The sequence below is a fragment of the Alkalithermobacter paradoxus genome, assembly GCA_002029295.1.
GTDB classification, from domain to species: domain Bacteria; phylum Bacillota; class Clostridia; order Peptostreptococcales; family Peptostreptococcaceae; genus Alkalithermobacter; species Alkalithermobacter paradoxus.
Genome location: MZGW01000006.1, coordinates 1 through 99,879, shown reverse-complemented (window position 1 = coordinate 99,879; position 99,879 = coordinate 1). Strand labels below are relative to the sequence as shown.

Annotated in this window: 101 protein-coding genes and 1 rRNA gene; 91 read left to right on the top strand and 11 right to left on the bottom strand. The window is 31.3% G+C overall.

Going from position 1 to position 99,879, the window contains the following annotated elements; translation table 11 throughout:
- A partial coding sequence (locus CLOTH_RS10620) for a hypothetical protein (RefSeq protein ID WP_158080493.1) occupies positions 1-503 on the top strand: 503 nt, incomplete at its 5' end.
- 766 nt (positions 504-1,269) lie between these two features.
- Complete coding sequence (locus tag CLOTH_RS08090) at positions 1,270-1,806, top strand: reverse transcriptase family protein (protein ID WP_331722065.1); 537 nt, start codon at positions 1,270-1,272, stop codon at positions 1,804-1,806.
- Here the strand turns inward: CLOTH_RS08090 and CLOTH_RS08085 are convergent.
- Entirely contained in the window at positions 1,775-2,656 is an 882-nt protein-coding gene (locus tag CLOTH_RS08085; RefSeq protein WP_079412921.1) for an LCP family protein, read from the bottom strand. The genes CLOTH_RS08090 and CLOTH_RS08085 overlap by 32 nt on opposite strands.
- Before the next feature lie 160 nt (positions 2,657-2,816).
- On the opposite strand from CLOTH_RS08085, the gene CLOTH_RS08080 reads away from it, so the two are divergent.
- From CLOTH_RS08080 to CLOTH_RS07975, 22 genes are all read left to right on the top strand, one after another.
- Positions 2,817-3,494: a YveK family protein gene (locus tag CLOTH_RS08080; RefSeq protein WP_158080492.1), complete on the top strand. Its 678-nt coding sequence runs from the start codon at positions 2,817-2,819 to the stop codon at positions 3,492-3,494.
- Positions 3,495-3,504: 10 nt separating this feature from the next.
- Positions 3,505-4,218, top strand: a complete 714-nt coding sequence (locus CLOTH_RS08075; RefSeq protein WP_079412917.1) for a CpsD/CapB family tyrosine-protein kinase — start codon at positions 3,505-3,507, stop codon at positions 4,216-4,218.
- Between the two features lie 8 nt (positions 4,219-4,226).
- Positions 4,227-5,018: a tyrosine-protein phosphatase gene (locus CLOTH_RS08070; RefSeq protein WP_079412915.1), complete on the top strand. Its 792-nt coding sequence runs from the start codon at positions 4,227-4,229 to the stop codon at positions 5,016-5,018.
- 47 nt (positions 5,019-5,065) lie between these two features.
- Positions 5,066-5,518 (top strand): hypothetical protein, encoded by a 453-nt coding sequence (locus CLOTH_RS08065; protein WP_079412913.1) that lies wholly within the window; start codon positions 5,066-5,068, stop codon positions 5,516-5,518.
- Between the two features lie 211 nt (positions 5,519-5,729).
- On the top strand, positions 5,730-7,574 hold the full coding sequence (locus tag CLOTH_RS08060) for a polysaccharide biosynthesis protein (RefSeq protein WP_331722064.1): 1,845 nt from the start codon (positions 5,730-5,732) through the stop codon (positions 7,572-7,574).
- A gap of 60 nt (positions 7,575-7,634) precedes the next feature.
- Positions 7,635-8,750 (top strand): DegT/DnrJ/EryC1/StrS family aminotransferase, encoded by a 1,116-nt coding sequence (locus CLOTH_RS08055; RefSeq protein ID WP_079412911.1) that lies wholly within the window; start codon positions 7,635-7,637, stop codon positions 8,748-8,750.
- Positions 8,751-9,383: a sugar transferase gene (locus CLOTH_RS08050; protein WP_079412909.1), complete on the top strand. Its 633-nt coding sequence runs from the start codon at positions 8,751-8,753 to the stop codon at positions 9,381-9,383.
- Positions 9,384-9,419: 36 nt separating this feature from the next.
- Positions 9,420-10,040: an acetyltransferase gene (locus CLOTH_RS08045; protein WP_079412907.1), complete on the top strand. Its 621-nt coding sequence runs from the start codon at positions 9,420-9,422 to the stop codon at positions 10,038-10,040.
- A gap of 25 nt (positions 10,041-10,065) precedes the next feature.
- The gene (locus CLOTH_RS08040; RefSeq protein ID WP_079412905.1) at positions 10,066-11,184 is read left to right on the top strand and encodes a glycosyltransferase family 4 protein; all 1,119 of its coding nucleotides are present in this window, start codon (positions 10,066-10,068) and stop codon (positions 11,182-11,184) included.
- 111 nt (positions 11,185-11,295) lie between these two features.
- Positions 11,296-12,396 carry an O-antigen ligase family protein gene (locus tag CLOTH_RS08035; RefSeq protein ID WP_158080491.1) on the top strand — a complete coding sequence of 367 codons (1,101 nt, stop codon included), beginning with the start codon at positions 11,296-11,298 and terminating at the stop codon, positions 12,394-12,396.
- Complete coding sequence (locus CLOTH_RS08030; protein ID WP_079412901.1) at positions 12,393-13,310, top strand: glycosyltransferase; 918 nt, start codon at positions 12,393-12,395, stop codon at positions 13,308-13,310. Before CLOTH_RS08035 ends, CLOTH_RS08030 begins: the two co-directional genes overlap by 4 nt.
- A gap of 28 nt (positions 13,311-13,338) precedes the next feature.
- The gene (locus CLOTH_RS08025) at positions 13,339-14,274 is read left to right on the top strand and encodes a glycosyltransferase family 2 protein (protein WP_079412899.1); all 936 of its coding nucleotides are present in this window, start codon (positions 13,339-13,341) and stop codon (positions 14,272-14,274) included.
- Positions 14,275-14,284: 10 nt separating this feature from the next.
- Entirely contained in the window at positions 14,285-15,430 is a 1,146-nt protein-coding gene (locus tag CLOTH_RS08020) for a polysaccharide pyruvyl transferase family protein (protein WP_079412897.1), read from the top strand.
- A 3-nt stretch (positions 15,431-15,433) separates the two neighbouring features.
- A complete protein-coding gene (locus tag CLOTH_RS08015) occupies positions 15,434-16,978 on the top strand; it encodes a lipopolysaccharide biosynthesis protein (protein ID WP_079412895.1) in 1,545 nt (514 codons plus the stop codon).
- Entirely contained in the window at positions 16,968-18,170 is a 1,203-nt protein-coding gene (locus CLOTH_RS08010) for a Coenzyme F420 hydrogenase/dehydrogenase, beta subunit C-terminal domain (protein ID WP_079412893.1), read from the top strand. Before CLOTH_RS08015 ends, CLOTH_RS08010 begins: the two co-directional genes overlap by 11 nt.
- 36 nt (positions 18,171-18,206) lie before the next feature.
- The gene (gene galE, locus CLOTH_RS08005) at positions 18,207-19,199 is read left to right on the top strand and encodes a UDP-glucose 4-epimerase GalE (RefSeq protein WP_079412939.1); all 993 of its coding nucleotides are present in this window, start codon (positions 18,207-18,209) and stop codon (positions 19,197-19,199) included.
- Between the two features lie 189 nt (positions 19,200-19,388).
- Positions 19,389-19,877: a COG2426 family protein gene (locus CLOTH_RS08000; RefSeq protein ID WP_079412891.1), complete on the top strand. Its 489-nt coding sequence runs from the start codon at positions 19,389-19,391 to the stop codon at positions 19,875-19,877.
- A gap of 37 nt (positions 19,878-19,914) precedes the next feature.
- The gene (gene galU, locus CLOTH_RS07995; RefSeq protein WP_079412889.1) at positions 19,915-20,799 is read left to right on the top strand and encodes a UTP--glucose-1-phosphate uridylyltransferase GalU; all 885 of its coding nucleotides are present in this window, start codon (positions 19,915-19,917) and stop codon (positions 20,797-20,799) included.
- A 139-nt stretch (positions 20,800-20,938) separates the two neighbouring features.
- Positions 20,939-22,318: a tryptophanase gene (locus tag CLOTH_RS07990; RefSeq protein ID WP_079412887.1), complete on the top strand. Its 1,380-nt coding sequence runs from the start codon at positions 20,939-20,941 to the stop codon at positions 22,316-22,318.
- Between the two features lie 104 nt (positions 22,319-22,422).
- Positions 22,423-22,830 (top strand): type VII toxin-antitoxin system MntA family adenylyltransferase antitoxin, encoded by a 408-nt coding sequence (mntA, locus tag CLOTH_RS07985; protein WP_079412885.1) that lies wholly within the window; start codon positions 22,423-22,425, stop codon positions 22,828-22,830.
- Entirely contained in the window at positions 22,823-23,230 is a 408-nt protein-coding gene (gene hepT / locus CLOTH_RS07980) for a type VII toxin-antitoxin system HepT family RNase toxin (RefSeq protein WP_079412937.1), read from the top strand. The genes mntA and hepT overlap by 8 nt, the downstream gene beginning before the upstream one ends.
- Positions 23,231-23,339: 109 nt before the next feature.
- Entirely contained in the window at positions 23,340-24,854 is a 1,515-nt protein-coding gene (locus CLOTH_RS07975; RefSeq protein ID WP_331722063.1) for a sodium-dependent transporter, read from the top strand.
- A gap of 133 nt (positions 24,855-24,987) precedes the next feature.
- Here the strand turns inward: CLOTH_RS07975 and CLOTH_RS07970 are convergent, their stop codons facing one another.
- The 5 genes from CLOTH_RS07970 to CLOTH_RS07950 form a co-directional block, all read right to left on the bottom strand.
- The gene (locus CLOTH_RS07970; protein WP_079412883.1) at positions 24,988-25,299 is read right to left on the bottom strand and encodes a hypothetical protein; all 312 of its coding nucleotides are present in this window, start codon (positions 25,297-25,299) and stop codon (positions 24,988-24,990) included.
- 66 nt (positions 25,300-25,365) lie between these two features.
- Positions 25,366-25,887, bottom strand: a complete 522-nt coding sequence (locus CLOTH_RS07965) for a sigma-70 family RNA polymerase sigma factor (RefSeq protein WP_158080490.1) — start codon at positions 25,885-25,887, stop codon at positions 25,366-25,368.
- 100 nt (positions 25,888-25,987) lie between these two features.
- Positions 25,988-26,128 carry a YvrJ family protein gene (locus tag CLOTH_RS10875; RefSeq protein WP_079412879.1) on the bottom strand — a complete coding sequence of 47 codons (141 nt, stop codon included), beginning with the start codon at positions 26,126-26,128 and terminating at the stop codon, positions 25,988-25,990.
- Between the two features lie 43 nt (positions 26,129-26,171).
- Positions 26,172-26,390, bottom strand: a complete 219-nt coding sequence (locus tag CLOTH_RS07955; RefSeq protein WP_079412877.1) for a DUF2922 domain-containing protein — start codon at positions 26,388-26,390, stop codon at positions 26,172-26,174.
- A 307-nt stretch (positions 26,391-26,697) separates the two neighbouring features.
- A complete protein-coding gene (locus CLOTH_RS07950; RefSeq protein ID WP_079412875.1) occupies positions 26,698-26,919 on the bottom strand; it encodes a DUF1659 domain-containing protein in 222 nt (73 codons plus the stop codon).
- 93 nt (positions 26,920-27,012) lie between these two features.
- Between CLOTH_RS07950 and CLOTH_RS07945 the strand changes: the two genes are divergently transcribed.
- The 5 genes from CLOTH_RS07945 to CLOTH_RS07920 all read left to right on the top strand — a co-directional run bounded on the left by CLOTH_RS07945 (position 27,013) and on the right by CLOTH_RS07920 (position 35,455).
- Entirely contained in the window at positions 27,013-27,975 is a 963-nt protein-coding gene (locus CLOTH_RS07945) for a dipeptidase (RefSeq protein ID WP_079412873.1), read from the top strand.
- Between the two features lie 723 nt (positions 27,976-28,698).
- The gene (locus tag CLOTH_RS07935; RefSeq protein WP_079412869.1) at positions 28,699-30,270 is read left to right on the top strand and encodes a GH3 family domain-containing protein; all 1,572 of its coding nucleotides are present in this window, start codon (positions 28,699-28,701) and stop codon (positions 30,268-30,270) included.
- Positions 30,271-30,280: 10 nt separating this feature from the next.
- Positions 30,281-32,764: a sensor domain-containing diguanylate cyclase/phosphohydrolase gene (locus CLOTH_RS07930; protein ID WP_079412867.1), complete on the top strand. Its 2,484-nt coding sequence runs from the start codon at positions 30,281-30,283 to the stop codon at positions 32,762-32,764.
- A 110-nt stretch (positions 32,765-32,874) separates the two neighbouring features.
- Complete coding sequence (pepF, locus tag CLOTH_RS07925) at positions 32,875-34,773, top strand: oligoendopeptidase F (protein WP_079412865.1); 1,899 nt, start codon at positions 32,875-32,877, stop codon at positions 34,771-34,773.
- Between the two features lie 10 nt (positions 34,774-34,783).
- Positions 34,784-35,455, top strand: coding sequence for a hypothetical protein (locus CLOTH_RS07920; RefSeq protein ID WP_079412863.1), 672 nt, complete (start codon positions 34,784-34,786; stop codon positions 35,453-35,455).
- 22 nt (positions 35,456-35,477) lie between these two features.
- Here CLOTH_RS07920 and CLOTH_RS07915 read toward each other — a convergent pair whose 3' ends face one another.
- Both CLOTH_RS07915 and asnB read right to left on the bottom strand, forming a co-directional pair.
- Entirely contained in the window at positions 35,478-37,376 is a 1,899-nt protein-coding gene (locus tag CLOTH_RS07915; protein ID WP_079412861.1) for a type I glutamate--ammonia ligase, read from the bottom strand.
- 13 nt (positions 37,377-37,389) lie between these two features.
- Positions 37,390-39,234 (bottom strand): asparagine synthase (glutamine-hydrolyzing), encoded by a 1,845-nt coding sequence (gene asnB, locus CLOTH_RS07910; RefSeq protein ID WP_079412859.1) that lies wholly within the window; start codon positions 39,232-39,234, stop codon positions 37,390-37,392.
- A gap of 165 nt (positions 39,235-39,399) precedes the next feature.
- Here asnB and CLOTH_RS07905 point away from each other — a divergent pair, with 165 nt between their 5' ends.
- Together CLOTH_RS07905 and CLOTH_RS07900 are read left to right on the top strand one after the other, a co-directional pair.
- Positions 39,400-40,599 carry an L-lactate MFS transporter gene (locus CLOTH_RS07905; RefSeq protein ID WP_331722062.1) on the top strand — a complete coding sequence of 400 codons (1,200 nt, stop codon included), beginning with the start codon at positions 39,400-39,402 and terminating at the stop codon, positions 40,597-40,599.
- A gap of 27 nt (positions 40,600-40,626) precedes the next feature.
- On the top strand, positions 40,627-41,475 hold the full coding sequence (locus tag CLOTH_RS07900; RefSeq protein ID WP_079412857.1) for a DUF6671 family protein: 849 nt from the start codon (positions 40,627-40,629) through the stop codon (positions 41,473-41,475).
- A 32-nt stretch (positions 41,476-41,507) separates the two neighbouring features.
- On the opposite strand, the gene CLOTH_RS07895 is transcribed toward CLOTH_RS07900, so the two are convergent.
- Complete coding sequence (locus CLOTH_RS07895; RefSeq protein WP_079412855.1) at positions 41,508-42,221, bottom strand: GGDEF domain-containing protein; 714 nt, start codon at positions 42,219-42,221, stop codon at positions 41,508-41,510.
- A gap of 246 nt (positions 42,222-42,467) precedes the next feature.
- Between CLOTH_RS07895 and CLOTH_RS07890 the strand changes: the two genes are divergently transcribed.
- The 31 genes from CLOTH_RS07890 (at position 42,468) to atpC (ending at position 70,026) form a co-directional block, all read left to right on the top strand.
- Positions 42,468-43,583 (top strand): efflux RND transporter periplasmic adaptor subunit, encoded by a 1,116-nt coding sequence (locus CLOTH_RS07890; RefSeq protein ID WP_079412852.1) that lies wholly within the window; start codon positions 42,468-42,470, stop codon positions 43,581-43,583.
- Positions 43,584-43,594: 11 nt separating this feature from the next.
- Positions 43,595-46,690: an efflux RND transporter permease subunit gene (locus CLOTH_RS07885; RefSeq protein WP_079412850.1), complete on the top strand. Its 3,096-nt coding sequence runs from the start codon at positions 43,595-43,597 to the stop codon at positions 46,688-46,690.
- Positions 46,691-46,750: 60 nt separating this feature from the next.
- Positions 46,751-47,116, top strand: coding sequence for a response regulator (locus CLOTH_RS07880; RefSeq protein WP_079412848.1), 366 nt, complete (start codon positions 46,751-46,753; stop codon positions 47,114-47,116).
- A 22-nt stretch (positions 47,117-47,138) separates the two neighbouring features.
- Positions 47,139-48,863, top strand: a complete 1,725-nt coding sequence (locus CLOTH_RS07875) for a methyl-accepting chemotaxis protein (RefSeq protein ID WP_079412846.1) — start codon at positions 47,139-47,141, stop codon at positions 48,861-48,863.
- Positions 48,864-48,876: 13 nt separating this feature from the next.
- Positions 48,877-49,521, top strand: coding sequence for a fructose-6-phosphate aldolase (gene fsa, locus CLOTH_RS07870; RefSeq protein ID WP_079412844.1), 645 nt, complete (start codon positions 48,877-48,879; stop codon positions 49,519-49,521).
- A gap of 137 nt (positions 49,522-49,658) precedes the next feature.
- Positions 49,659-50,660: a class II fructose-bisphosphatase gene (glpX, locus tag CLOTH_RS07865; protein WP_079412842.1), complete on the top strand. Its 1,002-nt coding sequence runs from the start codon at positions 49,659-49,661 to the stop codon at positions 50,658-50,660.
- Positions 50,661-50,680: 20 nt separating this feature from the next.
- Positions 50,681-51,646 (top strand): class II fructose-bisphosphatase, encoded by a 966-nt coding sequence (gene glpX, locus CLOTH_RS07860; protein WP_079412840.1) that lies wholly within the window; start codon positions 50,681-50,683, stop codon positions 51,644-51,646.
- Between the two features lie 166 nt (positions 51,647-51,812).
- The gene (gene rho / locus CLOTH_RS07855) at positions 51,813-53,099 is read left to right on the top strand and encodes a transcription termination factor Rho (protein WP_079412931.1); all 1,287 of its coding nucleotides are present in this window, start codon (positions 51,813-51,815) and stop codon (positions 53,097-53,099) included.
- Between the two features lie 97 nt (positions 53,100-53,196).
- A complete protein-coding gene (gene rpmE / locus CLOTH_RS07850) occupies positions 53,197-53,397 on the top strand; it encodes a 50S ribosomal protein L31 (RefSeq protein WP_079412838.1) in 201 nt (66 codons plus the stop codon).
- A 66-nt stretch (positions 53,398-53,463) separates the two neighbouring features.
- Positions 53,464-54,042, top strand: a complete 579-nt coding sequence (locus CLOTH_RS07845; protein ID WP_079412836.1) for a thymidine kinase — start codon at positions 53,464-53,466, stop codon at positions 54,040-54,042.
- A gap of 98 nt (positions 54,043-54,140) precedes the next feature.
- Positions 54,141-55,085 (top strand): DUF1385 domain-containing protein, encoded by a 945-nt coding sequence (locus CLOTH_RS07840; protein WP_079412834.1) that lies wholly within the window; start codon positions 54,141-54,143, stop codon positions 55,083-55,085.
- Positions 55,045-55,896: a peptide chain release factor N(5)-glutamine methyltransferase gene (gene prmC, locus CLOTH_RS07835; RefSeq protein WP_331722060.1), complete on the top strand. Its 852-nt coding sequence runs from the start codon at positions 55,045-55,047 to the stop codon at positions 55,894-55,896. The genes CLOTH_RS07840 and prmC overlap by 41 nt, the downstream gene beginning before the upstream one ends.
- A gap of 41 nt (positions 55,897-55,937) precedes the next feature.
- Positions 55,938-57,005 carry a peptide chain release factor 1 gene (prfA, locus tag CLOTH_RS07830; RefSeq protein WP_079412832.1) on the top strand — a complete coding sequence of 356 codons (1,068 nt, stop codon included), beginning with the start codon at positions 55,938-55,940 and terminating at the stop codon, positions 57,003-57,005.
- Positions 57,006-57,089: 84 nt separating this feature from the next.
- Positions 57,090-57,767: a ZIP family metal transporter gene (locus tag CLOTH_RS07825; RefSeq protein ID WP_079412830.1), complete on the top strand. Its 678-nt coding sequence runs from the start codon at positions 57,090-57,092 to the stop codon at positions 57,765-57,767.
- A gap of 33 nt (positions 57,768-57,800) precedes the next feature.
- Positions 57,801-58,835, top strand: coding sequence for an L-threonylcarbamoyladenylate synthase (locus CLOTH_RS07820; protein ID WP_079412828.1), 1,035 nt, complete (start codon positions 57,801-57,803; stop codon positions 58,833-58,835).
- 12 nt (positions 58,836-58,847) lie between these two features.
- Positions 58,848-59,018, top strand: a complete 171-nt coding sequence (locus CLOTH_RS10615; protein WP_158080489.1) for a hypothetical protein — start codon at positions 58,848-58,850, stop codon at positions 59,016-59,018.
- Positions 59,019-59,146: 128 nt separating this feature from the next.
- The gene (gene rpiB / locus CLOTH_RS07815; protein ID WP_079412826.1) at positions 59,147-59,596 is read left to right on the top strand and encodes a ribose 5-phosphate isomerase B; all 450 of its coding nucleotides are present in this window, start codon (positions 59,147-59,149) and stop codon (positions 59,594-59,596) included.
- An 18-nt stretch (positions 59,597-59,614) separates the two neighbouring features.
- A complete protein-coding gene (gene upp / locus CLOTH_RS07810) occupies positions 59,615-60,241 on the top strand; it encodes a uracil phosphoribosyltransferase (RefSeq protein WP_079412824.1) in 627 nt (208 codons plus the stop codon).
- 68 nt (positions 60,242-60,309) lie between these two features.
- Positions 60,310-60,756, top strand: a complete 447-nt coding sequence (locus CLOTH_RS07805) for a deoxycytidylate deaminase (RefSeq protein WP_079412822.1) — start codon at positions 60,310-60,312, stop codon at positions 60,754-60,756.
- Positions 60,757-60,795: 39 nt separating this feature from the next.
- Positions 60,796-61,833: a glycosyltransferase family 4 protein gene (locus CLOTH_RS07800; protein ID WP_079412820.1), complete on the top strand. Its 1,038-nt coding sequence runs from the start codon at positions 60,796-60,798 to the stop codon at positions 61,831-61,833.
- 11 nt (positions 61,834-61,844) lie between these two features.
- Entirely contained in the window at positions 61,845-62,963 is a 1,119-nt protein-coding gene (gene wecB, locus CLOTH_RS07795) for a non-hydrolyzing UDP-N-acetylglucosamine 2-epimerase (protein WP_079412818.1), read from the top strand.
- Positions 62,964-63,200: 237 nt separating this feature from the next.
- Entirely contained in the window at positions 63,201-63,431 is a 231-nt protein-coding gene (locus CLOTH_RS07790; RefSeq protein WP_079412815.1) for an AtpZ/AtpI family protein, read from the top strand.
- A 4-nt stretch (positions 63,432-63,435) separates the two neighbouring features.
- Positions 63,436-63,828 (top strand): ATP synthase subunit I, encoded by a 393-nt coding sequence (locus CLOTH_RS07785; RefSeq protein WP_079412813.1) that lies wholly within the window; start codon positions 63,436-63,438, stop codon positions 63,826-63,828.
- A gap of 1 nt (position 63,829) precedes the next feature.
- On the top strand, positions 63,830-64,528 hold the full coding sequence (atpB, locus tag CLOTH_RS07780) for a F0F1 ATP synthase subunit A (RefSeq protein WP_079412811.1): 699 nt from the start codon (positions 63,830-63,832) through the stop codon (positions 64,526-64,528).
- A 47-nt stretch (positions 64,529-64,575) separates the two neighbouring features.
- Positions 64,576-64,830 (top strand): ATP synthase F0 subunit C, encoded by a 255-nt coding sequence (atpE, locus tag CLOTH_RS07775; protein ID WP_079412809.1) that lies wholly within the window; start codon positions 64,576-64,578, stop codon positions 64,828-64,830.
- Positions 64,831-64,900: 70 nt separating this feature from the next.
- Positions 64,901-65,410, top strand: coding sequence for a F0F1 ATP synthase subunit B (locus CLOTH_RS07770; RefSeq protein WP_079412807.1), 510 nt, complete (start codon positions 64,901-64,903; stop codon positions 65,408-65,410).
- Positions 65,398-65,940, top strand: coding sequence for a F0F1 ATP synthase subunit delta (locus CLOTH_RS07765; protein WP_079412805.1), 543 nt, complete (start codon positions 65,398-65,400; stop codon positions 65,938-65,940). The genes CLOTH_RS07770 and CLOTH_RS07765 overlap by 13 nt, the downstream gene beginning before the upstream one ends.
- Positions 65,941-65,958: 18 nt before the next feature.
- A complete protein-coding gene (atpA, locus tag CLOTH_RS07760) occupies positions 65,959-67,473 on the top strand; it encodes a F0F1 ATP synthase subunit alpha (protein ID WP_079412803.1) in 1,515 nt (504 codons plus the stop codon).
- A gap of 24 nt (positions 67,474-67,497) precedes the next feature.
- Positions 67,498-68,349: an ATP synthase F1 subunit gamma gene (gene atpG / locus CLOTH_RS07755; protein ID WP_079412801.1), complete on the top strand. Its 852-nt coding sequence runs from the start codon at positions 67,498-67,500 to the stop codon at positions 68,347-68,349.
- A gap of 12 nt (positions 68,350-68,361) precedes the next feature.
- Positions 68,362-69,759, top strand: a complete 1,398-nt coding sequence (gene atpD, locus CLOTH_RS07750; protein WP_079412799.1) for a F0F1 ATP synthase subunit beta — start codon at positions 68,362-68,364, stop codon at positions 69,757-69,759.
- A 3-nt stretch (positions 69,760-69,762) separates the two neighbouring features.
- Complete coding sequence (atpC, locus tag CLOTH_RS07745; RefSeq protein ID WP_079412797.1) at positions 69,763-70,026, top strand: ATP synthase F1 subunit epsilon; 264 nt, start codon at positions 69,763-69,765, stop codon at positions 70,024-70,026.
- A gap of 13 nt (positions 70,027-70,039) precedes the next feature.
- On the opposite strand, the gene CLOTH_RS07740 is transcribed toward atpC, so the two are convergent.
- Positions 70,040-70,969: a hypothetical protein gene (locus CLOTH_RS07740; protein ID WP_079412795.1), complete on the bottom strand. Its 930-nt coding sequence runs from the start codon at positions 70,967-70,969 to the stop codon at positions 70,040-70,042.
- A gap of 136 nt (positions 70,970-71,105) precedes the next feature.
- On the opposite strand from CLOTH_RS07740, the gene CLOTH_RS07735 reads away from it, so the two are divergent.
- The 21 genes from CLOTH_RS07735 (at position 71,106) to CLOTH_RS07635 (ending at position 92,361) form a co-directional block, all read left to right on the top strand.
- The gene (locus tag CLOTH_RS07735; RefSeq protein WP_079412793.1) at positions 71,106-71,720 is read left to right on the top strand and encodes a hypothetical protein; all 615 of its coding nucleotides are present in this window, start codon (positions 71,106-71,108) and stop codon (positions 71,718-71,720) included.
- Between the two features lie 34 nt (positions 71,721-71,754).
- Positions 71,755-72,138 carry a holo-ACP synthase gene (acpS, locus tag CLOTH_RS07730; RefSeq protein WP_334293166.1) on the top strand — a complete coding sequence of 128 codons (384 nt, stop codon included), beginning with the start codon at positions 71,755-71,757 and terminating at the stop codon, positions 72,136-72,138.
- Positions 72,138-72,590: a CBS domain-containing protein gene (locus CLOTH_RS07725; protein WP_079412789.1), complete on the top strand. Its 453-nt coding sequence runs from the start codon at positions 72,138-72,140 to the stop codon at positions 72,588-72,590. Before acpS ends, CLOTH_RS07725 begins: the two co-directional genes overlap by 1 nt.
- Positions 72,591-72,607: 17 nt before the next feature.
- A complete protein-coding gene (gene gerS, locus CLOTH_RS07720) occupies positions 72,608-73,183 on the top strand; it encodes a germination lipoprotein GerS (protein WP_079412787.1) in 576 nt (191 codons plus the stop codon).
- 14 nt (positions 73,184-73,197) lie between these two features.
- Positions 73,198-74,358 carry an alanine racemase gene (gene alr / locus CLOTH_RS07715; protein ID WP_143715449.1) on the top strand — a complete coding sequence of 387 codons (1,161 nt, stop codon included), beginning with the start codon at positions 73,198-73,200 and terminating at the stop codon, positions 74,356-74,358.
- 30 nt (positions 74,359-74,388) lie between these two features.
- Positions 74,389-74,673 (top strand): CopG family ribbon-helix-helix protein, encoded by a 285-nt coding sequence (locus CLOTH_RS07710; RefSeq protein WP_079412785.1) that lies wholly within the window; start codon positions 74,389-74,391, stop codon positions 74,671-74,673.
- The gene (locus CLOTH_RS07705) at positions 74,645-75,025 is read left to right on the top strand and encodes a type II toxin-antitoxin system PemK/MazF family toxin (RefSeq protein ID WP_079412783.1); all 381 of its coding nucleotides are present in this window, start codon (positions 74,645-74,647) and stop codon (positions 75,023-75,025) included. Before CLOTH_RS07710 ends, CLOTH_RS07705 begins: the two co-directional genes overlap by 29 nt.
- Before the next feature lie 106 nt (positions 75,026-75,131).
- Positions 75,132-75,584, top strand: a complete 453-nt coding sequence (locus tag CLOTH_RS07700; protein ID WP_079412781.1) for a hypothetical protein — start codon at positions 75,132-75,134, stop codon at positions 75,582-75,584.
- Positions 75,585-75,718: 134 nt separating this feature from the next.
- Positions 75,719-77,776, top strand: coding sequence for a DUF5693 family protein (locus CLOTH_RS07695; protein WP_079412779.1), 2,058 nt, complete (start codon positions 75,719-75,721; stop codon positions 77,774-77,776).
- Positions 77,769-78,872, top strand: coding sequence for a polysaccharide pyruvyl transferase CsaB (gene csaB, locus CLOTH_RS07690; protein WP_158080488.1), 1,104 nt, complete (start codon positions 77,769-77,771; stop codon positions 78,870-78,872). The genes CLOTH_RS07695 and csaB overlap by 8 nt, the downstream gene beginning before the upstream one ends.
- Positions 78,873-78,883: 11 nt before the next feature.
- Positions 78,884-79,633 carry a WecB/TagA/CpsF family glycosyltransferase gene (locus CLOTH_RS07685; protein ID WP_079412775.1) on the top strand — a complete coding sequence of 250 codons (750 nt, stop codon included), beginning with the start codon at positions 78,884-78,886 and terminating at the stop codon, positions 79,631-79,633.
- A gap of 15 nt (positions 79,634-79,648) precedes the next feature.
- Positions 79,649-80,506: a YitT family protein gene (locus CLOTH_RS07680; RefSeq protein ID WP_079412773.1), complete on the top strand. Its 858-nt coding sequence runs from the start codon at positions 79,649-79,651 to the stop codon at positions 80,504-80,506.
- A gap of 32 nt (positions 80,507-80,538) precedes the next feature.
- Positions 80,539-81,366 (top strand): transketolase, encoded by an 828-nt coding sequence (locus CLOTH_RS07675; RefSeq protein WP_079412771.1) that lies wholly within the window; start codon positions 80,539-80,541, stop codon positions 81,364-81,366.
- The gene (locus tag CLOTH_RS07670) at positions 81,359-82,294 is read left to right on the top strand and encodes a transketolase family protein (protein WP_079412769.1); all 936 of its coding nucleotides are present in this window, start codon (positions 81,359-81,361) and stop codon (positions 82,292-82,294) included. Before CLOTH_RS07675 ends, CLOTH_RS07670 begins: the two co-directional genes overlap by 8 nt.
- Positions 82,295-82,837: 543 nt before the next feature.
- Positions 82,838-84,298, top strand: a complete 1,461-nt coding sequence (locus CLOTH_RS07665; RefSeq protein ID WP_079412767.1) for a methyl-accepting chemotaxis protein — start codon at positions 82,838-82,840, stop codon at positions 84,296-84,298.
- A gap of 89 nt (positions 84,299-84,387) precedes the next feature.
- Positions 84,388-85,599 carry a diaminopropionate ammonia-lyase gene (gene dpaL / locus CLOTH_RS07660; protein ID WP_143715448.1) on the top strand — a complete coding sequence of 404 codons (1,212 nt, stop codon included), beginning with the start codon at positions 84,388-84,390 and terminating at the stop codon, positions 85,597-85,599.
- A gap of 16 nt (positions 85,600-85,615) precedes the next feature.
- The gene (locus CLOTH_RS07655; RefSeq protein ID WP_079412925.1) at positions 85,616-86,821 is read left to right on the top strand and encodes a YgeY family selenium metabolism-linked hydrolase; all 1,206 of its coding nucleotides are present in this window, start codon (positions 85,616-85,618) and stop codon (positions 86,819-86,821) included.
- A 12-nt stretch (positions 86,822-86,833) separates the two neighbouring features.
- Complete coding sequence (locus CLOTH_RS07650) at positions 86,834-87,817, top strand: ornithine carbamoyltransferase (RefSeq protein ID WP_079412763.1); 984 nt, start codon at positions 86,834-86,836, stop codon at positions 87,815-87,817.
- Positions 87,818-87,936: 119 nt separating this feature from the next.
- Positions 87,937-89,367, top strand: coding sequence for a sodium:solute symporter family protein (locus CLOTH_RS07645; protein ID WP_079412761.1), 1,431 nt, complete (start codon positions 87,937-87,939; stop codon positions 89,365-89,367).
- Between the two features lie 105 nt (positions 89,368-89,472).
- Positions 89,473-89,901 carry a hypothetical protein gene (locus tag CLOTH_RS07640; protein WP_079412759.1) on the top strand — a complete coding sequence of 143 codons (429 nt, stop codon included), beginning with the start codon at positions 89,473-89,475 and terminating at the stop codon, positions 89,899-89,901.
- Between the two features lie 72 nt (positions 89,902-89,973).
- Positions 89,974-92,361, top strand: coding sequence for a Lon protease family protein (locus tag CLOTH_RS07635; RefSeq protein WP_079412757.1), 2,388 nt, complete (start codon positions 89,974-89,976; stop codon positions 92,359-92,361).
- Between the two features lie 18 nt (positions 92,362-92,379).
- Here CLOTH_RS07635 and CLOTH_RS07630 read toward each other — a convergent pair whose 3' ends face one another.
- Positions 92,380-93,006 (bottom strand): 5-formyltetrahydrofolate cyclo-ligase, encoded by a 627-nt coding sequence (locus tag CLOTH_RS07630; protein ID WP_079412755.1) that lies wholly within the window; start codon positions 93,004-93,006, stop codon positions 92,380-92,382.
- Positions 93,007-93,162: 156 nt separating this feature from the next.
- On the opposite strand from CLOTH_RS07630, the gene ftsE reads away from it, so the two are divergent.
- The 8 genes from ftsE to CLOTH_RS07590 form a co-directional block, all read left to right on the top strand.
- Positions 93,163-93,861 carry a cell division ATP-binding protein FtsE gene (gene ftsE / locus CLOTH_RS07625; RefSeq protein WP_079412753.1) on the top strand — a complete coding sequence of 233 codons (699 nt, stop codon included), beginning with the start codon at positions 93,163-93,165 and terminating at the stop codon, positions 93,859-93,861.
- The gene (gene ftsX / locus CLOTH_RS07620) at positions 93,833-94,729 is read left to right on the top strand and encodes a permease-like cell division protein FtsX (RefSeq protein WP_331722058.1); all 897 of its coding nucleotides are present in this window, start codon (positions 93,833-93,835) and stop codon (positions 94,727-94,729) included. The genes ftsE and ftsX overlap by 29 nt, the downstream gene beginning before the upstream one ends.
- A gap of 11 nt (positions 94,730-94,740) precedes the next feature.
- Positions 94,741-95,856, top strand: coding sequence for a murein hydrolase activator EnvC family protein (locus CLOTH_RS07615; protein WP_079412751.1), 1,116 nt, complete (start codon positions 94,741-94,743; stop codon positions 95,854-95,856).
- An 89-nt stretch (positions 95,857-95,945) separates the two neighbouring features.
- Complete coding sequence (locus tag CLOTH_RS07610) at positions 95,946-97,091, top strand: S41 family peptidase (RefSeq protein WP_079412749.1); 1,146 nt, start codon at positions 95,946-95,948, stop codon at positions 97,089-97,091.
- A gap of 78 nt (positions 97,092-97,169) precedes the next feature.
- Positions 97,170-97,772, top strand: coding sequence for a GAF domain-containing protein (locus CLOTH_RS07605; RefSeq protein ID WP_079412747.1), 603 nt, complete (start codon positions 97,170-97,172; stop codon positions 97,770-97,772).
- A gap of 238 nt (positions 97,773-98,010) precedes the next feature.
- Complete coding sequence (locus CLOTH_RS07600) at positions 98,011-98,760, top strand: tRNA threonylcarbamoyladenosine dehydratase (RefSeq protein ID WP_079412745.1); 750 nt, start codon at positions 98,011-98,013, stop codon at positions 98,758-98,760.
- A 24-nt stretch (positions 98,761-98,784) separates the two neighbouring features.
- The gene (gene larE, locus CLOTH_RS07595; RefSeq protein ID WP_079412743.1) at positions 98,785-99,606 is read left to right on the top strand and encodes an ATP-dependent sacrificial sulfur transferase LarE; all 822 of its coding nucleotides are present in this window, start codon (positions 98,785-98,787) and stop codon (positions 99,604-99,606) included.
- Between the two features lie 205 nt (positions 99,607-99,811).
- Positions 99,812-99,879, top strand: a 16S ribosomal RNA gene (locus tag CLOTH_RS07590); the annotation flags it as partial.

Sequence of the window (99,879 nt, the reverse complement as noted above, 5' to 3'; positions counted from 1 at the left end):
ATTTTGTTGTTCCAAGCTCTGTTTCTATAGTAAATGCAAAAGTTACAGATTCAAACGGAAATCTTCTTAATGTATATAATACAACTACATTTACAGAAAATAGAACTCTTCAAAAAGCAAATGGAGAGCTTGCATCTTATATTGATATACCAGTTAGATTTAGAGCACCAGATAATGTTTCAGATATAAACTTTACTTACAGAATAGGTGACACTCACTTTAATAGGGGAAATAACTGGTACACAGGAAATGATACTTATAATAAAAATATAGGAAGAACAACTGTTCCTATAAATATAATAGCTAGAGATTTAAAGATAAGTCCATCTAGTACAGTGGTAAGAGGAAGTGGATTTTTAGTATCATATATAGTTCAAAACACAGGAAGTCAAGCTACTAGACCATTTAATGTAGTTTTAAGAGATTTAAGAACTAATCAAATTTTAGGAACGCAAACAATAAGTTTAAATGCATTTGAAACACGTGAAGTTGTATTAATATAAAGAATACTGTTCAGAATGTTGAAAAATTATATTAAATCAAGCCTACGATTGAAAGTGTATTTGCAGATTTAAAACAAAAGCATGGATTGCGTTATACAAATCTTAGACGAATTGATAGAGTTCGAATATAGGCTCTGCTTGCTTTCGCATATCTGAATTAAAAAGCTGGTAAACTAGAAGTGGAAAAACTCCAAAAGCCAGCTCTTTTTTTCGATTTTTCTTGTCATACAACATGATTTTTCTAAGTTAAGGTATAGATCATATCCAAGATAAAATATCTGCCCTTTTGGGTGAATTATTTTGCCTACAAACTGGGCACTATCAGAAACTTGATAGTGCTTTTATTTATGTGCGCCCGGCATGAGCGTAATCTTGTCGGTGAAAGTCCGATACGGGGGTTGATAGTGCCAACCGTTAGCTTAAGACAAGGGTTTCCACCGCGGGGTGGAATCTGAAGGAGGTCGGCGACAAAGCTCTGGTCTGACGAACAGAAACTACATATAAGGCATACGCTTGAAAGTGAGTTTGCACAACAAAACAAAGCCCAAAGACTATCCGAAACAGGCGGTGTAAATGTAGCAGATATATAGAGTGGAAGATTACGCTCTTACCCGGGGAGGTCTGATAGATAAGTTATGGATATGAATTTAGAAATAACAACCCATGCAGTAATGTATGACTGAACTATCAGAAGTCACCAGAGGTCATAGTACCACGTAATACGCGTTAGTGTGGGAATGACTGAACAATAGGAAGTTTTGGAATTTTGAAAGATACGAAGAAATATGATGAAAGCAGACAACTTCACAAAGAAGGCTATATACATAAAAATAGAGTGGAACTCAAAGATAATGTAAAAGTGCATAGTATCTCTTCCATGTCTGATAAAGGAAGAAACGATGTCAATGAATATGGTAGTGACTTACTTGAGCAAATATTATCAAGAGATAATATGAATAATGTACATAAGAGAGTAAAAGCCAATAAGGGAAGTCATGGTGTTGATGGTATGACAGTAGATGAACTTCTACAATATCTAAAAGAACATGGACAGGAATTAAGGCAATCACTACTAAAAGGAAGATATATATCACAACCGGTTAGGAGAGTGGAAATACCAAAACCTGACGGAGGAAAGAGATTACTTGGAATACCTACTGTAGTAGACAGAGTTATCCAACAAGCTATCGCTCAAGTTTTAGCACCTATATATGAACCGCCGTGTACCGAATGGTACGCACAGTGGTGTGAGAGGACGCTGAATAAAATAATTATTCAGCTCCTACTCGATAAAACTCACTAACAAGAGCTTTAACACCATTATCATCAAGAACATAATAAGAAATATTATTTATATAAGCAGGTCTTCCAGGTAAAGTAGCATTTTTCATATTCTCTGGATTTACATCTCTAAGCTTTAGACCTAAAGACATCATATCCTTCTTAGACATATCAGAATCAACATATCTATTGAAAGTATCTATATAGTTAGGAGCTTTAAGTATAGATGCAGGAGATAACATCTTCTTAAAAAGTGCCTGCATAAACTGTTGCTGTGCTCTAGTTCTCCCTATATCTTGATCGTTATATCCTTTTCTAAATCTAACAAATTCAAGAGCTTTCTTTCCATCTAACAAATGTTCACCCTTAGAAAACACTACTCTGTTACCTTCTCTCATATCCTGTGGTATATTAACAACAACACCACCAACATCATCAACTGTCTTTTGAACAGCTTCAAAGTTAAGCCTAATATAATGGTGGATGGGAATACCTAAAAGATCTCTTACAGTCCTTACAGCTAAATCTACACCACCGTAAGCGTGGGCGTGATTTATCTTGTCATACCCACTTCTTCCACTAATCACAACCCTACTATCTCTAGGAATAGAAAGTATAGAAGTGTCATTAGTCTTAGGGTCAAAGCTTAGAACCATTATAGTATCAGTTCTACTTCTATTTTTGTTTTCTGAAGATCTAGCATCTATTCCAAGAAGTAATATATTAACTCTTTCGCTACCGCTATCATCAGCACTTGGCTTATCTAAAGAAATATCCTCATCAGATACACCTTCTTTATCTAGCCAAATATAAGTCCCAATGCCTAGCAAAGTAACCATTATCAATAATGCAGCTAAAATACGTTTCAACATTTTACCCTCCCTTTGTATATTTTTCTACATCATATTATATCACATTTTTTGCCAAGGATAAATAAATGTATATACAATTTACTGGTAAATTTCTTGAAAAATGACGAAATATACTATAGAATATAAAACATATATAAAAATTATTAAGGGGAGGATAACGATGGAAGAAACAATTGAACTAAGGGAGTATATCGACATAATAAGAAAAAGAATAGGAATGATCGCTGCAATTACTATTGTGGCTATAATACTAAGTGCTGTGGTTAGTTATTTTATACTAGATCCACAATATGAAACAAGTACAACACTTATAGTAAATAAAGCATATGAAGAAGACAGAATAAATCACAACGATATAATATTAAATCAAAGATTAGTTTCAACATATGGAGAAATAGTAAAATCAAGAGCAGTACTTGAAAAAACTATAAAGGATCTAAAACTTGAAAATGCATATGAACAACTTGAAGGAAGCATAAAAGTAACACCAGTTAAAGATACACAAATAATGAGAATAACTGTATCGGGAAAGGATCCAGCTTTGATAGCAAGAATAGCAAATACCACAGCTAAAAACTTCATAAATGAAGTGACTAGAATAATGAACATAGAGAATGTACAAGTTATAGATGTTGCGAAGATACCTAAAAGTCCAGTTAAGCCTAGACCAAGTCTTAATATGGCTATAGCTGCAGTCTTAGGAATTATGGTAGGATTATTCATTACATTTGTACTTGAATATATGGATAGCACAATAAAGACACCAAAGGACATAGAAAGACACCTAGACATACCAGTAATAGGAGTTATACCATCGAGCAAAGAACTAAAAATATAGAGGTGAAAAAATGAAAAGCTTAATAGTCCACAACAATCCAAAATCTCCAATAGCGGAAGCGTATAGAAATGTAAGAACTAATATATTATTTTCTAACATAGACGAGAACTTACAGACGATATTAATAACAAGTGCAGGACAAGGAGAAGGAAAATCTACAACAATATCTAATATAGCACTTTCTTTATCAGATCTTGGGAAAAAGGTACTTCTCATAGATTGCGACTTCAGAAGACCGTCAATTCATAAAAAGTTTGGCATAACAAATTCTAAAGGAATAACAGATATACTCCTAGAAAATATTGAATATCAAGCATATACACAAAGAACAAACAAAGAAAATCTTGATATAATAACAGCTGGACAAATACCACCTAACCCTTCTGAGATGATAAGCTCAAACAAAATGAAAAGATTATTAGAAGAAATGAAAAAAGATTATGAGTATATACTAGTAGATACTGCACCCATAGGGGTAGTCACAGATGCTGCTATATTATCAACATTCATAGACGGTGTTATACTTCTTTGTGCATCAGGAGAAGCACAGATAGAACATGCAAAGAAAGCTAAAGAAAACTTAGTGAAAGTAGGAGCTAATATACTAGGAGTAATTCTTAACAAATTAGAAATTGAAAAAAATAGGTCATATGGATATTATGCATACTCATATGAAGATGATAGCGATAAAAACACAAGAAAAAAGAAAAGAAGTAAAAAATAGGTGATACTATGATAGATATACACTGTCATATAATTCATAATGTAGATGATGGATCAAGCTCTATAGAAGAATCTATAGAAATGGCAAAAATTGCAGAAAGAGATGGAATAAAAAAAATAATAAATACATCTCATTACCACCTATATTCACATTATGTAACAGGAAAGAGCTTAGAAGAGAAAGTCAATGAATTTAATAAACTACTACAAGAAAAGAATATAGATGTAAAGGTATATGTAGGAAATGAACTGTATTATAGTAAAGAGCTAATATCAAAACTTGATAAGCTAGATTATTATTCACTAAACAATAGTAAATATGTACTTATAGAGTTTCCACCAGATAATCTACCAAAAGACATGGAAGATATAATATATGAATTCAAAATAAGAAACTATATACCAATATTAGCTCATATAGAAAGATATAGTGAAGTAATAGATAACCCAAATCTTGCAAGTGACTATATAAATCAAGGCGCACTAATTCAGGTAAATGCAAGTAGTATATTAGGGAAATTAGGCAGAGAAATTCAAAGCACATGCAAAATATTATTACAAAATAACTGCATACACTTTGTAGCATCAGATGCACACGGATCTAAAAAAAGAACACCTAGATTAAAAGAAAGCTACAACTATATTAAAGATATAATAGGAAAAGAAAAAGCAGATAAGATATTCTTCGAAAATACACAAGCGATAATAGAAAATAAAGATATACAAATAACAAAACCGATAAAACATGAGAAAAAAAGCATAATGAAAACAATAAAGAGCATATTTATAAAGGGCCGCTGATATATCAGCGGTCTTTTTGTTCATACTCAATAAAAAAGGAGGTAAATATGAAAAAAATAATACTAATAATATTAGCACTAGGGATTATATACACATACTCATTCATTACAAGCACTGACTTAAATTATAAAAAAGACCAAATAAGCACAAAAACACTAGAAGATATGGTAGATGAAAAAGAAATAATAACAAACTACAAAGAAAAAATATCGAATATACAAAACAAATACACAGAAAAAATAGAAGCAATAATATCAGGTGCCTTGCAAGAATACAATCAAAATCAGAAAAATAAAACTAGTATAGCCCTTAAGTATTACAACAAATTCAAAAATATCGAGAAGCAATCTGATGAAGAAGTGAAAAAAGTCCTAAAAGACATGGAAGAAGAATTACGATTTAGTAATTATTCAGAGTATATAATACATCTCATGAAACAATATTACGAAGAAAATAAAAACGCTAAGAAGGATTACTATATAGAAAAAATAAGATATTAAGATTGAAAGAACCATAAGTAACAAAATATTAAATGCAAAAATTTTCAGAATTGGAGCATATAATCGAAAAATGGCATAAAGTGTCGTCAAAAAAATGGGAAAAATGTGGCAAAAGGGTTGAAAATATAGGCCCAAGGTATTATACTTAAATAAGTATAAGGAAATAGTGCGGTATTTTGTCATAATGTGTTAATGTAAAGGGGGGAGAAGTTTGGAGCTAATAATGAATAAAATAAGGTTTAGACAAGGGATATTACTGATACTTGATATAATACTAGTTAACATAGCAGCAATACTATCTTTAGAACTTATATTCAATTTTAATACTTCAGTGCAATATGTTACTTTTCTTAAACAGTCAAGCATAATATACACATTCATAATAATAGCTACATTCTATATATTCAAATGCTACAAAAGTCTTTGGAGATATGCAAGTATAGAAGAAATGATATCAATAATAATATCATCCGTATTATCCATGATAGCTATATATAATGTATTCCATTTTACCAAAGCTACACTACCAATTAACTTTTATATCTTAAATACCTTAATGCTCATAGGTCTAACAGGAGGGCTTAGATTCTCATATAGAGCAATAAGAAAGCTAAAGATAAAATACTCTCTAAAAAATGGATCAAGAGTGTTAATAATAGGTGGTGGAGTAGCAGGGGCACTAGTCATCAAAGAGCTGTTTAACAATCCGCAGATAAAGAAATTTCCTGTTGGTATAATAGATGACGATAATACCAAATTAGGAAGAGCTATACATGGAGTACCTGTATTAGGAGATAGACAAAGAATAAAAGAAATAGTAGGAAAGAAAAAGGTAGACGAAATAATAATAGCTATACCTTCAATGAGCAAATCAGAAAAAAGCAAATTAATAGAAATGTGTAAAGAAACAAAATGTAAACTAAAGACACTTCCTGGAATGTACGAAATAATAGATGGAAGAGTAGATATAAAGAATATAAGAGATGTAGACATAGAAGATCTATTAGGAAGAGAACCAATAAAAGTAAATCTAGAAGAAATATCAGACTATATACAAAACGAAGTAGTACTTGTAACTGGTGGTGGCGGTTCTATAGGATCAGAACTATGTAGACAAATAGCAAGATTTAATCCTAAGGAGCTTATACTACTAGATATATACGAAAACAATGCATATGAAATACAACAAGAACTAATAAGAAAATATAAGGACAAGCTAAATCTTAAAGTAATAATAGCATCTGTAAGAGACAAAAAAAGAATGGAACAAATATTTATTGACTATAATCCGAAAGTAGTATTTCATGCAGCAGCGCACAAGCACGTTCCACTAATGGAGGATAGTCCTACAGAAGCTGTAAAGAATAATGTATTTGGAACACTTAATGTAGCAGAGCTTTCAGACAAGTATAATATAAAAAGATTCGTACTTATATCTACAGATAAAGCAGTCAACCCTACAAATATAATGGGTGCAACTAAGAGAATGGCAGAAATAATAATTCAGACACTTAATAAACACAGCGATACAGAATTCGTAGCAGTAAGATTTGGAAATGTACTAGGAAGTAATGGAAGTGTAATACCACTATTCAAAAAGCAAATAGCAGAAGGTGGACCAGTTACAATAACACATCCAGATATAATAAGGTACTTTATGACAATACCGGAAGCAGTGCAACTAGTTATACAAGCAGGAGCAATGGCAAAAGGTGGAGAGATATTCGTACTAGATATGGGAGATCCAGTCAAAATAACAAATCTTGCAAAAGACCTTATAAAGCTTTCAGGACTAGAGCCAGATGTAGATATTGAAATTAAATTCACTGGACTTAGACCAGGAGAGAAGTTATACGAGGAACTATTAATGGCAGAAGAAGGACTAACAGGAACAAAGCATAAGAAGATATTTGTAGGAAAACCAATAGATATAGATGTAAAGGCATTATATAATGAGCTAGAAATATTACAAAATGTAGTAAGGAATGAAGAAAATGAGCTTGTGGATATAGTAATAAAGAAGATGGTGCCAACATACACAAAGTCTGTTAGCTGATGGAATATTTTAAAGTAATACGCAAAGCTTAGTCAAAAAGGTAGTAAAGGAGTATTAAAAATGGAAAGCAAAAAAATATATCTTTCATCCCCGCATATGAGTGATGAGGGTTATGAAATGGAGTATGTTAAGGAAGCTTTTGATACAAACTGGATAGCACCACTTGGACCGAATGTAAATGGATTTGAAAATGAATTTGCAGCAAAAATAGGATCAAAAGCAGCGGCAGCACTTTCATCAGGAACAGGAGCCATACATCTTGCACTTAAAGCTTCAGGGGTTGGCAAAGGAGATATTGTATTCTGTCAAAGTCTTACTTTCTCAGCCACAGCTAATCCGATTATATATCAAGATGCGATACCAGTATTTATTGATAGTAACTATGAAACTTGGAATATGTGTCCTAAAGCGCTTGAAAAGGCCTTTGAAAAGTATCCAGAAGTTAAGGCTGTTATAGTAGTTCACCTTTATGGATTATCAGCAGATATGGATGAAATTGTGGAACTTTGTAAGAAACATAATGTAGTACTTATCGAAGATGCAGCAGAAAGTTTAGGAACTTATTATAAGGGAAAACACACTGGAACATTTGGTAAGTATGGGATATTCTCTTTTAATGGAAACAAGATTATTACTACTTCTGGTGGTGGAATGCTTGTTTCTGATGATGAAGAAAGAATTGAAAAGGTAAGATTTTGGGCTACACAATCCAGAGATACAGCAAGACACTACCAGCATAGCGAATTAGGGTTCAATTACCGTATGAGTAATGTCGTTGCTGGGATTGGTAGAGGACAGCTTAAAGTTTTAGAGCAAAGGGTTGCCAAGAAGAAATATATATTTGAATTTTATAAAAGAGAACTTGGTGATCTTGAAGGTGTAGAGTTCATGCCTGTTAATGAGTGGAATGAGCCGAACTATTGGTTGAGTTGTATGATACTTAGCGGAAAAGTTAAGCCAATTGATATAATGGAAGCACTCGAGAAAGAGAATATTGAGTCAAGGCCTGTATGGAAGCCAATGCATATGCAGCCATTCTTTGCTGAATATGATTATGTTGGTTCTGATGTGGCTGAGGAGTTGTTTAAAAATGGAGTTTGCCTGCCATCTGATACGAAGATGATGGATGAAGATCTTGAGAGAATTTGTGAGATTATAAAGGAGTTGTGGAAGTAGATGAAGCGAAAGAAAGGGTTCTATGAAAAGTTCATAAAAAGACCACAGGATATTATTCTTTCTTTGACTGCACTAATATTGCTTAGTCCAATACTTATCATTGTTGCCATTTTAGTGAGAACAAAGCTAGGTAGCCCTGTATTATTCACTCAAGACAGACCAGGACTAAATGAAAAGATATTCAAAATGTATAAGTTTAGAACTATGACAGATGAAAGAGATGAAAATGGAGAATTGTTGCCTGATTCAGTGAGGCTTACTAAGTTTGGAAAGATGTTAAGATCCACTTCTTTAGATGAACTTCCTGAGCTATTTAATATTATTAGAGGAGACATGAGTATTGTAGGGCCGAGGCCACTGTTAGTTCAGTACTTAGAACTTTACAATGATCATCAAAAAAGAAGACATGAAGTAAGACCAGGTCTTTCAGGTCATGCTCAAGTCAATGGTAGGAACGCTATTAGTTGGGAAGACAAGTTTAGATTAGATATCGAATATGTAGATAATATTAGCTTTGTAGGTGATTGGAAGATTATTCTTCTTACTATTAAGAAAGTGTTTATCAGAGAAGGTATTAACTCTGATACATCCGTTACTATGGAACATTTTAGAGGAAGTACGCTAGAGTGTTAGAACTTCAAGATTATTTTCAATAGGAGTATGTTTACTATGAAAGAAAAGTTAATTATAATTGGTGCTAGTGGGCACGGAAAGGTTATTGCTGATATTGCAATAAAAATGAATAAGTGGCAGAGCATCGCATTCCTCGATGATGACGAGGCTATTAAGACATCTATGGGGTTAGAAGTTATCGGTAAAACCGCTGATGCTTTTACATATAAAGATGAAGCTGATTTCTTTGTTGCTATAGGCAACAATGCAACTAGGGAGAAGGTACAAGAAAGGTTGATTGAAGAAGAGTTAAATGTAGTTAGTTTGATTCATCCAAGTGCGGTTATTGGTATTGGTGTTGAAATAGGCATTGGAACTGTTGTAATGGCGGGAGTCGTTATAAATAGCTCAAGTAGAATTGGAAAAGGATGTATTATCAATACAAGTTCTAGCTTGGATCACGACAATGTCATAGAAGAGTATGTGCATATATCCCCTGGAGTTAATATAGCTGGAACTGTAAGCGTTGGAAGGGGAAGTTGGCTTGGAATTGGAAGTATTGTAAGCAATAACGTAAACATCTGCAGTGGTTGCAAAGTAGGTGCAGGGGCTGTGGTGGTTAAGGATATTACTGAACCTGGGACGTATGTTGGGGTTCCGGTGAGGAAGATAGATTAAATAATATTTGATTGGAGAATTGGGAATGAAGATATTATATGTAACTACAATTTCAAATACAGTAAATGCATTTTTGATTCCCCACATCAAGATGCTTATTGATGAAGGACATCACGTTGATGTTGCTTTTAATATAGAACAGGAAGTTAAACCAGAAATATATGAGATGAGATGTAAAATACATCAACTACCATTACAGAGATCACCACTTAAGAGAGATAATTTTAGAGCTTATAAAATGCTAAAAAATATTATCATCTCTGAAGGATATGATTTAGTACATACCCACACACCAGTTGCTTCAGCGATTGTAAGGTTTGCATGTAGAAATTTAAATAATGTAAAAGTGTTTTATACCGCTCATGGTTTCCACTTTTTTAAAGGGGCACCTATTCTTAATTGGCTAGCCTATTATCCAGTTGAAAAATGGCTTGCTAGATATACAGATACTTTAATTACTATTAACAAAGAAGATTATGAGAGAGCTAAAAGTAAATTTAAGGCTAAAAGAGTTGAATATATACCAGGCGTCGGGATAGACTTGGAAAAGTTTAACACATTAGAAGTTGACAGAGACTTAAAACGTAGTAAATTAGGTTTACCCAAGGATGCATTTGTTATTTTGTCAGTAGGGGAACTTAATAAAAATAAAAATCATGAGGTTATTATTAGAGCAATTGCTAAGATAAATAATCTTGATATTCACTATGTTGTTTGTGGCGAAGGTCAATTAAAGAGATACTTAAGAGACTTAAGTAAAGAACTAGGCCTAGAAAATCAAGTGCATTTATTAGGGTTTAGGAAAGACATTCCTGAGATATGTAAAATATCAGATATATTCGTTTTCCCTTCATATAGAGAAGGTCTATCGGTTGCTTTAATGGAAGCTATGGCAAATGGATTGCCAGTAGTGTGTTCTAAGATCAGAGGGAATTCAGATTTAATAGAAGATGGAAAAGGTGGATATTTGGTTGAACCTAGGGATATAGAAGGGTTTGCTAAATATATTAAAGAGTTGATAGAAAATAGCAGGTTAAGAAGTGAGTTTGGTGAATTTAATCTTAAAAAGATAGAGAATTATTCTATTGAGAATGTTTTGAAAGAGATGGAAAATATTTACAAACTATATGATGAAGGTGTTTAAATGAGGTTATCTATAAAAAAATTAAAACTAAATGACTTGCTGATATACATGTTGATACCAATTAGTTTTTTTTCGTATGAACGTAGTTTATATCGAAATTATTACCAAGTAATGATAATGAGTGTTCTTCTTTTAGGAATTATTGCGTTATTTTTTAATTCAAATAACTTTAAGATATCTAATATATATGGGAGAAATTTAAAAAGAAATATTGAAGTTCATTTTCTATCGATATTATTGATATTTTCAACTTTAATTGCATCAATAAAATATGGGATGATTACATTTACAGGACTAATTATAGTGATTTCGACGATATTGAGTCTATATGTTTTTTATCTTTTCATACCTATATTAATTTATTCAGATTTAGACAATAAAACCCAAAAATTGATTAAGTTTATAACTTTTTTTTCATTAGTATCAATTGTTATAGGAATTCAAGGAAGCTTTCTAGGCTACAATCCAACTCATTATAAAAGAATTGCATCAATTTTCTTTGACCCAAATTACTTTGGTACAATAGCGTCTATTGGATTTATACTGTCAATTAATCGTAAAGGGAAATATAAGATTTATGCTTTACTTAATATGTTAGCACTATACTTTAGTGGATCTCGTGCAGCAATGATTGCTTTAATTTTTGTTATGATAATTTTCTTTTTTTATAACAAAAAAATAAGATCTAAAACTATTTTTAAATTTCTTTTACTAGGAATTATCACGTACTTTGCAATAGGATTTTTAGCGGATATTAATTTTTTTAGGATATATCATGGGTTGAGTTCAAGAGACTATTTGTGGAGATTATCATTTGAACTTATTCTTAACGAACCTATATGGGGCTATGGTTATGGTTCAGTAGCTGATTTAATTAGATCAATGGGCGCTCAAAATGCAAGTTCACATAATTCATATTTAGATTATATAATAATGTACGGCATACCAGCCTTTGTAATTAATGTATTCATTATTTTAAAAGCTACTTTTTTAGGCATTAAGAATAAACTACCCCAAGAAATAACTAAGTCTATTTTATTTTTATTAATTGTTGCTAACTCAATATCTATAAACCTAGGTGGATTAGGAGTATTATCTTTATTATTAACATTGTTTTTAGGATTAAGCAATATGGCATCTTGTGGCAATATGTATGAGTTGAATGCTAAAGATGATCCCCCAAAAACGTTAGAAAAGAGTGAGGAGCTATGATTAAAATACTATTTATGCGTAGTGAAAATGCATTCCTTCCAGAAGTAGATGCTTACATAGATTACTTTAATAAAACTAAAGAATTTAATGCTTATGACTCATCAAAAATTAAAGATTATAAGTTGGAAGATTTTAATGTAATATGGGAGTTCAAAGGCTTTGGTGGCGTTAAGAAAAATAAAAATCAAATACTTATTCATGAGTATGCTTCCTTGTCTACTGGTAGATTTCCAATACCTAAAAACTTAATAAAATCAAAATTTAATCCTAAGCCTGATTTAAGAATTTTTCTAAATGAAAATGTCAAAGAAGGATTTAATTTTAATGACAGTGTGGATTTCTGCTATAGAGATATGGGGATTGACGAGCAATTTATATCACAAGTTGAGGTTGAAAAAGAATACGATTTTGTTTATGTAGGATCTATTTGTAAAGAAAGAGAAATGGACAAGTTCTTAAAGTTATTCACAGAGAAAGACAACGGTAAATTATGTTTAATAGGTAATGTAGAAGATGAAATATACAGCGAGTACAAAGATCACGAGAACTTAATTTTCACAGGAAAAGTTTCGTATTCTGAAGTACCTAAAATTGCAGCTAAAGCAGAGTATGGAATTAACTTCATGCCTGATAAATATCCATTTAACATTCAAACATCAACAAAATTATTGGAGTACTTAGCCTTAGGGTTAAAAGTTGTAACAACAGATTATAAATGGGTAAGGCAATTTGAGGAAAAACATAATTGTTCTTTTTATAAATTAGATTACAACAATTTGAGTTTTGATAAGGACAGTATCGAAAAACATGACTTTTTTAGTGGTTTTAAAGCACAAGAGTATTTATGGACGAAAGTTATTGAGGAGTCGAGAATAGTTAAGAACATAATTGAAAAATACAATAGTAGAGTGTAGTTTTTTAAATTTGACAGGGGGATATAGGATGAAACCAAAAGTTTCTATAGTGATTCCAGTATATAATGGAGAGAAAAGTATAGGAATATCGTTAAAATCTTTGTTAGAACAAACAGATAAAAATTTTGAGGCTATTATAGTTGATGATGGAAGTAAAGATAAAACCAAAGATATAACTTTAGAACATATAAAATTAGACAGTAGATTTAAGTATTTTTTTCAAGAAAATGCAGGAGTATCAGCAGCAAGAAATAAAGGAACGCAATTAGCAACAGGAGAATTTATTACATTTCTAGATTCAGACGATTTTTATGAAAAAACTTTTATCGAAAAAATGGTTAATAAGATAGAAAGCGAATCAGCAGATGTGTGCTATTGTGGATATAATATAGTTTCCCCGAATAAATCAAAAATTAAAAAAACAAAATTTAGATCAAAAGATTTATTACTAGATTATATTTTAGGGAGAGTATCAATTCATACAACAGGATGGATGATTAGAAAAAAACTAATTGAAGAATTTGACATTAAGTTTCCTGAAGGTATATCATGGGGAGAAGACTTTGAGTTTTTTTGTGAAGTTTTATCCCATTCAAAAAAAAATACTTGTGTAAAGGAATATTTAACAAACTACAGAGTAGAATTTGAAGAAAATCGTCTTTCAAATTTTTCTATGGATAAGTTAGATAAAGATTTTATTTCTATTCAACGTATTGCTGAAAAACTTGATTTTATGAATGATAACATAATAGAAAAAGCACTACTTAGTTATAGGCTTCAAGCTTTGTTAGTATATAGGTTATTATTAGCATTTCAATTTAATGTAAGTAAAGAAGAAATTTTAAACTATTATGAAAAATATAAAATATATCTTAAAAACAATAATTGGAATAATGGAATTAGAAGCGTTAAATTAAATTTCTACAAAAGAAAGCTTTTCATGAAAATAGGAGAATTAAACTAGGGAGGCTAAGATGAAGAAAATAGGATTATTTACAATTAATGATTATAACAATTATGGAAACAGGCTACAAAATTATGCTACTCAGGAGTATCTGAAATCTCTTGGCTTTGAAGTTGAAACGGTTAAAAATTTCACTGCATATTCTAAGTATGTCAACAAGCCTAATTTTGTTAGTAGGACTAAAAATTTGATATCTATGCCACCTGGTAAAGCATATAAAAAGATAAAAGACAAATTATTCGAAAAATTCAATAAAAATCTAATAGATAATTTAGAACAACAAAGAATTAATAACTTTAAAAAGTTTACAGAAAGTTATATTTTTGAAACAGATTTTTTTATTACCGATGCTGATATTCCAAATGATCTAGGAAGATTATATGACTGTTATGTAACTGGAAGTGATCAGGTTTGGAATCCATATAACTTTAGAACATCAGAAATAGACTTTCTGACTTTTGCTCCTAAAAATAAAAGAGTTGCTTTATCTGCAAGTTTTGGAATATCTAATATACCAGACAATCAAATTAATAGGTATAAGGAGTGGATTTCAGGAATAGAATACTTATCTGTAAGAGAAGATGATGGTGCAAAAATAATAAAAAGGTTGACAGGAAGAAGTGCACCGGTACTACTTGACCCAACTATGCTCTTAGATAAAAAAGAGTGGTTAAAAGTGGCGAAAGCTGCATCAAATGAACCTAAAAAAAACTACTTACTGACATATTTTTTAGGAGGAGTCCCAAAGGAATTTAATAATCAAATTAACCGTTTAGCAAATAAAAATAATTTAGAAATAATTAATTTGTGTGATATAAGTGATAAAGAAGCTTATATTGCTGGTCCGAGTGAGTTTATAGACTATGTTGCAGATTGTAAAATATTTTGTACAGATTCATTTCATGGTGCTGTTTTTTCTATTTTATTTGAAAAGCCTTTTATAATATATCAAAGGGAAGGCTCAATCTCAATGTATTCTAGAATTAATACACTTCTTGAAAAATTTAAGTTGAACAATAGAAAAGCAGAAAATATATTTACAGATGAAGATGCCTTTAAAGTTAACTACTCTCATGTGCCAGAAATATTAGAAGTAGAAAGAAAAAAAATCCATAATTTTTTAAAAAAAGCTTTACGTGTTGAGGATGAAGATTAAGATATGAAAGTGAATCAATTAAAAGTAGGAGCTGCTTTATCGTATATATCAATGGTGATAGGATATGTTGTGTCAATAGTTTATACTCCTATAATATTAAGGTTGCTAGGGCAAAGTGAATATGGGCTTTATAATTTAGTAGCATCAGTTGTTGCTTATTTAGGAGTACTAAACTTTGGTTTTGGTAGTGCTTATATGCGTTACTATTCAAGGTATAGAGTTCAAGAAAATAAAAACAAGATATATAAGCTAAACGGGATGTTTTTGATTATTTTTTCTATTATGGGTCTTGTAGCAGTAGTGGCAGGTAGTATATTGGCGTTTAATACTGAATTGGTTTTTGGAGAGGAGTTTACTAATACTGAACTATCGAGAGCTAAAACTCTGATGGTTATTTTAGTGGCAAATTTAGCCATATCTTTTCCTAATATGGTGTTTTCTTCTTATATTACAGCAAATGAAAAATTTGTTTTTCAGAAATTAATTCAAATGCTTAAAGTTATTGTAACTCCATTTATTGTTTTACCTGTTTTGATAATGGGTTACGGTTCTATAGGAATGGTAGTTGCTACGACTTTTCTTAACATGTTTATTGAAGTTATCAATGCAATCTATTGTATTAAAAAGCTAAGAATGAAATTTTCATTTTCTAGTTTTGATTTTAAGTTGATGAAAGAAATGACCGTATTCTCATCATTTATTTTTATCAATTTAGTAATAGATCAAATCAACTGGAATGTAGATAAATTTATTTTAGGAAGATTTCATGGTACTACATCAGTTGCTATTTATGGGATAGCTGCACAACTAAATACTTATTATTTGACTCTGTCAACTGCTATATCTAGTGTGTTTATCCCTAGAGTACATACAATAGTAGCAAGTTCTGATGATAATGATGAATTAACAAAACTATTCACAAGAATAGGAAGAATTCAATTTATTATACTTTCATTAATATTAACAGGGTTTATATTTTTGGGTAGACCATTTATTAATATGTGGGCAGGTAATAATTATAGTGACTCATATCTAATAACATTATTGCTAATAATTCCTGTTACTATTCCTTTAATTCAAAATATAGGAATTGAAATACAACGAGCAAAGAATTTGCATCAATTTAGATCTTGGGTTTATTTTTTTATTGCGCTTGCAAACTTAGGCATAACTATACCATTAGCAAAAATATATGGGGGTATTGGAGCCGCAATGGGAACTGCAATTTCACTTATTATTGGAAATGTAGTAATCATGAATATTTACTACCATCTTAAAGTTGGTTTAGATATGAAGTTCTTTTGGAAACAGATATTTAGTTTTACTCCTGCATTGATAGCCCCAGTTATCGTGGGAGGATTAATAAATTACTTTTTTAACCTATATAGATTATTTAATTTTTTAGGATTTGGAATAATTTATATTACGGTTTTTAGCGTATCAATGTGGTTTATTGGTATGAATCAATATGAAAAGGGTTTAATCCGTAAACCGATTAAAAGGTTGTTTATTAAACTAGCGATTGGTGGTATTAATTATGATAGATAAAAAAATTAAATTAAACAGAGATTGTATGGGGTGTCACGGATGTTTAAACATATGTCCTGAAAACTGTATTTCTATGGAAGAGGATAAAGAAGGTTTTTTGTATCCTAAGGTTGATTATGGTATATGCATTAATTGCAATCATTGTATAAATGTATGTCCAATAATTAACAAGACTTTAGTAGAAAATAACCCATCAGCATATGCATGCATAAATAATAATGAAGAAATAAGACTTGCGAGTTCTTCAGGAGGGATATTTACTCTAGTTGCGGAATATGTGATTGATAAGGGTGGTATTGTTTTTGGAGCATGCTTTAATAATAGATTTGAGTTAGAGCATGATTACGTAAAAACGAGAAAAGAACTTAGTAAACTAAGGGGTTCTAAATACTTACAGAGTAAGGTGGGAAATTCTTATAATAAGGCTAAATACTTTTTAGATTCAGGAACAAAAGTATTGTTTACTGGAACTCCTTGTCAGATTGAAGGGTTTAAGGCTTTCCTAGGCAGAAAAAAGTATGACAATTTAATAACTATAGATATTATTTGTCATGGTGTACCTTCGCCAAAAGTATGGAGAAAGTATGTTGAATTTCGTGAGAGGAAAGCCGATTCACTTACTCAGAGAATCTCTTTCAGACTGAAAAATGAAGGCTGGAAGAGATACTCTGTATCATTCTCATTTAAGAATAATACAGAGTATCGCAGAAATTTAAATGAAGATTTATACATGAAAGCATTTTTAAAAGATGTCTGTTTAAGACCATCTTGTTATGACTGTGAATTTAAGACACTAAATAGACAAAGTGATATTACCCTTGCAGATTTTTGGGGAATTGGAAACATATTACCTGAAATGGATGACGATAAAGGAACTTCATTAGTATTTATTAATAGTGAAAAAGGACGAAAGATTTTTAATAGTATTTCAGGAGATATGAAATTTAAAGAAGTAGATATATATGAAGCTGTTAAATATAATTCAGCAGCAATTAAATCAGTTCAAAAAAACCCTAATAGGGAAAAATTTTTTGATGATTTATATAGCTTAGAATTTGACGAATTAGTAAAAAAGTATTGCGCTGATAGTCTAAAGGTTCGTATAAAAAATAAGGCGAAAGCAATTCTTATAGGTATATTGAGTAAAATAGGGATGCTTGGTGTAGCGAAAAAGATTGTTGGAAGAAATTAGTTGGATTATGGAAAACGGGAGGTAGCCGTAATAAATATGAACATATTAGTAACCGGAGGCCTAGGCTTTATAGGTAGCCATACAACAATAGAACTTATAAAAAATAATCATACAGTAATAATCGCTGATAACCTTATCAATTCAAAAATTGGAGTACTAGACAAGATAGTTACCATAACAGGCATCAAACCAACTTTCTATAAGATAGATGTGACAGATGAAGCAAAGGTAGAGGAAATCTTCAATAACCATAAAATCGATGGTGTGATTCACTTTGCTGGCCTTAAGGCAGTAGGCGAGTCTGTTTCTAAGCCACTTGAGTATTACTATAATAATCTAGTATCTACTATGGTGCTTAGCAAAATGTGTGTGAAGTATGGAGTAGGTAAATTTGTCTTTAGTTCATCAGCAACAGTCTATGGTGATCAACCTTCACCACTCAAAGAAGACATGGAACTAAAAAAGACAACCAATCCATATGGTGAAACGAAGGCTATGAGTGAGAGAATCTTAACTGATACATCTAAGGCTAATGAAGAATTTGCAGTTAGTCTATTAAGATACTTCAACCCAGTAGGCGCTCATGAGAGTGGTTTGATTGGCGAGGATCCTAATGGTATTCCAAATAATCTAATGCCTTTTGTAACCAAAGTAGCTAAAGGACAGTTAGAAAAGCTAAATGTATTTGGCAACGATTATGATACCATTGATGGAACAGGTGTTAGAGATTACATTCATGTAGTGGATCTTGCGAAAGGTCATGTGAAGGCTATTGAGAATTTGAATAGTGGAGTGAATATTTATAATCTAGGAACTGGTACAGGCACTTCTGTCTTAGAACTTGTAAATACTTTCATAAAAGTTAACAAGATCGATGTTCCTTATGAAATTGTTGGAAGACGTCCTGGAGATATAGCTATATGTTTTGCTGATGTAAGTAAAGCTGAGAAAGAATTAGGATGGAAGGCAGAGTTAACTATAGAAGACATGGTTAGGGATGCTTGGAACTTCGAGAAGAAAAATATATAGATCAGAAAAAAATGATGCTAGGCACTTAATTCGCTTTAGTAATAAACAACTGTTTACAAATGTAAAATATAAGAAATATTATTTGAATATACAAAATAAATGTTATATTAGAAAGAGCTTAATTTTAGGTATTGAATAAACACGGTATTTCAAGAATTTAAATAAGGTGTTTTCTAAAGGGGAGTAATAATGGAAACTTTCTTAAAAGAAGTAATAAACTTTTTAACCATAGAAATAACAGTTTTATTAACTGCAGCAATGCCAATAATAGAATTAAGAGGAGCCATTCCAGTAGGTATATCCCTAGGAATGTCTCCGCTTCATGCTACTATAATAAGCTTTTTGGGTAGTATGATTCCTGTTCCATTTATATTATTTGCAATAAGACCTATATTTAATGCAATGAAAAAGACCAAGTTATTAAGTCCTATTGTAGATAAACTGAGTAGTAGATCAATGTCAAAAAACTCACATAAGATACAAAAGTATGGTGCATGGGCACTTATTCCTTTGGTAGCTATTCCTTTACCTGGAACTGGGGTTTGGAGTGCAAGTCTTGGAGCAGCATTATTAGATATAAGGTTTAAATGGGCATTTCCTGCTATTTTGGTAGGTAACTTAATGGCTGCTATTTTGATAATGACTTTAAGTGATACAGCATTTAGATTTTTTGTATAGAATTTAGATAGCTTGAGAAGAAAAAGGAGGAAGATACATGAAAGTACGTAAAGCCATAATACCTGCGGCGGGCCTTGGAACTAGATTTTTGCCAGCTACTAAAGCTCAGCCTAAGGAAATGCTTCCTATAGTTGATAAGCCAACACTTCAATACATAATAGAAGAAGCTGTAGAATCTGGCATTGAAGAAATACTTATCATAACAGGTAGAAACAAAAAAAGTATAGAAGATCACTTTGATAAATCAGTTGAACTAGAACTTGAGCTTGAAACTAAAGGAAAATACGATTTATTAGAAGAAGTTAGAAATATATCTGATATGGTAAATATCCACTACATAAGACAAAAAGAACCTAAAGGACTTGGTCATGCTATATACTGTGCTAAAAGCTTTATAGGAAATGAGCCGTTTGCAGTTTTATTAGGAGATGATATAGTATATAATCCAAACAAGCCTTGTCTAAAGCAGATGATAGAAGCTTATGATAAGTACAAAACATCCATATTAGGTGTTCAACAGGTGAAAAAAGAAGATGTATCTAAATATGGTATAGTTGATGGAAAGCACATAGAAGATAGGATATATAAAGTTGAGGGGCTTGTTGAAAAGCCATCTATTGAGGATGCTCCTTCTAATGTAGCTATTTTAGGTAGATATATAATTAATCCTGCTATATTTGAAATATTAGAGCATACAAAGCCTGGAAAAGGTGGAGAGATACAGCTTACTGATGCTTTAAAAGAGCTTGCAAGTAAAGAAGCTATGTATGCATATAATTTTGAAGGAAGAAGATATGATGTAGGAGATAAGTTAGGATTTTTAGAAGCTACTGTGGAGTATGCTTTAAGAAGAGAAGATCTTAAGGATGAGTTTCTAAACTATTTACTAAAAATTACAGGTGAAAAAGTTGATAGCAAGTAGAGGGATAAAAATCCCTCTTTTTTAGTAATGAATAGGAAATTATAGACTTTTTTATTCTGTGAAAACATTTTCAATTGCTTGAATAGTTTTTATGTTATAATAATATATGACATAAAAAGTATATGAAAGGGGAATGAAAATGAGAAAAGTGAAAGCTGAACCTTTTAAAATTAAGATGGTTGAGCCTCTTAAGGAAATATCTAGAGAAGAAAGAGAAAAAGCTTTAATTGAAGCTGGATACAATCCATTTTTACTTAAAGCTGAAGATGTGTATATAGACTTATTAACCGACAGTGGTACTGGTGCTATGAGTGATAGACAGTGGGCTGGTATTATGATGGGTGATGAGTCTTATGCTGGTAGTAGAAACTACTATAACTTACTTCATACAGCTCAAGATATATTCGGGCATGAATACATAATACCAACTCATCAAGGAAGAGGAGCAGAGCAGGTACTATTTCCTCTTTTAATTAAGCCTGGTCAATATGTTCTTGGTAATATGCACTTTGATACTACTAAGGCTCATATAGAGTTAGCTGGAGGAAAAGCAGTTAACTTTATAACTGATAAGGCTCTTGATACTATGACTTATGATCCTTTCAAGGGAAATTTTGATCTTGAAGGTATGGAAAGTTTCATAAAGAATAATGATGTTAAAGATATAGCTTTCATACTTATTACTGTAACTTGTAACAGTGCAGGTGGGCAACCTGTTTCTATGGAGAATATAAAGGCTGTTAAGGAAATGGCTGATAGATATGGAATTAGAGTGTTCTTAGATGCTGCTAGATTTGCTGAGAATGCTTACTTTATAAAGGAAAGGGAAGAAGGATATCAAGATAAGAGTGTTAAGGATATAGTTACTGAAATGTTCTCTTATGCTGAAGGATTTACTATGAGTGCGAAAAAGGACGGTATAGTAAATATCGGAGGACTTTTAGGTGTTAAGGAAGATGAAAATCTTTATATAGAAGCTAGAAGTAGGCTTGTTCCACTTGAAGGTTTCCCAACTTACGGAGGACTTACAGGTAGAGATATGGAGGCACTTGCTATAGGTCTTCGTGAAGGGGTTCAAGAAGATTATTTAGCTTACAGAATTGATCAGGTCAAGTATCTTGGTGACAGACTTATAGAGGGTGGAGTTCCAATTCAGTATCCAACTGGTGGTCATGCTGTGTTTGTTGATGCTAAAAAGATGCTGCCTCATATTCCATATCATCAATTCCCTGCACAAGTTCTAGCAAATGAGCTTTATCTAGAAGCTGGAATAAGAGGTGTTGAGATAGGTTCATTCCTTTTAGGACGTGATCCAGAAACTAATGAGCAGCTTGAATCTCCTCTTGAGCTTGTTAGACTTACTATTCCAAGAAGAGTGTATACTTACAATCATATGGATGTTATTGCTGATGCACTTATATCTATTAAAGAAAGAGTTCATACTCTAAAAGGACTTGAGTTTACTTTCGAGCCAAAGGTATTAAGACACTTTACTTCAAGACTTAAGCCAGTTGAATAGTATTTTTGGCCCTAAGGATTATCCTTAGGGTTTTTTGATATTTTTTTGAGAATGAGGTATTATATTTTATATAGTTTATAATTATAACAAGGAGAAGGATTGATATGTATTTATCTTATGAATGTAAAAAGAAAATAGTAGATTTTTTAGTTAGAGAGTTAAGCCCAAGATTTATTTATCTTTTTGGCTCCTTTGCTAAGGGAGAAGGTAGAGAAGATAGTGATATTGACTTAGCCCTTTATACTGATAATCTGGTAGATACATATGAACTTTTGTTACTTGCAGGTAGTCTTTCTTTTGAAGTAAAAAAAGATGTGCAAATTGTTCATCTAAAAGATATAAGCACTGTGTTTGCAGCTCAGATTGTTGGAACGAAAGAAGTTTTGTATTGTGATGATGAAAATCTTATGTGTAATTATGATATTCGGGTTTTGAAAGAGTATGCTAAATTGAATGAGGAGAGAAAGGTTATTTTAGATGCTATCGAAAGGGATGGTAAGATATATGGTTAAGGACGTTATATATAACAAGATTGCTATTATTGAAAGGTGCTTGATAAGAATAAAAGAAGTTTATGATCAAAATCCAGATAATCTAAAGGATTATACTAAGCAAGATTCAATAGTTTTAAATATTCAAAGGGCAGTTGAAGCAGCGATTGATGTGGCTATGCATATTGTTTCAGCGAGAAAACTTGGCATCCCTCAGAATAGTAGAGATGCATTTGAGGTTTTAAATAGCAACGATATTATAGATGACGATATGTTAAAAAAACTGAAAGCTATGATAGGATTTAGGAATATAGCTGTTCATAATTATCAGAATTTAAATATAGATATTTTAAGAAAGGTTATAGAGAATCATTTAGTAGATTTTGAAGAGTTTATATATGCTATTAATAAGCTATTATAAGGGTATTTATTGATTTTAACCCAAGGAATATTGTTCCTTGGGATTTTGTGTTATAATTTAATACAATATTCATATAATTTAAAAAATTGATTTTCAGGGGGTGGATATTTTGGAGAAGAGAGATCAATGGAACTCCAGAATTGGTTTTTTGATGGGGGCTGTAGGTGCTGCTATAGGTCTTGGAAATCTTTGGAGATTTCCTTATCAAGCTTATTCAAGTGGTGGCGGGGCTTTCTTGATTCCTTACTTTTTTGCACTTTTAACTGCTGGTATTCCTCTTATGATTATGGAGCTTGGCTTTGGTAGTAAGATGAGGGGGGCTGCACCACTTGCTTTTAGAAAGCTAGGAAGAAAATGGGAGTTCTTGGGCTGGTGGCAGGTTATGATACCACTAGTTGTTATGACTTTCTATTCTTGTGTTATTGCTTGGAGTTTGAATTATCTGTTTATGTCATTTAATCTTGGCTGGGGAAGTAATCCTGGTGGATTTTTTATCGAGGATTTTTTAAAGCTTTCTTCTTCTCCATGGGAGTTTGGTGGTCTTAGGGTAAATATATTAATAGCTGTTGTTATTATATGGATTATAAATTATATGATAGTTAGAAAAGGTATCTCAGGTGGAATAGAGAAGGCTTGTAGATTTATAATGCCACTTCTTGCTGTATTGATGATTATTATGACTGTAAGGGGAGTTACTTTGCCAGGTTCTAAGTATGGGCTTAATTATCTGCTTAATCCTGATTTTTCTAAGATACTTGATCATAGAGTTTGGATTTCTGCGTATAGTCAGGTATTCTTTTCTACTACTTTGGCAGTTGGTGTTATGATTGCATATTCTAGTTATTTACCAGAAAAATCTGATATAGTTAATAATGCTCATATCACTGTTTTTGCAAATGCTAGTTTTGACTTTTTAGCGGGCCTTTGCGTATTTGGACTTTTAGGGTACTATGCTTATTCTTCAAATACTAATTTTAGTGATGTTATGACTAATGGAGCAGGCCTTGCTTTTGTTGCTTTTCCTACTGCTATTAGTAATCTTCCTATGAATGACTTTTTAAAGAGTCTATTTGGATTTACTTTCTTCTTTGCTTTAATTATTGCAGGTATATCATCTAGTGTTTCTATGCTTGAAGCATTTGCATCAGCTATACTTGATAAATATAATATAAAAAGAGATAATTTAATTAAATTCATATGTATATTTGGGTTCTTTGGAAGTGCTATGTTTGCAACTCGTGCTGGTGTGTTTTTGCTTGATATTGTTGATCATTTTGTGGGAAATTATGGTATAGCGCTTATTGGCCTTGTTGAGACTATAGTTCTTGGATATATATATACAGCTGAGAAGATGAAAGATGATGTTAATGAATATTCTGATATAAAGGTTGGAACTTGGTGGGTATTTTGTATTAAATATGTAACTCCTGTTGCCCTTACCTACCTATTTATTCAGAATATAGTTTCTGAATTTAAGTCTCCTTATGGAGGTTATCCTATAAGCTCTCTTGTTGTATTTGGTGGAAGCATTGCTATAGGTATATTTATTATATCTCATATACTTGCTAGAAAGCCTTGGCAAAAGGGAGTGTTCTATAAAGAGGACGGTGAGCTTAATGATTGATAAGTTATCATCAGAAAGTGTGTTCATGCTCGTGTTTGGATTTGTTTTACTCTATGGAGGACTTAGTTATTATATTAGTATAGCTTTTAAGGATAAAAAATAAGGCCTCCATCGAGGCCTTTTATCATTGAACTTATATCCTATTTTTCTTTCTTTTAAGCATAGCTATATTAGCCATGTTGTTTGCAGTTACATATTCAATCATATTTAAGTCATTTTGAACTAAAGACACTTTACCATAGACTTTTGAGATTTTCAATGCTAGGTCTTCTATATCGTTGCTGTTAGTTTCACTTGAGTGTTGTAAAGCTTTCAGAATTTGAGTATGTTCATTTTGTTGGATCTTAATTAACTCAACATCAGATTTAAGAGATTTTATATCTCCCTTCATCTCACTCATATCACTTTGCATTTGTTGTAATATAGAAAGTATTTTATCTTCCATAGTCTACCTCCAGGTATTATTAATATTATTATTTTATCATAAAAGTGCAGATTTTGAAATATTGGGCTATGTTGAGAAGAATATATTGAGTTTTTTGATAGCCTTAGATTTTAGTGACTTTGTGTATTTATAGGATATATTCAGGTTCTTTGATATATTTACCAGTGTATCTCCATTTAGAATATGCTGAGTTATTATATACCTTTCTTTATCATTTAGCATAGAAAGACATTCTTCTATGTCTATGAATGAATAGTCTTCTTCATACGAATGCTCTATACTGTCATCTATCAGCATTTCATTTTCACTTTCTTTTAGTAATTTTCTTTTTTTATCCCAATAAAAACAACTTAGCATATATTCCATATATCCTAGAAACTTAGTGTTCTTTTCAAAGTCAAAATTCTTTATGAGTTCTATAGATCTTAAAATACCATCACTATATAAATCTTCATTAACATATCCAAAGTAATGCTTGCACTTTGAGATAATAAGTGGTTTTAATGTGGTTATTAAAGACTCTAGCGAAGTTTTACACCCCTTATTTGATAGCTTCACTAGATTATTTATTTCTTCATAAGTACACAAATGAAATCTCCCCCTAGAATTACAAAACATACGTTTTATATAATTATATCGAACAAGTGTTCTGTGTTCAATATATATTTTGCAGAAATTCTTCTGTTTATTATAGTTTTGATATGGAATTATTTAGATGATTTATACTCTCTGTAAGTCTTTCTAGCTTGTCCTCTATTTTGGTAAGCAAATAAATAGAAAGGACAATAGGAAAACCTACATTAGATACTAAGCTCAAAATATCTCCCATGAAATTCTCCTCTCTACATCAAAAGGCCCGAAAGGGCCCTTAATTAATCTAAGTATATCTGCTCAGAGTGAACATTAACAATTCTAGCATCTCTTTTTTCGGATACACCTACTCCTTTGAAAGAGAATATATTCTTAGTTACTATAAAATCCATCAATGCATTAACATCAGAATCATTAACATCTGCCTTAATATCATCAAAAGATATAGTAACACCCTTACCATCTTCCTTCAAAAACCTCATCTCAAGAACTCTCTTCACAAAAACACCCCCAAAATTTAATCACTATTCAGTAAAAACATCTGACTTACAAGCTCACTTGACAAAGCTAATTGATAAGAATAAGCACCATCTATCAATAGCCATCTACAAAGTACTAATAATAAGAAGAGATTAAGTTATATAAAACAGCTGACTTACAAGCTTGCTTGTGGAAATTAATTTGTGAGAATAAGTATCATATATCAATAGCCACCTACAAATTATTAATAATAAGAAGAGATTAAGTTATATATAACAGCTGACTTACAAGCTTGCTTGTGGAAGCTGAATATATAACTAATCGATTCTACTCACTAAGCAAGCTATCATCAATCCTATTAACCTCAACTAAGAAACTATCCTGAAGACTTGCTAACATAGTTGCAAACTGATAAAGATCATTATCTAAGATATTTACTCTAAAATTTCTTATAGTTCTGTTTCTAAATCTTTCAACTCCTTTCTCATCAAGACCTAGAGAATACTTAAGTTTTAAGCTTGTTCCATTTTTAATAGAATTTACTGACATATTATCAACCCCTTTCGCTTATATATATGGAGTATATGGATAAAAAGGGGAACTAAAAAATGGTATAAATATGATAAAGAAGGTGGTTATTTAATGAAGATATTTGATGCACACTCAGATATATTTACAGATATTATTCAGAAAATCGAAGAAGGAGATAGTGATATACTTGCAAAGAGCCATATAAATAACTTTATAAAAGGAGATGTATTTGGATCTATATTTGTTGTCTGGACTGAGCCAAAGTATAATTACTCAAGAGAAAGAACGCTTAAGATACTAGAAAGTGGAATGAATGAGATAAATTTATGCAGTGATTATATAAAGCATATAAAATCTTATAATGACTTTGAAATAGCTAATAAAGAAGGGAAATTAGCTATAATGTTAGGGATAGAAGGTATGGCATTTATAAATTATGATGTAGATTATATAAATACCTTATACGATTTAGGAGTTAGACATATAGGTTTAACATGGAACGAGGAAAATGAATTGGCAACCGGAGTAAGAGGAAATAAACATAGGGGACTTACTAAGCTTGGAATAAAAGCTATAGATACTATAGAAAAATTAGGAATAGTACTAGATGTATCACACCTTAATGAGAGAAGTTTTTGGGATGTATGTGAGCATTCAAAGAAACCATTCATTGCATCTCATTCAAATGTGTATAGTCTTTGTGATAATCCTAGAAATTTAAAAGATGATCAGATAAAGGCTATAAAGAATGTAAATGGAGTTATAGGTGTTAATGCATGGCCACATTTTGTTGACAAAAAAAGTCCAAGTGTTGAAAAAATGGCAGATCATATTGATTATATTGTCAATTTGATAGGAGTAGATTATGTTGGGCTTGGATTTGATTTTTGTGAGTTTATAAGTAATGAAGCTACTCCTGTTTTTAATCAAAATGCTAATATAATAGATGGTCTTTATCATCAGGGGCATGTACAAAGCATTATGAATGTGTTAGCAGGTAGAGGATATACAGAAAGTGATTTAAGGAAGATAGGATATGAGAATTTCTTTAGGGTTTTTAAGGAGATATTGTAATCTTTACATTGACTATAGGATAATATGGAGATGAATTTAAAAGCGTATGAAATTACGCTTTTATTTTTTAATTTATACTCTAAAGGAAAGTATAAGTATACGTCGAAATATACATATATACTTTGTATTAGGGGGAGGAGTGTTATAAAATGTCATATGTGTTGCTAGGTTCACTTGCTTTTGTTCTCTTGACCATTTACGATTATCTCAAACTTAAGAATAAGGGGAGTGTTAAAGACATTTTTAGTATATGTGGTCTAGGTCTTATTATAGTTTCTGGGATTATGATACTTATTACATCTAACAAAATATATATACATATTCTTATAAGAATACCTTCAATAATATTATCTTTTTTGTTCCTAACTTTGCTTATATATTCTCTTTTTATAGAGCTGCCATTTAAAAGTACTTACACGAGTAATAAATATAATGAAGATTTAGTAAATACAGGGACATATGCACTGACAAGGCATCCGGGAGTTTTGTGGTTTTTTCTATTTTTCTTATTTTTATTTCTTGGAACGGGATATACGCTTTTAGTGCCAGCTTGTATAGTTTGGACAAGTTTAGATGTTATTCATGTATATATACAAGACAAAATATTCTTCGTGAAAATGTTTAAGGGGTACAAAAATTATCAAAAAACTACGCCTATGCTAATACCAAATAAAGAAAGTATAAAAAAATGCATTAATACTATATTTATAGGGGGGAAAACACATGCCAACTTTTAAGGAAATGTTTAGAGAAGGCAAGCGTGATGAGATATGGGAAAAATATTGCGGATTTCTAGATTTAAATATTGATGAATTCATGAAAATACAAGAAAGGCTTCTAATGGAGCAAATAGAATTATTATCTAGTTGTGAGTTAGGAAAAATGTTAATGGGCAATATAAAACCTAAATCTATAGATGAATTCAGAGAACTTATACCACTAACTACTTATGATGATTATGCAGATACTTTGTTAAACAAAAAAGAAGAACTTCTCCCACAAAAGCCTATGTATTGGATAAAAACAACTTGGAAAGGTGGAGAACACCCTGTAAAGTTAGCTCCGTACTCAGAGAGTATGGTAAAGGAGCACGCTAAAGCATTCATAGCAAGTCTGATATTATGTACAAGCAAAAAAAGAGGAGACTTTAAACTTGCTGAGAATGACAAGTTCCTGTATGGAATGGCACCACTTCCTTATTTAACAGGGCTTGCACCTTATGGATTAAAAGAGAAGATTACTTTTGATTACTTGCCTACTATTGAAGAAGCTGAGAGTATGGGTTTTAAAGAGAGAAATGAAAAGGGATTTGAGCTTGGTTTAAGGAAAGGTATAGATATTTTCTTTGGATTATCGAGTGTACTTGTTAAAATAGGGGAAAGTTTCTCAAATGAAGATAAGAATGGCAAATCTAAAATGGTTATACCTTCAAACTTTGGCATGGCTTATAGACTTGTAAATGCTTTAATTAAGAAAAAATTGTTGAAGAAAACTATACTCCCTAGGGATATATGGAGTATGAAGGGGATAATATGTGCAGGGACTGATAGCTCTGTATTTAAAGAAAAAATTGAGTATTATTGGGGAATAAAGCCAATTGAGATATATGGAGGAACTGAAATAGCTATTGCTGCAACAGAAACATGGAGTAAAGATGGACTTACATTCTTTCCAGATGTTAATTTTCTTGAATTTATACCAGAAAAATATGCTATTAGAGATTCTAATCAAAAAAAGCTCAAAACTCTATTATTAAATGAGATAAAAGCAGGTGAAAGATATGAACTTGTAATTACAAAATTCAAAGGTGGTGCTTTCATAAGATATAGAGTAGGTGATATAATAGAGTGTATATCTTTAGATGACAAGAAAAATGGTATAAATATTCCACAGATAAAATTTGTAGACAGAGTATCAAACATAATAGATATTGCAGGATTTACAAGGATTACGAAAGATACAATAAATAATGCTATAAATAATTCAAGTTTAAATGTAAATAATTGGGTTGCTAGAAAAGAATATATACAAAATGAGCCTAAGTTACATATTTATCTAGAAATGAATGAAACTGTGCCTGAAGATTATGTAAAAGAAAAGTTAAATATGAGTCTCAAGAAATTAGACAGCGATTTTGAAAGTATAGATTCATTACTAGGAAAAGATCCTCTACATATTACAATCTTACGAAAAGGAACTTTTAGTAAGTTTGAGAAAATGAAAAATATAGCTTTAAATCCTATAAATCCTAGTGCAGATGAGATACAAATGCTTATTAGTATCAGTAATGAATAGGAGGTAATTAATGTCAATACTTAGCTACAAAACGCTAGCTCCAGCACTATCCTTGATGTGTTATTTAATAGTACTGTTAATATTGATTAAAAGTAAGAGAAGTAAAATAATAAAAGCTTACTCAATTTATATAATAACCAATATTGTATGGAGTTTTGGGTCACTTATGATGAGGACAGGGATATACCCAGGTCCACTTTTCTGGAATAGAATACTTTGTATAGGTCTTATAAGTATGCCTATAGCTTTTTATAAATTTACTTTAATATTTACACAGACTCATAGTGAAAACAAAAAGCTCTATTCAGGCTATGGGATGTGGTTAATTCTAATTATGCTTAACTCTTTGGGGTATATAGTTAAAGAAGCTTATATAGTTGAGGGAACTCTTTATTATAGGCTTGGCCCTATAGCACCTATTGTTGCTGTTTGGAGTCTTATTTATTTAGTTCTGGCACTTATAAATGTAATTCATAAAATCAGAGCAAATATTATAGTATTTGATAAAGTAAAATTCGTATTTTATGGACTTATACTAGTTATACTAGGTGGAATTTTAAATTTGATACCACAGGTAGGAAGATATCCAATAGATTTACTATCAAATACTATCAATGCTATATTAGTTGCATACTCTATGTATAGATATAAGTTTTTGGATATAAAACTAATAATAAGAAGAGGACTAATTTATTCTATATATACGTTTATACTTGCAATATTTTATGTATCTATAGTATTTATTGTAGAGAAGTCAATAAGAACATATATAGGATATGAAACTATTATAGCAGCAGTAATAACATCAATAGTTATAGCAGTTGTAATACACCCTTTTAAATATAAGCTCCAGGATATTATAGATAAAGCTTTTTACAAAGATGAAGTTGCAAAGAGAGAAGCATTAAAAGATTTTAGTAATATAATAAATAATACACTAGATATAGAAGAATTATCTGATTCTTTCCTTGGTATTGTAATAAAAGGTATGAAATTAAAACATGCTTCTTTAATGCTAAAAAAAGAAAATAAATATATAACACTTCAAGCAAAAGGTGATATAGAAGGCTTAGGATACTTTGAATTAAAAGAAGATAGTCCTGTGGTTAATTGGTTTTGTGATAAAAATAAATTCCTAACTATAGATCATATAGATAGATTATCTAATTTTCAATCTCTTTGGAACTATGAAAAAGATTATTTTCAAAAGAATGATATACAGCTGTTTATTCCTATAAAATTAAGAGATGAACTCATAGGAATATTGCTTTTATCTAAGAAGAAAAATGATGAAAATTATAGTGAAGATGATATAGATCTTTTACTTATAATAGCTAATAGCAGTGCAGTAGCTATAGAAAATGCAAGGCTTTACTCAAAGGTAAAAGAAGATGCTATAACAGATGGTCTTACAGGGTTATATAATCATAGATACTTTCATGAAGTACTTTCCAAACTTATAGATACAAAGATTATGGATGTATTTTCTGTTGCTTTGATAGATGTAGACCACTTTAAGCTATACAATGACCTATATGGCCACTTTGAAGGAGATAATGCCTTGAGTAGATTAGGAGAAATCCTCAAAAAATGCACTAAAGTAGGCGATATAGTAGCAAGATATGGTGGAGAAGAATTTGCAATAGTATTTCCTAATTTATCAGAAAATGAAGCTGTAAAAGAAGCAGAAAAGATAAGAGGATATGTTGAAAAGGAATTTAATTCAAGTAAAGATATGAGTAAATTTCTTACTGTCAGTATAGGAATAGCAAGTTCAAACTCTGGAATAACTAAAGAAGAGATAATAAAAAATGCAGATGATGCACTTTATGAAGCTAAAAGAAAAGGAAAAAATCAAGTTGTTCTTTATACAAATACAAGAGAAAAAGTTATTGAAACAAACCATGTTGAAGAAAAAATACAAGATGCTTACTTTTCTGCTATTCAGGCTTTAGCTGCGACAATAGATGCAAAGGACCACTATACATATGGTCATTCTGAAAATGTATCAAAATATGGAGTAAAGTTAGCTAAAGCAGCAGGGTTAGATAGTGAGCAAATTGATATTGTAAAGTATGCAGGACTTTTGCATGATGTAGGAAAAATAGGTATTCCAGAGCATGTACTTACAAAAAAAGAAAGACTTACAGATGAAGAAATGGAAATAATGAAAAAACACGTAGATATGTCTATGACTATAATAAAGCATATACCAAATTTAGTTAAAGTTCTTCCTGCTATACTTTCACATCATGAAAGATATGATGGGAATGGATATCCAAGAAGAATTAAGGGAAAAAGCATACCTATAGAAGGAAGATGCTTGTGTATAGCAGATGCTTTTGATGCAATGACTACAGATAGGCCTTATCGTAAAGCTATGAGTATAGATGAAGCTTTAGATGAAATAAGAAACAATAAAGGAACACAATTTGATCCAAAACTTGTAGACATATTTTTATCACTATTTGAAAATGAAAAGATTGAAGCGTAGCAAAGCTAGTGTTAGCTTTGCTATTATTTTTTTTGAAAACAATTATAGTCTATATTTTTTATGAAAATTACATATCCTAATATAGATATAGCAGAAAAAGGAGGAAAAGCATGAACAAAAAAGGATATGTTATTTCAAAATTTTTTATATTAACATTTCTTCTAGGTATATTGTTCTTTACACTTACTGTTTCTAATTTAAACAATTCAATTACTGTATTTAATAATATAAATTCAAATGATAAATATACTTGGAACCTTAATAATATATATCCATCAGATGATCATTGGGAGAGGGACTATAAAAAACTAGAAAGTATGATACCTAAGATGGAAAAGTATAAAGGAACATTATCAAATTCATCAAAACAAATGTCTCAGGCATTTAAAGATGCAGAGGATATAAGTAGATTAAATGAAAAATTATATTTATATGCACATCTTAAAAGCGACGAAGATAAGAGCAATGATAAATATATAGCACTAAGAGATAAGGCTAGAAATATAAATATTAAGGCAAGAATGGCTACTAATTTTATGGAGCCAGAGATTTTAAATATTCCTAAAGAAAAAATAAATCAATTTATGGCTGAAGATGAATTTCTTAGACAATATGATTTCTATTTTAAGGAACTATTTAGATTAAGTGATAGATATTTATCTGTAGAAGAAGAGAATATATTGACCTTAGCGGGATTTATGAGCAACACTACTAGTAATATATATGATATATTCAGAAATAGCGAGAGAAATTTTGGAAAGATAAAAGATAAAGATGGAAATGAAATAACTTTAACTCCTGGTCTTTACAGTAAGCTTTTAGGAAGTGAAGATAGAAATTTAAGAAAAGAAGCCTTTGAAAAAGAATTTGAAAGCTTTAATCAAAGCATAAATTTGCTAGCTGCCAATTTAGCTGGGGAAGTAGGAAAGAATATATTTTATTCTAAAGCTAGAAGATATAACTCAGCACTAGAAGCAGCACTTGATAAAGATAATGTAACTCCTAAACTGTATGAAAATATAATACAAACTACTAGTAAGCACTTAGATTCACTTCATAGATATGTATCTTTAAGAAAGAAAAAGCTTAATATACCTGATAAAGTATATCTTTATGATATGTATATACCTATCTCAAGCTATGTAGGAAAAGAAATACCATACGAAAAAGCAAAGGATATGGTTGTAGATTCACTAAGACCTTTGGGAGATCAATATATTAAAGATCTAAAGATGGGATTAAGTAGTGGATGGGTAGATGTGTATGAAAGAAAAAATAAAAGAACTGGAGCTTATTCATTTGGAGTATATGATACTAATCCTTATGTATTACTTAACTATAATGGAGGACTTGGAGATGTATCTACACTAACACATGAGATGGGGCACGCTATGCATAGTTATTACTCAAATAAGTATCAGCCTTATGCTAAAGCAAATTATCCTATATTTACAGCAGAAGTGGCATCTATAACTAATGAAGCATTTTTATTTGAATATTTAATAAGTAATTCAAAGAACAAAGAAGAAAAAATATATTTAATTGAAAGCTATATAGACCTTATAAAGTCTTCTGTATATACACAAGTTATGTATGCAGAATTTGAGAAAATAATTCATGAGAAAGTAGAATCTGGAGAGATGTTAAATGCAACTACATTCAATAATATCTGGGGAGATTTAATGAAGAAATATTATGGAGAAGACTTTGGAGTTCATGAATTATCTAAAACATGGTGGAGCAGAATTCCACATTTTTATAGAAACTTTTATGTATATAAATACGTTATAGGTTGTAGTGGAGGAATTGCTTTATCACAAGATATATTAAATGGAAAAGAAGGTGCTAAAGAAAGGTATTTAGAATTTCTAAAATCAGGTGGATCAGATTATCCCGTTAATATTTTAAAGAAGGCAGGGGTAGACATGAATAGCAGTGAGCCACTTGAAAAAACTCTTAAAAAATTTGATATGCTTGTTGATGAATTAGAAAAGTTAATTAATGAATAGGGGGTAGTTTATGAAAAAAATACTAATCTTAATAGTATCTGTTGCGTTAGCATTTACTATACTCAGTGGATGCGCTAACCAAAAACCTAATGAAGATGATATTAAGGAAAAGGTTGAAGAAAGAGAAAGTAGTGATGAAACTGAAGAAAAGGAAAATACAAGCAAAGAAAACAAAAGTCCAAAAGATATAATAGGTGAAAGATCATATGAAGCTATAAAAGCACTAAAAAACAAAGATATGAAGACTCTTTCAGAAATTGTTCACCCTACAAAGGGAGTTAGATTCACTCCGTACACTTATGTAAATGTAGAAAGAGATTTAGTATTTGATAGAGAAAAGATTGCTAACTTCTTTAATGACGAGAATGTATATATGTGGGGATATTTTGATGGAACTGGAGATGATATAAAGTTTAATCCATCACAATACTACGAAAGATTCATATATAGTAAGGATTTTATAAATGCCGAAAAAGTAGGCTACAATGAAGTTTTAAGTTTTGGGAATATGCTAGAAAATCAATTTGAAGTATATGACAATCCTATAGTTGTTGAGTATTATTTCTCTGGATTTAATCCAGAATACGGTGGAATGGACTGGAGAAGTTTGAGACTTGTATTTGAAGAGCATGAAGGTAAGTGGTATTTAGTTGGGATAATTAATAATGAATGGACAACATAAAAAGAGCAGCATATGCTGCTCTTTATATATTGAATAAGTTTCTTTTGTATCTCATATATAGTTTGTTTATCTCTTTAATTTTTTCATACATTTCAAGTTGAAGTGAAGATGCAAGATTATAATCCTTATCATCTAAAGCTTCTCTAAGTCTTGTGAATAAACATTTATTATCTAAGCTGTTTTTCATCATGTAATATCTTAAATTGTTTATTTTTTCCCATCTAACTACATCAAGGTCTGTAACTTCTTCCATATTGTGAACTTTCTTACATTCTCTTATAAAGTTTATATTATCAAGTAATATTCTATCCTTAAGCTCAGTTTCCCATCTTTCTAATGAACTTGCTATAAATGAGTTTATTATTTTTTCATTAAATACATCTCCATCAAGTAATATTTTTCTCTTTTCGTGGTATTCCTTTAGATTTTTCATATTTTCATAAACTGTAGCAGGTGGTTTTCCAAATAATTTATTTCTTTCATCTTCAGTATAGTGCTCAAATACATCTTCCTCGCTTCTGTAAGTTCTATCTTTTTCTAGATAAAAGCTTTCTACTCCAGATTCTTTTGATATCTCAGCTTCAAGCTCTTTTGAAGTTTTATTTGATTTAGCTGCTGCTAGTATCCCGTCTAACATAGATTGATACAAGCTAGCCAAAACTAAATATGTGTTTGATAAAGGATTTGGGGATCTAACTTCGAACCTAGTTGCTAGATGATTATCTATATCTCTAACTACACCTACAAGTACAGATCTATTTCTAGTCGGTGTTTTTACATCTATTCCTAAAGATGCTACTATACAAACTGGAGCTTCAAATCCAGGCTTTAGTCTATTGAATGCGTCATTTGATGATGTTACAAATGGGCTTATAACCTCATAATTTTTTAGTATGCCCATAAGTGATCCGTATCCTATTTCGCTTAAATAATCACTTTTCATATCTAAAGGTGAGAAAAGGTTCCTTATCTTTCCATTTTTTAGTTTTACAGCAACTCCAACGTGAGTGTGTTCTCCGTTTCCAGCAACTCCTTCAAGAGGTTTTGCTGCAAATGTTACTTCTAGTCCATAGCTTGCAAATATATCTTCAATTAGTTCTCTAACTATTAGTTCATTATCTGCAGCTTGTAGTGCATTTGAGTACTTCCAATCTATTTCTAGCTGTTCCATAACGTGATCTGTTTTTCCATTTGTAGCTATTTTACTACTTACTCCTCCCACTTCTTTATGGCCCATTTCAGGTTCAAGTCCATACTTTTGTAATAGTATAAGTGTCTTTTCAAGAGCGGTTCTAACAGTTCCGTGAGTTCTTTTCCAGTATTGTTCTTTAAGCATTTGGGAAGTTGAAAGTTTTTCTATATCTGCTTTATCATTAGGAGTTTTTACCCAAAATTCTAGTTCAGTAGCGGAAGTTAGTAATATATCTTCTATATAATAAGGATCGCTTATTCCTATACTGTGCAGTATGTGAGGATATGTTTTGAGTATATCCATAAGCTTTGTTTTGAAGTTATCTATAGCTTTAATAAGCACAGATCTTGAGTCTACCCTTTCTCCATTGTGAATTAAAAATGATGGTATTTCAAGTGTTCCAACAGGAAGATTATTATCTATGTGTTCATAGTTATAGTCAACGAACCAGTTTACATTAAGGTCTGGAACCAAATCAACTCTTGCATTATTTAAATGTGCAATTTCGTGTAGAACAACACTAGATCCATCTGTTTGGATGCCATAATTTAAAAAGCTATCTAAATCATCTAACATCACTTCAATTGGTATTTTTTCATCTGTAGCATTTCCTCCTAAATCTACTCCGACTAAAGATACAAATTTTATTTCAGGGTGTTCTTTTAATATCTTTATAAGGTTTTCTTTATCATTCTTATCTTTAGGTATTACATATACTAAATTGTCCATATCCATACCCCCATTAAATTTCTATCTTAACATTATATTCTTTAAGCCACGTATTTATTTGTATTAGATATGCTATAAGTTGTGGACCTGTCATAAGCTGGCCAAACCATGGTTTCTTAAAAGAAGTACCTCCACTTGCAACTATTTCATTAACAACATTTATATCTATAAGATTTAGAATAGGAGATGACTTATCATTTAATATTTGAGTCATTATATTTTGGACAGCTCTTGTATACTCTATATGATGAGTCTTTGGATATGGGCTTTTCTTTCTATCAATTATATCATCTGGTAAAATACCTCTGAGAGCTCTTCTTAATAGTCCTTTTTCTCTATTATCACAAAACTTCATTTCATTAGGAATATTAAATGCATATTCAACTAGTCTATAATCGGCAAAAGGAACTCTAACCTCTAAGCTGTTTGCCATACTCATTCTATCTTTTCTATTTAAAAGTGTAATCATAAACCACTTTATATTTAGATAAAAAAGTTCTCTCATTCTACTTTCTTCTTTAGATTCTCCAGGTAATTTAGGAGCTTTATTTATAGTATCTAAATACATCTGATTTACATATTCATCTATTGGTAGATATTTAAGACTATTTGATAGTATATATTTTCTTTGATCAAGTGATTTTGACCAAGGGAATGTGTTGCAATTTATATCTTCTGGTCTTGTATACCATGGATATCCTCCGAATATTTCATCGGCACACTCGCCTGAAAGAGATACGGTTGCCATTTTTCTAACTTCTTTGCAGAACAGATAAAGTGATGAATCAACATCTGCCATTCCAGGAAGATCATTTGATGTTACTGCATATTTTAGAGCTGATACTAAATCATTGTTGTCAATTAATATATTGTGATGGTTGCTACCTAAGAATATAGACATTTTTTCTGCCCACTCTTTATCTGAGTTAGGTTGATATTCATTGGATTTAAAGTATTTATCATTATCCTTATAATCTATTGAAAATGTGTTTAAGCTTCCTTTTCCTTCTCTTTTGAACGCATTTGATGTTATTGCAGATATTGCACTCGAATCAAGTCCTCCTGATAAGAAAGTACAAACAGGTACATCTGATACGAGTTGTCTTTCAACTGCATCTATTAGTAAGTTTCTTACGCTTTGTATTGTAGAATCTAAACTTTCGTTATGATATTTAGGTGTTAGTTTCCAGTATTCTTTAAGGAAAGTAGTGTTGTCCTTAAATAAAAGGTAGTGTGCTGGTTGTATTTCTTTAATATCTTTAAAAACTCCACTACCTAAAGATCTTGCAGGACCTAATCCGAATATTTCTAAAAGTCCTGTTTCATCTATAACTGGATCTATTTGAGGGTGTTTTAAAAGTGACTTTATTTCAGATCCAAATATAATATTATCTCCTTTGATAGCATAAAATAAAGGCTTAACACCCAGTGGATCTCTTGCTAAGAATAAACTTTTTCTTTTCTCATCCCATATTCCAAATGCAAATATCCCGTTAATATGATCTAGGCATTTAGCTCCCCATTCTATATAAGAAACTAGCAAAACTTCAGTATCCGAATATGCTTTGAATGTATATCCTTTAGATATGAGCTTTTGCCTAACTTCTTCAGTATTATATAGCTCTCCGTTATACACAATTGTATATTCATTATTATAAAAACTTCTTGTCATTGGCTGTGCTCCGCCCTCAGGATCTACTATGGTAAGACGTCTGTGTCCGAGTATAGCATTTGGAGATATATAATATCCAAATGAATCCGGACCTCTTTTGCTCAAGGTTTCGGTCATATTTTCTATTACTTTGACTTTCTCACTAATATTTTCCTTAATATTTACCCAACCAACTAGTCCACACATTATATCCTCTCCCTTGATAACGAAACTCATTATCTATATTTACTTACCTAATATATTAATATGGAAATATAGAATGGTTGGATACTATCTATAGTGTAAAGTTATTGTTAAAATGGTATAATGTAGTGATGTAGAGCATACTAAAAGAAAGTGAAGGTGTGAATTGTGAATAGACAAGTAAGTGATATTAAGTCAAATAATAGGTGGATATATGTATTTTTAGGAATTATTATTATGATGTGCTTAGGTACTGTATACTCATGGAGTGTTTTTAGATTACCTATAGAACAGCTATTTAATGTAGGAACTACAAAAAGTGGACTTCCATATATGGTTTCGCTCGCATTTTACTCATTATTTATGTTTTTAAGTGGTAAGCATTTAGATAAATATAGCCCTAGATTAATTATGCTTATAGGTTCATTACTGGTATCTGTAGGGTGGATACTATCAGCAATTGCATCAAATATATATGTTTTGACTATTACGTATGGAATTATAATTGGCACGGGTGTTGGTATAGCTTATGGGGTTCCAATGACGGTGGTTGCTAAATGGTTTCCAGAGAGGAAGGGGCTAGCTGTAGGTCTTGTACTTATTGGATTTGGATTATCGCCGTTAGTTACAGCCCCACTTGCAAGAAATCTAATAGAAGTTTATGGGGTTACCAAAACATTTATTATATTAGGGATATCCTTTGGTACAATAATACCTTTATTATCATATACATTTAGATATCCTGGTGAATTAGATAATACAAATTTGTCGACTACTTTAAATAAAGGAAATCATATAAATACTAAAGAAATGCTTAAGTCTCAAAGTTTCAAGGTATTATATCTAAATTTTACTATAGGGACAATGATTGGGTTAATGTTAGTTGGAATGACAAGTAATATAGGTATAGAACTGATAAAATTATCACCAAAACAAGTTGCTTCATTTATGTCTATATTTGCAATATTTAATGGAATAGGTAGACCTATATTTGGATGGATTACAGATAAGCTATCGTACAAAAAAGCTGCACTAATTTCGTATTCATTAATTACTATAGCCTCAACTATAATGGTTACAGTAAAAGAAGGAAACTTAATATTGTTTGGGATAGCTTTTTCGATTTTTTGGTTTAATCTAGGTGGGTGGTTAGCTATTGCTCCAACTGCAACTCTTGCTATGTATGGAAGTAAGCATTATAGTCAAAACTATGGTGTTTTATTCACTGCATATGGTATAGGTGCTATTTTAGGAGTATTAAGTTCAGGAATGCTAATAGATATACTAGGGAACTATAATTTTATATTTTATCTAATAATAGCTTTATGTATTATAGGTATTGTATCATCTCAGAGTATGAAAAAATAATAGCTTATGTCTTGTAGGAGGAAAGGAATGAATAATCAAATATATAAAGATAGAAAAATAGTACTGCTCACAAAGCATAAAAAAGAAGAGGTAATTAAGCCAATATTAGAAGAAGCTACTGGATGTAGTGTTATAGTTGAAACTAGATTTGATACAGATAAGCTAGGTACATTCGCTAGGGATGTAGAAAGAACTAAATCTCAGTTAGACACAGCTAGATTAAAGATTGAAATAGGAATGGAGCTTTCAAATACTGATATAGGTATTGCAAGTGAAGGAAGTTTTGGGTCACATCCATATATTCCTATACCATGGAATGTAGAGATAGTACTTTTATATGATAAGAGAGAGAATTTTGAGATATATGGAGTATGTGAAAATGGAGAAACAAATTTTGATCATATTACAACGGATAAATTTGATGATGTAATCAATTTTGCAAATAAAATTGGATTTCCTGAGCACTATTTGATTATTAGGCCTGATAACAGCTCATCTAATCAAGTTATTAAGGGAATTAACAATTATGATTGGCTGAAAGAGGCATTTGATTTATGTTTATCCAATTCAAAGTCAGGAAATGTTTTTTTAGAAACTGATATGAGAGCTCATGCTAATCCAACAAGAATGAAAAATATAAAAAAAGCTACTGAAGATTTAATTTCAAAATTGAACAAATGCTGTCCAAATTGTGGAGCACCAGGATTTGTTGTTAGTGAAGTAGAAAAGGGGTTACCGTGTGAGTTATGTAATTTACCTACTGAAAGAATACTAAAAAACATTAGCAAATGCTATAGATGTAGTTATATTAGAGAAGAAATGTACCCTAAAGGAAATACAGCTTCAGCTCAATATTGCAATTATTGTAATCCATAAAAGTAAATAGGAGATGACTTAATTATCATCTCCTATGTTAAACTAAGATTTCTATATTTATTTTTTTCTTCATACATTTTTTTATCAGCAAAGGATAGTATTTCCTCCATGGTTTCACCTTTTTTGCATTCGTGAGCTCCATGACTTAAGCTAAGATTATAGGGTTTTATCTTTTTAGAATTGTACTGGTTTATATTTTCGCATATTCTATTCCAAACTATCTCTGATTGATTTAATGAACAGTATGGAAGTACGACTAAAAATTCATCTCCTCCAATTCTACATACAAAGTCATCTCTTCTTAAGCTTTCTTTTAGTATATTTCCTACAATTATTATTAATTCGTCTCCTTCTTTATGTCCGTACATATCATTAACTATTTTTAGATTATTTATATCTATGAAAAATACAGATAATTTAATATCTTTTTCTTGAAGTAACTTGAGCTGTTCTTCTAGAAAGCTAAGTCCAGTTCTTCTATTATAAAGTCCTGTCATATCATCTGTTGATGCACATACACTTAAAAGTTCATTGTTATTTTTAAGTTCTTTATATTGATAAAATAAAGTTGCAAAAGCAACTCCAACTAATCCACCCATTAAAAGATTGACAATAGTAAATGGAGTATTATATAAATATTCACTTGATATAGGTAAAGTTATGTAAAAGGCTATTAGTCTGAATGATATTCCTATAATTAGTCCAGTAAGTATAACTTTAAATATATGTTTCCTGTCTATATTCAACACCCCCTAAAACACATGACGATTTATAAGATATAATATAATTTATATCTATAAATTATATTAAAATAGTACTAAAGGCTCAATACTTTTGACAAAAATAGTTAAAAAAATCTATTTTTTTCTATTAAAATTGTGTTAATTTATTCTATAATTTTAAGTTAATAATAAAATGAAGTATTATAAGTGTATGCAAATATGTTTAGGGTTATGATAATATAGGGTTATGATAAAAAAGGAGGGAATTGTGTGAATAAAAGATTCAGTTTATTTTTTATGGTTATTTTGATGAGTGTGTACATACTTTCTGGGTGTAAAAGTGAAGAGGAAGTAAAAAATGAGGAAACTATAGTTAGTGTTGAAACTTATGAATCTAAGGTTATGGACATAGATATTAAAACTAGCTTGTCTGGAAAGGTAGTTCCTTTTGAGAGAGCTAATTTAAGTCCTAAGATGCCTGGGGTTGTTAGCGATGTGAAAGTAAAGGTTGGCGATGTTGTTAAAAAAGGAGATGTACTATTTACATTAGACCAAAAAGATGTAATGAATGCTGTAAGACAGGCACAAGCTTCTTACAATTTAGCTGTTGCTAACTATGAAAATGTAAAATCTCAGATAAAAGCTTCAAATGAGAATTACGAGAAAATGAAAACTATGCTTGAAAAAGGAATAATATCTAATGAAGAATTTCAAAAGTATGAGATGAGCATGGGAAGTATGCAAAATACTGAGGTTTTGAAACTTCAAGTTGAGCAGGCTAGAGTAATGCTTGATAACGCAAAATCTAATATAAATGACACTATAATAAAATCGCCTATATCAGGAGTTGTAACTTCTGTTAATGTAAATATTGGAGAAGTATCATCTGCTGGGGTTCCTGGTGTTACTGTTGTTAATATAGATAGGGTTTATGTTGATGTAAATGTGTCAGAGCATCTTGTAAACAATATAAACTCAGGAGATAGTGTTGATATTCTTATTAGTTCATTAGGAGATGAAGTTTTGAGTGGAAAAATAACAAATTTATCTTTTGCTCCAGTAGGAAACTCGATGACTTATCCTGCAAAGATAGAGCTTGAAAATAAAGATAATAAAATAAAACCTGGGATGTTTGCACAGGTTGATTTGATTACCCAAAGAAAGGAAAATGTAGTTGTAGTTCCAGCTTCAGCTATAGTGGTTAAGGAAGGTAAAAATGTAGTGTTCGTTATTGAAAGCGGATTGGCTACTATGAAAGTTGTTAGAGTTGGAATAGATAATGGAGAATATATTGAAATAGTTGAAGGTTTAGTAGAAGGAGAAGAAGTTGTTATTAAAGGTCAAAACTACTTAGAAGAGGGAAGTAAGGTTAAGATTGTCAAATAAAGGAGGATATAATGAATATAGCTAAAATATGTGTTAAAAGACCTGTTACAACCCTCATGTTCATGCTTATAGCGATACTAATTGGGGTTGTTTCGATATTTCAGCTTCCAGTAGATCTTTATCCTGAGATAGAGGTTCCTGTTGCTATAGTTTCTGTTGATTATAGTGGTGTTGCACCTGAGGAAATAGAGACATTAGTTACAAGACCTATAGAGCAGGTAGTATCTACTGTGAGTAATTTGAAAAATGTAACTTCATACTCAAGAGAAGGGAACTCAATAGTTGTAGTTCAATTTGAGTATGGAACTGATATGGATTTTGCAGCACTGGAAATGAGAGAAAAAGTTGATATGGTAAAGTGGGCACTTCCTGATGGAGCGTCTAACCCACTAGTTCTTAAGATAGACCCAAATGCACAGCCTATAGTTCAAGTGGGTATATCAAGTGATATGGAAATCCACAGACTTCAAGGTATTGTTGAGGATGAAATTGTTTCTAGATTCGAAAGGATAGAAGGGGTAGCATCTGTATCAGTATCGGGTGGTACAAAGCAAGAAGTGAAAATTGTTGTAAATAGTGAGAGATTAAGTGGATATGGATTAACATTATCTCATATACAAAATATATTAAGAGCTGAAAATATAAATCTACCTGGAGGTAGGGTAAACAAAGGAAATACAGAGCTTTTAGTTAGAACTATGGGAGAGTTTAAGACTATAGATGATATAAGAAATCTTCCTCTTGCACTGAGAAGTGGAGATATAATAAGGCTTTCAGATGTAGCTGATATAGATTTTTTATATGGAGAAGAGAAAAGTATATCAAGGCTTAACGGAAAAAATAGTATAGGTATATCTATAACTAAGCAATCAGTTGCAAATACAGTAAAGGTTGCTAGAAAAGTTATAGATGAAGTATCAAATCTTAATAAAGAGTATTCAGATCTTGAGATAATAGTTGGTATGGATCAATCTGACTTTATAAATAAATCTATACAAAATGTTGCTCAAAGTGCAATATTTGGAGCTATACTTGCTGTAATAGTTCTTTATTTATTCCTTAGAAATATAAGATCTACTTTGATAGTTGGTATAGCAATTCCAGTTTCTGTAATAACTACATTTGCTCTTATGTATTTTGGAAAATTGACAATAAACTTGATATCTTTAGGTGGTCTTGCACTAGGAATAGGAATGCTTGTTGATAACTCTATAGTTGTTCTTGAAAATATATATAGATTCAAAGAAGAAGGATATTCTAGTAATGAAGCGGCGATTAAAGGAACTAATGAGGTTATAATGGCTGTATTTGCTTCAACTATGACTACTGTAGCTGTGTTTTTGCCTATAGTATTTGTAAAGGGATTTACTGCTATAGTATTTAAGCAGCTTTCATTTAGTGTGGTGTTTTCACTACTTTCATCCCTAGTTATAGCAGTTACTGTGGTTCCTATGTTATCTTCTAAAATACTCAGGTTAGATAGTGAAAGCAATAAAAGTAGATTTAGTGAAAAGGTACTAAGTTTATTTTCTAGCATAATAAATAAGCTACAAAATTATTACGAAAAAATACTAAGATTTGCTCTAGATAAGAAAAAAACAACTGTATTTATCGCTTTATCTATATTCATATCTTCTATTTTCTTAGTTGGTATGGTAGGAGGAGAATTCTTCCCGCAGCAAGATGAAGGTACATTTGTTGTTAATATAGAGATGCCTTTTGGAAGCAGTCTTAAGGATTCTGATGAGGTAGTTAAGGAAGTTGAAAAAATAATAGATAGCATTGATGAAAAAGAAAAAGTGTTTACTCAAGTTGGATCTACAGGAGGATTCTCAGGAACTGCTGAAAATAGATCAACTGTTACGGTAATGCTTGTAGATCAAAAGGATAGAAATAGAAAAACTGAAGAAATAGTAAGTGATATTAGAGAAAAAGTTAAGAAAATAGCCGGAGCAAAGATAACAGTTAATCAAACATCTTCAATGCAGGGTGGAGGACCTGAAGGATCTCCTATAGCTATTGAGATTAAGGGTGATGATATAAATAAGCTTAGAGAAATAGGAGAAGATTTTGTAGATATAATAAAGGAAGTACCTGGAACTTCAGAGGTTAATGTAAATGTTAGATTAGGAGATCCAGAAGTTAGGATATTTGTAAATAGAGATAATGCTTCTTTTTATGGAATAAGTACTTTTGAAATTGCAAATACAATAAAAGCTTCTATAGAAGGTGTAAGAGCAACTAAGTTTAAGGTTGAAGGTGACGAGTTAGATGTTAACTTATCTTTAGATAGTAACGTTAGAAACTCAATAGAAAATATGAAACAGATACTTGTAAGATCTGCTATAGGAGATATGATTCCTTTAGGAGAGCTTGTTAGAATTGAGTATGGAAATTCACCAACTCAAATAACTAGAATAAATCAATCTAGAGTTATAACTGTAAGCTCAAAATTAAAAGGAAGAGATTTAAAGTCTGTAACTGATGATATAAATAAAAAACTTGAAAAATATAATCTTCCATCTGGATATAGCTATACATTCACGGGACAGCAGCAGGATATGATAGATGCATTTAAGGGGCTAGTGCTTGCCTTAATTCTTTCAATAATCATAGTTTATATGATACTTGCATCTCAATTTGAGTCTTTAGTTCACCCATTTACAGTAATGCTTTCTGTTCCATTTGCATTATCAGGTGGATTTATAGGATTGTTCGTGACAGGAAGAACACTGTCTGTTCCTGCATTTATAGGAATAATAATGCTATCTGGAATAGTTGTAAATAATGCTATAGTTTTGGTTGATTATATAAATAAGCTAAGAGAAAGTGGAGTTAAAAGAAAAGATGCAGTTATAAAAGCAGGATTTACAAGATTTAGGCCTATACTTATGACTACTCTTACAACAGTTCTTGGTCTTATTCCTTTAGCATTTGGAATAGGAGAAGGAGGAGAAACACAAGCACCACTTGCCACTGTTGTTATAGGGGGATTAATTCTTTCGACACTTTTAACATTAGTATTTATACCAGTTGTATATATAATGCTAGATGATTTTGTAGTCAGAATAAAAAGAAAATTTAGAAATGATAAGGTAGAAAGCTAATTTCTACCTTTTATTTTGCATCAAAAAGAATTATAATTATTATGGGGAAGCTGAAAGGAGATGAGTAGTTGTGAAAAAAAGTTGCTTATTGTAGATGATGAGATAGGATTAAGATCTCTTCTAAAAAGTATATTTGAAATGGATTATGATGTTTATTTATGTGAAGATGGAGATTTGGCTATAAGCACTATAGAGAAAGAAAAAATAGATGTAGCCATCTTGGATATGAGGCTAAAAAATATGGACGGGCTTGAAATATTAGAAAATATAAGAAAAATAGATCAAAATATAAAAGTTCTTATACTGACTGCATTTACTGATCCTAGAAAGATTGATAAGTTATATGAGCTTAATATAGAGGAGATAGTTCAAAAGCCATTTGACATATTCGAGCTTAAAGGAAAAGTAGATAAAGTTGTAAACTAAAAAGTGACTTGGAGGATTGGGCATGAAAGTACCATTTAGAAAAAAATTCAGTACTAAGCTTACTATGCTTTTTATATTTTGTATTTTGCCAATAGTCTCAATATTATCTACAATTACATACAATAGGACCTATAATATGGTGGTTGAAAGCTTAGGAGAAAAATCAATATCTATTGCTAAAACTGTTGCAGGAAAGATAAGCGTATACGACTTTGATACCTTAAGAAGTATAGAAGATGAAAGAAGTAATGCGTATTTGAGAATTCAAAGAGAGCTTAATAATATAAGACAAATATCAGGTGCTAAATATGTATATACACTGAGAAAAAATGAAAGTGGAGAATTTGTATACGTTGTAGATGGAAATGATATAGGTAGCAAAGATATGTCTCATATAGGAGATGTTGAAGATCAGGCTCAAGAAGGATTTTTTAGAGCTTATGAAGGTGAAAGTTATATAGGGAACCATATAGATAAAACTGATTGGGGAATTCATGTATCCTCATTTTACCCTATAAAAAATGGTAGTGGAGATGTTATAGGTATAGTTGGTGTTGATTACGATGTAGAAAAAGAGTATCTAGCTATGAAAAAGCTGAGAAATGCAGTTATATATTTATCTTTGATATTAACTGCTATAGCTGTGATTATAATAGGCTATATATCTAGAAAATTTACTAAATCTTTAGAAAATATAGCACATAATGCAAGCAAAATATCTAATTATGATTTGAATGTAGAGAAATTGAATATTAAAAGTGATGATGAAATAGGAATACTTGCAAATGGGTTCGATATGATGATTGATAACTTAAAGGGAATTATACACGAGATAAAAGATATGTCCAATTCTTTAAGTCAAAATAGTAATTATGTAACTGAGATAACTTCAAAAAGTGTAGAAGCTGTAGAAAATATAATTTTTAATATAAATGAGATTGCCATGGGATCGGCAAGTACTTCTGAAAGCACTATAGAGCTTAATAATAGCATTTGTGATATCAATGCCTTTTCTCATGAAGCTGTAGAAAATGCCAAAGAAACAGAAAATGTGGCAAACGATATGAAAAGAGAAGCGACTCTTGGTGAGCAGTATATGGATAATATAATATCAAAGATAAATGGCATAAATGAATCTATGATAAGCATGGAAAGTATAATAAGTAGTTTAAGCAGCAGAACGAAGGATATACACAATATAATAGAAGTTATAAACAGTATATCAGAACAGACGAACTTGCTTGCTTTAAATGCTAATATTGAGGCTGCAAGATCTGGTGAAGCTGGAAGAGGATTTGCTGTTGTTGCAAATGAAGTTAGAAAACTTGCAGAAGAAACTAAAAAGTATTCTAGCGAGATATATGAAATGATATCTAATGTAACAGATAGCACTGATAAAACAGTTGAAAGTTTGAATATTGTTAGAAAATCAGTTAATGAGAGTATAGATGTATCAAATATTACTAAAGATATGTTCAGTGGTATTATAAATAAAATAAATAATACAACTGTATTAATAGAAAAAATATCAAATGTAATACAAAAGCAGGCTGATAACAGCGAATTTATACTAGGTAAGTCATCAGAAGTTTCGGGTATATCACAGGAAACCACTGCAACATGTGAAAGTGCTACATCTATAGCGCAAAGTACGCAAAGTGATATTAATGTTATAACAAGTGCTACTAATGAGCTAAATGAAATGGCAAGCAAGCTTGACGAATTAGTCAGAAAATTCAATATATAAAGGAGATGTATTTATGAAGTTATTTATTGACACTGCTAATGTGGAAGAAATAAAAGAGATAAATTCTTGGGGAGTAATAGAAGGAGTTACTACAAATCCTTCTTTAATTGCTAAAGAAGGAAGAGATTTCGTTGAGGTTGTTAAAGAGATTACATCTATAGTAGATGGTCCTATATCAGCAGAAGTTATTTCTTTAAATTCTGATGAAATGGTAAAAGAAGCATTAGAGCTTTCTAAGATTCATTCTAATATAGTTATAAAAATTCCTATGACTAGTGAAGGATTAAAAGCTGTAAAAGAGCTTTCTAAAAAAGGAATAAAAACTAACGTGACTTTAGTGTTTTCTGCAAATCAAGCACTTTTGGCAGCTAAAGCAGGAGCTACTTATGTTAGTCCATTTGTTGGAAGACTTGATGATATAGGACATGAAGGATCACATCTTATATCTGAAATAGCTCAAATATTTGATATACATGGAATAGATACACAGATAATTTCTGCTAGTATAAGAAATCCTCAGCATGTTATATCGTCAGCTATAGCAGGAGCTCATATAGCTACAATTCCTTATAATGTGTTTAAGCAAATGCTCAATCATCCATTAACTGATAGCGGAATAGAAAGATTTCTAAAAGACTGGGAGAGTGTTCCTAAGTAACAAAGCGTGGATATCCACGCTTTTCTTTTTTGACATTTAATATATCACATTTTTAAAAATATAACACAAACCTTTACAGAATGTACAAATATGACATATAATTAATGGTGTAATAAATTAATTAGGAGGTACTAGACGTGGATAGAAACTTAGCACTTGAGCTTGTTAGAGTAACAGAGACAGCAGCATTAGCCTCTGGAAGATTTATGGGTAGAGGAGATAAAAACGGTGCAGATGGAGCAGCCGTTGAAGGAATGAGACTTGCATTTGGAAGTATGAAAATAAGAGGAGAAGTTGTTATAGGAGAAGGGGAACTTGATGAAGCTCCTATGCTTTATATAGGTGAAAAAGTAGGATGTGGAACACAAGAAGATATGGAAGTAGATATAGCTGTAGACCCACTTGAGGGTACAACTCTTATAGCAAAGGGACTTCCTAATGTTATATCTGTTATAGCTATGGCTGAAAAAGGATGTCTTTTGAATGCTCCTGATACATATATGAAAAAGATAATAGTAGGTCCTAAAGCTAAGGGATGTATAGATATAGATGCATCTGTTGAGGAAAATTTAAGAAATGTAGCTAAGGCTCTTGATAAAGATATAACTGATTTAACAGTTATAATACAAGATAGAGAAAGGCACGCTGATATAATATCAGATATAAGAAGAGTAGGAGCAAGAATAAAAATGTTTGGAGATGGAGACGTAGCAGCAGGTATTGCAACTTGCTTTGAGGATACAGGAGTAGATATTCTATTAGGTATAGGAGGTGCTCCAGAGGGAGTTATAACTGCAGCTGCAATAAAGTGTATGGGTGGAGATATGCAGTGCAGACTAAATCCTATGAGTGAAGAAGAAGTAAAAAGGTGTTATCAAATGGGATTAACTGATGATGACATAAATAAAACACTATACATTGATGATTTAGCAAAGGGTGAGGATATATTCTTTGCTGCAACTGGAATAACTGATGGAGACTTGCTAAAGGGTCTTGTTCACTACGATAAAAATATCGCAAAAACTCACTCTGTGGTTATGAGATACAAAACAGGAACTATAAGATTTGTTGATGCAATTCATAGATTAGACAAAAGTGAGATACTTAAAAATCTTATGAAAAAGTATGGCAGAAAATAATATTACTTGGGGGGATAGTAATGGATAGAAACTTAGCGATGGATCTTGTTAGAGTTACTGAAGCTGCAGCACTTGGAGCTGGTAAGTATCTTGGAAGGGGAGATAAAAACATAGCAGATCAAGTAGCTGTAGATAGAATGAGAAAAATGTTTGACACTATAGACATTAATGGAGAAGTTGTTATAGGAGAAGGAGAAATGGATGAAGCTCCTATGCTGTATATAGGAGAGAAAATAGGAAGCAAAAGAGGAGGACTTGAGGTTGATATAGCTGTAGATCCTCTTGATGGAACAAATTGTGTCGCTAAGGGACTTCCTAATGCTATAGCCGTAATTGCTCTAGCGCCAAAAGGACATTTACTTAATGCACCGGATATGTATATGGACAAAATAGCTGTAGGACCAAAAGCTAAGGGACATGTGAGCTTAGACTTTCCTCTTAAAGCTAATTTAAGTATATTATCTAGGGCACTTGATAAAAGTATGGACGATTTAACTGTCACTATGCTAGATAGAGAAAGACATTCGCAATTAATAAAAGAATGTAGAGAAGCAGGAGTTAGAATAAAACTATTTACAGATGGAGATATAGGTGCTGCTATGGCTACTTGCTTTGATTATTCTGGAGTTGACATGATGATAGGAAGTGGAGGAGCTCCAGAGGGAGTATTAGCTGCAGCTGCTATAAAATGTATGGGGGGAGATTTTCAGGGAAGACTTGCTCCGCAAAGTGAAGAAGAAATACAAAGATGTATAGCTATGGGACTTGATCACAAAAAGCTTTTAACTCTTGATGACCTAGTGAAAGGAAATGAAGTATATTTTGCAGCTACAGGAGTAACTGATGGAGACTTTTTGAGAGGCGTAATTTACAAAGCTAATAAAGTAGCTACAACTCACTCTTTAGTTATGAGATCTGAAACTGGAACAATAAGGTTTATAGAAGCTATTCATAAGCTAGACAAAAAACCTGTATATGCTAAATAAAGTACTTTGGGAATACCCAAAGTGCTTTTTCTTGACCATGTTATATATAGATGATATTATATAGTATACGAAATTAATTCTTTTAACTGCTCACCTTGTATTTTTCCCGTGTGTATTTTTATTTTAATCATGGAGGCGATATTTTTTGAATGAAGATTTAAAGAGCATGAAGCTCGTTGAATTAAGACTTTTGGCTAAGGAAAAGGGTATAAAATCTCCTTTAAAGTATAAAAAAGATGAGCTTATAGATATGATTTTGGAACTAGATAAAACTAAAGAAGATGAAAAAACTGAATTAAAAGCTCTTCCTGAAAAGTTAGCAGAAGAAGTAAAAGATGGAAATGAAGAGAATATGGCACAGGGAATTCTTGAGATACTTCCTGATGGATATGGTTTTTTGAGAGGTAAAAACTATTTATCTACAGATCAAGATATATACATATCGCCATCTCAAATAAGAAGATTTAATATGAAAACAGGAGATAAAATAACAGGAAATACAAGACCTCCTAAAAGCGGTGAGAAATTCAGAGCTCTTTTGTATGTGCAAAAAATTAACGATGAAGACCCTGAGAAAGCTTCTAAAAGACCTTCCTTTGATAAATTAATTCCTGTATACCCTGATGAGAGAATGAATCTTGAAAGAAAAAATCAAGATGTGGCTACAAGACTTATAGACCTTATATCTCCAATTGGAAAAGGACAAAGAGGGCTTATTGTTGCTCCACCAAAGGCAGGTAAAACAAGTCTTCTTAAAAATGTTGCAAATAGTATATCTGAGAATCATCCTAATATTGAGCTTATAGTACTTTTGATAGATGAAAGGCCTGAAGAAGTTACAGATATGAAGGAGTCTATAAAAGGAGAAGTTATATACTCTACGTTTGATGAGCTTCCATCTCATCATATAAAGGTAGCTGAAATGGTTCTAAATAGGGCTCAAAGACTTGTAGAACAAGGTAGAGACGTTGTTATACTTTTAGATAGTATAACAAGGCTTGCAAGGGCATACAATCTTACTATTCCTCCAACTGGAAGAACATTATCAGGAGGTATTGACCCTGGAGCACTTCATGGACCAAAAAGGTTTTTTGGAGCTGCGAGAAATATAAGACAAGGTGGATCGCTTACGATACTTGCAACTGCACTTGTAGAAACAGGTTCTAGAATGGATGATGTTATATTTGAAGAATTTAAAGGTACAGGAAACATGGAACTTCATCTTGATAGAAAGCTTGCAGAAAAGAGAATATTCCCAGCTGTTGATATATATAAATCAGGAACTAGAAAAGAAGAGCTGTTATTAAAAGAACAAGAAATTGCAGCTTTATGGAAAGTAAGAAGAGCAATGTCAAATAATACTGTTCAAGAAGTAACAGAAAAAATAATAACTCTATTAGGACAAACTAAGAACAATAGTGAATTTGTGGAATTAATAGGCAAGAATATTTAGTCTTGAAGGCATGTAAAATCTATGTTATAATGGAGCAGTTGAATAATGAAAAGTACTTAAACTAATATAATTAATGTAACGAAAGAGGTGAAATCAAATGAGAAAAGACATACATCCAAAGTACGAAGAAATAACAGTGCATTGTGCATGTGGAAATACTTTTACTGCAGGATCTACTACAGATGAGATAAAAGTGGAAATTTGTTCTCAATGCCATCCATTCTTCACTGGAAAACAAAAAAGCGTTGAAAAAGGTGGAAGAATCGATAAGTTTAAGAAAAGATTCAAAATGGACTAATAACCTAAGGAGTTGGAAACCCCAACTCCTGTTTTTTTGCATTAGAGTGAAACAGGAGGGTTAAAAGTGTATAGACCGATTCATCATGGATATATAGAAGTTGTTATAGGACCTATGTATAGTGGTAAAAGTGAAGAACTCATAAGAAGATTAAAAAGAGCAAAGATTGCAAAGCAAAATGTAGTTGCATTCAAACCTCAGATAGATAATAGATATAGTAATGAAGATGTTGTATCTCATAGTGGAAATACAATAAATGCTATTCCAATAAGTAGTGCAAAAGAAATTTATGAACATGTAAAAGATAATGTTCAAGTTGTTGGAATAGATGAAGTACAGTTTTTTGAAGATGATATAGTAGATGTTGCTATAAATCTTGCAGATCAAGGTATAAGAGTTATCGCTGCTGGGCTTGATATGGATTTTAAGGGAGAGCCTTTTGGACCAACTCCAAAACTTTTGGCTGTAGCGGAATTTGTGGACAAGCTTCAGGCTGTGTGTATTGTTTGTGGAGAACCTGCACATAGAACTCAAAGACTTATAAATGGAGAGCCGGCAAGATATGATGATCCTATTATATTAGTTGGAGCAACAGAAAGTTATGAAGCTAGATGTAGAAAATGTCATGTTATAGATAATGATTAGGCTGCTAAATTAGCAGCCTTTTTCGATTTCTAAAAAATAGTCAGAGTAAACATACTACTTTTTGTGATATCATATTATTATGAAAAGGAGATGAGGGCATGAGGAAACTGAATGTAGGGGGGCAGGCTGTAATAGAAGGAGTAATGATGAAAAGTGAAAATAAAGTAGCTGTTGCGGTCAGGAAGCCTAATAAAGAAATTGATTTGAATAAAAGAAATTTAAATAGCTGGGTTAGAAAAAAAGGGCTTAACAACATACCTTTTATTAGAGGTTCTTTTATACTTATAGAATCTATGCTAGATGGGGTTAGATCTTTAAATTATTCAGCTGAGTTCTTTGAAGAAGATGAAGAAGAGCCGTCTAAATTTGATGAGTTTTTGAATAACATATTTAAAGAAAAAACTAATGATGTAATAATATACTTTTCTATATTTTTGTCGCTTATTTTTTCTGTAGGTTTATTTATACTTTTACCTACTTTTTTAGGTGGAATACTTAAAAATTTTACTCAAAATATACTGATACTCAACTTGTTTGAGGGTATTATAAGGATACTTATATTTATTGGATATGTTTCGTTAATATCTATGAATAATGATATTAAGAGAGTATTTCAGTATCATGGAGCTGAACATAAGGCTATACATTGCTATGAAAAAAATCTTCCGTTAGATGTTGATAATGCTAGAGATTTTACAACTCTTCATCCAAGATGTGGAACGAATTTTATGTTTATAGTGATGATAGTTTCCATGCTATTATTTTCTTTATTTGGATGGCCTAATCCGTTTTTGAGAATGGTATATAGACTATTGTGCCTTCCGATAGTTTCTGGGATTGCTTATGAAATAATAAAGGTGGCAGGAAAATATGACAACTCATTTGTAAAAGTTTTGGCACTGCCTGGTATGTATCTTCAGAAGATAACTACTAAAGAACCAGATGACGAACAGCTTGAGGTTGCATTAGTTGCACTAAAAGCTGTAATAGGAGATAAGGAGAATGGAAATGACAATAAAGGAGATATTGATAAAGTCGATTGAAGAACTCAAAGATGAGAATAATATAAAATTAGATATAGAGCTTATTTTGTGTGAAGTTTTGGGTGTTGATAGATTATATATTCACATGAATTTAAATAAAAAACTGAATGAAGACGAGATTAGAAGATATCAAAAGATGTTTGATGATAGAAAAAAAGGAAGACCTGTCCAGTATATATTAGGGAAACAAGAATTTATGGGTATGGACTTTTTCGTAAAAGAAGGGGTTTTGATTCCAAGGCCTGATACAGAAATTTTAGTTGAAGAAGTAATAAGGTTAGCTGATAATTTAGAAAGTCCGATACTACTTGATATCGGAACAGGCTCTGGTGCAATATCTGTATCTTTAGCTAAATATATAAAAAATTCTAGGGTATATTCTCTAGATATTTCAGATACAGCATTAGAAGTTGGGAAGATAAATGCAGTAAATAATGGAGTTGAAAAGAATATAACATTTATACATTCGGATTTATTTTCTTCCCTTGAGAATGTTGACATAAAATTTGATATAATAGTTTCAAATCCTCCTTATATAAAAGAAGAGGATTTGAAAGATTTAGAAGTAAAGGTAAAAGAGTATGAGCCAAAGCTAGCTTTAGTCGGTGGAGAAGATGGGCTTGTATTTTATAGGAATATATCTAAGCATGCTCCTAAGTATTTAAAGGAAAATGGAATACTAGCTTATGAGGTAGGTCACGATCAAGCTGAGGATGTAAAAGATATAATGATTGAAAATGGATTTAAGGATTTAAGGATATTAAAGGATCTTCAGGGTATAGATAGGGTTGTTATTGGAGTGAAAATTTGATATAATGGAAAATTGATACGCTTAGGAGAGGTGAAAAACTAATGTTTGATAAAGTAGAACTTATAGAGCAAAAGTACGTTGATTTAACTGAAAAAATAGGAAATCCAGAAATAATAAACAATCAAAGTTTGTGGCAAAAATATATAAAAGAACACGCAGAAATAGAACCAATAGTATTAAAATATAGAGAGTATAAACAAATTGTTGGCGGAATCAAAGAATCAAAACAAATACTTCAAGAGTCTTCAGATGAGGATTTAAGAGAGCTTGCTAAGATGGAGCTTTCAGAACTTGAGGACAAAATAGAAGATGTTGAAAATGAGCTTAAGTTACTACTTGTTCCTAAAGATCCTAATGACGAAAAGAACGTTATTATAGAGATAAGAGGTGGAGCAGGAGGAGATGAAGCTGCTTTATTTGCTGGAGATCTTTTCAGAATGTATACAAGATATGCAGAAAGAAGAAGATGGAAAGTTGAATTTTTAAGCATAAATGAAACAGGAGTAGGTGGATATAAAGAGGTTTCGTTTATGATAAAAGGTAAGGGAGCTTACTCAAGACTTAAGTATGAATCTGGAGTTCACAGAGTTCAAAGAATACCATCAACTGAATCAGGAGGTAGAATACACACATCTACTGCTACTGTTGCTGTTTTACCTGAGGTTGATGATGTTGAAATTCAAATCAATCCAAATGACTTAAGAATAGATGTTTTCCGTTCTTCTGGAAATGGAGGACAAAGTGTTAATACTACTGACTCTGCTGTTAGGATTACACATATACCAACAGGTGAGGTGGTATCTTGCCAAGATGAAAAATCTCAGCTTAAAAATAAAGAAAAATGCCTTAAAATACTTAAAGCTAGATTATATGACAGAGCATTAGAAGAACAAAATAAAGAGATTGCTCAAGAAAGAAAAAGTCAGGTTGGTACAGGAGATAGATCAGAAAGAATTAGAACTTATAACTTCCCACAAGGAAGAATCACTGATCATAGAATAAATGTAACTTTATACAAGCTTGATAACTTCTTAGATGGAGATATAGATGAAATGGTAGATGCATTAATTACCACAGATCAATCAGAAAAACTTAAAGTAGTAGAATAATTAGGGAGCAAAAGCTCCCATTTTTGCATAAATAAACAAATCCACTCATAAGTACTAATATAGAGGTTATGAGGAGGAATTTGTATGATACTTAGAATTACCTACATAGGTTTTCTTGCAGGAATACTAGGAACATTACTTGGAGGGGTTATATCTTTAATATTTAGAAAAAAAGCAGATAGATATTTAGATATGTTTATGGGACTTTCTGGAGGAGTCATGCTAGCTGTTGTAGCTTTTGATTTGATATCAGAGGCTATAAATCAAAGTGGAATGGTAAATACTATAATATTCGCTTTTATAGGAGCTATATTTACATATTTTATTAAGAGTCTTTTTCGCTTTGATGGTATACTTAGAAGTGGATATCTAATATTTGTTTGCATACTTATGCATAACTTTCCAGAAGGTCTCGCTATAGGTTCTTCTTTCTTGCTTGAAGAATCTCTAGGAATAACATTAGCTATAGTTATTGGCCTGCATAATATCCCAGAAGGTGTTGCTATGTCTCTTAGTTTAATAAAAGGAAAAATGAGTACAGTAAAGGTGATTTTGTTTGCTTTTATAGCTGGGCTTCCTATGGGTATTGGAAGCTTTATTGGAGCACACTTTGCAAATTTATTTAGTGAAGTTATAGGAATGTTCTTGGCTATGGCAGCTGGAACAATGCTTTATACTACACTTGATGAGATTTTTCCAAGATCTAAATCGATATATTCTGTTATAGGCTTTTTAATTGGTATGGTTATAGTTAATATGTAACTTAATAGATTGAATGATGCGGAGTTGGTGTGAGTGAATACTCTTGTTACTAAGATAGATAAGGATAATATAGATATACAAAAGATAAAGGTGCAAGCAGATATTTTAAGAAATGGTGGTACTGTTATATTTCCAACTGAAACTGTTTATGGACTTGGAGCTAATGCACTTGATGAAAATGCTGTTGATAAGATATACAAAGCTAAGGGTAGACCAAGTGATAATCCTTTAATAGTTCATATTTCTAATAAAGATGATGTATATAAGCTTGCTAAGGATATAAATGAGAATGCAAAAATAATAATGGATAAATTTTGGCCAGGGCCAATTACTATAATACTAAACAAAAACGATAAGGTTCCATACAAAACGAGTGGTGGACTAGAAACGGTAGCTTTAAGAATGCCTTCTCACCCTATAGCTTTAGAATTAATAAAAGAAGCTAATGTACCAGTTGCTGCTCCTTCAGCTAATATATCAGGAAGACCATCTCCTACTGATGAAAGTCATGTTATTGAAGAGATGGAAGGTAGGGTTGATGGAATAATTCTCGGAGGAGATTGCAATGTTGGGTTAGAATCTACTGTTATAGATGTAACTAGTGATATCCCAATTATATTAAGACCAGGAAAAATTACATATGAAGACTTGTTAGATGCCTTTTTAGAAGTTGAAATAGATCCATCTATATTAGAGAAAAATGATAATATAATTCCTAAATCTCCAGGGATGAAGTATACTCATTATTCTCCAAATGCAGATGTGTATATAGTAAGAGGTAAGGAAAGCGATGTGATAGATAAAATAAATGATTTGATAGATAAAAATAAAGAAATAAAAGTTGGGGTTATGTGTATAAATAAAAATGCACACAAGTATAAAGGCGAAGTAATACCTCTTGGAGAAAGTATAAATGAAGTTGGAAAAAATCTATTTAAGACTTTAAGAGAGATGGATAAAAGGAAAGTAGATGTTATTTATTCTGAAAGTTTTGATACTAAGGGGATTGGACAAGCTGTTATGAATAGATTAAATAAAGCAGCTGGATATAAAATTATAGATCTTTAAGGAGGACTACCTTTGAGATACGATATTGAGGTAATTTTAAGGTATATAAATATCCTTTTACCAATTGTATTTTTCTCTTTTTTATTTTTCGTAGCTTATAAATTTCCAAGAAAAATTTCTAATATATTTAGAATAATGGAAAAAATGGAGAAAGATTTAGAAGAGAATAAAAAAATAAATTAGGGATATTTCAAAGTAAATAGGGCAACATATATATGGTTTTTATAAAAAAATAAAAATAAAGAAGGAAATTGTAATAATATGTAGAAGTATTATAAGGTTTGGGCTAAATATAAAAATGGAGGTAGTTTATGAGAATAGCTTTAGGTAGCGATCATGGTGGATATGTTTTAAAAGAAGAAATAAAAAGACATTTACAAGAAAAAGGACATGAAGTTGTTGACTTTGGAACAAATTCTACTGATTCGTGTGATTACCCAGATTTTGGACTAGCTGTAGCTGAAGCTGTAGCAAGTGGAGAGTTTGAAAATGGAATTCTTTGCTGTGGAACAGGAGTAGGGATATCAATAGCAGCTAATAAAGTAAAAGGAATAAGATGTGCTGTTGTTTCTGATACTTTTTCTGCTAGAATGACAAAAGCACACAATAACGCAAATATATTATCACTTGGTGAAAGAGTAGTTGGAAAAGGTCTTGCTCTTGAGATTGTAGATGCATATTTATCTACACAGTTTGAAGGAGATAGACATTCAAGAAGATTAGATAAAATATCTAAGATAGAAGAAAAATACTCAAAATAAATTATAGGGGGTAATACTATGGCAGTTGTAGTAATCGATCATCCATTAATTCAGCATAAGTTAACTTATATTAGAGACAAAAATACAGGATCTAAAGACTTTAGAGAGATGGTAAAAGAAGTTGCTATGCTTATGGCTTATGAAGTAACTAGAGATCTTCAACTACAAGATGTTGAGATAGAAACTCCAGTTACAAAAACAAAAGCGAAAATGATCTCAGGAAAAAAATTAGGTATAATACCGATATTAAGAGCAGGTATAGGTATGGTTGATGGAATACTTCAATTAATTCCGGCTGCTAAAGTAGGACATGTTGGGCTATATAGAGATCCTGAAACATTAACACCTGTTGAATATTATTCAAAGCTTCCTGCAGATGTACACGAAAGAGATCTAATTGTTGTCGATCCAATGCTAGCAACAGGAGGTTCTGCAGTGGCTGCTATAGATGTTTTAAAAGCTAAGGGAGCTACTAGTATTAAGCTTGTTAATTTAATAGCTTCTCCTGAGGGAATAGCTGAAGTTGAGAAATACCATCCAGATGTAAATATATATGTTGCAGCAGTTGATGAAAAATTAAATGATCATGGATATATAGTTCCAGGTCTTGGAGATGCAGGAGATAGATTATTTGGTACTAAATAGTTAATTTAGATAGCATTCATTTTCTTTTGAGAAAATGAATGCTATAATATTATTTAGGGGGTGCCTTTATGAGACCATCATGGGATGAATACTTTATGGAGATTGCAGAAATAGTAAAAAAAAGATCAACATGCCTTAGAAGACAAATAGGAGCAGTTATAGTAAAAGATAAGCAAATATTAACAACAGGATACAATGGAGCTCCAAAAGACCTTACACATTGTAATGATCTTGGATGCGAAAGAGAAAGATTAAATATTCCATCTGGAGAAAGGCACGAGCTTTGTAGAGCCCTTCATGCAGAGCAAAATGCAATTATACAAGGAGCATATAATGGTGTTAGTGTTAAAGACTCTACTTTATATACAACTACAAGACCATGTAGTTTATGTGCAAAAATGTGTATAAATGCTGGGATAAAGAGAATAGTATTTAAAGGTGACTATCCTGATGAAATGTCTATGAAGCTCCTTATGGAAGCTAATATAGAACTTGTTAGCATTGACAGCAAATAATATAAAATGACCTAGACAAAAATTATAGAGGTGGATTAGATGTATAAAAATATTTTAGTTTTTATTACTGCGTTTGGAATATCTTATTTTTTTACTCCAATTGCTATAAAAATTGCTCATAAAGTAGGAGCAATAGATGTTCCAAAAGACAATAGAAGAGTGCACAAAACTCCTATACCTAGACTTGGAGGAATAAGTATATTCTTAGGTTTTTTAGCTTCCCTTATTTATATAGATGCTATTACACCTAAAATTACAGGAATATTGATTGGAGCACTTATAATTGTAGGTATAGGTATAATAGATGATATCAAAGAAATAAATGCAAAGGTTAAGCTACTAGGTCAAATATGTGCAGCTTTAGTAGTTATATTTTCTGGAATAAGAATATCGTGGATAACAAATCCATTTGTCGCTGGAAATGGACTAATTACACTTGGTATATTAAGTGTACCATTCACTATAATCTGGATAGTTGGAGCTACTAATACAGTAAATCTTATAGATGGACTTGATGGATTAGCTGCAGGAATATCAGCTATATCTTCAACGACTTTAGCCTTCATTGCTTATGTGAATGGACAACAAACTTCTGCGATTTTACTTATGGCACTAGCTGGAGGAGCTATTGGTTTTTTACCTTACAATTTTAACCCAGCTAAGATATTTATGGGAGATACTGGATCTTTATTTTTAGGATATATGATCTCAGTAATTGCAATAGAAGGAGTTATAAAATCAGCTGCGGCACTAGCTGTTGCACTGCCTGTTATAGCACTAGGTCTTCCTATATTTGACACTGCATTTGCAATAATAAGGAGATTAGCTAATGGGAAGCCTATAATGCAGGCTGATAAAGGTCATCTTCACCATAGACTTTTAAGTAAAGGATTATCTCAAAAACAAACAGTTCTTGTGCTTTATGGTATAAGTTTATTTTTAGGATTAAGTGCAGTTATTTTGCGTGAAGCTGATATGTTTTTATCTGCACTAGTGCTTTCCTTGAACATAGCACTTATGTATTATGGAATAACAAAACTAAAGCTTTTATCTGTGGATGATAATAAAATTAAATAAGAGGTGCTTTTATGAATAAGATTAAAGTAATGACGGTATTTGGAACAAGGCCAGAGGCTATAAAAATGGCTCCGCTTGTAAAAAAGCTTGAAGAAAAAGATGAATTTGAAAGTATAGTTTGTGTTACAGCTCAACATAGAGAAATGCTTGACTCGGTACTAAATTTATTTCATATAAATCCAAAATATGATCTTAATATAATGAAACATGGACAAACCATAACTGATATAACAAATAGAGTGTTAAAAGGGCTTGAAGAAGTTTTACAAAGTGAAAAGCCAGATATATTATTAGTTCATGGTGATACTACAACTACTTTTGCAGCATCTTTAGCAGCGTTTTATAATAAAATACCAGTTGGACATGTAGAGGCAGGACTTAGAAGCAACAATATATACTCTCCTTATCCTGAGGAAATGAACAGAAAGTTAACTAGCAATATAGCGCTATTTCACTTTGCACCTACTACTGGAAATAAAGAGAACTTATTAAAAGAAAATGTTAATGAAAGAAATATCTTTATAACAGGAAACACTGTAATAGATGCCCTTTTATCTGTGGTGAAAGAAGATTATAAATTTAACAATAATCTCGACAATATAGACTTTAAAAACAAAAAAGTCGTTTTATTAACTTGCCATAGAAGAGAAAATTGGGGAGAACCTATGGAAAACATATTCAGAGCTGTAAAAAAATTAGCACTAAAAAACAGTGATATAGAAGTTGTTTTTCCTATGCATATGAATCCAATTATAAGAGAAACTGCAAAATCTATAATGGAAGGTGTAGATAATATACATCTAATAGAGCCGCTTGATTATGAACCATTTGCTAATCTAATGAATAAATCTTATATAATAATGACAGATTCAGGTGGAATACAAGAAGAAGCTCCAGGACTTGGAAAACCTGTTGTTGTATTAAGAACAGAAACGGAAAGACCAGAAGCTGTAGAGGCTAAAACTGTTAGGGTTGCAGGTGTGAAAGAAGACGATATATTTAATATAACTAATGAACTTATAAACAATAAAGATGAGTATTTAAAAATGTCAAAAGCAATAAATCCTTATGGAGATGGCAAAAGTAGTGAAAGAATAGCACATCATATATTACAATATTTTTACAAATAAGATATATACAAAATCTGTCGAATAGTGTAAAATAATATTGATAGAAAATACACATAATAGCAATACCACTTTAGTATACATAATAATATATTTAACGAGGCTCACTAGTGAGCCTTTAATTTTAACATAACCGAATATAAAATTAACAAAGACAAAAACGACAATTCTAAATAATTAGAATTTAATAAAAATTTAGAAAATAAGAAGGTTTATAAAAACGGGTGGAGAATATTAATTATGGATAAAAAAAATAAATGGCTAGATGCCCTCGAAAATTTGAGCTTGATATCTCAAATAGGTATTTCCATGGTTTCACCTATAATAGTTTGTGTTCTTATAGGGAATTTTTTAGATAAAAAAATGAATACTCAACCTTTATTTCTTTTCATATTCATAGTACTTGGAGTTGCGTCATCTTTTGTAAATTTATACAAAATAGCCTTAAGGGATAAGAAAAAAAGGAAGTGATTTCTTGAAGAAAACAGGAGATATTCCTATACAAATAATCAAAATGGTTATAATACTAAATGGTGTAGCCATTATGGGATTTTTGACATTTAACAGATTTGCTTTAGATATTTTGTATGGACTTGCTTTTGGAAGTATATTTTCACTACTAAACTTTAGGTTATTACATATAACTCTTCGAAAAGCAGTTCTTATGAGCCCTGAAAAGGCTCAAATTTATGTATTCACAAGATATCTTATAAGAATGGTTTTAACCGGGGTTGTTTTGTTTATATCAATTAAAGGTGAATATATAAATTTATTAGCAGCTATAATAGGTTTATTAATGCCAAAGATAAGCATACTCATTATAAACCTATTTGGTATAAATAAAATATCTAAAGGAAAGGAGGCGTAATATGAACGGTCCTAAGATAATGTTTACTCTTCCAATATTTGGAGGAATTCCAGTAACTGAGACAATTACTACATCTTGGATTATAATAATTTTTCTTACTTTGTTTGCATATTTTGGGACAAAGAATTTTGAGAAACTTCCAAAAGGAATCCAAAGCTTTGTAGAACTAATAGTAGATGCAGTGAATAGTTTAGTAAAACAAACTATGGGTGAAGATAAGGTAGAATTTGCACCTTACATAGGAAGTATATTCTTATTTTTAATATGTGCAAACCTTGTAGGGCTTTTAGGTCTTAGGCCACCAACAGCAGATCTTAATACTACTGTAGGTATGGCTCTAATGACATTTATACTTGTTCAACTTAATGGTATAAGAGTTAAAGGATTAAAAGGATATTTAAAAGGATTCTTAGATCCACTACCATTCTTACTTCCTCTAAACATAATAGGTGAGCTTGCAAACCCAGTATCACTGAGTTTTCGTCTTTTTGGTAATATAGCTGGAGGTATGGTTATTACAAGTCTTTTATATGGATTTTTATCTTTTTTAAGTGCAAGATTTTTAGGATTATCTATACCTATACTTCAAGTAGGTATTCCTGCAGTACTTCATATATACTTTGATTTATTTACTGGAGTATTACAGGCGTTTATATTCGTAATGCTTACGATGGTATTTATCTCCATTGCGATGGATTAAAAAGAATTATACATAATATAATTTAAAATTAAAAGGAGGAATCTTTTATGGAAAAGGCAATAATATTAGCAGCTTCAGCTATAGGAGCAGGACTTGCAATGATAGCAGGTATAGGACCAGGAATAGGACAAGGATTTGCAGCTGGTAAAGGTGCAGAAGCAGTTGGGAAGCAACCTGAAGCACAAGGAGATATACTAAGAACAATGCTTTTAGGAGCAGCTGTTGCAGAGTCAACAGGTATATATGCTTTAGTTGTTGCTCTTATACTTTTATTTGCTAACCCATTACTTAACTTATTATAATTTTTTAGGAGATGATTTTCATCTCCTAAATTGTAACTAAAAGATATGGTTAGTAGAAGGGAGGACTAAGATGCAGTTTGCAAGCTTTATAGGATTAGACTGGGGAATAGTGTTTCAGATTGTAAATACTATAATAATGTATTTGATACTTAAAAAGCTATTATTTAAACCAGTAACTAAGTTTATGCAAGATAGACAAGAAAGAATAGCTAAGTCCTTTGAAGAAGCTGAGAATGCTGTTAAAGAAGGTGAAAAGCTAAGAGAAGAATATGAAGCTAAAATAAGTGCTTCTAAAGAAGAAGGTCAAGAAATAATAAAAGAAGCTTCTAGAAAAGCTGAAATGAGAGCTGAAGAAATAGTTAGAAAAGCTCAAGAAGAAGCAAATAGATTGATGGATAAAGCTCACACTGAAATAGAAAGAGAAAAGCAAAAAGTTATGAATGAACTTAAAGATGAAATATCTAGTGTGGCAATTCTTGCAGCTTCTAAGATAATTGAATCTGATATTGATAAAGTTAAGCATGAAAAGTTAATTGGCGACTTTATTAAAGAGGTAGGGGAAGCTAGATGGCAAAGTTAGTTGCTACGAGATATGCTAATGCTATATTTGAAGTTGGTGTTGAGTCAAACAGAGAAGAAAGTTTTTATAATGAGTTAAGTATTATACTTGATACAATTAATCAAAATGAAGACTTCTTTAAGATATTAAAAGCTCCATTGATTTCAAAGCAAGAGAAAAAAGCATTAGTTGAAAATGTATACAATGATAGAGCTTCTTTAGAAATAGTAAACTTTTTGAAGATACTTATTGATAAAGATAGAATAGGAATAATAGATGAGATTGTTAGTGTATATAAAGAGTTGTTAAATGAAAATAACAATATATTAGATGCAGTTGCAATTACTGCTATTCCTATGAATGAAGATCAGATTAATGAGCTTAGAGAAAAGCTTTCTAATAGTACTGGAAAAAATATAAATCTAAAAAATGAAGTTGATAGCACTATCTTAGGTGGAGTACTTATTAAAATGGGCAATGAGGAAATAGATGGTACGCTAAAAACTAAGCTTGATAAATTAAAAGAAGAGTTACATCAAATAATTGCTTAATGAAAGGCGGTGAACCCCATGAATTTAAGACCTGAGGAAATAAGCTCAATCATAAAAGAGCAAATAAAAAGATATGAAAATAAAATAGAGCTTAAAGATATAGGTACAGTTATTCAAGTTGGAGACGGTATCGCTAGAATTCATGGACTTGAAAAGTGTATGTCAGGAGAACTTCTAGAGTTTCCTGGACAAATTTATGGAATGGCACTAAATCTTGAAGAAGATTTTGTAGGTACGGTTTTATTAGGTTCTGATGAAAATATAAAAGAAGGAGATACTGTTAAAAGAACAGGAAGAATAGTTGAAGTTCCTGTAGGGGATGCACTTTTAGGTAGAGTTGTAAATGCTTTAGGACAACCGATAGATGGTAAGGGTCCTATAAAAACTGATAAGTTCAGACCAATAGAAGCAGAGGCTCCTGGTATAATAGCTAGAAAATCAGTTCACGAACCACTTCAAACAGGTATAAAAGCTATAGACTCTATGATACCTATAGGAAGAGGACAAAGAGAGCTTATAATAGGTGATAGACAAACTGGTAAAACATCTATAGCTATGGATACAATAATAAACCAAAAAGGAAAAGATGTTATTTGTATATATGTAGCTATTGGACAAAAACGTTCAACAGTTGCTCAAATAGTTGATAAGTTAGAAAAAAATGGTGCAATGGAATACACTATAATAGTTTCAGCTACAGCATCAGAGCTTGCTCCGCTTCAATACATGGCTCCATATAGTGGTTGTGCTATGGGTGAAGAGTTTATGTATCAAGGTAAACATGTACTTATAATATATGACGATTTATCTAAGCATGCAGTTGCATATCGTGCAATGTCGCTACTTCTTAGAAGACCACCGGGACGTGAGGCATATCCAGGTGATGTATTCTACTTACACTCAAGACTTCTTGAAAGAGCAGCTAAGTTATCTGATGAATTAGGTGGAGGATCTTTAACTGCACTTCCAATGATAGAAACTCAAGCGGGAGACGTTTCTGCTTATATCCCAACTAATGTTATATCTATAACAGATGGACAGATATTCCTAGAGTCAGAGCTTTTCCACTCAGGAGTTAGACCTGCCGTTAACCCAGGTATCTCTGTATCAAGGGTTGGGGGTAATGCTCAGATAAAAGCTATGAAGAAAGTTGCTGGTACATTAAAGCTTGGATATGCACAGTATAGAGAACTTCAAGCATTTGCTCAGTTTGGATCAGATCTTGATAAAGATACTAGGGAAAGACTTGCTCAAGGTGAAAGAATAGTTGAAGTTTTAAAGCAAGCTGAAACTAAGCCAGTTGATGTTGAAAAGCAAATAATGATAATATATGCAGTTACAAATGGATATTTAAAAGATATTCCTGTAAATCAAATAAAAAGATTTGAAGAAGAGTTCTTCAAATTCATGGATGATATGCGTTCTGAAATTGGTAAATCTATAGTAGAAACTAAAGATTTAAGCAAAGAAAACGAAGAAGCTTTAAAAAATGCCATAGAGGAATTTAAATCTAAATTTATAATCGAAGAGTAATCCTCTTTAGCAGGAGGTGATATTATGGCAGGCGTTGGAATGAAAGATATAAAAAGACGTATGAAAAGTATCAACAACACAAAGCAAATAACAAAGGCAATGGAGCTTGTTTCTTCTGCTAAATTAAGAAGAGCTAAAGAGCAAGTAGAAAAATCAAGACCTTATTTCTTGACTTTGTATAATACTATAAAGAAGATATCTCAAAATACAAAGGAAGTTTCGTCTTCATTTTTAGAGAAAAGAGAAGTTAAGAATAGAGGATACATTGTAATTGCTGGAGATAGGGGCTTAGCTGGTGGATACAATTCAAACGTTATTAAAGAAGCCCTAGCACATATGAATAACAAAAAAGAAAGTATTATAGCTGTTAGTAGAAAATCTTCGGATTTCTTTACTAAGAGAAATTATAAACTTTTGGGAGAATTCTTAGGTGTTGAAGATATGGGATTTTCTTCTGCACAAGAAATTACAAAGGTTGCTATAGATGCATATAAAAATAAGGAAGTTGATGAGGTATATCTTGTTTATACTGAGTTTAAATCAACATTAGTTCAAGAACCTAAAGTAATAAAACTTCTTCCACTTTCTTTTGAGCTTGAGGAAGAAACTACTAAAAGAGAAATTATAGAGTATGAGCCTTCTGCAGAAGCTGTACTAGATTACATAGTTCCAAAGTTTGTAGCAGGAACTGTATTTGGAGGAATTGTTGAGTCATTTGCTTCAGAGCAGGCAGCTAGAAGAACTGCTATGGAATCTGCATCTGATAATGCTGATGAAATGATAAGTAAACTAGAGCTTAGCTACAATAGAGCAAGACAATCTTCTATAACACAGGAAATTTCTGAAATTGTTGCAGGAGCAGAGGCCTTAAAATAAGGAGGTATGAAAATGCCAGATAGAAACATTGGTAAAGTGGTTCAGATAATTGGACCAGTACTAGATGTTAAGTTTAGTTCAGAAAACTTACCTAATCTATTAAATGCTATTGAAATAAATTATGAAGGTAGAAAAATAGTTGCAGAGGTTGCTCAACATATAGGTGATGATACTGTAAGATGTATAGCTATGAGCTCAACTGATGGACTAGTAAGGGGAATTGATGCTATAGATACAGGAAGTGCTATATCTGTTCCAGTTGGAAGAGATACACTTGGAAGAATATTTAATGTTCTTGGAGATCCTGTTGATAATAAACCACAAGTTGAGGGAGCTCCGAAACTTCCTATACATAGACCAGCACCTTCTTTTGATGAGCAAGAAACATCCACTGAAATTCTTGAAACAGGAATAAAGGTAGTTGACCTTATCGCACCATATTCAAAGGGTGGTAAGATAGGTCTGTTTGGTGGAGCAGGAGTTGGAAAAACAGTTCTTATAATGGAGCTTATAAATAATATAGCTAAAGAGCATGGTGGTCTTTCTGTATTCTCTGGAGTTGGAGAAAGAACAAGAGAAGGAAATGACCTTTATCATGAAATGATCGATTCTGGAGTTATAGACAAAACTACGCTTGTTTATGGTCAGATGAATGAGCCGCCAGGAGCGAGAATGAGAGTTGCGTTAACTGGACTTACTATGGCTGAACACTTCAGAGATAAAGAAGGCCAAGATGTATTATTATTCATAGACAATATATTTAGATTTACTCAAGCAGGTTCAGAAGTTTCTGCACTTCTTGGACGTATGCCATCTGCAGTTGGTTACCAGCCAACACTAGCTACAGAGATGGGTGCACTTCAAGAGAGAATAACATCTACAAAGAAAGGTTCTATAACTTCTGTTCAGGCTGTATACGTACCTGCTGACGACTTAACTGACCCGGCACCAGCTACGACTTTCGCTCACCTTGATGCTACTACAGTTTTATCAAGACAAATAGCATCGCTTGGTATATATCCAGCTGTTGATCCACTAGATTCTACTTCTAGAATACTAGATCCTAATGTAGTTGGAAGAGAGCATTATGAAGTTGCTCGTGGAGTACAGTCAGTTCTTCAAAGATATAAAGAACTTCAAGATATAATAGCTATACTTGGTATGGATGAATTATCTGATGAAGATAAGTTAATAGTTGCCAGAGCTAGAAAAATACAAAGATTCTTATCTCAACCATTTAGCGTTGCAGAACAGTTCACAGGTATGGCAGGAAAATATGTACCATTAAAAGAAACTATAAGAGGATTCAAAGAAATACTTGAAGGTAAGCATGATGATTTACCAGAATCTGCATTCTTATATGTTGGTACTATTGATGAGGCAGTGGAAAAAGCTAAGAAGGGAGAGTAGATTATGGCATCCCTATTCAATTTAGAAGTAGTAACTCCTGAAAGTAAGTTCTTTGAGGGAGAAGTTGAGATGGTAGTGGTTAGAACAACAGAAGGTGATGTTGGTATAATGAAAAACCATATAAATTACGTTGCTCCTTTAGCTAAAGGACTACTTAAAATAAAAAAAGATGGAAGTTTCAAGCACGCATCTATAGAAGGTGGTTTTATATCAGTAGATAAGGAAAAGACTACTATAGTTACAGATGCTGCAAATTGGAATGAATAAGGACTAGATTTATCTAGTCCTTTATTGTTTTTATTTCATTTAAGTTATTTATAAGTATAGGTGCTTTTATATTTATAATTTTTAAATCTTTGTCTTCTATAGATTTTTTGAGATCTTCTATTGCATACTTTATTTTAAAGAAGGTATCTTTATTTTCTTTTTGAATAGCTTGACTCATTTTATTCAAATCTTCCATTATACTATCTAAGGTCTGGATAGCTTCATCAAATCTATTTAAATGACATAAAAGAACAGCTTTCCTAACTGAATATTTCATTTTTTCAACTGTATTGTTAGTTGGAGATTTGTAATACATTTTAAAATCTGACATATATTTAGTTAAATTATTTGCGTACACTAGAGAATCTAATACGCTGTGCTCTTCTATAGATTTTGTAAGAGAAATTAAATCACTTTCAAATTTTTCAGTAAGGTCCTCGCTAACTGATACAGAAGTTAATTTAGCCTGTACTTCATTCCAAGTTTCATGAATTTTGTTTACTTCTTTTTTTATCTTATGCCACCACTCATCTATTTCAAACGGCAAATCTTCATTTTCAAGTTCATTTATTTCCTTTATGTTCTCCTTTTTTAGTAGTTCATATAGTGTACTATTGTCTAGTGTAAATGATGAAATCTTAACTTTAATCTTTTCTTCATCATGTTTTTTACGATCCTTTTCCGCAAGTCTATCATCGCTTACATCTGATATTTCCTTTTCTTTTTGAGCTGCCTTTTGATCATTTTTTTTCTTTTCTTCAAGAGCCATATTAGTGCTAGGAATTATATCTATCTTTGCCATCAATATAAGTAAATCAGTAGATAATACTTGAATTACTTCAGGTTGTTTTGGTAGTGAGCTTTCTTTTTCTTTTTCTTCCTTTTTAGGTTGACAAGCAGATATTAAAATAATACATAAGAATAAAACAGCTAATTTTTTCATGACATCACCTCGTATAAATATTTTTTCCAAACATTAAAAAATAATTCAATAGATAAAATATCATTAATTATAAAATAATCAGAAAAATTGACGATAAATAATTATAAATGTATCTTAGATGAGAAGGTGATTTAGTATGTTTTTTTTGAAAAAAGATGTGAATATAGATTTAGAAGAAGATATATTAAAAAAAAGTAATATATCCTTGTTAATAGAAAATGTTCTTTGGAAAAAGCTGTTTAATAATGGACATAGTAGCGATATGGAAAGGCTTTCAGATGAACTTAAGGAGATTGCTAAAAGAAAAAGGCAGATAGAAAATGAAATAACCAAAATACAAGCTTTAAAGAGAAAATATATGGCCAAGATAGTTTATGTATCTAATGAACTTAATATAAATGAAAGTATTGTAGCAGAAAAAGAATTAGAATCATTGAAAGAAGAAATGGAAAAAATGAATGAAAGAATAGAAAGTTTATTAGAAGAATTACAAAACATATCAATAAATATAAAAGAAAAGAATTTACTGCTTTTAAAAGCTACTGTAAAATATTCATATGAAGGTATAAATAATGGTGAAAAGAAATTAAAAGAACTAGATAAAATTATAGACGATATGAGAAAAAAATTAAATGAAGCTAGAGAAGAAAAAGAAAAGACACAGCAAAGCATAACACTAACCTATAATTTTCTACATTCACTATTAGGATACGAAGAAACAGAAAAGCTTGATAAGGAACTATTAAAATAAGAAGGATATCCTTCTTATATTTTTTTGGAGGTAGATTATGATAATTGGATTAGGAATAGACATAGTGGAAATAGATAGAATAAAAGAAGCTATTGATAGGAATAATAAATTTTTAGATAGAGTATTTACAGAAAATGAAATAATTTATTTTAAAAGTAAAAACTTTCATTCAAATACTATTGCAGGAAACTTTGCAGCTAAGGAAGCTATATCTAAGGCATTTGGAACAGGAATTAGGAATTTTAATTTAAAGGATATAGAAATATTAAGAAATGAACTTGGAAAACCCGTAGTAAATGTGTATAATAATTTGTATGAATTATCTAAAAATTTAAACGTAGGGAATATAATGGTTTCAATATCACATAGCAAAAACTACGCTGTTGCAAATGCTATTATAACTAAGGAGGAGATTTAATGAAAGCTAAAGATATAATGACTTGTGATGTAATATCAGTAAAAAAAGATACGCCAATTGAAAATATAGCTAAAATTCTTATCGAGAAAAGAATTAGTGGTGTTCCTGTGGTAGATGAAGAAAACAAAGTTGTAGGTGTTGTTTCTGAAACTGACATAGTTAAAAAAGAAAAGAATATTAAAGTACCTTCTTTCATAACAATATTACAGGGAGTAGTATTTTTAGAGAGTATAAAAAATATGGAAGAAGATATAAAAAGAGTTGCAGCATATAAAGCAGAGGATATTATGTCAGATGATGTTTTGACGGTAAATGAAGAAGATGACTTAGAATATATAGCAAACTTAATGATAGAAAAATCTATAAACAGGGTACCGGTAGTTGATGACGAAAGAAAGATAAAAGGTATAATATGTAGATATGATATTATCAAATCTATGTTTAATAGATAGTAGATTGGAGTGATGTTGTGAAGAAATGGATAGCTTGCTCCCTATTATTTTTATACTTATTAACAGGGTGCAGACAGTCCACAGATGAAGACGTTTATTACAAATTACATAAGAAAATATCAAGTATTACTTCCTATTCGTGTATAGCACAGGTTACAGTTATAGGTAATAGGTCTCCTAGTGAGTACACGTTAAGACATTACTTTAAGGCTCCAGATTATTATGAGCTTGAAGTTTTAGAACCAGACAATATAAAAGGTAAGATTACAATTTATCAGAATGAGAAAGTAATAGTAAAAAACCCTAATGTTCCAGATGAATACAAGTTTACACAGAAAGGAAAAGAAAATAAATACTTATTTGTGGGAGATTTCGTAAAAAACATATTACAAAATGAAGATCTAAATGTAAGTTCAGATAGCAACTTTCTTATCTTAGATACACTGATACCAGATAGATCTATATATTTCCATAGATCAAGGCTTTATATAGACAAACAGACATTAAAGCCACATAAAATGGAGATAGTAGATATAAATGGAAAGGTAAGGTTCTCTGTTATTTATAGAGAGTTTAAGTACAACGTTGAGTAAGGGGGAGACTAAACGTGTATATTGAAAGTAGACCCACTTGGGCAGAAATAAACATAAATAACCTAAGAGATAATTTTAGGAGTATAAAAAAAATAGTCAAGAAAGATACAAAAATATGTGGAGTTGTTAAAGCTAATGCTTATGGTCATGGTTCAGTTCATGTGGCAAATGTATTGATACAGGAAGGTGTTGATTATTTAGCGGTTGCTACTTTTGAAGAGGCAATTGAGCTAAGAAACAATAACATAAACATACCAATCCTTTGCTTAGGATATATAAAAGATAGCGATCTTGAGAAAGCAATATCTAATGATATAGATATTACTGTATACTCATATAGTATAGCAAATGAGCTAAGTAAGGTAGCTATAAACTTGGAAAAAAGCGCAAATGTACATATAAAAATAGATACAGGAATGTCAAGGCTTGGATTTAAGGCTGATGACAAAACTGTAGACACAATAGAAAGAATACACAACCTTCCTAATATAAATATAATTGGGATATATACACATTTTGCCAGAGCTGATGAGATTGATAAGTCTTTTACTCATAGTCAATTTAAAGAATTTATGTATATAGTAGAAAAATTAGAAAATAAGAATATAAATATTCCTATTAAACACGTTTCAAATAGTGCAGGAATAATAGATTTTCCGGAGTATCATCTAGACATGGTAAGAGCTGGAATAGTTCTTTATGGACATTACCCATCAGAAGATGTGAATAAAGAAGCTCTTTTATTAAAGCCTGTAATGACTCTAAAAACAACTGTTTCTAACATTAAGACATTAGGAGAAGGAAGAGGAGTTAGTTATGGTCACACATACAAAGTAAATGAAACTACAAAGGTAGCTACATTACCTATTGGATATGCAGATGGATTTACAAGGATGTTAAGTGGAAAAGTAGATGTAAAAATAAATGGATATAAATCACCTATAATAGGTAGAATATGTATGGACCAATGTATGGCAAAAGTAGATGTAGATGATATCAAGGTTGGGAATGTAGTTGAGATATTTGGAGAAGATGAAGATTTAAGAATAGAAAGATTTGGGAAAGTGCTTGGAACCATTAATTACGAACTACTTTGTATGATCTCAAGAAGAGTCCCGAGAGTATATTTGGAAGGAAATAGGGTTTTACATATCTTAGATTATTTGGTAAAATGAAATGGTAAGTAGACTCTGGGAGGCGATTTTGTGGCTAATTCTAATGAACAAAAAAAAATACTAGTAAGTTTACCTAATGGCTTACTTCAGGAAATAGACAAAATAATAGAAGTAGAAAATAAAAACAGATCTGAATTTATCAGAGAAGCTATGAAGCTATACCTAAGAGAAAAAAGAAAAGTCGAAACTAGAGAGACTATGATAAAAGGATATAGGGAAATGGGAGTCATAAACCTAGCTTTAGCGGAGATGGGACTAAGCATTGATGTATCTGCCTTGGAAGGATATGAAGGGAAGATGGCAGAAGGTGAATAATTTAGAAATAAAACGAGGTGACATATTCTACGCTGATCTTAGCCCAGTTATAGGCTCAGAGCAGGGTGGAGTAAGGCCTGTTTTAATAATTCAAAATGATATAGGAAATAAATATAGCCCTACTGTCATAGTTGCGGCTATTACCTCTCAGATAAATAAAGCTAAATTACCTACACATATAGAAATAAAAGCGAATGAATACGGTCTTAATAAAGATTCGGTAGTACTACTTGAGCAAATAAGAACAATAGATAAGAAAAGATTAAGAGAAAAAATAGGTCACTTTGATGAAGATAGAATGGAAAAAGTAGATCAATCCATTCAAATAAGTTTAGGATTGTTTGAGGTTTAGCGAGTTTAAAAAGCTCGCTTTTGTTCTGACATACTTTGAATTATATTTTGACAAAATAATACTATTTCCTAGGAAATATACCAAAGATTAAAGGGGGAATTGTAAAATGATGAAGAATATTATTAAAAACAAGACTGCTATGGCTGTTTTAGTAGGATCTTGTATAGTAGCCTTGAGTTATATAACTCAAGCTTCAACATTTAATCCAGGCACTAATGAAGACCCACTTGTGACAAGATCTTATGTAGATACCAAAATATCACAGATAAATACATCAGGAATAAATATAGTGAATACTATGCAGGTTATTACGTTAAATAAAGGTGAGAAACTTATATTAGAAGCAGGATCACAAATGATTTTGAGAAATGGAACTGCTAGAATTATAGATTCTCCATCTGGGGGTATATCAAACTTAACCACAGGAGTTGATATGATAAAAGATAGCAATATTCCTAGAAATAACCTTTTGCTTGCTCCAAGATCTGATGGAAGAGGGGCAAGAGCAATAACTGACTGCATTTTTACCGTTACAGGAAACTATAGAATAGAAAAGTAATGTTTATGCTGTTGGATTAGCCTCTAACAGCATTTTTTCTGCAAAATCTGACATAAAACAGTAAATATTAAGGACAATTTAATGGATTTGGTGTATAATTTTATTGTCAACAAAGAAAATGAGGTGAAATTTAAATGAATATAAGAAAGTTATATATGTTTTGTTTAATAATAGGTATAGTATTTGCGTCATTCTTTGCTTTAGATAGATATAAACTTGAAAATCAAAATAAGACTGTAGATATAGTACTTGATTTAGAAGAGATGAAAATAATGGCAAGTCAAAGTGAAGAAGATATAGAATATTTTCTAAGTGAATTTAAGAATATAGGGATAGAGACAGTAGCCATAAGCGAAACTACACTGAGTATCCTAAAAGAAAATAGAGAAGATATAGAAACAGATTTAGATGAGAAAGATTTAGTTGTAACATCTTCAGATAAGAAAGTATTAAATTTTATAAGAGTAGGTTTTGAAAGAAAATTAGGAAAGGAAAATGTAGAGGTAATATCGGAAAACAAAATAAAAGTAAAAGGAAAAGCTACATACATAGTCTATGAAGATATACCACTTATGAATACACAAGGCAGAGTAGTGTCAAGACAAAGAGTTCCTAAGAGCACAATGCTTGAGCACATAGGGATAGGTTTCTTAGATACAGATTTAGAACTTGTAAAAAGTATGGGGTTGAATGCAGTTTTAAGGCCTTTATATATTTCTGCTTATGAAGATGAACAAAGCATAGAAGCATATTTTGAAAATCTAGATTATACAGGCATAAATCCTCATTATATCATATTCTCAGGTGGAGAGGTTTTAGGTTGGGACAAAGATATAGATTATCTAGCTGATGAAATACAAAAAAGAAAAATGGTAGTAGGAATGATTCAGAATGTAGGACAAACTCGCCCAGATCAAAGTGGAATGAATGATCTTGTTAAAAGTTTAGGGTATCAAGGGGTTAGAGTATTGCCTATAAATAGCTATATACAAAATAGATACGATCTTGAGACCCAAAACTATAGACACGGTGAAGAAATAGTAAATATTTTATACAGGGCTATTACAGAAAGAAATATGAGGATAATATATTTTAGACCGTTTATAGATGCACAGGGTAATTATGTAGAAGATATGGATATATATTCACAAAGATTGCTAGACTTAAAAAACAGATTACAAAAGGGTCATAATATAAAGATAGGCAAGGCTTCTCCTATGAATGCATACCACCCTAATAGAATAATGCATATTCCTATCGTGGTAGCGATAATAGCATCTTTATTTATCCTAATAGATAATATTCTAAATTTAAATTACAAAATACTGAAATTATTATTTATTAGTTTATCATCAATTTCATCTATTATTTATGCACTAGGAATAAAGATAGATTTGATTGAAAAACTGCTAGCGTTGTTATCTACTATAACATTGCCTTCTATAGGAATGATGTATGCGCTATTTTCATTAAAGAGAATATTAAATGTAAATAGTAAAGAAAATATATTTAAGATTTGTATTAACTGTGTAAAAATATTAATAGTTACATCCGCAATATCTTTGTCAGGGGCATTGTTTTTAGTGGCTATTTTATCAGACATAAAGTATTTGATAGAATTAGATGGTTTTATTGGAGTTAAAATATCTCAAATAGTACCTATAATATCAACTGTGCTTATTTATATGTCTGCATTTGGATATAAGAGAATGAAAGATAGAAAAGGTATAAGTTTGGAAGAATTTATGGATCTCTTAAATACTAATATAAAGATTTTGCATGTGGTTACGCTAATATTAATAGCGGGAATAGGTATTATATTTATTGCAAGAACTGGTCACCAAACTAATATAAAGCCATCTAATATAGAACTTTTATTTAGAAATGTTCTTGAAAATATACTTATAGCAAGACCAAGGACAAAAGCGTTCTTAATAGGAAACCCTGCATTTATATTAATGGTTTACGTAGCATACAAAAATATTAAGCTATTGATACTTCCTTTAAGCATAGTAGCAGTTATAGGACAATCTAATATACTTAATACTTTTTCGCACATAAAGGCACCAATATATCTATCTGTTATAAGAACCGGTTATGAAATAATATTCGGATCTATAATAGGCATATGCTTATTAGTATCAATAGAGTATGTACTTAAAAGGTGTAGAAGGAGGAAAGGATATGAGTAAAATCTTAATCTCCGGGTACTACGGATTTAACAATATAGGAGACGAGGCAATACTTAAGTCTATAATAGATCAAATAAAACACATAGATAAAAACGCAGATATAGTTGTATTATCTAGTAATCCAGCTTTTACATCTAAAACATATAATGTAAGAGCTATAAAAAGGACAAATGTATTTAAAATAATATCTGAAATGATGAGTGCTGATTTAGTTATAAGTGGTGGGGGTTCACTTCTTCAAGACATAACATCAAAGAGGTCAATTATATACTATTTATCTATAATAAATATAGCTATTATGCTCAATAAAAAAGTTGCTATATACGGTCAAGGCATAGGCCCTGTAAATTGTATAGATAATAGAAATAGAGTTAAGAAGGTTTTGAATAAAGTAGATTTTATAAACGTAAGGGATAAAGATTCAAAAGACGAGCTTATTTCAATGGGTGTAAATAAAGATATAAATGTAACAGTAGACTCTGTATTTGGAATGGACAAACCAGACTTGGACATTTCACAACATATAATATCTTCTATGAACATACAGGATAGCAATAAAATTGTAGGGATATCTGTGAGACCTTGGAAGAATAGAGATAAAATAATAGTTCAAGAGATAAGTAATGTATGTAAATATTTAGTTGAGAAGTACAAATATGAAATTATACTTATACCATTTCATTTTGAGTCAGATATAAATATAATAAACCAGATAACAACTTCGTTGGATGAAAATACGAAAAAGAAAGTACACACTTTAAATAAAAATATATCTGTACATGAGTATATCTCATTAGTAGGGAATTTAAAATTTCTTATAGGAATGAGACTACATGCACTTATATTCGCAACACTTATGAATATACCTGTTATAGGTCTTTCTTATGATCCTAAAATAGATACCTTCTTAAGTATGTTAGGGAAAAAAAATGCTATATCTGTTCTAGAAATAACATCACAAGATGTAATAAAGGAAATAGATGATATGGTAGAAAACTATGAGAATATTTTACAAGATGTAAATGAAAAGTGTGAAAATATACTAAAACTATCAAATCAAAACAGAGATATACTAATGAAACTTCTTAAAAAGTAAGGGGTGTTAATTTGGAAAAGATAAATGTTTTGGGAGTTAAAGTTCATAGAGTTACTATGAGTGATGCAGTTAATAGGGTTATAAGTTTCTTAGAAAACAAACAAAAATCAATTGTGTATACTCCAAATAGTGAAATAATTATGGAGTGTCAAACAAATGAAAAACTTTCACTTGCTATGAAAGAAGCAGACTTGGTAATTCCTGATGGTATAGGAATAGTTCTAGCCTCTAAAATAATAAAAAAACCACTTTCAGAGAGAGTTACAGGTATAGACCTTATGGAAAAAATATTGAATTATGCTAATGAAAAAGGCAAATCTATATTTATATTAGGTGGAAGACCTGGAGTTGCACAAAAATGTGGAGAAAATATACTAAAAAGATATCCAAATATAAAACTTAAAGGTACACATCATGGATATTTTAAAGGTCAACATATTGGTATGGAAAATCATTCTGAAGAAGTACAGGTATTAGAATTAATAAATTATCTAAAACCAGACATACTATTTGTTGCCTTTGGGGCACCAAAGCAAGAACTATGGATACAAAGGTATAAAGATGAATTAGATGCAAAATTATTTATGGGTGTTGGTGGAAGTGTTGATGTATATGCAGGAGAAGTCAAAAGGGCTCCTAAGATATATCAAAATCTGGGATTAGAATGGTTTTATAGATTAGTGAAAGAACCATGGAGATACAAAAGAATGATGGCTCTTCCAAAGTTTGTTATAGAAGTTATTAAAAGAGGACAGAATTAGAACGGGAGGCTATATATGAAAAAACATTGGTATAATCACTTTTTAGAATATTTAACTATAACGATAGGTTGTGCACTTATGGCTATAGCATTAAATATGTTTCTAGAGCCTAATACCATAGCTCCTGGTGGAGTTACAGGTCTTGCTATAGTAATTAAAAAGCTTACAGATATACCTGTGTCTGTAACGAATCTTGTTGTAAACATACCATTATTTATAACTGGTCTTATGATATTAGGAAAGATGTTTGGAGCAAAAACTGCTTACGGAACAATTGCTTTGTCGTTTTTTATAGAAATATTCTTAAGAATTTTTAAAGACTTTGTTCCTACTACAGACTTAGTTTTATCAGCAGTTTACGGTGGTGTTATACTAGGGATAGGTATAGGACTTGTATTTAAAGCAGGTGGAACAACAGGTGGGACAGATCTTGCAGGTGCAATTTTAAACAAATTTTTCCCAAGTTTAAGTACTGCTAAACTTATGATGGTTTGTGACCTTGTTATAGTAGTACTAGCAGGAATTGTTGACAAAAACATAGAAACATCGTTATACTCTACTATAGCACTTTACATAATAGTTAAGATAGCAGACTTTATAGTAGAAGGTATGGGATATGCAAAGGCATTTTTTATAATATCTAATAAAGAAGAAGAAATAAGTAGAGAAATAATGGAGAAACTAGAAAGGGGAGTTACTGCACTTAAAGGAAGAGGAATGTACAGTGGTCTAGACAAAGAAGTTCTACTAGTTGTAGTAGATAGAGCTCAGGAAGCAAAATTAAAAGAAATAGTTAGAAATGAAGATCCTAGTGCATTTGTAATGGTTGCAGGAATTCACGAAGTTTTAGGACAAGGGTTTAAATCTATCTAATATAAATGTGTTAAATTTGAAGGAGGTAAGTCATGAGAGATCATAATGAACTAAAGAAAGTAGCTAGAAATGTTAGAAGAAACATCTTAAAAATGATCCATGAATCTAAATCAGGTCATCCAGGAGGATCATTATCATCAGTTGAAATATTAACTGCACTTTACTTTGATGAAATGAATGTAGATGCTCAAAGTCCAAAGAAAGAAGATAGAGATAGATTTGTACTTTCAAAGGGACACGCAGCTCCTGTACTTTATGGAGTACTTGCAGAAAAAGGATACTTCCCTAAAGAAGAACTTATGAAACTTAGAAAGATAGATTCTATGCTTCAAGGACACCCTGACATGAAAGGAACTCCTGGAGTTGAAATGTCAACAGGATCTTTAGGGCAAGGTCTTTCTGCTGCTTGTGGAATGGCAATGGCTTCAAAACTCGATAATGCTCCTTGGAGAGTATACGCATTACTTGGAGATGGAGAAATTCAAGAAGGTATAATATGGGAAGCTTGTATGAGTGCTGCTCATTACAAACTTGACAATTTAGTAGCTTTCTTAGATTACAACGGTCTTCAAATAGATGGAAAAAATGAAGATGTTATGAATATAGGTCCAGTAGCTGACAAGTTTAAGGCTTTTGGATGGAATGTAATAGAAATAGATGGACATGACTATGATCAAATATTTGCTGCTTTAGATAGTGCAAGAGAAAGCGTTGGAAAGCCTACTATGATAATTGCAAAAACAGTTAAAGGTAAAGGTGTATCTTTCATGGAAGATGTAGCAGGATGGCATGGAACTGCACCAAGCGATGAAGATCTTAAAAAAGCTTTAGATGAATTAGGAGGCGAAGATAATGAGTAAAATAGCAACTAGAGATGCCTATGGTAAAGCACTTGTAAAACTTGGAGAAGAAAATCAAAATGTAGTAGTATTAGATGCTGATCTTTCTAAATCAACAAAGACAGTAGATTTCTCTAAAGCTTTTCCAGAGAGATTCTTTAACATGGGAATAGCTGAACAAAACTTAATGGGAGCTGCAGCTGGTCTTGCAGCAGGAGGAAAAATACCATTTGCAAGTACTTTTGCTATGTTTGCTGCTGGTAGAGCTTTCGAAATAATAAGAAACTCAGCTTGCTATCCAAAACTAAATGTTAAAGTATGTGCAACTCACGCAGGAATAACAGTTGGGGAAGATGGAGCGTCTCACCAATCTGTTGAAGATGTAGCTATAATGAGATCTATACCTAACATGACAGTTATAGTACCAGCTGATGGAGTAGAAACAGAAAAAGTGATATTTGAAATAGCTAAATACTACGGGCCTGTTTATGTGAGACTTGGTAGATCAGCAGTTCCTACACTATTCGATGAAAGTTATGAGTTTCAGATAGGAAAAGGTGTAACTTTAAAAGAAGGACAAGATGTAACTATAGTAGCTTGTGGAATAATGGTAGCTGAGGCTATGACTGCAAGTGAAATGTTAAAAGAAGAAGGAATAAGTGCAAGAGTTATAAATATGTCTACAATTAAGCCAATAGATAAGGAAATATTGATAAAGGCAGCTAAAGAAACTGGTGCTATAGTTACAGCAGAAGAGCACAATATAATAGGTGGACTTGGATCTGCTGTTGCAGAGGTTTTAATGGAAGAAGCTTTAGTTCCATTAAAAAGAGTTGGAGTAAATGATACTTTCGGAGAATCTGGAACTCCAGCAGATCTAGTTAAGAAATACGGATTAACTGCAAATGATATAGTTAATGCTGCTAAAGAAGTAATAAAGAAAAAATAATATCAACTCCTCACTGCGTGAGGGTTCAGACTGTTGACAAATTATATTGGAGAAAGCCTTTTTGAAATTCAAAAAGAGCTTTCTTTCTTTTTATAGTAAAATATAAACATAAATCAAGACTATTCATTTCACTCGGAGCGTGCTTTATGAAAAATATACTGATATTGGGGAAATCTTAAAGTGGAGATAAGTTGGCAGGAGCATCTTTTACAACTCAAGATATGAAAATAAATCAAAGTAATTACTAGGTAAGGGTTTTTTATTGTTATAAATTCAATAAAAGGGGTAACTATAGAAATGAAAGGAGAAAGTATATGATAAAACATATAATAAATATTGCTATCAGCAGTGCGAAAAATTCATTTCTACAAGCTGAAGTGTTATAGATGCTGCATTTGTTATTGTATCAACATGGGTATATGTGGCATATCCTGTTTATGAGATTGAGATATTCTCGTTACCAAAAGGAAATTATTGTGTAGACTAATGAGTATGAATATTGTATAATTTGAATATAGATATACTGGTAGGGGGTATGACTAGATGTTTCTAAGTAAATGCAAAGATATAGAAAGTAGTATAGATAAAATACTAAATGGAAATTTCGAAGAAATAGTATCAGATGAGAATATAAGAAATAGATTTAAAAATATAGCTTTATTAGCAGATGAAAACATAAAAAACAGAGAGATTGTAAGACAAATTATAAAAGATATATTTTTATTAGCAGGATCTATGAGTAATTTTTATCTAAATCTTGATTATGAAGGAGAAAAGATAAAAGAAAATACAAAGTCTCTTAGGGAAATCTCTGAAGTTTTGGCTTCTAGTTTTGTAGAAATATCTAAAAGTCAAGAAGAGGTTGCCAGTGCATCATCAGATGTAAGTCAATCTCTTCAAAGTATAGTATCAAGAGTAGATGTTATGGAAAAGAATGCAATAGATAACGCAAATAAGATATTAGAAATAGATAAAAAAATAGAAGAAATACACAATGATGCAATTAATATGAAACAGAATGTAAGAGATTTAATAGAAACTTCAAAAAGTGTAATGAATGCATTAAGTGGAATTTCTGATATAGCAAATCAAACAAATTTATTAGCATTAAATGCTTCTATAGAAGCAGCAAGGTCAGGAGAAGCTGGAAGAGGGTTTGCAGTTGTAGCTGATGAAATAAGGAAGCTTTCAGACAATACTAAGAAACTTCTTGAAGATATACCAGATTATTTAAATAATATAAATAGATTCTCTAAAGAAAGTGAAAATAGTGTTGAATCAACAACTAAAAATATAATAAGCATAAAAGAAAATATAAAAGATATGAATAAATCTATACTAGATGATAAATCAAGTATAGAAGATATAGCTAGCAATATATCCCAGATATCAGCTTTTTCGGAGGAATTTACAGCTAGTGCACAGGAAGTTAGCAGTACTATTCATCAAATTACAGAAACTGTAGAAAATGTAGCTGCATCATCGATACATCTAGATGAAATAGGAAAAGGGATTTTGAATGTATCAAAAACTTTAAAAGAAGTCGAAAAAATAGCAGATAGATTAAGTGAAAAATCTGGACTGCTTTCAAATAATCCTTTCTACAATTTAGAGAATGAGGACTTTATAAATATATTTAGTGGAGCTATGAATGCTCATAAAAAGTGGATGTCAAATCTTAAAAATATGGTAGATGAAATGAAAGTGGTGCCGCTTCAAACAGATCATACAAGATGTCAGTTTGGGCATTACTATAGTAATTTAAATCCTGTTCATAGCGAAGTATTAAAGCTTTGGGAGAGGATAGATATCTTTCACCTTAATGTTCATAAATCTGGAGATGGAGCAATAGATGCTATAAAGAGAAATGACAAAGAAAAAGCAAATTATTACTATAATGAGGCTAGAAAAAATTCGTTAGAGCTTTTCAAAATATTTGATGAACTTACTAAGAAAGCTAGAGAAATAGATAGCAAAAAAGAATGCATATTCTGTATTAGGTAGAGCTATAGAAATATAGCTCTTTTTTTGTGCAAATTTATTTCATAAACTTATCAACTACAAAATAAATTAAAGTGAGGGGAGGTAGTTTTGTGCATATATCATCAGTATACAATACGGATAGAAAAGATAGGTCTAGAGAATATCCACTATTTTTATCTAAAGAAGAAGTTAAAAATGTAAGAAGATTTCATAAAACATTTAGAGGCTATGAAAGAACACCTCTTAGTAGACTTAACAATCTAGCAAAAGAAATTGGAGTTAAGGAGATTTTTGTAAAAGATGAATCTTTTAGATTTAATCTAAATGCATTTAAGGTGCTTGGTGGGTCGCTAGCAATAGGAAAATTACTTTGTAAAAAACTTGGGATAAATATAAATGAAACTACATTTGAATACTTAAAATCAGATGGAGTCAGAGAAAAAATAGGTCAGATGACATTTGTTACAGCAACCGATGGGAATCATGGAAGAGGAGTTGCGTGGGCAGCTAAGGAGCTAAATCAAAAGGCAATTGTATATTTGCCTAAAGGATCTGCAATTAGGAGAGTTGAAGCAATAAGAGAACTTGGGGCAGAGGCAATAGTTACAGATTTAAATTACGATGATGCTGTAAGACTTGTTATGAAAGTAGCACAAGAAAATGGATATGAAATAATTCAAGATACTGCTTGGAATGGATATGAAGAAATTCCAAAATGGGTTATGCAAGGCTATACAACAATGGCAGATGAAGCAATAGAGCAGCTAAATGAGATAGGGATTGAAAGGCCTACTCATGTATTTTTACAAGCAGGAGTAGGATCTATGGCAGGAGCAGTTCTAGGATATTATGCTAATGTATTTAAAGATAATCTTCCAATAACTACTATACTAGAACCAGATAACGCAGCATGTATATTTAAATCAGCAATAATTGGAGATGGCAAGCCTTATGGGGTTAGTGGAGATCTTGAAACAATAATGGTAGGTCTTGCTTGTGGAGAACCAAACCCAATAGGTTGGAATATATTAAGAGATTTTTCTGATATGTATATATCAAGTAGTGATCATGCCGCTGCTAGGGGTATGAGAATTTTAGCTAATCCAATAGGAAATGATGAAAAGATAGTGTCAGGAGAATCAGGAGCAATAGGTATAGGGATACTTTCCCTTATTATGCAAGATGAAAATTACAAAGAAATAAAAGAAAAACTAGGATTAAATGAAAATTCTACTGTTCTTGTATTTAGTACCGAAGGAGATACTGACCCTGTTAATTATAGAAAAGTGTTGTGGGATGGAAAATATGAGCTTTCTTTATAGAGGGGGATACACAAATATGGATTTTAGTAAAATATTAGAAAAAGCAAATTCGTATAAGGAAGACATCTCAAAGTTCCTTAGAGATATGATAGCAATCCCTAGTGAGAGCTGCAATGAAGAAAAGTTAGTTTATAGAATAAAAGAGGAAATGGAAAAAGTAGGGTTTGACAAAGTTGAAATAGACAATATGGGAAACATACTAGGATATATAGGTCATGGTAAACACATTATAGCTATGGATGCTCATATAGATACAGTAGGAATAGGGGACAGAAGTTTATGGGAGTATGATCCTTATGAAGGATATGAAGATGATGAAATTATAATAGGAAGAGGAGCAAGTGATCAAGAAGGTGGAATGGCATCTATGGTGTATGCAGGAAAGATAATAAAAGATCTCAACCTTGAGGGAGATTATACACTTATAGTAACTGGAACTGTTCAAGAAGAAGATTGTGACGGGCTTTGTTGGCAATACATAATAGAAGAAAATAATATAAGACCTGAATTTGTAGTTCTTACAGAACCTACATCTTGTAATATATACAGAGGTCAAAGAGGTAGAATGGAGATAAAAGTAAGTACAAAAGGACTTAGTTGCCATGGGTCTGCTCCTGAAAGAGGAGATAATGCAATATACAAAATGGCTCCTATAATAAGTGAACTTAAGGAATTAAATGAAAGATTATTAGAACATGAATTTTTAGGCAAGGGAAGTTTAACAGTTTCTGAAATATTCTTTAGCTCACCTTCAAGATGTGCAGTTGCTGATGGATGCTATATATCTATAGATAGAAGATTAACTGCAGGCGAGACATTTGAAAAGGCTCTTGATGAGATAAGAAATTTACCTTCTGTTAAGGCTTGTGGTGCAACTGTTGAAATGTATCATTATGAAAGGCCATCTTTCACGGGACTTATATATCCTACAAAATCCTACTTCCCAACATGGTTAATTGAAGAAGAACATCCTGTGTGCCAGACTGTAGTAGACACATATAAGGAATTATTCAATAGCGAGCCTTTAGTTGACAAATGGACTTTCTCAACAAATGGAGTATCTATAATGGGAAGATATGGTATACCATGTATTGGATTTGGACCAGGTCATGAAGATCAAGCACATGCTCCTAATGAAAGAACATGGAAAGATGAACTTGTAAAAGCAGCTGCAATGTATGCTGCAATACCATCTGTATATATAAATAAGTACTGCAAATAAAGGGGGATAATTATGCAAACAATATTTAGGGGTAAACACTTTATAACTCTTGAGGACTGGACTAAGGAAGAAATCGATACGCTTTTGGATGTATCATTCGATTTAAAAAGAAAATTTGCCATGGGAGTTAACACACCTTATTTGGAAAATAAAACTATGTTTCTTATGTTCTTTGAGCAATCAACTAGAACTAGAAACTCTATGGAAGCAGGAATAGCACAGCTTGGAGGCCATGCAAACTACCTAGATACTAGTACTATGCAAATAGCTCACGGAGAAGTTGCAAAGGATACAGGTATTATACTATCTAGGTTTGGTCATGCAATAGCATGTAGAAACTGCTTCTGGGGAGAAGGAAACAAGTATCTAAGAGAAATGGAAAAATACTCAAGTGTTCCTATAATAAATATGCAATGCGACTTATATCACCCTCTTCAGGCTATAGCAGATCTTATGACTATGCAAGAAAAAGTTAAGGATGTAAGAAGAGCTAAGGTTTCTATAATATGGGCATATGCTAAAAGTCATAAAAAACCTATATCAGTTCCTGTATCTCAAGTTCTTTTATTCCCTAGATATGGAATGGATGTTACACTTGCTTATCCAAAGGGATATGAACTACCAGATTGGGTAATAGAAAAAGCTAGAAAAAATGCAGAAAAACACGGAGGAACATTAACAATTACTCATGACATGGAAGAAGCTTACAAAGATGCTGACTTTGTTATTCCTAAGAACTGGGGAAGCTGGGTAACTAACGATAGTAAAGACGTTATAGATGATTTATTAGAATCTAATAGACACTGGAAGTGTACAGAAGAAATGATAGCACTTGGAAGTAAAGATGTAATGTATATGCATGCACTTCCTGCAGATAGAGGAAATGAAGTTGAAGATTCTGTCATAGATGGACCTCATTCTATAGTTTATGACGAAGCAGAAAATAGACTTCATACATCAAAAGCAGTCATGACTCTTTTGATGGGGGGAAAATAAATTATTATAAATCGCTAGTGAATTCACTGGCGATTTTTTTGTAACAATTATTATCCATGTGAATAGATTAAATATAAAGGTAGAACTTTTTTAAAATATTATAAGAAAGAGGTGTTCTAATGAATCCTATAGCTTTGAGTATTGTTATTATTTACCTTGGAATCATGCTTTATATTGGATGGTACTCGTCAAAGAAAATTGAAAGCAACGAAGATTTTATGGTTGCAGGAAGAAGACTTGGACCTATAATGATGGCAGGTACACTTGCAGCTACTGAAGTTGGCGGAGGAAGTTCACTTGGAGTTGTTGAGAAGGCTTATGGAGAATGGGGAATGAGTTCTATATGGTATGTTCTAGCAATGGGAGTAACATTTGTGATACTTTCATTCGTAGCTCCAAAGCTGAGAAACTCACTTGTTAAAACTGTTCCAGAATACTTCAGAAGAAGATACGGAGAAGCACCTGGATTTATAACAGCAATAATTATGATTCTACCTTTGATAGGTCTTACAGCTATACAGTTTATAGCTTCTGCCGTAGTATTATCTGTTATGACGGGAATAAGCTATAAGACAGCTGTTGTAATAGTTGCTATTATAGTTACTATATATTCAGTTTTAGGAGGATTATGGAGCGTTACGCTAACAGACTTTATACAAATGTTCTTAATAGTAGGTGGAATGATGCTTGTAGTTCCATTTGCATTAAACTCAGCAGGAGGATGGAGTAATGTAGTTAGTACACTCCCAGCAGAAAAGCTTAGCTTGACAGAGGGTATAGGATGGAAAACAATAATATCATTAATAGTTATGTATACAGCTTCTTTTGCAGTAGGTCAAGAAGCAGTTCAAAGGTATTATGCTGCTAAAGATGAAAAGGCTGCAGTCAAAGGATCATTAATAGCAGCAGGAGTATATTTAGTATTTGCATTTATTCCAGCAATACTAGGACTTATCACTTTCTCTATGGTTCAAAATGGAACTATAGATGCTACTAACATAATGACAAATGGAGCAAGATACGCACTTCCAACACTTGCAGTTCATACTATGCCACCTGTATTAGTTGGATTACTATTTGCAGGACTAATATCTGCTACAATGTCAAGTGCGGACTCTGACCTGTTAGGAGCTGGATCTATATTTGCAAATGATATATACAAAATATATATAAATAAGGATGCAGATGATAAGAAAGTTTTAAGAGTAACACAATATGTTATGGTTGTAATAGGTATTTTATCTATGATAGTTGCTTTAACTAATACTAATAGTATAATAAATGTTTTAATGTTCTCCTTTACATTAAGAGCAGGAGGAGCATTCTTCCCATATATACTTGGTCATTATTGGAAAAAGGCTAGTTGGATTGGAACCATATCATCTTTACTAGTAGGAAGTATAGCTGTAGTTTTAGTTGAAAAAAATATAGTATCATTCTTTGGACTTGACCCAATATTCCCTGGATTGTTATTTAGCTTAATAGTATTCGTATTATTTAGCACATTATATCCAAATAAGAGTGATAGTACAGAATTATCGTCAGAATAAACTTAGATCCCTACATTGTGTAGGGATTTATTTTATTATAAAATATGTTCTAACAAAATATATCTTCTCATATAATTTGTTATAGGAAGCAGGAGGTGATATGTTTTGAAAATTAATTGGAACACTAAAGCTGTAATGTATGGGTTAATTGCAATTTTTCTTGTAGTTGGTGCATTTTTAATCATGCCTAAATTCCTAGGACAAAAATCAGATGTTGTTGAATTCACAATGGTTGAAAGAAATGAAATACCACAGAAGATATTAGATATAATGCCAAAATACATAGATGAAGAAAGAGCTTTATCTTGTAAAATTGACGAAGAAATATATGTTATAGTTACAAGAGGGCAAAATAAAGAGCATGGAGTTGAAATAGAAAGAATAGAAATGGTAAATGAAGAAGATAAGGTTGTGATGAAAGTTTATTCAGTGTATAAATCTCCAGAAGATGCACATCCTTATGTTGTAGTTAAAACTACTTTAAAAGAACTTCCAGATAAGATTGAACTAATAAATAGAGTTGAAGAAAAATAACCTCACATGAGGTTATTTTTTTCGTTTTTGGGAAAAATTAAATCAAAAGATTAAAATACAAAGGTGGAAAATATGGAAATGTTAGATAGATATAAAGTGCCTATTGATAAATTAAAATATGACTGTAACTTAGAAGACCTAAACTTTAAAGCAACTGATGATTTAAAGCCTTTAAAGGGAATAATAGGTCAAGGTAGAGCTGTCGAAGCTTTGAACTTTGGACTTAAAGTTAAGAAAATGGGATACAACATATATGTAGCTGGTATAAGTGGAACAGGAAGGACCAGTTATACTAATTCGTTAGTAGAACAAGTTGCAAAATATGAAAGAAACAATCGTGACTGGGTTTATGTATATAATTTTAAGTCGCCTGATGAACCAATAGCTTTATCATTTGATAGTGGAGTTGGTAAGAAATTCAAAAAGGATATTGAAGAAATATCTGAGAAATTACAAAGTGAAATACCTAAAGCTTTCGAATCTAAAGAATATGAAACTAGAAATAGAGAAATAATAGAAACTTTTGAAAAAATGAGTCATGAATTAGTTGCTCAATTAAATGAGTTTGCAAGAGGTAGAGGATTTGTATTTCAGCAAACATCAAGAGGTTTATTTAATATACCTACAAAGGCTGACGGAACTCCTATGAGTGATGAAGATTACAAAGCCTTAACAGATGAGCAAATGAACGAAATAAGGGAAAGATCAAACGAGCTTACTAAAGACATAACTGAATATCTAAACAAAATGAAAATGTTAGAAGAAAAGTTCAAAGATAAAATGAAAGAACTAGATAAAATTACAGGTGAAAGAGTAGTAAGTTTTTATATAGAAAACTTAATTCAAAACTATGGTGATAGCGAAAAAACTTTATCTTATATACATGATCTAAAAGAAGATATAGTTGAAAATATATCTAAGTTTAAAAGAAAAGAAGATGAACTGCAAAAAGGTATGTTATCATTCTTACAAAAGGATGATACTAAATTTTTCTTAAGATATAAAGTAAACTTATTCATAGATAATAGTCAACAAAAAGGGGCTCCTATCATAACAGAAACCAATCCGACATACTATAATCTAACAGGTATGATAGAGTATAAGAATGAAATTGGAGTTTTAACAACTAACTTTTTAGAGCTTAAACCTGGAGCACTTCACAGAGCTAATGGGGGATTTTTGATATTGAATGCTAAAGACGTATTTAGTCACCCATTTGCATGGGAAGGTCTTAAAAGATCCTTAAAGTGTTCAACAGTTACAATAGAATCACTAAATAAGCAATACGGATATATAGTTACATCTACACTAAAGCCAGAACCAATAGATTTAGATGTTAAAGTTATACTTATAGGAGATCCGTATACTTATAGTCTTTTATATGCTTACGATGAAGATTTTAGAAAACTATTTAAAATAATGGCAGATTTTGATATAGAAATAGATAAAAGTAAAGAAAATGTATATAAGCTAGCAATGTTTATAGCAAGTCATTGTGAAAAGGTTGGGCTTAAGCATTTTGATAGATCTGCAGTTGAGAAAATAGTTGAATATAGTTCAAGAATATGTGAGAACAAGAACAAATTAAGTGCAAGATTTAATCAAATAGTGGAAATACTTTATGAAGCAGATGCACTGAGCGATCCAAATGATAGATATGTAACAGCAGACGATATAAAAAGAGCTATAAGTGCTAGAATATATAGAAACAATAAATACGAAGAGAAATTAAATGAAATGTTTAATGATGGAACACTTCTTTTAGACATAGATGGAGAGAAAATAGGTCAGATAAATGGACTTGCTGTTATGGGAACAGGTCAGCATAGCTTTGGAAAACCATCTAGAATAACAGCATCCACATATAAAGGGAAATCTGGAATAATAAACATAGAAAGAGAAATAAAGCATAGCGGAAGCATCCACGATAAAGGGGTATTGATATTGAGTGGATATTTAGGAGAAAAATATGCAAAAGAAAGAGCTCTTTCTTTAACCACGTCTATAACATTTGAACAAAATTATTCTGGAATAGATGGAGATAGTGCATCAAGTACTGAACTTTATGTAATATTATCAAGTATAGCTCAAATACCTATAAAGCAGTATATAGCAGTTACTGGTTCAATAAGCCAAAAAGGTGAGATACAGCCAATAGGTGGAGTAAATGAAAAGATAGAAGGATTCTTTGACATATGTAAATCAAAAGGATTAACTGGAAAGCAAGGGGTAATGATACCAAAGCAAAATGTAAAAAATCTAATGTTAAAAGATGAGGTAATAGAAGCAATAAAAGAAGGGAAATTCCATGTATATGCTATAGGTCATGTAAATGAAGGTATTGAAATACTAACAGGTCTTACAATAGATGAAGTTGATAGAAGAGTTAAAGAAGCATTAGATAAATTCCATGAAGAAGATGATGAAGACAAAAAAGAAGATAAGAAAGGAAGAATTTAAACTCCTCGTACGAGGAGTTTACTTTCTTAAAGTTGATAATTTTGAGCAACGGAAGTCGTAGACTTCGTTGGTGACATGAGCGGAGCGAATTTTTATCACTCTCTTTTCACTTACTATATAATCAAGTTTTATATCATGATCTTCCTTAGGTATACAATCAAATATCTGAAATTCAAATGCAATTCCTACAGTAATGCAGTTTAAATCACTTAAGAACTTATCGTAAAACCCTCCCCCATAACCTAGTCTATAACCATTCTTATCAAAAGCAACTCCTGGAACTATTACAAGATCAATTTCATTTTTATTTACCTTTCTTATAAACTCTCTCTTAGGTTCTCTTATACCAAATGTTGAAATAAATGTTTCGTTTTCTATATCCATTATTTGAGAAGGTATAAGCTCTTTAGTTTTAAGTATTGTTATAGGAATTAATACTCTTTTATTTAAGCTTAAAAGATGCTTGATAATCTTATCAGTTTTCACTTCATTATTAAAATCAAGATAAACCATTACTGTATTGCTATCTTCAAATTCCCTTATACTGCATAAATTGTCAAAAATTAAAGAAGAGTTTTGAGTTATTTCATCGGCATTCTGTTTTTTTCTTAGAGCTAGAACTTTTTTCCTAAATTCTTTTTTCAAACTTATCTCCCCCTTGTATTTACTTATCTATACAGTTATACAGATATAGTATTTTTCCTCTAAATTTGTTATATTTACTTTATGTTAATTGAAGTTTTTGTAGATTTATTGTTATAATAGGGTATGTACAAAACGAATGAGTGGAGTTGGTAATGTATGATAGAGTTTATAAATGCTACTAAGTGTTATAAAAATGATAGGATTGCTCTTTCAAATATAAATTTAAAAATAAACAAGGGAGATTTTGTTTTCCTTATAGGGTCATCAGGAGCAGGTAAGTCTACTTTTATGAAGCTTTTATTGAAAGAAGAAGAATTAACATCTGGAACTATAATAATAGATGGTGTAGATATCACAAAGCTTCCAAAGAGAAAAATACCAAAACTTAGAAGAAGTATGGGTATAGTATTTCAAGATTTCAGACTTTTACAAAACAAGAACGTATATGATAATGTAGCTTTTGCTATGCAGATAACAGGTCATAGTTCAAAAGAAATAAGAAGAAGAGTTCCTTCTGTTTTATCGCTTGTAGGCCTTAGTGATAAAGCAAAGTCATATCCAAGTGAGTTATCTGGTGGAGAGCAGCAAAGAGTTAGTATAGCACGTGCTATAGTAAATAATCCTACTTTGTTGATAGCTGATGAGCCAACTGGAAATCTCGATCCACAAACAGCTTGGGAGATTATGAATCTACTAGGAGATATAAATAAAAGAGGAACAACTATAATAATGGCAACTCATGCTAAAGATGTAGTTGATAAGCTAAAAAGAAGAGTTATAGCCTTAGAAAAAGGAGTTTTGGTAAGAGACGAAGAAAGGGGAAGTTATGAGAATGATGAACAGTATGATTTATAATATAAAGGAGGGTGTAAGAGGGATATTAAAAAATGGAACTATGAGTATAGCTTCCATAGGTTCTGTTGCAGCTTCGCTATTTATATTAGGAATAGTACTAAGCATTGTCTTGAATATAAATAACATTATGTTATTAGCTCAGCAGCAATTTGATAAGGTACAGGTTTTTTTACATGAAGATATAAATGAAAAAGATATATTGGCTATGAGAGAAAGTATAAAAGATATAGATGGAGTAAGTAAAGTAGAGTTTGAATCTAAAGATGATGCACTTAAGAAATTAAAGGAAAGATGGGGAGAAGATGCTTATCTTTTAGAGGGAATAGACAATCCACTTCAAAATTCATTTATAATAAGCATTGAAAGTCTAGAGGACGCAGACTATGTTGTGTCTAGTCTTAGAAATTACACTGAAATAGAAGATATAAAGTATTACAAGGATATAATAGACAAGCTTATTAATATATCAAATACAATAAGAACTGTAGGGCTTATTCTTATAACTTTATTATCTATGCTTTCTTTATTTATAATATCTAATACAGTAAAACTTGCATTACATGCTAGAAAAAAAGAAATAAATATAATGAAATATATAGGGGCTACAGATTGGTTTATAAGATGGCCGTTTATAATAGAAGGTATAGTACTTGGAGGGTTAGGGTCAGCTTTAGCCTTTGGTATTATATACTTTTCTTATGATGGTATATACGAAAAACTGGGAGATCCTACGTATTCTGCGTTTGCAGAGTATGTACTTCCTATATCTCAAATATCAAGCACTTTAGCTACGATATTTGTAGTTATGGGAATAAGTATAGGAGTTTTAGGAAGTATTTTTTCACTTAGAAAATATCTTAGAGTTTAGGGGGCTATGATATGAAGAAGATTGCACTTATACTGAGTTTATTGCTTTATATATCTAGCTTGAGTGTATTTGGACAGAGTGTATCTGATTACCAAAAAAAGCTTAATAATGTAAACCAAAGCATAAATAATATAAATAAAGCAATAAATGAAAATAAGAAAGAACAAAAAAGTGTTGAGGAGCAGATAAGAGCATTAGAAGTAGAAATAAATGAAAGAGAAAGAGAAATAGCTAAGATAAATTCAGAGCTTAAAGAAACAGAAAGGCAGATTAGATCTACTCAAAAGGAAATAAACGAGATAGAAAAAAATATTGAAGAAAATAATGAAATGCTAGGTAGAAGATTAAAGGTTATGTATAAAGTATCTGATGTTGGATATCTAGATGTACTTTTTTCATCTAAAGATATAACAGAGCTTCTATCTAATTTAGATATGATAAAGAAAATAGTAAATCATGATAAAGAATTGCTAGAAGAGCTTAGAAAAAGTAAGGAAGTAGTAGAAGCTAAAAAGCTTAGGCTTGAAAATGATCAAAAGAAAATAGTAAATCTTAAAAATTCTATCGAAATAGAAAAAAATAGACTTTTAGTATCAAGAGGAGAGCAAAATAGGCTTAAAAAACAATTAGAGTCAGAGCAATCAAAGCTTTTAGCTCAAGAAGACGAATTACTGAGGTATGCAAAGAGCTTAGAAAAAGAAATACAAAAGATGCAATCAAAAGGAGATTATGCAGGAGGGGTTCTTTTATGGCCTGCACCTGGATATACAAGAATAACATCACCGTTTGGAAATAGAATTCACCCAATATTTAATGTTCCTAGAATGCATACTGGTATAGATATAGCAGCACCTATGGGAGCTACAATAGTTGCTGCAAACAGTGGAACGGTACTTCAAGCAGATTGGTTAGGTGGATATGGAAAGACTGTTTTAATCGATCATGGTGGAGGAATAGTAACTCTTTATGCACACAACTCTACTTTACTAGTATCACAAGGTCAGAAAGTAGAAAGAGGACAAGCAATAGCAAGAGCAGGATCAACAGGAAACTCAACAGGTCCACATCTTCATTTTGAAGTTAGAAAAAATGGTGCATATGTAGATCCAATGTCGTGGCTGAGATAAGGTCTAGGATTTCCCTGGACCTTTTATCATAAAAGAATGTTTTTAACATATAATAAAGATATAAACTACATAAAAGGGGATGCGTATTATTGATTTCTAAAAAGAAGTTTTTATATGGTTTTATAGGAGTTGTATTAACAGCTTCGTTAGCTTTAAACCTAGCTTTATTTACAGGGAATGTAGCAGTAGTTACAAAGGCTAATTATGAGGAGTATAAGCAGTTTTCAAAACTAATATCATTAAAGAAGGCCATAGAAGAAAATTATTATACACAGGTTAATGAAGAAGAGTTAATGAATTCAGCTATTAAGGGATTGTTTGAGGGATTAAATGATCCATACTCTCAATACTTAACACAAAAAGAGTTTCAGGACTTAATGGAATATACTAAGGGAACTTACAGTGGAGTAGGAATAATAGTAACTCCGGGTGAAGATGGATTAATAACAATAGTTTCTCCTATAGAGGATACTCCTGGATATAGGGCAGGACTTAAAGCGGGGGATAAAATAATAAAGGTTGATGAAAATGAAGTTACAGCAAGAGAAATGGACAAAGCTATAAGTATGATGAAAGGTCCTGCTGGAACTAATGTGAAATTAACTATATTAAGAGAAGGTAAAGAAATTTCAGTAGATATAAAAAGAGAAGAAATAAGACTTAAGACTGTAAAATCAGAAGTATTAGAAGATAATATAGGTTATATAAGAATAACTACATTCGATGAAAAAACTGCAGACGATTTTAAAAGTAATCTAAAAGAGCTAAGATCTAAGGGTATAAAAGGTCTTATAATAGATTTAAGAGGAAATCCTGGAGGGCTTTTAGATCAATGTAAGCAAATAGCAGATGAAATACTAGGCAAGGGAACTATAGTTTACACAAAAAATAACAAAGGTAAGAAGGATTACCTAAAGTCAGATGGAAATCAGATAGATATACCTTTAGCAGTTTTAGTTGATAAAGGTTCTGCTTCAGCATCAGAAATTCTTGCAGGAGCTGTGAGAGATAATGAAGCGGGAGTATTAATCGGAACTACTACTTTCGGTAAAGGCCTTGTTCAAAGAGTAAAACCTCTTAATGATGGATCAGGATTTAAACTTACGATAGCACAGTATTTCACTCCAAATGGAGAGTATATACATGGTAAAGGAATAAAACCTCACATACTTGTTGAGAAAGAAGAGGATCAGCTAAAAACGGCTATAGACTATCTAAAAGGGAAGATGAAGTAATTCATCTTTCTTTTTTCTTGATTTTGAAAAAGTATAAAAGTAAAATTATTATATAAACAGTTTTAGGAGATGATACTTATGAAAATAGGAGTTAATGACTATATACAGAATATGTGCGACAATATATCTAAAGTGTTAGATGTTGAAGTTACTTTAGTAGATAAGAATCTAAAAAGAATAGCAGGCACTGGAAGTTATTTTTCTAAAATAGGTGAAAGTATAGATGAAAACTCTATATATTCTGAAGTTCTTAGAACTGGTGAGAGCTATATAATGCATGAGAAGTACTCTAACGAGAAATGCAAAAAATGCAATAAAAAAGATTATTGCGAAGAAGTTGCTGATATTTGTTCTCCTATAAAGACTGAAGATGAAGTTATAGGGGTAATAGGGCTTGTAGCTTTCAGTGAGGAACAAAAGGAAAATATGCTTTCTAAGAAAGATGAACTTATGAGTTTTATCGAAAATATAGGAAAGCTTTTATCTATACAGATGCAAGAATACTCAGAAGTTAAGACTTTTGAAAATCTAGAAAAAGAAGAAATAGTAAAGGCTATAAAAAAATATGGATCTACTACAGAAGGAATGAAAAAAATAGCAGATGCACTTAATATAGGAATAGCTACTTTATATAGAAAAGTAAAGAAATACAAAATAAAGGATGATATAGGAACAAATTAAATAAAACAGTTTATTTTATATACAACTAAATGTTATAATCATATTGATAAACTAGAACCATATGGTTCTAGTTTTTTCATAATGAATAGGAAATTATAAACTTTTTGAATTGTGGATAATTTATAATTTCCGTTATGAATTTCAAAAAAGTCTACCTTTAAAATCTTTCAAAGAAAGACTTTTTTATCTAATGTAAATACTAATAATTAAATTTAATTTAAATATAAGAGGTGTCAGTATGTTACATGAATTTTCAAGAACAGAGATGTTAATAGGAACAGAAGGACTCAATAAATTAAAGAAAAGTACTATAGCTGTGTTTGGAATAGGTGGAGTAGGTACATTTGTTGTTGAAGGTCTGGTTAGAAGTGGAGTTGAAAAATTCGTGCTTGTAGATGACGATGACGTATGTCTTACTAATATAAATAGACAAATACATGCTACTAGAAAAACAGTAGGAAAACCTAAAGTTGAAGTTATGAGAGATAGGATATTAGAAATAAATCCTAAAGCACAAGTTATAACTTACAAGGAACTTTACAACAGTGAAAGTGCGCCAAGACTTCTTTCAAAGGATTATTCTTATGTAGTAGATGCTATAGATATGGTTTCTTCAAAGTTAGATTTGATACAAAGATGTAAAGAGATGAATATTCCTATTATAAGTTCTATGGGTGCAGGAAATAAATTAAATCCAACGATGTTAGAAGTTGCTGATATACACAAAACTTCTGTATGTCCTCTTGCAAGAGTTATGAGATACGAGTTAAGAAAAAGAGGGATAAAGAATTTGAAAGTTGTATATTCAAAAGAAGCTCCTATAACCCCTAAAAATATAGGTGGAGATTGCAAGACTGAATGTATATGTCCAAGTAAGGATAGAACTTGTGTAGATAGAAGACAGATACCAGGAAGTGTTTCATTTGTTCCATCTGTTGCAGGTCTTATTATTGCATCAGAAATAGTTAAGGATATTATAAATAGTTAACAAAGAGCTGGGGGATGGGTATTTATGAATTTAGAGACTAAATATGAGAACTTGAAAGATATAATAAGAAGCTTAGAAAGTGTTGCAGTTGCTTTCTCTGGAGGTGTTGATAGTACTTTTTTATCTAAAGTATGTAGGGATGTATTAGGAGATAATGCAATAGCAGTAACTGCTACTTCTTCTACTTATCCAGAAAGAGAGTTTAAGCAATCTATAGAATTAGCAAAACAAATAGGTATAAAGCAAATAGTTATAGAATCAGAAGAAACTGAAATAGAAGGATTTAGTAAAAATCCTCCAAATAGATGCTATTATTGTAAGTATGAATTATTTAGCAAGGTAAGAGAAGTTGCTAATGACAATAATATAAAAAATGTTTTAGATGGATCAAATTTTGATGATCTTAAAGATTATAGGCCTGGAAGTAAGGCAGCTAGAGAGCTGAATGTTGTAAGTCCACTTAAAGAAGCTAAGCTTACCAAAGAAGATATAAGGATATTATCTAAAGAATTAAATCTCCCAACTTGGGATAAACCTGCATTTGCTTGTTTATCATCTAGATTTCCATATGGAGAAGAAATAACTCCACAAAAACTAACTATGCTAGATAAAGGAGAAAATTACTTAAGAGATTTAGGATTTAAACAGTTTAGAATAAGACACCATGGCCAAATTGCTAGAATTGAAGTAGCTCCTGATGAAAGAGTAAAATTATTTGATATAAGCCTTTTAAACGATATAAGTAAGAAGTTAAAGGAATTAGGGTTTGCTTATGTAACCATGGATTTAGAAGGATATAGAACTGGAAGTATGAATGAAGTTTTGAGTGAAGAGGAAAAAATCTAATGCTGCCCAATTTGGGTAGCATTTTATCTTAATATCGACAAAATAAAATATTTTTAAAGAAAATTGTAAAATAGTGTTGACTCATGTAGAAAAAGCTGATATAGTATTACTTGTCGTTAAGACAAACCAAAATGAACTTTGAAAACTAAACAGCAGACGAATAGTAATTCAATTAACCATAAAGTCAGCTCATATGAGCCAAATTATTTTTGAGAGTTTGATCCTGGCTCAGGATGAACGCTGGCGGCGTGCCTAACACATGCAAGTCGAGCG

Coding starts and splice junctions, on each gene's coding strand:
- CLOTH_RS07740 (WP_079412795.1), bottom strand. CDS start 70,969: ATGAAAAAATTAGCTGTTTTATTCTTATGTATTATTTTAATATCTGCT.
- atpA (WP_079412803.1), top strand. CDS start 65,959: ATGAATTTAAGACCTGAGGAAATAAGCTCAATCATAAAAGAGCAAATA.
- CLOTH_RS07930 (WP_079412867.1), top strand. CDS start 30,281: ATGTCAATACTTAGCTACAAAACGCTAGCTCCAGCACTATCCTTGATG.
- CLOTH_RS07920 (WP_079412863.1), top strand. CDS start 34,784: ATGAAAAAAATACTAATCTTAATAGTATCTGTTGCGTTAGCATTTACT.
- CLOTH_RS08020 (WP_079412897.1), top strand. CDS start 14,285: ATGAAGAAAATAGGATTATTTACAATTAATGATTATAACAATTATGGA.
- CLOTH_RS10875 (WP_079412879.1), bottom strand. CDS start 26,128: ATGGGAGATATTTTGAGCTTAGTATCTAATGTAGGTTTTCCTATTGTC.
- CLOTH_RS07700 (WP_079412781.1), top strand. CDS start 75,132: ATGATGAAGAATATTATTAAAAACAAGACTGCTATGGCTGTTTTAGTA.
- mntA (WP_079412885.1), top strand. CDS start 22,423: ATGTATTTATCTTATGAATGTAAAAAGAAAATAGTAGATTTTTTAGTT.
- atpC (WP_079412797.1), top strand. CDS start 69,763: ATGGCATCCCTATTCAATTTAGAAGTAGTAACTCCTGAAAGTAAGTTC.
- CLOTH_RS07935 (WP_079412869.1), top strand. CDS start 28,699: ATGCCAACTTTTAAGGAAATGTTTAGAGAAGGCAAGCGTGATGAGATA.
- fsa (WP_079412844.1), top strand. CDS start 48,877: ATGAAGTTATTTATTGACACTGCTAATGTGGAAGAAATAAAAGAGATA.
- CLOTH_RS08000 (WP_079412891.1), top strand. CDS start 19,389: ATGGAAACTTTCTTAAAAGAAGTAATAAACTTTTTAACCATAGAAATA.
- CLOTH_RS07880 (WP_079412848.1), top strand. CDS start 46,751: ATGAGTAGTTGTGAAAAAAAGTTGCTTATTGTAGATGATGAGATAGGA.
- CLOTH_RS08050 (WP_079412909.1), top strand. CDS start 8,751: ATGAAGCGAAAGAAAGGGTTCTATGAAAAGTTCATAAAAAGACCACAG.
- CLOTH_RS07600 (WP_079412745.1), top strand. CDS start 98,011: ATGTTACATGAATTTTCAAGAACAGAGATGTTAATAGGAACAGAAGGA.
- CLOTH_RS08070 (WP_079412915.1), top strand. CDS start 4,227: ATGATAGATATACACTGTCATATAATTCATAATGTAGATGATGGATCA.
- CLOTH_RS07605 (WP_079412747.1), top strand. CDS start 97,170: ATGAAAATAGGAGTTAATGACTATATACAGAATATGTGCGACAATATA.
- CLOTH_RS08010 (WP_079412893.1), top strand. CDS start 16,968: ATGATAGATAAAAAAATTAAATTAAACAGAGATTGTATGGGGTGTCAC.
- CLOTH_RS08075 (WP_079412917.1), top strand. CDS start 3,505: ATGAAAAGCTTAATAGTCCACAACAATCCAAAATCTCCAATAGCGGAA.
- CLOTH_RS07735 (WP_079412793.1), top strand. CDS start 71,106: ATGTTTTTTTTGAAAAAAGATGTGAATATAGATTTAGAAGAAGATATA.
- CLOTH_RS08080 (WP_158080492.1), top strand. CDS start 2,817: ATGGAAGAAACAATTGAACTAAGGGAGTATATCGACATAATAAGAAAA.
- pepF (WP_079412865.1), top strand. CDS start 32,875: ATGAACAAAAAAGGATATGTTATTTCAAAATTTTTTATATTAACATTT.
- galE (WP_079412939.1), top strand. CDS start 18,207: ATGAACATATTAGTAACCGGAGGCCTAGGCTTTATAGGTAGCCATACA.
- CLOTH_RS07770 (WP_079412807.1), top strand. CDS start 64,901: ATGCAGTTTGCAAGCTTTATAGGATTAGACTGGGGAATAGTGTTTCAG.
- hepT (WP_079412937.1), top strand. CDS start 22,823: ATGGTTAAGGACGTTATATATAACAAGATTGCTATTATTGAAAGGTGC.
- CLOTH_RS07825 (WP_079412830.1), top strand. CDS start 57,090: ATGATACTTAGAATTACCTACATAGGTTTTCTTGCAGGAATACTAGGA.
- asnB (WP_079412859.1), bottom strand. CDS start 39,234: ATGTGTGGACTAGTTGGTTGGGTAAATATTAAGGAAAATATTAGTGAG.
- CLOTH_RS07885 (WP_079412850.1), top strand. CDS start 43,595: ATGAATATAGCTAAAATATGTGTTAAAAGACCTGTTACAACCCTCATG.
- glpX (WP_079412840.1), top strand. CDS start 50,681: ATGGATAGAAACTTAGCGATGGATCTTGTTAGAGTTACTGAAGCTGCA.
- prfA (WP_079412832.1), top strand. CDS start 55,938: ATGTTTGATAAAGTAGAACTTATAGAGCAAAAGTACGTTGATTTAACT.
- CLOTH_RS07805 (WP_079412822.1), top strand. CDS start 60,310: ATGAGACCATCATGGGATGAATACTTTATGGAGATTGCAGAAATAGTA.
- CLOTH_RS07650 (WP_079412763.1), top strand. CDS start 86,834: ATGCAAACAATATTTAGGGGTAAACACTTTATAACTCTTGAGGACTGG.
- upp (WP_079412824.1), top strand. CDS start 59,615: ATGGCAGTTGTAGTAATCGATCATCCATTAATTCAGCATAAGTTAACT.
- ftsX (WP_331722058.1), top strand. CDS start 93,833: ATGAGAATGATGAACAGTATGATTTATAATATAAAGGAGGGTGTAAGA.
- CLOTH_RS07665 (WP_079412767.1), top strand. CDS start 82,838: ATGTTTCTAAGTAAATGCAAAGATATAGAAAGTAGTATAGATAAAATA.
- CLOTH_RS07915 (WP_079412861.1), bottom strand. CDS start 37,376: ATGGACAATTTAGTATATGTAATACCTAAAGATAAGAATGATAAAGAA.
- CLOTH_RS07675 (WP_079412771.1), top strand. CDS start 80,539: ATGAGAGATCATAATGAACTAAAGAAAGTAGCTAGAAATGTTAGAAGA.
- atpE (WP_079412809.1), top strand. CDS start 64,576: ATGGAAAAGGCAATAATATTAGCAGCTTCAGCTATAGGAGCAGGACTT.
- CLOTH_RS07680 (WP_079412773.1), top strand. CDS start 79,649: ATGAAAAAACATTGGTATAATCACTTTTTAGAATATTTAACTATAACG.
- CLOTH_RS07645 (WP_079412761.1), top strand. CDS start 87,937: ATGAATCCTATAGCTTTGAGTATTGTTATTATTTACCTTGGAATCATG.
- CLOTH_RS08085 (WP_079412921.1), bottom strand. CDS start 2,656: ATGTTGAAACGTATTTTAGCTGCATTATTGATAATGGTTACTTTGCTA.
- CLOTH_RS07635 (WP_079412757.1), top strand. CDS start 89,974: ATGGAAATGTTAGATAGATATAAAGTGCCTATTGATAAATTAAAATAT.
- CLOTH_RS08015 (WP_079412895.1), top strand. CDS start 15,434: ATGAAAGTGAATCAATTAAAAGTAGGAGCTGCTTTATCGTATATATCA.
- atpD (WP_079412799.1), top strand. CDS start 68,362: ATGCCAGATAGAAACATTGGTAAAGTGGTTCAGATAATTGGACCAGTA.
- wecB (WP_079412818.1), top strand. CDS start 61,845: ATGAATAAGATTAAAGTAATGACGGTATTTGGAACAAGGCCAGAGGCT.
- CLOTH_RS07990 (WP_079412887.1), top strand. CDS start 20,939: ATGAGAAAAGTGAAAGCTGAACCTTTTAAAATTAAGATGGTTGAGCCT.
- CLOTH_RS07800 (WP_079412820.1), top strand. CDS start 60,796: ATGTATAAAAATATTTTAGTTTTTATTACTGCGTTTGGAATATCTTAT.
- csaB (WP_158080488.1), top strand. CDS start 77,769: ATGAGTAAAATCTTAATCTCCGGGTACTACGGATTTAACAATATAGGA.
- CLOTH_RS07725 (WP_079412789.1), top strand. CDS start 72,138: ATGAAAGCTAAAGATATAATGACTTGTGATGTAATATCAGTAAAAAAA.
- atpB (WP_079412811.1), top strand. CDS start 63,830: ATGAACGGTCCTAAGATAATGTTTACTCTTCCAATATTTGGAGGAATT.
- rho (WP_079412931.1), top strand. CDS start 51,813: ATGAAGCTCGTTGAATTAAGACTTTTGGCTAAGGAAAAGGGTATAAAA.
- CLOTH_RS07900 (WP_079412857.1), top strand. CDS start 40,627: ATGAATAATCAAATATATAAAGATAGAAAAATAGTACTGCTCACAAAG.
- CLOTH_RS08030 (WP_079412901.1), top strand. CDS start 12,393: ATGATTAAAATACTATTTATGCGTAGTGAAAATGCATTCCTTCCAGAA.
- CLOTH_RS07705 (WP_079412783.1), top strand. CDS start 74,645: ATGAAGGGAAGATGGCAGAAGGTGAATAATTTAGAAATAAAACGAGGT.
- CLOTH_RS07945 (WP_079412873.1), top strand. CDS start 27,013: ATGAAGATATTTGATGCACACTCAGATATATTTACAGATATTATTCAG.
- galU (WP_079412889.1), top strand. CDS start 19,915: ATGAAAGTACGTAAAGCCATAATACCTGCGGCGGGCCTTGGAACTAGA.
- CLOTH_RS07875 (WP_079412846.1), top strand. CDS start 47,139: ATGAAAGTACCATTTAGAAAAAAATTCAGTACTAAGCTTACTATGCTT.
- CLOTH_RS07840 (WP_079412834.1), top strand. CDS start 54,141: ATGAGGAAACTGAATGTAGGGGGGCAGGCTGTAATAGAAGGAGTAATG.
- CLOTH_RS07970 (WP_079412883.1), bottom strand. CDS start 25,299: ATGGAAGATAAAATACTTTCTATATTACAACAAATGCAAAGTGATATG.
- CLOTH_RS08035 (WP_158080491.1), top strand. CDS start 11,296: ATGATAATGAGTGTTCTTCTTTTAGGAATTATTGCGTTATTTTTTAAT.
- CLOTH_RS07655 (WP_079412925.1), top strand. CDS start 85,616: ATGGATTTTAGTAAAATATTAGAAAAAGCAAATTCGTATAAGGAAGAC.
- CLOTH_RS07765 (WP_079412805.1), top strand. CDS start 65,398: ATGGCAAAGTTAGTTGCTACGAGATATGCTAATGCTATATTTGAAGTT.
- larE (WP_079412743.1), top strand. CDS start 98,785: ATGAATTTAGAGACTAAATATGAGAACTTGAAAGATATAATAAGAAGC.
- CLOTH_RS07695 (WP_079412779.1), top strand. CDS start 75,719: ATGAATATAAGAAAGTTATATATGTTTTGTTTAATAATAGGTATAGTA.
- rpiB (WP_079412826.1), top strand. CDS start 59,147: ATGAGAATAGCTTTAGGTAGCGATCATGGTGGATATGTTTTAAAAGAA.
- CLOTH_RS08065 (WP_079412913.1), top strand. CDS start 5,066: ATGAAAAAAATAATACTAATAATATTAGCACTAGGGATTATATACACA.
- CLOTH_RS07790 (WP_079412815.1), top strand. CDS start 63,201: ATGGATAAAAAAAATAAATGGCTAGATGCCCTCGAAAATTTGAGCTTG.
- CLOTH_RS08045 (WP_079412907.1), top strand. CDS start 9,420: ATGAAAGAAAAGTTAATTATAATTGGTGCTAGTGGGCACGGAAAGGTT.
- CLOTH_RS08040 (WP_079412905.1), top strand. CDS start 10,066: ATGAAGATATTATATGTAACTACAATTTCAAATACAGTAAATGCATTT.
- CLOTH_RS07670 (WP_079412769.1), top strand. CDS start 81,359: ATGAGTAAAATAGCAACTAGAGATGCCTATGGTAAAGCACTTGTAAAA.
- prmC (WP_331722060.1), top strand. CDS start 55,045: ATGGAAATGACAATAAAGGAGATATTGATAAAGTCGATTGAAGAACTC.
- CLOTH_RS08025 (WP_079412899.1), top strand. CDS start 13,339: ATGAAACCAAAAGTTTCTATAGTGATTCCAGTATATAATGGAGAGAAA.
- CLOTH_RS07615 (WP_079412751.1), top strand. CDS start 94,741: ATGAAGAAGATTGCACTTATACTGAGTTTATTGCTTTATATATCTAGC.
- CLOTH_RS08055 (WP_079412911.1), top strand. CDS start 7,635: ATGGAAAGCAAAAAAATATATCTTTCATCCCCGCATATGAGTGATGAG.
- rpmE (WP_079412838.1), top strand. CDS start 53,197: ATGAGAAAAGACATACATCCAAAGTACGAAGAAATAACAGTGCATTGT.
- ftsE (WP_079412753.1), top strand. CDS start 93,163: ATGATAGAGTTTATAAATGCTACTAAGTGTTATAAAAATGATAGGATT.
- CLOTH_RS07950 (WP_079412875.1), bottom strand. CDS start 26,919: ATGTCAGTAAATTCTATTAAAAATGGAACAAGCTTAAAACTTAAGTAT.
- atpG (WP_079412801.1), top strand. CDS start 67,498: ATGGCAGGCGTTGGAATGAAAGATATAAAAAGACGTATGAAAAGTATC.